Genomic DNA, 115,343 nt, shown 5'->3' with positions numbered 1-115,343 from the left:
TGTTGGCCTGTGTGACCAGGTTGTTCACCAGGCTGTTGCCCTTCTGGCCCAGCAGCGCGCGGGGCAGCGCCAGCTGCATGGTATAGTCCATGCTCTGGTCAAAGCCGTGCGAGCCGCCAATGAGCATGTTCATATTGGAAAGTTTTACACGAAAGGGGTTCACCGTCATCCGGCCGTTCTCAAAGGCAAAATAGTTCTTGATGTCACGCACGGAAATATCCTGCAGGGAGGCTACGTTCAGCTGGTTGGCCAGCTGGTCAATCGGGGCGAACTTTTTCAGGAAACCTTGTATCAATAACAGGTTGCCGTCTCCCGTGAGCGTATTCAGCACGGGGCTCATGTCTTCACCGAGCTTGCCTTTCACCGTCAGCTGCGAGCTGAGCTTGCCGCTCAGGAACTGCGCAATGGGCATCAGTTTCTGTACCGTGTTGAAGGCCTTGAAGGTCTGCTGCACGTCCAGCTCCTTTACATCGTAGCTGAGGCTGATATCAGGTTGCTGCTTGTTCTCTTTGGTGGAGTAAGTGCCGTTTATTTTCATGGTGCCCTGCAGCGCATTGGCTTTGATGTCTTTCATGGTCACCGTTTCATCATTGATTTTCAGCGTACCGGAAAGCTGGCTGAGGTCTACCTTGTCATAATGCACTTTTTCCGCTTCCGCATTGATAGTGAAATCAAGGTTGTTGGGTACCACAAAAGGTCCGGAGGCCACCGTGTCAGCAGTTTTTGCAGCAGCCGGTCCGGTGCTGCCCGTGGCCATCCATTTATCCAGGTTGATGTGGCCGGCCTTAAGGTCTAGCCGGCCGCTGAGCGCATCGTTACGCAGCGCGTAGGCCAGCAGGTTGTTGATCTCTCCCGTGGCGGCAAAGCTGGTGCCCAGGTATTCGCCCTTGAAGTCTGGAATGGTAACATTTTTGGGATTGAAAAGCATTTGCAGGGTAGATACTTTCACCCCTTCCGGGTAATCATTGCTGGCGTACAAGAGGTTGTTCACCGCCAGTTTGCCGGAGGCGTCAAATTTTTCGTATTGCTGCTTTTCAATAGCGCTCATATAGCCCCGTGCCTTCAGGTCTGCATCCAGCAGGCCGGCCAGTTTGGTACCTTTCTCAAACTTCACGAACTGGCCTACCTTGCCCAGGTCCAGCTGGCCTTTGGCCGCCGCATCCAGGTAGAGGTCAGATACCGGGGTTTTCACCATCAGGCGCATGTCTACCGGGCTGTTGTCCATTTCAAGATGTGCCTGCGGCACGTCAATGATCGTATGGTCCGGCACACCGTCAGGGTTGCTCACGTTCACGGCCAGCTGTATGTTCTTTACCGGCTTGGGCAGGTCAGGGTACTGGAAGAAGCCGTTCTTGACAGACAGGTTGATGCTGTAGGCGGGCATCTGCTCCGGCGTGTAAGTACCTTTCACAAAACCGGAGAAGGCGGCGCTGCCGCTCGTTTTGATGCTGGCAAAATCTTGTGAATAGATAGCGGGCACCAGCGAAAGCACGTCTTTGAAGTCCGTAGAAGGAGCGGCAAACCGGATGTCCATTTTGTAGCTGCTGTCATTGAGCAGTTGTACAAACCCTTCTGAAGTTATCTTCAGGTTGTTGACGGCAATTTTATCCGTTTTGAAGGAGTAGGTGCTGGTTTTGTTGTTGATGTTCACATCTGCCAGTATGTCTACTTTGGTATTGACCAGGTAGGGAATGAAGCCATAGGCAAAGTTCAGCGACTCCGTGGTGGTGGAGGTTTGCAGGGTGAACTCGTCTTGCGAGAAATCTCCTTTCCCCTTGTGGTTCAACCGTTCTATGGTGAAGTGCATATGACCCTCCCGGTCGCTGTACCGGAGTGTGGCATTTTCAATGCTGTACTGGCGGAGACTGAGCGAAAAATTGCTTTGCGCGGTATCTTCCGGCGCGCCGGTATCTGCCGTGGTATCTGGTTTGGCAATATCCCAGTTGGCGCGGCCCTGCTCGTCAATAATGGCGTATACCCGGGGCTGTTGCAATACAATATTGTAAATGTCAATTTTTTCGCCCCTGATGGCGCTCATCAGGTCCATGGCAATATCCAGCCGTTTTACGGCTACCAGCGTATCGCCCGCAAAATGGTCGATGCCTGTTACCTGCAGCTCATCTAGCGCTACGGCCAGGCGGGGAAACCTGCGGAAGAGGCTGATATCCACGTCTTTGAAATCTACTTTGGCATTCAGGTTCTTGTTAACCTCCGTTTTGATCTTGGCAATGATCTGACCTTTAAACAGGTACGGTACCGCAATCAGTATTGCGATCAAAACCAGCAAGCCAATGCCGATGCCTTTCAGTACCTTTTTTAACTTCATAGGAACCGTTTTTTTGAACAATGGCTAAAGATAGTAAAACACTCCGCCTAAACTTAATTTCTGTTAATTTTGCCAATAAATTAACAACATGACACCAGAACGGAGAGAGCGGCTATTATCTGTACTGAACCGGCGCCAGGGCAATATAACAGTAGTATTGGAAAACGTAGAGGACCCGCACAATATTTCAGCCGTGCTCCGCACCTGCGATGCAGTGGGTATTCAGGACGTGTATGTGCTTACCACCAAAATACCGCGCCACAAGAAATGGGGCGCCAAAAGCTCGTCCAGCGCCGCCAAATGGCTCACGGTACATCAACATACAGATGCCGCGGAATTGTTTGCAGTGTTGCGGCAGCGGTACCACAAAATTTTCACCACTCATCTTTCTTCCGATGCCGTGAGCCTGTACGATATAGATTTTTCCGGTTCTGTTGCGCTGGTATTCGGCAATGAGCAAAAAGGCGTAAGTGAAGATATCCGGCAGCTGGCCGATGGCAATTTCATTATTCCGATGCAGGGCATCATCCGCTCTCTCAACATATCTGTGGCATGCGCTGTAAGCGTGTACGAGGCCATGCGGCAAAAGAAGCTGGCCGGGCATTACCAGCAGCCGGGCCTGCCGGCGGAGCAGCGGAGCATGTTGCTGGAGGAATGGGGCTTTAAGGAGGAAGATTAAATCAACAGGTTATGAGATTATTTTTTTTCCTGTTATTATGCTGCCATGCGGCTACCGCGCAACAGGTGCGCCGCATTGGCGCAGACGAGCTTAAGAACGTATTGCACCACCCCGATTCGGCGCTGGTGATCAATCTCTGGGCTACCTGGTGCGCGCCCTGCATCAAGGAGCTGCCCTGGTTTGAGCAACTGGCGCAGCAGATGAAAAACAAACCGGTAAAATTCATATTTCTCAGCCTTGACATGGAAGACGCTTACCCCCAACAGATCAACCGGTTCATTACACAGAACAAGATCCGCTCTACGGTGCTCTGGCTAGACGAGCCTAACGCCAACAAATATGCCTCTCTTGTAGACCCGCGCTGGCAGGGCAGTATACCAGCCACCATCTTTCTTAGCAAAAAAAAGAATTACCGCAGATTTGTAGCGGGTGAGATCACGCAGGAAGAATTGAGGAAACAGGTAAGTATGATGCTGGAATAAAGAGAAAACCCGGGCAAATGCCTATTCAGGCTTATGAAGCTGCGTTGGTTCCTGCAAGCCTTGCGTGTACTGCGATAATAAAGATCTTACTCATCCATCCCGCCATCATCTCCCTTCTCCGTTTTGCTGCTACTGGCCACCAACTGGTTAATGGCGGCCACTTCGTCTTTCGTGAAAAGCCGCCATTTGCCCGGCGGCAGGTCTTTGAGGGTCATGTTCATGATACGGGTGCGCTTGAGGGTTTCCACCCGGTAACCCAGCGCTTCGCACATGCGGCGTATCTGCCGGTTCAAGCCTTGTGTAAGAATGATCCGGAACCGCTGCGGCCCTTCCTGCTGTACAAAACATTTCTTTGTATAAACGCCCAGAATGCGTACGCCGTTCCGCATGGTTTTGATGAACTCCGGTGTAAGGGGCTTGTCTACTGTTACGATGTATTCTTTTTCATGCTGGTTGCCGGCCCGGAGTATCTTGTTCACAATGTCCCCGTCATTAGTGAGGAAAATGAGGCCTTCCGAGAGTTTGTCCAGCCTGCCGATGGGAAAAATGCGGGATTTGTAGTTCACATAGTCGATAATATTCGTCTTGTCCTTGAGGTCGGTAGTGCAGGTAATGCCTTTGGGTTTGTTGAGCGCAATATATACGGGCGCCTTTTTCTTTTTCAGCGGTTCTCCATCTATTTCCACCACGTCCCCTTCCTCCACGCGGTTCCCCTTGGAGGCAATGTTGTCATTAATGGTCACGCGGCCCTGTTCTATGTATTTGTCTGCCTCCCTGCGGCTGCAGAAGCCGGTTTCGGCAATGTATTTATTGATGCTCTTGTCCATATGGCGTTGTAAAGGTATGGAAATTGCCGGCACGCGTGAATATAGGTATTTCCGGGGCAAGGTATCCCATCATATAAAAAATGGCCCGGCTGCTGTCACAACCGGGCCATTCCTTTTATCTAAAGTCAGGCAATTATGCGCTGCAGGTTACGCAACCTTCTTCCATGGTGCAAACCGCGCCTTCGGGCACAGACAGCTCCATTACTTCTCCGGATGCGGGGGCCACCACGGGCACCATGTTCTGGCCGGCCTGTTTTTCAACCGTAAACTGCACGGCCTGGGTAGCTGCCTGCGTACGCAGGTAATACATGCCCGTTTTGAGGCCTTTTTTCCAGGCGTAGAAGTGCATGGACGTGAGCTTGGATGCAGACGGTGTGTCTACGAACAGGTTGAGTGACTGGGACTGGCAGATGAACGCGCCGCGGTCTGCCGCCATATCAATGATCGTACGTTGTTTGATCTCCCAAACAGTTTTGTACAGTTCCTTGATGTTGGAGGGTATTTCAGGTATCTGCTGAATGGAGCCGTTGGCGGCAATGATCTTGTTTTTCATGTCATTGTCCCACAGGCCCAGTTCCACCAGGTCTTTCAGCAGGTGTTTGTTCACCACCACAAACTCACCGCTTAGTACGCGGCGGGTGTAGATGTTGGAGGTGTACGGCTCAAAACATTCGTTGTTACCGAGGATCTGGGAAGTAGAAGCGGTAGGCATGGGCGCCAGCAGCAGGGAGTTGCGGATGCCATGTTCCCTGATCTCCGCTTTCAGGCCTGCCCAGTCCCAGCGCTCTGAAGGCGTAACGCCCCACATGTCGTACTGGAGAATGCCTTTGGAGGCGGGGGAGCCGGGGAACGACTCGTAATGCCCGTCTTTTTTTGCCAGGTCTTTGGAGGCGGTGAGCGAAGCAAAGTAGATCGTTTCGAAGATGTCTTTGTTCAGCTGTTGCGCCTTCTCGCTTTCGAAGGGGTAGCGTAGCAGGAAGAAGGCGTCTGCCAGGCCCTGCACGCCAAGCCCGATGGGGCGGTGGCGCAGGTTGGAGCGGCGGGCTTCTTCTACCGGGTAGTAGTTCTGGTCAATGATCACGTTCAGGTTCAGCGTAGCCTGGTAGGTTACGTCAAACAGTTTCTGGTGATCGAACTGGCCGTCTATCACAAAGCGGGGCAGCGCCAGGGAGGCCAGGTTGCATACGGCCACTTCGTCTTCAGACGTATATTCAATAATTTCCGTGCAGAGGTTGGAGCTTTTGATAGTGCCCAGGTTCTGCTGGTTGGATTTGCCGTTGGCGGAATCTTTGTACAGCAGGTAAGGGGTACCGGTCTCGATCTGCGCGTCCAGGATGGCAAACCAGAGGTCTTGCGCCTTCACGGTTTTGCGGGCGCGGCCTTCCTGTTCGTACTTTTCGTACATTTCTTCAAACTCCTTGCCGTGGCAATCTGCCAGGCCCGGCGCTTCATGCGGGCAGAAAAGGCTCCACTGGCCGTTCTCTTCCACGCGTTTCATGAACAGGTCGGGTACCCAGAGGGCATAGAACAGATCACGGGCGCGCAGTTCTTCTTTACCGTGGTTCTTGCGCAGGTCAAGGAACTCGAATACATCGGCATGCCACGGCTCCAGGTAAATGGCAAAAGCGCCTTTACGTTTTCCGCCGCCCTGGTCTACGTAGCGGGCGGTATCGTTAAACACGCGCAGCATGGGTATGATGCCGTTGGAGGTACCGTTGGTGCCGCTGATGTAGGAGCCTGTAGCGCGGATGTTGTGGATGCTCAGGCCAATGCCGCCGGCGCTCTGCGAGATCTTGGCGGTTTGTTTGAGCGTATCGTAAATGCCGTCAATGCTGTCTCCTTTCATGGTGAGCAGAAAGCAGCTGCTCATCTGCGGTTTGGGCGTACCGGCGTTGAAGAGCGTGGGCGTAGCATGGGTGAACCAGCGCTCGCTCATCAGGTTGTACGTTTTGATGGCAGACTCAATGTCTTCCTTGTGAATGCCTACGGCCACGCGCATGAACATATGCTGTGGGCGTTCGGCTATTTTACCGTCTGTTTTCAGCAGGTAAGAGCGCTCCAGCGTTTTGAAGCCGAAGTAGTCAAAGGCAAAGTCGCGGTCATAGATGATAGTAGAATCCAGTATCTCTGCGTTCCTGCGGATGATCTCCCATACATCGTCACTGAGCAGGCCGGCAGATTTGCCGGTTTTGGGGTCTACGTATTCCCACAGCTTTTTCATCGTTTTAGAAAACGACTTGATGGTATTTTTATGCAGGTTGCTCACCGCAATGCGGGAAGCCAGCTGCGCATAGTCAGGATGTTTGGTGGTGAGGGATGCGGCGGTTTCCGCGGCCAGGTTGTCCAGCTCCGTGGTAGTTACGCCGTCATACAGCCCTTGTATCACTTTCTTCGCTACATCTATTGAATCTACATATTCAGGCGCCAGTCCGTAACACAGTTTCTCTACCCTTGCCGTGATCTTGTCAAATTTGACAGACTCTTTTCTTCCGTCTCTTTTTATAACGAACATAGTGTAATGAATTTATGGGTGAAAAATATATGGAGGTAAGTAAATTAAAAGTCTTCGTCGAGGCTGAACGTTTGGGTTTCTTTGGTGCCCATTACGCCTGCCTTCTGGTAATCGCCCACGCGTTTTTCAAAGAAGTTGGTTTTACCCTGCAGGGAGATCATTTCCATGAAGTCGAACGGGTTGGTGCTGTTGAACATTTTTTTGCAGCCCAGTGCCACCAGCCAGCGGTCTGCCACAAACTCGATGTATTGTTTCATGAGGTCTGCGTTCATGCCAATGAGCGCGGCGGGCAGTGCGTCTGTGATAAATTCCTTTTCAATAACTACGGCATCGCCAATGATCTCGTGTACTTCCGCTTCGGTCAGCTGGCCCTGGAGCATGGAATAGAGGAGGCAGGCAAACTCGCAGTGCAGGCCTTCATCACGGCTGATCAGCTCGTTAGAGAAGGTGAGGCCGGGCATGAGGCCGCGTTTTTTCAGCCAGAAGATGGAGCAGAAGCTGCCGCTGAAGAAAATGCCTTCTACGGCGGCAAAGGCCACCAGCCTTTGGGCAAAGGTGCCGTTCTCTATCCAGCGCAGCGCCCATTCCGCTTTTTTCTTCACGGCGGGCACGGTCTCAATGGCGTGGAAGAGGCGGTCTTTTTCCACCGGGTCTTTTACGTAGGTGTCTATCAGCAGCGCATAGGTCTCAGAGTGGATGTTTTCCATCATGATCTGGAAACCATAGAAGCAGCGCGCTTCCGGTATCTGCACTTCGCTCATGAAGTTCACGGCCAGGTTCTCGTTCACAATACCGTCTGAAGCCGCAAAAAACGCCAATACGTGCGAAATGAAGTGGCGCTCGCCATCGTTCAGGCTGGCCCAGTCTTTCAGGTCGCTGGACAGGTCAATTTCTTCCGCCGTCCAGAAACTGGCTTCGTGCCTTTTGTAGTGTTCCCAGATAGCGGGATAATTGATGGGCAAAAGTACAAAGCGGTCTTTGTTGTCTTTCAATAAGATCTCATTCTCGTTACTCATACAAATATTTTTTTATATGGTTTTACTGCCTGTTATTCACGGGGGGAGACGGAGATGCGATATCCTGCAAGTGATACTTTAAGGGTCAAGATCGCCATAACCTTATTCCGCGAAAGGTTTTGACAAAAACGTTGCATTGGCAGGTCTCCTGGCTTTCCCCTGCCGGGTTTTGGGCCTTCCCGCCCCTGGAGGGCAGTGGCATCGGAGGTTTTTCCGGCATCTTCCGTTGGTAAACGGGGTTAGGGGATCACAGTAGCGCGTCTGCTCGTGATTCTCACACGATTCCCTATTAATTCTCACGTTTGATCGATAGAAGCCAACACAACGAAGTCAAGAACTGATGCAAATGTAACGATGAACCGAGGCTCGCAAACTCATAAGTTGCCAACATATGTGGATAAAGAAAACAACAATTTCGGGAAGGTAGCAGGGGTGTACATTCCGGACTTTTGCACACCTAAATGCAGGTGCATGATATGAAATAAAGGTAGCATGTGTTCAAAAACTGGCATGCGGGGCTGCTGCCTAACTAAAAACATAGTAGTTGGTTCCGTTAAAAAAGTACAGGTGAAAGAGAATATCCTAGTAGGAAGCAATACCCCTGCCCTGTAACTTGCAAATAGTGAGCAGGTAGCGTTCCACAGACACAACAATTCCGCGGATACAGATTTTAATTGACAGAATTTCGCAAAACAGTGATCAACTGGCATTCCGCCAGCTATTTATGCATTACAGCGAGCGGTTAACATTTTTTGCCGGCGCGCTGCTGCGCTCGCGGGAGGAGGCGGAAGAAGTAGTGGCAGACGTATTCGTGAAATTATGGCTGCAGCGGGAAAAACTGGCGGAGATCCATCACTTTCAGACCTACCTCTACACGGCCGTACGTAACACCGCCATCAACTACCGGAGCAAGAACCGCCTGGTGTTTGATGAGCTTGACCATAACAGCTCCGCCCTCACGCCATATGTTATTTCTCCGGAAGAGACCATTATCAGCCGGGAAAACCTCCAGCAAATAGAAAAGGCCATCAACCAGCTACCGGTACGCTGCCGCCTTATTTTCAAACTGGTGAAGGAAGACGGGCTTTCTTACCGGGAAGTGGCGGACGTGCTGGATATTTCGGTCAATACGGTAAACGCCCAGATCTCCATTGCCCTCAAAAAACTGGGCAGCGCCATAGACCTCAAAAAGTCTTTCTCCTTCTCGCTGGCCCGCAAATAAATTTTTTTTAAGTCTTTTAACTGGATGGCCCTTTAAAAGCTGTCTAACTATTTAGTCACCTGATATTATTTGTTAGCATGGAACAAGAACAAAGGCTATGGGAGCTGTTCAGCAGGGAACTGTCCGGCAGGCTCAGTGATCAGGAGCGGGTAGAGCTGGACCTGTTGAAAGCCAGGTTCCCGGAAGCCGCGAAGCGGTTGGAAATGTTGAACACACTGTCGTTTCGCAGCAAGGATAGCCAGTCTGACGAAAGGAAGGAGGAGTTGCTGGGCCGCATTTTTTCCGCTGTGGAAAACGACCGTTCCGGGGGGGAGGCGGTAACGGCCCCTGAAAGAAAAAGGGGCTGGCTGGTAGCCGTTCCGCTGGTGGCCGCGCTGGCAGCCGGCGCCTGGTATTGGGCCGCGTCCGGGCCGGACAAAGCCCCCCGGGAGTGGAGCACGGTGCAGACCCGCAAGGGCGCAAAATCAAAGCTGACCCTGCCTGACGGTACCGTGGTAACGCTGAATGCGGGGAGTACGCTTTCTTATGCGGACGATTTCAAGAACGGGGCGCGGGAGGTGCGGCTGAATGGCGAAGGTTATTTCAATGTAGCCCCCATGGCCGGCCATCCCTTCATCGTTTACACACGGGCGCTGGAAGTGAAGGTATTAGGCACGGCGTTCAATATACAGGCATATGAAGAGGAAGGGAAAACTGAAACAACCCTGTTTTCCGGCAAGGTGGAAGTGCTGCTGAAAAATGAAGGGAAGCGCTATATGCTGAAACCCCGCCAGAAACTGGAAGTGCTGCATACCCTCCCGCCCAGGGACACCATAGCCCGCACACAGCCTGAAAAAGTAACAGCACCGGCGCTGCAGGTGCAGCTCAAAGCGGCGGAAACAGAGGGGCAAGACAGTGCGCTCATAGCCGCTGCCTGGGTGGAAAACAAATTCGTGTTCCGTGACGAGCCGCTGAACGTACTGGCCCGCCGCCTGGAGCGGTGGTACAACGTGGAAGTGGAGATCCGGGGAGAAGAACTGGCACAGGCCAGGTTTACAGGCAGCGTGGAAAACGAGCCCCTGCCGCAGATACTGGAAATACTCGCGGCATTGAAGCCCATACATTATAAGATAACAGCTAACAAGGTTACCATTTATTAACCAAAAATCGCAACAATGAAATACCTGACTAGTTTCACATTTACCTTCCCCTAACCAGTTTGCCATAAGGGAATAACAACAACGGGAAATGCGCTAACATTCCCCGTCTGATAAGTATGCAGGAAATCCGGCTGTCTTGGATTTCAGTGGATTTCCTATTGCCTGAACTTAACACTCAAAACTATGAAATTATTTACAAAACGCACTGCTCAAAGGCAGCTGTATCAACTATGTCTGATCATGAAGATGACTTTAGTACTGACGTGTCTCTTTCTGCAGGTGCACGCCGGGGCATATTCACAGAAACGTTTCAGCGTAACTGCCAGCAACATGTCCTTGAGTAAGGTGCTGGACATGATAGAAGGTAAATCGGTATACCGTTTTTTTTGTAATAATGACGATATCAGGAACCTGCCGCCGGTATCTGTGAACCTCAGCAATGCCACGCTGCCGGAGGCGCTGACAGCGTTATTGCCTCCCGGCGGGCAACTGCAGTACCGCGTGGTAGACGATAAGCTGGTGGTACTGGCCGGCCGCTTTGATGTTACGCAAAGCAAACGTATCAAGGGCCGGGTAAGGGACAATGCCGGCGCGGCGGTACCTGGCGCCAGCGTGCAGATCAAAGGCACCACAAAAGGCGCTGTGTCTGACGCGGAGGGCCGCTTTGAGCTGGAGGTGACAGATGATGCGGTGCTGGTAATAGGCATGATGGGCTACAAAAGGCTGGAACTGCCCGTGGCAGGCAAAAATGAGCTGGACCTGGTGCTGGAGCCTGATATTGCAGGCCTGCAGGAGGTATTGGTGGTAGGTTACGGCACGCAGAAAAAAGCCAACCTCACCGGCGCCGTGGCCTCCGTTGGGGGAGAAGTGCTGGAAAGCCGCCCGCTGGTGAACCTGGCGCAGGGGCTGCAAGGAGCGGTGCCCAACCTGAACGTGAACCTGGGTAACGGCGCCCCCGGTAAGGGCGCTACCTTTAATGTTCGTGGTACAACGTCAATAGACGGTTATGGCCCGCTGGTACTGGTAGACGGCGTGGTGATGGACCCCAACCTCATCAACCCCGCAGATGTAGAAAGTGTAACTGTGCTCAAGGATGCCGGCTCCGCCGCTATCTACGGCAGCCGCGCCGCGTTTGGCGTGATCCTCATCACTACCAAGAACCCCACTAAATATGCTACTCCCCGGCTCAGTTATAACAGCGCTTATTCCATTTCACAGCCTACCTACATGCCGAGGTACCTCAACTCTGTGGACTATATCAGGATGTTCCGCGAAGCTGACCGCACCGGCGCCGATGGCGGCACCACCTCTTCCGAGCCTTTCACGGTAGAAGATTCCGTCCGGGCGGATGCTTATTTTAGGGACCCGGCCAACAACCTGCCGGTATATCCTGATCCAAACAACCCTAACAAATACCGCTATGTAGGCAATACAGACTGGCTGGAAGTGCTGTATCCCAGCTGGCAGCCCATGTGGGATAACAATTTCTCCCTCAGCGGCGGCTCCGGCAAAATATCTTACGTGGCCAGCCTTGGTTACCTGCATCAGAAAGGGCTGCTCAAAGACGCCAACCAGCGGTATGACCGCTACAACGCTTCGCTGCGCCTCAACGCGGAAGCTACCTCCTGGCTGGACCTGAATTTCAAGGCCGCCCTCAACCGCGCCAACTTCAACACCGCCAACGCTACACAGTTTGCGGAGGCCAACGTGAACGATTTTGCCTTCATTCCCGGAGACCTCCGCCCCATCATGCCCGTAAAACACCCTGACGGCAACTGGGCCGGCCAGGGCAGCTTCACCAACATGGTGGCGCTGATGCATGAGAACGGCCGGGTGAAGGAAGATAAAACGGACATCTGGCTCACCGGCGGCTTTGTGATCAAACCGCTCCGCAACTGGCGTATTGTGGGAGACCTGACCTGGAACAACTACGGCTTTAACAAAAGCATTCACTACAAGGCTTACAAGGAATATGGTGTAGACGGCCGCCTGATAGGCACCATCCGTGGACGAACCCTGACCGCCTGCAACGCAATACCGCTACAGACGGCTATCATGCCATCAACCTGTACACGGAATATTTCACTTCCCTGGCCCGCAACCACAACATCAAACTGATGGTGGGCTATAACGAAGAGTATAAAAGGAACCTGGCCTTTGGCGCCACCGCGCGTTACCAGCTAGACCCCACGCTGGAAAGCCTCACGCCCAACAACGATTTTACGGCCACTTCCGCTTCCGTATACAACACCATCAACGAGTGGGCCGTACGCGGCGGGTTCTTCAGGGCCAACTATGATTTCAGGGAAAAATACCTGTTGCAGCTGATCGGCCGGTACGATGGTACATCCCGCTACGCCAGAGGCCGCCGTGAGGTGTTTACGCCTTCCGTGTCCGCTGCCTGGCGCATATCAGAAGAGAGTTTCTTTGCTACGGCCAAACCCTTCATCAACGAACTGAAACTGCGTGTTTCTTACGGTACGCTGCCCAACCAGCTGAACAACAACAGCTATCCCTACATTGCTTCCATGCCCACCGGTACCACCGGCTACCTGTTCGGTAACCAGCAGGGCGTGATCGTAGGCGCGCCGGGCCTGGTAAGTGCGGACTTTACCTGGGAAAAAGTGACCACCGCCAATATAGGCCTCGACGTTACTGCCCTGAAAGACCGGCTCACGCTGAACCTGGACGTGTACCAACGGGAAACGAAAGACATGATCGTGGCCGGCATGGCAGTACCGGCCATATTAGGTACCGCTGTGCCTGCAAGGAATGCGGCAGACCTGATGAACAAAGGTTTTGAACTGGCTATTGGCTGGAGAGACCAGGTAGGGAAAGATTTCAAGTATAACGTAACGGCCGTACTATCCGACTACCAGGCTACCATCACCCGGTACGATAACAATCCCAAAGGCAACATCGGGGACCGGTACGTAGGCGAAAAGTTGGGAGAAGTATGGGGCTTTGTAACAGACGGTTTTTTTGCTACGGACGCGGAAGCTGCGGCGGCAGACCAGGGCCAGATCTGGAGCGGCAAATGGCTGGCCGGAGACATCCGCTACGCTGACCTCAACGGAGACAAGAAGATTGACCGGGGCACCAGCACCCTGGCAGACCCCGGAGACCAGCGTGTTATTGGCAACACCACGCCCCGCTACCAGTTCGGCCTTAACCTGGGTTTTGAATACAAAGGCATCGATTTTACGGCCTTTTTCCAGGGCGTGGCCAAACGTGATTATTGGGTAGGCGGCAACTATTTCTGGGGCTTTGACAGCGAGTGGAGCGTGCCCATGGTGTACCATACCGACTACTGGACGCCCTCCAACACGGGCGCCTATTACCCGCGCCTCCGTTTTGGCGGCGGTGGCAACTTCCAGACGCAGACAAAATACCGGCAGAATGCGGCCTACACCCGCATGAAGCAGCTCACCGTGGGGTATACGCTGCCGGAAGACTGGGTACGCCGGGCAAACATCAAACGCCTGCGGCTGTACGTAACCGGCCAGAACCTTTTCACCATCACCAAAATGCACAAGGCATTTGACCCTGAACTGCTCGGCGTGGCCAGCTACCCCCTCAGCACATCTGTAGCGTTCGGTCTTCAGCTGGGCCTGTAATTGTTGAATCAAAACTTTGTTGTAATGAAAAAACTACTCTTCGCTATATCCGTTACTGGAGCTGCTTTTCTGGCTACTTCCTGCCAGCGTGATTTCCTGGACCGCCTGCCGGAAGACCGGCTCAGTGAGGAAACGTTCTTCAAGAACGAGAACGACCTCCGCATTTTTGCCAACCGCTTCTATTCCCTGATGCCGGTACAGGGCCATACCAGCGATGATAATTCGGACAATTTTGTGCCTCGTAACCGCAATACCTTCCTGGCCGGCACTTACACCGTGCCCAATACAGGCGGCGGCTGGGACTGGACCAATGAGCGCCAGGCCAACTATTTCCTCAACCGCTACCAGCGCGCGGAGGCGTCAGACGCCGTTAAGCAGCGCTATGCTGCGGAAGTGAGGCTGGTGCGCGCCTACCTTTACTGGCGGAAGGTGGTGCAGTTCGGGGACGTGGTGTGGCTCAGTAAAGACCTCAACGAACAATCTCCCGAGCTGTACGCACCGCGCAACCCCCGGAAGGATGTGATGGACTCTGTGCTGGCAGACCTCAATTTTGCGGTAGAGCACCTGCCCGTACCGGCCTCCGCGGAGCAAGACCGCTTCAATAAAGACATTGCCAATGCCATGAAGGCCCGCATTTGCCTGTGGGAAGGCACCTACCGCAAATACCGCGGCCTGCCCGGCGCCACTGAGTACCTGCGCGATGCGGCCACTGCCGCCCTGGACGTGATCAACACAGGCAATTACGCCATTTATTCCACCGGCAACCCTACAAGGGACTATGTAAACCTGTTTTTGCAGGAAGAGCTGCGGGGCAACAAGGAGGCCATTATGGCCCGCCGCTTTGTGAAAGATGTGTCCATGCACAACATCACGCGGCAGATATCAGACGTATGGCCCAGCTTCAGCAAAAACTTTGTGCGCTCCATTCTCTGTGCGGACGGTTTGCCCATTTCCCTCAGCCCTGACTACCTGGGAGACGATACGCCGGAAAACGAACGCGCCAACCGGGACCCGCGCTATACCCAGCTGATCGTTACACGGGATTACGTGGTGACCCAGAATGCGGACGGTTCTGCGGACAAGATCACGCTGCCCCGCATTCCCGCTGTGGTAACGGGTTACGCCAGCGCCAAATACAAAAGCCCTGATCCCTTGCAGTGGGTGGCCAACCAGTCTACGCTAGACCTGTTCGTTCTCCGCTACGCGGAAACCCTGCTGATCTACGCCGAGGCCAAAGCAGAGCTGGGAGAAGCCAGCCAGGGTGTGATAGACCAGACCATTAACCAGTTGCGGGACCGTGTGGGCATGCCGCATATGAACATTGCCACGCTGGTGAAAGACCCTGCTTCAGACTTCCCGGCGCTGCCTGTGCTGCTGGATGAGATCAGGCGCGAGCGCCGCATTGAGCTGGCGCAGGAAGGGTTCCGTTTTGACGATATCATCCGCTGGAAGGAGGGGCGGCTTATTGCCAACCCTGAAACCATCCTGGGCATGAAGCTGACGCCGGCATTGCGCGCGCAGTACCCGGCTTCACAGGTGGCCGGCATACAGGTAGACGCCAATAACTACATCCGCGTGTATACGGATATTACGGCCCGTACCTGGAACGAAAAACTGTATCTCTACCCGTTGCCGTTGCAGGAGCTGACCCTGAACCCGCAACTGGCGCCGCAGAATACAGGATGGTAAATGAAGGTTGATAATTTGGAAAAAGTACAGAAAAAGAAAAGGGGGCTTTTGCCCCTTTTTTCATCTACAGCGGATGAATGTTGCAGCGCTTTCTTCCGCATCTCCGCCATCATATCCTCGGCACCTTGTTGAGAAACTTCTGCCGGATCACCTCCTGCACGGGAATACTTTCTATCTTGCTCTCCAGCCAGCTCACAATGTCCAGGTATAGGTAGCTGCGCCGCTCGTAAGGGTTTTTGGCGATCACTTCCAGCCTTTCTTTCAGCTCTTTGAACGCCGTGCGCAATGCTTTGGGGTTGGCGTACATGTTCTTGCGGAGGAATTTCAGGATCTCTTCCATCACCTGGCTAAGGTCTTTGTTTTTGGCAATGAAGTGGTATACTGATTTGATGAGATATTCCACCAGGCTGTAGTTTTCCAGCTCGTAATGCGCTATCAGGTGCAGGATGCGCGCAAAACACTGGATGTCTGCCCGCAGGTTGCCAATGCGCAGGTGAATGATCTTGTTCAGGTAAACAATGGCATTGTTGTTATCCCCGCTGCCAAAGTACAGGCAGGCTATTTTGTAATAAAACACCAGTACGCGGTGCTGGTCTACCGTTAGCTGGTGCTCCGATATTTTTTCCTCTACCTCCGCCACCAGCTTCAGCCCTTCTGAAAAAGTACCGTCCAGGAAGTGGCTGTTGATCTTGCCCGTGTACAGGTACACAAAGGCGGAAGTGCGCGTATTTTCGTTGAGGCTTTCTTCTTTTTCGTTGATAAACCGCTCCATTTCGCCCAGCACTTCAATGAACTTTTCGTGGTTCATGGTATGGAAGTGGGCGGTGAGCAGGTTGTGGAGCGCCTTGATGTACAGGTCTACGTCCGTTTCTTTCAGCCGGGGGTATTGAGAAAACAGGTCTACCCACTTCTGGGTGTAGCGGTAGTACATCGGGAAGTCTTGCAGGATGTAGTAATACCAGCAATAAGCCTGGTACAGGTGCCCGCGCTCGTAGAAGCTCATGCTGCCGGGCTGGATAGGGGGCAGGTTGGTCTCGAAAAAGCTCTTCAGCATGTGAGAGTCCTTTTCGTCACGCGCGTGGCCCAGCTTGAGGTACATGCCGTACATGCGCAGGGCCAGGGTAGAAAGCCTGCTCACGTTGTTCAACTGCTCGTTGATCACCCGGCTTTCGTCACTCAGTTCTTCGGCCCGGTTGTCCAGGCTGCGGGTAATGTGGCGGCTTTCGATCAGCTTCTCAAACTCCACCGTCTCGAAATGCAGCATGGTTTCCTCCTGCTCGCGCGCGCTCACCTTGGCCCTGGCCAGAATTTTCAGGCTCTGGTTGTACAGGCCCTTGTTGTAAAGCACCCGGGCATAGTCCAACTGCTCCCGGAGGTCTATCAGCGGGTCTTTGGTCTTGTACAGCAAACGCAGGGTAGTGAGCAGGTGTTTGTACAAATGGGCCTTGACGTTGCTTAACTGCTGTTTCTTGATGTCAGGCACCTTTTTCAATATCTGCTCCTCATCGTACTCCTTCATTTTGTCCAAAGCCTGGAACAGTTTGATAAAAAGTACGTCCTCCTTGGTGTTATCCCGGTTAAAAGCCAGTTGGAAATTCCGTTTTTCTGCCTTTGTGAGCGTTTTTATCAGTATGAATAGCGCATCGTTCTGCGTGTTGGGCATCGTTGGTACAAAATTGTAAAATGTTGATCTTCAATAAATTAGTGGCTCTGTAGAACAGTTGCTAATCGTAATAATGACAAATTTAACGATCTGTGGTTTAAATGTGTCAATTAGATTTGATGGTGTAAAGGATAAGGATTTACAAATATACGGCTTTGCAGGCGAATGTGAATTGATAGTGAATTAATAACATATGAAACGGGATTGCATGCCTGAACAAGCCGGTAAAACACGAATGACGCATGGGGAAGACATTATTTGACAAGATTTGGGACAGCCACATTGTGGCCAGCAAGCCGGGGTTCCCGGATGCGGTGTACATCAACACGCACTTTATACACGAAGTAACCAGCCCCCAGGCTTTTGACGGCCTGCGCAAGCGGGGCATTCCCGTGTTCAGGCCGGGGAAAACCCGGGCTACGGCAGATCATAACGTACCCACGGTAGACCAGCACCTCCCCATCAAGGAGGCCCTGAGCCGTAAGCAGGTGGAAATGCTGACCACCAACACCGCCGAGTTCGGCGTGGAACTGTACGGGCTGGGGCACCGCTACCAGGGTATTGTACACGTCATAGGCCCGGAGCTGGGCATTACCCTGCCAGGTATGACCATTGTGTGCGGGGACAGTCATACCTCCACCCACGGCGCCTTCGGTGCCGTAGCTTTCGGCATCGGCACCTCCGAGGTAGAGCAGGTGCTGGCTACCCAGTGCATCCTGCAGTACAAGCCCAAACGCATGAAAATTGAGGTGAACGGGCAGTTGAAGAAGGGCGTGGTATCCAAAGACATTATCCTTTATATCATTTCAAAAATATCCGCTTCCGGCGCCACCGGTTATTTTGTGGAATATGCCGGCGAGGCCATCCGCGGCCTCAGCATGGAAGCCCGCATGACCATCTGCAACATGAGCATAGAAATGGGCGCGCGGGGAGGGCTCATAGCACCAGACAGCACTACCTTTGATTATATAAAAGGCCGCGAGTTCGCTCCCAAAGGGGAAGACTGGAACAAGGCCCTGGCCTGCTGGCAAACCCTGCACACCGATGAAGACGCGGTGTTTGACAAAGTGCTCAGCTTTGACGCGGCAGATATTGAGCCGCAGATCACCTACGGCACCAACCCCGGCATGGGCATGGGCGTAACGCAGCATATCCCTTCCCTGGGAGACATTGAAGACAAGGAAAAACCTTCCTTCTCCAAATCGCTCCAGTATATGGACCTGGCCCCCGGCAGCCGCCTGCTGGGCAAAAAGGTAGACTATGTGTTCATAGGCAGCTGTACCAATTCCCGCATAGAAGACCTCCGCATGGTGGCCGGTTTTGTGAAAGGAAAGAAGAAGGCGGACGATGTGACCGTATGGATCGTTCCCGGCTCCAAACAGGTAGAGGCGCAGGCCATAGAAGAGGGGATAGACAAGATATTTGAGGCCGCCGGCTTCCAGTTGCGGCAGCCCGGCTGCTCCGCCTGCCTGGGTATGAACGAAGACAAGATACCCGCCGGCAAGTACTGCATTGCCACCTCCAACCGCAACTTTGAGGGGCGGCAGGGGCCCAATGCCAGAACTTTCCTGGCCAGCCCGCTAACGGCCGCCGCGGCAGCCATTACCGGCCGGGTAACAGACGTGCGGGAATTGATTTGATGGTTTCTTTAATGCAACACAATGAGCAAACAGTTTAAAAACATGGTATCCACCGCGGTACCTTTATCAATAGAAAATATAGACACGGACCAGATCATCCCCGCCCGCTTTCTGAAAGCCACCACGCGGGAAGGTTTTGGCGAGAACCTGTTCCGTGACTGGCGTTTTGACGAACAGGGCGCTCCCAAAAAGGATTTTGTGCTCAACAACCCGGTGTACAAAGGCCGCATACTGGTGGCCGGCAAAAACTTCGGCTGCGGCTCCTCCCGCGAGCATGCTGCCTGGGCATTGGGAGACTATGGTTTTAAAGCGGTAGTGAGCAGTTTTTTTGCAGACATCTTTAAAAACAACGCGCTGAATAATTTTATACTGCCCATCCAGGTGAGTGATGAATTTTTACAGCAGATCTTTTCGGCCATTGAAAAAGACCCCGCGGCAGCACTCGAAGTGAACCTGGAAGAACAGTACATCCGTATTGTGCCAACGGGAGAACAGCAGCAGTTTGACATCAACCCGTACAAAAAGACCTGCCTGCTGAACGGGTATGACGATATTGATTACCTGTTGAGCCTGCGTGAACAGATAGGAACGTACGAAGCATCAAGACCATTCAATTTCTAAAACAATATATGGGAGTTACAAAAAAAATTCTGGTTATACCCGGAGACGGGATCGGGCAGGAAGTGACCGCCTGGGGAAAGAAGGTACTGGAGACGATTGCTGCGAACTACAAACATACGTTTACTTTTGATGAAGGCATGATGGGGCATGTGGCCATTGAAGCCACCGGAGATCCGCTGCCGGAAGAAACGCTGAACAAGGCGCGCCAGAGCGACGCCATTTTATTCGGCGCCATCGGCCACGCCAAATATGATAACGACCCTACGCTGAAAGTGCGCCCGGAACAAGGCCTGCTGAAGATCCGCAAGGAGCTGGGCCTCTATGCCAACCTGCGCCCCATCAAGCTGTTTGATGACCTGCTGCAGGCTTCCAGCATCAAGCCGGAAATTCTGCAGGGCGCAGACATTCTTTTTTTCCGGGAACTGACAGGAGATGTATACTTCGGTGAAAAGAAGCGGAGCGATGACCGCGCCACCGCTTCCGACCTGATGATCTATCATAAATATGAAGTAGAGAGAATTGCCCGCCGGGCCTACGAAGCCGCCCGCACACGCCGTAAGAAGCTCTGCTCCGTAGACAAGGCCAATGTACTGGAAGCCTCCCGCCTCTGGAGGGAAGTGGTGCAGGAAGTGGCCAAAGAATACCCTGATGTGGAAACCGAACACATGTTCATAGACAATGCCGCCATGCAGCTCATCAAAGACCCGAAACGTTTTGACGTGGTGGTGACCGGCAACCTCTTCGGGGACATCCTCACGGATGAGGCCTCCCAGATAGCCGGCTCCATGGGCATGCTGGCCTCCGCCTCCGTAGGGGACAGCGTAGGTTTTTATGAGCCTATCCACGGCTCCGCGCACGATATTACCGGCAAAGGTATTGCCAACCCGCTGGCTTCCATGTTGTCTGCCGCCCTGCTGCTGGATATTTCGTTCGGCCTCAAGGAAGAGTCCCAGCGCGTGATCCGCGCCGTAGACGCTACCTTGCGCCAGGGCTTCCGCACCATGGACATTGCCAACAAACATACGCCCAATGATTTTGTACTCGGTACAGACGCCATGGGCACACAGGTATTGAAGAATCTTAACTAACTAATTAATTCATACATCATGGACAACAATCGTGTTTATGTTTTCGATACTACCCTGCGCGATGGCGAACAAGTGCCGGGCTGCCAGTTGACCACCGTGGAAAAGATCATTGTGGCCAAAGAACTGGAAGCCCTGGGAGTGGATGTGATTGAGGCCGGTTTCCCCATTTCCAGTCCCGGCGACTTCCAGAGCGTAGTGGAGATCTCCAAAGCCGTTTCCGAGCCGGTCATTTGCGCGCTGACCCGCGCCAACACGGCAGACATTGACGCCGCCGCATCCGCCCTGCAATACGCCAAACGCAAGCGCATCCACACCGGTATCGGCTCGTCAGACATGCACATCAAATACAAGTTCAACAGCACCCGCGAGGCCATCCTGGAACGTGCCAAAGAAGCCGTGAAATATGCCCGCAAATTTGTAGACGATGTGGAGTTTTATGCCGAAGACGCAGGCCGCGCAGATAATGAGTACCTGGCCCGCATGGTAGAGGCCGTTATTGCCGCCGGCGCTACCGTGGTGAACATCCCCGATACCAACGGCTACTGCCTGCCCGAACAATACGGCGCAAAGATCAAATACCTGATGGACAATGTGTCCAACATAGATAAAGCCATCATTTCCGTACACTGCCATAACGACCTGGGCCTGGCCACCGCCAACACCATAGCCGGTGTGATCAACGGCGCCCGCCAGGTTGAATGTACCATCAACGGCATTGGCGAAAGGGCTGGCAACACTTCCCTGGAAGAAGTAGCCATGATCCTCAAAACACACCATGCCCTGGGGTACACCACCGGCATCAACAGCAAAAAGATCTACGAGATATCCAACCTCGTGTCTAACATGATGCGCATGCCCGTGCAGCCCAACAAGGCCATTGTAGGCCGCAACGCCTTTGCGCACAGCTCCGGCATCCATCAGGACGGTGTACTGAAACACCGCGAGAACTACGAGATACTCAACCCCGAAGATATCGGGCTGCAGTCCAACTCCATCATCCTCACCGCCCGCAGCGGCCGCCACGCGCTGAAGCACCACCTGGAAAGGCTGGGCTACAAAATTGACAAGATCAATCTTGACGAAGTATACACCCGCTTCCTCGAAATGGCGGACTCCAAAAAAGAAATTACGGACCACGATCTGCAGACCCTCATGGGAGACGGCAACAAAGACCATTATGACGATAATAAAGGCATCAAGGTAACGCTGTTGCAGGTAGTTTGCGGAGACCCGCTGCGCCCCATGGCTACCGTGAAGCTGAAAGTGAACGGTGAAGAGAAAGAGGCCAGCTCCGCCGGCAACGGCCCGGTGAACGCCACCATCAACGCCATTCACGAGATCATTAAAGATAAGATCAGTATAGACGAGTTCAGCATCCAGGCCATGCATGGCGGCAGTGAAGATGTGAGCAAGGTGAACATGCGCGTACTGCATGACGGGAAGTCTTATTACGGCTTCGGATACTCAACAGATATTGTGAACGCCAGTGTGCATGCATATGTAGATGCGTTGAACAAGATTTACTAAGGAGTTATTTTGTCTGTATAAAAAAGCGCTGCTTCGGGTTCGGGGCGGCGTTTTTTTTTGTATATTGGATTTTAAACTTGTTTTACCCGTTCTTCAAACCTATATCTATTTTTTATGATAAAAAAGACCCTCCTTTCTGTTACCCTGCTACTTATTGTATTGGCATCAAAAGCACAGGTTTTTACCCAGCAATTGCAGGTTACCAATAACAACCGGGATTACTATGTTAACCGGGCAATTACAGGTGAAACATCTGAGAGCATTGAGCCTACTTATATATTGCTGCATAAAGCCTATGCAGGCGTATTCCTGGAAGAACACCACGTGATGGGGAAAATTACGGCTATCCGCGGAGGCGTGAGCGCATGGAACAGGAAATGGACGGTGGAGGTGAATACTTCAGCCGCATCCAATCAAACACGCGGTACACTAATTACCTACAACGAAACGTCCAGACTTGTTACGCTGGTGTATAACAGTATCAGCTATCTGGCGGCTGAAATAGGGACCAACTCTCTCATGGGTTCCATTACATTTACAGGTTACGCCCGAAATGAAATGTTAACATTGGTTACGCACCAGCAGGTCAGCAATGTGCAGCCGTTTTCAAACCTTTCGGATATTATTTCACTGAACGGCAGAACGGTAATATCAGATCCCCATCCCAGCGGCAACCTGGTAGTGATTGGCCCGGGGGCCGATGTGAACGCGGGCTCAGGCAACCTGTTGAGTAACGGCCTGGTAGTAATGGCCACTACTACTGCCCGCAATGCCACCAAAGGTGCGCAGATAGAATTTGCTATTCCCAGGGATGCATCTGGCAACTGTTTTGGGCAGGGAAGGATACTGACGGTAGCAGGTGACGGCGTGATGAACAATCTCACCGGCAAAATGCTGATTGGAACCAGGCGGGCATTTAATAAAGCCGGCGGTGGCGTGCAATGGTATTATGGTGATGACATTGTAATAGATGGTACTGGCAACGTAGGCATCGGTACCCTCACCCCCCAGGCCAAGCTGGCGGTGAATGGGGACATGTTTGCCAAAAAGGTAAAAGTAACTGCCACCGGCTGGTCAGACTTTGTATTTGATCCGTCTTACAAACTGCCGTCTCTCTATGAAATAGAGCGCTTTATTAAGGCCAACCGGCACCTGCCTGATATTCCTACTGAAGCGGAGGTGAAGGAGAAGGGGATTGATGTGGGAGAGATGAACAAGTTGCTGTTGCAGAAGATCGAGGAGCAGATGTTGTATATTATTGAGCTGCGGAAAGAGGTGGATGGGTTGAAGAAGGCGATAAAGGGAGAAGCCAAGTAGTTTTTGTGGCGGATGAATGTAGACCGGGGGGCTTTTTCAAAAAGGCCCCCGGTCTACATTCGATATTTCTTATTCACCTGTGATAAAATTAAATGCTCTACTGGGAGCAATCTTCAAGCTGGCCGCTATAGTTATAACAATACTGCTTAATGATGTTCCGGTATTGATCGCGCACTAGCTGCAGCCTGCCAAAACCATCATATTCATAATAAGTCACGATATTATTGGCGTCACAAAGGCTGGTAATGCCATATATGGGATCGAAGGTAAAAGTACTGATCCTGGAAGATTTAGGATAGAACCTGACCTCATCCAACTGGCCGTTCAAATTGATCGTGAAGCTGTTAGTGCTGACGGTAACTTCGGTTGATACCAGGCTCCAGTTGCTTCCATTTTTATTCCAATATGATAAAATATACTTCCCATTGCCAATGCCCGAGAGGGCTTTACTAAAACCACCTGTACGGCTCTTCAGGCCGGTCTTGCTATCTCCTGTGGTGCTATTGCCGTCAGTGTCTTCAAAGGATGTAAAAAAAACGTCAGATGCCGCTCCATTCAGAATTTCGGCAATAGGAAGACAATTGTTGTATCCATAAATATATGAGTGAAGCGCATCGTCCACTTTTTGCTGCGAGAGCAGGTTCCCGTTCTGGTCATATTGAACAAACCTGATACGGGCCTCTTCCAAACCTGTTCCGTTCTTTTCCAGTATTTCGTCCGGAAGGTACTGGAGGGCTGTTTGGTATTGTTTGTAATTTGTTTGCCTGCGCTGCCTGAGTGTACTATTGTTGAAGACTTCTTGTCGTAGCGGTTCGCCGATACGGTTTTGCGAAATAAGGCCCAGCTTGGCTGTTTCATGCGCGCCTGAAAGAGCAAGATCGTTCGGGTAGTACTGTTTTGTTCTGATGCTGTCACCTTTGCTGGTAGTAGCTACTGTTTCAGACAAACGATAGCTTTCATCGTAGATATAACGCGTGAATTTCTCCAGGGGTGTTGTGCCTGTACGCAGATCATAGAGGGTCTCTTTCGTACTTTCCAGCAGCGAAATAGTGGGGGTTGCCTCGTACATACTCTGAATACTGAGCTGATCCTGCTCCATGCATTCGTGGAATGGGGTGCAGGTATAATTCGCTGTTATTAGTACGTGAAGGTTCAACACCTTGAGGCTATCTACCAATACGTTATTGTAAGTATTGACAGTTTTGCTGACAACCTTGTATTGGCCATTGTCTTTTTTGTAGTTGGTAACCTTAATCGGCTTACCTCTGAATTCTGACCGGCTTTCTCCAGGGGGGAAGGCCCCGCTAACATCAAATATGTCTGGTTCATGCGAAAAATCATAGCGGGTAACACCCTGTTCATGCGCGCTGTCTACATACTCGAAAACGGTCTTATAACCAATATAACTGCCGCTATGGCTGGCTATTGTTGCGGTAGGGTCTGAGAGTAACCTGAAACCGCTCGCATGCAAACAATCTCCAATATCATTGTACCAGTAGCAGGTGAATAGATGTTTTTTTATGAAGTGCTCATAAGAGGGCCCGAACATATCGCCAGAGCTTGTATCCCCGCCAAGCTCCGTTACGTAAGAATAATAGCGGTTATATTGGTTCCCGCTTTCATCGCTATGAATGGCCTGTTTGAGCCTCAACCCACCTGTATAATGTTTATCCGGGCCTGTTGTATCAATTCTCTGGAAGTCAATAATGAAAAAGAAACTTTGGTACATTGGCGGCGACTGGGTGAAGCTTGCCTTCATTTCATAGCGCCCGTTCGGTACGTATGAAGCGGTAATGGGAGCCGTCACATAAAAATTGATATGGGAATTACCCGGGTCCAGCCCTCTTAATGTAAGCAAGGCGCAGGGATTGGCTTGCCCGTTTATTTCGCAGCCCAGATCACCGAACACCGCATTGATAAAAGCGCCGCCACCAGGGGTATTATTGTTCAGAAAATAGTCCGGAGGATTGTTGATGCTGAACTCTTCCAGAAATGTGGTAGCATTGGGATCTTCCTGCCCTTCGAGATCAACAATTTGCTTGACATAGGTGGAGTTAGAGGGCATATCAATGCCTTGATTGCTTTCATAAATAAAAGAAGTACTGCCGCCTGTTGGATAGGTCAGCTTGGTAAGAATGCCAAATTGCGGATAATTTATATCCACCAGCCGATTAGCGCCAGCCAGTACTTGCGGGCCGCTGGGGCCGGCAATGATAGTAGTAGGTACCAGCGTGGTGTTGACCTTACCATTAAAGTACCCCCAGTAGTCTTGCCCGAAGCTCACCCGGCAGGGTACCGGGGTGAGCGTATCATAGTTCATTTTAAATTCCTCGTAGCTTTCGCTGTTCCTGGCATTGTAGTGCAGCACTCGTTTCAACATCAGGCGCTTTGATTCATAAGGAGATATGCCGGCAATAATGGAGCAGTTCTGGTCATTGAAATTGGCTGTTAAGTAATTGTATTCAAACCCCCACTTGCGTTTCAGATTATTTCCCTTGTCATATACTTCTATAGCGGCCAATGCATGCCCTCCCTGCAGATCCTGCCGCTCTGCCGTATCTCTTATAAACTGCACGTAGCCCGTACCAAAGTGAATGGCAGCAATATTTTTACTTTGGATGCTGGTGGTAGACATTCTTGCTGATTCTTCGCCGCAAGGGTCGTACATCCCTATTGATCCCGAATTGATAGTGCGTGTATGAACAAGCTCAACTGTATAGTTGAATACCAGGCTGTCTGTTTTGTTGGCATTATATATTCTGGAAACAAACCAGCTGTTGGTGGTCAACGGGCCTTGAAAAGCACCTGAGCTTTGCGAGGTTTCAGGTTCCCTGAACTCATATATGGTACCGTCATCATCAGTAATTTCAAAGCCTGCTGAATAGGGGTGGTCAATAATTCTGATATTAGAGTAGGGGTCTGACTGGTAGCGGCCGGTTTTTTGGTTCCAGTAAAAACGGCCGCTTTTCCCGGCGAGCGTAAAGTAAAAGATATCGGCTTCCAGGTCCATTGCTCCGCCGGTCAATTCACAGATATGCTGAAAATAGATATCGTCTGCGGTTGTCTGATGGCCGAATATGTTGACAAGGGTATCTGAAGTGAAACCGGCATATTTGTGGCGGATGCCGGGAGTAATTTCGTCAATACTCCCCCTCACAGTTCTTGATATATTGGGGATAACAGACATGTTCCATCCCATCCCGACCCTGGAAGGCACATCTTCCACCTTATTGCCTCCGGCGTGATAAGATAGCATCAACGGTAGTGAAAGCTCTTTTGATTTTATGGTGTACAACGGCAGCTTAATATCAGGAATGCCTGTAAAATGGCTAACAGGCATATCGCCGTATTTGGCAATGGCTGCCGCTTCAGGGCTCAGAGGAGCCACTTTTCGAAGTTCCAGTAGTTGGGCTTTACCGGTTTGGGCCAGCAGACAGGCGGTTACGATCATGAAAAAGCACTTGCTGAAATGTTGTTGAGTACGTTGTACAGTATCGCGAAGGGATCTGGGTCGAAGGGTTAAATATATCATAAGGTATCGGGTTCTGATAAATAAAGATAGGAAAAACAATCAAAATTCCGAAGCCTGGCATGATCGCAATTTGCTATCCATGCCTTAAACCCCTAACTTTATGGCGTGAATAATTTCCATGAGCCATGACCACCAAACCCACCACCATAGACAGCCGCAAATGCCAAACACTGGACGATTTCTACAAAACCATCGCCAAAGCCCTCGCATTCCCGTCACACTTCGGCAATAACCTGGACGCCCTGTCTGACTGCCTCTCCGAAATAAACAACAACAGCAAAATAGAAATAACGGACTTCGATTTCTTCCTGATAGAAGAATCAGACACCACGCGCAACAACGTGCTGGATGTATTGCAAGACGCCGCATCCCGCCACAACCTCAACGTGGTGGTGAGTTAACAGGGGCATTTTTTCCGGTGCCTGGCGCCGCTACGCCAGGCCCGTATCAAACGGCACAGCCACATCCCGGGGGCAAACAAAAAAGCCCCGGCAACAAAGGTCACCGGGGCTAAAAGAGCGTTCAGTATCCTATTGTTTGCGCTGCTGCAGCTCCGCCAGCTTCTTCTCCAGCTTGTTCCTGTCTTTCATATACGGCGCCAGGTCAAACAGTTCCACCTTGCGGTATTCTACGGGGTGGCTTTCGCTCTGCAGCGAAATGTAGCCTTCAGACAGCAATTTTCCGTCCTGCTTGTAAGCAGGGTCATAGTGAGACACGTTGCCGCCGCCTATCTGCGGTTTTTCGTAGGTCAGCACCGTATCTTTTTCTACAATGTGTTTGATGATGGAGTCGCCCAGTACCAGTACTTCCGCGCGCACCCATACATCTCCATGGTAGGTTTTTGACTTGGAGTCTACGCAATGCGGCGTGAAGAGTTTCCCGTTCATCACCACGTTGGTGCCGGGGGTGCAGAGGTTGGCGGTGGTGCGGTTGCCGGTGCCTTTGCCGCCCAGGAGCTGCACTTCAATGGAAATGGGAAAGTCCTGGTCTTTGCCCATGCTGGCTGCCGGCTGGCAATGCAGCATGGCGCCGCTGTTGCGGAAGGCCCAGCCGGGGCCACCTTTCACCTGGTCGCCAATAAAGCGGTATTCCATCACCAGCAGGTAGGCGGAGAATTTTTTCTTGTGGAAGATGTGGCCGTATTGTTCATTGAAGGCCTCATATTGGTCATAAGACACGCACAGCTTGCCGTCCCGCACGCGGAAGGTGTTGCCGTAGTTGTCATTCAGGGCGTGGCCTGTAATTTTAACGTCCCAGTCTTTGAGGTCTTTGCCGTTGAAAAGCTGGTACCATCCGTTTTTGGGCTTTTGTGCTGCGCTGATGCCGCAGATGAGGGCTAGCCCCAGGGTCATCAATAATTTCATTTTTACCATAGACGAGTAGCGAATTAGGCTGTTAAGCTATAAAAATTATTGCAGCTCCTCAAACCCGATGTCCATCAGCGGAAAACGGGAAGGGTTTTTCAGGTAATAATGCCACCACTCTGTTTCGAGGGCCACAAAGCCGTGGGCTTCCATGAGGGAGCGCAGCAGGGTGCGGTTCTCCAGCACTTCGGGGTCCAGGTCCATATAATCATGGTGGGCTTTTTCGGTGAAATCGTCATAAGGCGTGGGCATGGGCAGTTCCTGCCCGGTCTTGAGGTAGATGAGCGTGAGGTCTACCGCTACGCCGCGGTTGTGGCCGGAGCCGGTTTTCGGATCGGCGGCATACCGGTCGTCCGGCACTATCTCCCACATTTTTTCCGTGACCCGGTAGGGGCGGTAGCCGTCAAATATCTTGAGGCCCAGGCCCATGGGCTCCAGGAACTCCTGCAGGCGCACCAAAGCCTCATAAGCGGGCTGCCGCAGGTATACGGCGGCAAAGGGGTACAGCACCTTTTTCGTAAAGTTCTGCGTGGTGGCATACTTTACATCTATGGCCATATTATCTACTTTTATGAGCCGCATCTGCCCGTCTGCCCGCACCTGTTGCTCGTACAGCTGCCGGGTGGTAACCACCGGCAGGCCATATTTATTAAGAGGGATTTCCTGCGCCGCCAGGCATAAAGGGGCCAGCAAAAGACAGAGGATGAATATATTTTTCACTAGAATCGATTTAGACAGTCTTAAAAATAGGCAAGAAAGTACAAAATGTAGCTAAAAAAGAATTGCAATTAGCCTTATAATTGAGGTATTTTAGAACCTTTAAAATTACACGAAGATGAGTTTTTTCCGGTTAGATGGAAAGGTGGCCGTTGTAACAGGCGGTGGAAGCGGCATAGGACAGGCCATCGCCAAATGCCTGGCGGCCAGTGGGGCGCTGGTGCATGTGCTGGAGCTGAATGAAGCGGGTGGCCAGGGTACGATAGACGAGATCAAAGCCGCAGGCGGCCAGGCCCAGGTGCATGGCTGCAACGTGGCAGACCAGGCAGCGGTGATAGCCGTGATGCAGGGCATCATTCAAAGTCGCGGCCGGCTGGATATCCTGGTCAACTGCGCGGGCATTGCGCACGTGGGCAAGCTGGAAACCACGGCGGAAGCGGACTTTGACAGGGTGTTTGCCGTAAACGTAAAGGGTACGTACAATTGCATGTACGCGGTAATAGAACAAATGAAAAAACAGGGCGGCGGCGTGATCCTCAACATTGCGTCCATTGCGGCCACGGTGGGCATTCCCGACCGTTTTGCCTATTCCATGAGCAAGGGGGCGGTAATGACCATGACGCTGTCAGCGGCCAAAGATTACCTGGCAGACAAGGTACGCGTAAACAGCCTTTCGCCGGCCAGGGTGCATACGCCCTTTGTTGACGGCTTTATTGCCAAAAATTACCCCGGCAGGGAAGCGGAGATGTTTGACAAGCTGTCTAAAACACAGCCCATCGGCCGTATGGCCAAACCGGAAGAAGTGGGCTACCTGGCGCTGTTCCTCTGCTCTGACGAAGCCGGTTTCATCACCGGTTGCGATTACCCGATTGATGGCGGATTTATTAAGCTGAATAACTAGACCGATGAAATTAATATATGCCGCCATGGCCCTGCTGCTGGCTGTTGCCGCCTGCAACAGCGGCGGGCAGAAGAACGGCGAAGAACAAAATGCCACGGATGAAGCGCAACTGCGGCCGGCCCAGCCTGCCGGTACCATGCAGGTAGTGATACAAGACAGGGATAAAGATACTTCCATCGTTACCTTCCATTTCACAATAGATACCATGCGGTATGAAAGAACGTACAAAGATCTGCCGCTGGTGAAGGATTTTCCGGATACGGCCATCTACCGCGTTTTTTGGGACGAGCCTAATTCCGTGTGGATCGGTTTTATCAAACCCAACCGAGATACCCGGTATTACCATGCCTCGCAAGACGGGAAGCGCCTGAAGGTGTTGTGGGTGCCTTCTCCGCCGCAGAAGATCTACCGGTACATGGAAAAGGTAATGGGCCTGGGAGACGTGATCCGCCAGCAACCCAAGCTCACCCGGTATGAAAAGAACATCCAGTCGGGCCTCATCCTGGAAGACTTCATAGTTGCCCTGAAACCGGGCAGCAGCAAGAATGTAACGAATGTGTACATGAAGTTTGCGGGCGTGGAGCGCACGCTGGAAATGCCGGTGCCCGATGGCGCAAAGCCTTACATACAGGCGCTGGCGGATGATGAAGCGATAGTAGGCGTGGAGGTGAACGGCGAGCTGGAAGAATTTTACCAGGTAAAAGTAGTAAATGGCCGTTTAGGCTATAAAACATTGCAAACAGTAATAAAATAACAAAAGATATGAAACTGATCAGGTTCGGATTACCGGGAGAAGAAAAACCGGGTGTAGTAACAGCGGCAGGTATGTTTGACGCTTCCGCTTTCGGGGAAGATTTTGGCGAGCGTTTTTTTGAAGCAGACGGCCTCAGCCGTTTTGCCGCATGGTGGGCGGCTAATGAGGGCAAATGCCCGCAGGTACCGGAGGGCACCCGGTTGGGCGCTCCCGTTCAGCGGCCTTCCAAGATCATTTGCATCGGCCTCAACTATGCGGACCACGCCAAAGAGACCGGCGCCGCCATCCCGAAAGAGCCGATTGTGTTCTTCAAGTCCACTTCCTCCCTGGTGGGCCCGAACGATGACCTGGTGATCCCCCGCAACAGCGTTAAAACAGACTGGGAGGTGGAACTGGCCGTGGTGATCGGTAAAAGAACGAGCTATGTGGAGGAAAAAGATGCGATGAACTATGTGGCCGGCTACTGCCTGCATAACGACTACAGCGAACGCGAGTTCCAGCTGGAAAGAGGCGGCCAGTGGGTAAAGGGAAAAAGCAACGATACATTTGCGCCGCTGGGCCCCTGGCTGGTTACGAAAGATGAGATCGCCGATGTGAACAACCTCCGCCTCTGGCTCACGGTGAATGGTAAAAAGTACCAGGACGGCAATACTTCCAACCTCATCTTCAACATCCCCTTCATTGTATCTTATCTCAGCCAGTTCATGACCCTGCTGCCGGGCGATGTGATTTCTACCGGTACGCCCGCAGGCGTAGGCCTGGGCCTCAACCCGCAGGTGTTCCTGAAAGCGGGCGATGTGGTGGAGCTGGGTATTGACGGGCTGGGCGCTTCCAAACAAACGGCAGTGGCCTGGAAAAAATAGTTCACCATGAAAAGATATTGTTACACGCTCGATCTTAAAGACGACCCGGCCGTAATTGCGGAATACGAAAAGATACACCGCGGCATCTGGCCGGAGATCCACCAGAGCATCATCGATGCGGGCATTACCGTGATGGATATTTACCGCACCGGAAACCGCCTGTTCATGATCATGGAAGTGGACGATACGTTCACCTTTGAGCGCAAGGAAGCCATGGACGCGGCCAGTCCCATTGTGCAGAAATGGGAAGCGTACATGTGGACGTTCCAGCAGGCCATCCCCACAGCCAAACCAGGTGAGAAGTGGGTATTGATGCACCAGATATTTGCTTTGTGACAGGGCGCATGCCGGGAAGAACTGAACGGCAGATGACAGGACAGGTTATGCATATCAGCTGGTGCTTCCTGCATGGGCGCGCACCGGTGAGAAACTGAACTTTTTTTATGATCATAGACTCCCACCAGCATTTCTGGATATTTGATCCCGCACGGGATACCTGGATGACGGATAACAGCATCCGTAGAAACTTTTTGCCCGCAGATCTTGCGCCTGTGCTGGAAGCCAACGGCGTAAACGGCTGCGTGGCCGTTCAGGCAGACCAGAGCGAAGCGGAAACCGATTTCCTGCTGCAACTGGCGGCGGAAGATGATTTCATCAAAGGCGTGGTAGGCTGGGTAGACCTGCGCAGCCCCAACGTAACGGAGCGCCTCGCGCATTTCTCCCAATATCCCCTGCTGAAGGGTGTCAGGCATATTGTGCAAGGCGAACCCGACAAGGAATTTTTGCTGCGCGAAGATTTTGGCCGGGGCATTGCCGCGTTGAAGCAGTTTGACCTGGCGTACGATATACTCATTTACCCGCACCAGTTGCCCGCTGCCGTAGCTTTTGCAAAAAAGTTCCCGGAGCAGCGCTTTGTGGTAGACCATCTGGCCAAACCGGATTTTGAAACAGGGGAGCTGAAAGGCTGGGAGCAACACATCCGCGCGCTGGGCGCCATGCCTCACGTGCATTGCAAATTGAGCGGCATGGTAACGGAGGCAGACCTGCAAAACTGGCAGCAGGAGGATTTTATTCCTTTCCTCAACGTAGCGCTCGAAGCCTTTGGCCCCGGCCGCCTGATGTTCGGGTCAGACTGGCCGGTATGCCTGATGGCGGCGTCTTACCCGCAGGTGAAGCAGATCGTGACGGATTACATTGCCACTCTTTCCGCGGCAGAACAGGCGCAGATCATGGGCGGCAATGCGGCAGCATTTTATAAATTAATTTAAACAATACATCAAAATGGATCTCGGATTACAGGACAAAGTGGTGATCGTTACCGGCGGCGCCAAAGGCATTGGGGAAGCGGTGGCAAAACTGGTAGCGGCAGAAGGCGGCATAGCCGTTATTGCCGGCCGCAAGGAGGCAGACAATGAAAAAGCCGTGGCGGCCATCCGCCAGGCAGGCGGCAAGGCGTTTGGCATACAGGCGGAACTGGGCAACGTGGAAGATTGCAAGAAGGTGATAGACCTTACCGTGAAAGAATACGGCAGAATAGACGGCCTCATCAACAACGCCGGCGCCAATGACGGGGTGGGCCTGGAAAACGGCAGCCCTGAAAAATTCATGGCGTCCCTGCAGAACAATCTTTCCCATTATTACAACCTGGCCCACTATGCCTTGCCTTACCTGAAAGCAGTGAAAGGCAACATTGTGAACATCGGCTCCAAAGTGGCCGCCACCGGGCAGGGCAACACCTCCGGTTATGCCGCTTCCAAAGGCGCTATCAATGCGCTCACCCGTGAATGGGCCGTGGAGCTGCTGCCGTATGCCGTACGTGTGAATACGGTGATACCCGCGGAAGTGTGGACGCCCTTGTACGAGACCTGGATCAACTCACTGCCCAACCCGCAGGAAAAACTGAAGTCCATCGTGTCCAAAATTCCGCTGGAACAGCGCATGACCACGGCAGATGAAATTGCGGGCATGACGGTTTTCCTGCTCAGCGGCCTTTCCGCGCATACTACCGGGCAAATCGTGTATGTAGACGGTGGGTATACGCACCTCGACCGTTCCATCAGTTAATACAGCGCGCATTAAAATTCCACTGATAATTATTCACTCTAAACGCAATTGTATATGGCAGGGGGCGCAGTTTCCACAACCAGTTATACACCCACCGGTACACAAAACGGTCAGAAGTATTTATTTCCCTTCATTCTTGTAACCAGCCTGTTCTTTATGTGGGGCCTGGCTTACGGGCTGCTGGACGTGCTGAACAAACACTTCCAGGAAGCGCTGTCTATAGACAAGGCCCGTTCCACCCTGCTGCAGGCCGCCTACTTCGGCGCCTATTTCATTATGGCGCTGCCGGCGGGGTACTTCATGAAGAAGTACAGCTACAAGTCAGGCATCATTTTCGGATTGCTGCTGTACGCGGCCGGGGCGGCGCTGTTCTACCCTTCGGCCCATTTCGCCAACTTCAATTTTTTCCTGCTGGCCTTGTTCGTACTGGCTTCCGGGCTTACCTTCCTCGAAACCGCGGCCAACCCTTACGTGACGGTGCTGGGAGACAAATCCCGCTCGGAGTTCCGCCTCAACCTGTCCCAGTGCTTCAACGGGCTGGGCTCTTTCCTGGGCCCGCTGATCGCCTCTCAATTGTTTTTTGGCGGAGCGGGAGAAGGCGCCGGCGGCAGTGCTGATCTTTCATCCGTACAACTTGTATACATCGTGATGGCGGCAATTGTGCTGTTCATAGCGTTCCTTTTTTACCGCACCCGCCTGCCGGAGATCTCCGTCGCGGAAGAAGGCGCCGCCGCAAAGAGCGGCGCGGGTAAAGGGCTGTTTGCCCACCGCCACTTTGTATGGGGCGTAGTGGCGCAGTTCTTTTATGTGGCCGCCCAGGTGGGCGTTGGCGCGCTCTTCATCAACTATGTAACGGAATACTGGGAAGGGGCTACCAGCGCCAAAGGCTCCGCCATGCTGGGCGTAGCCCTGGGCCTCTTTACCATAGGGCGTTTTGTGGGCACGGCGCTCATGCGCAAAATTGCGCCCAATACGCTGCTCGCCGTATACGCGCTGATCAATACCGCGCTGTGCGCGCTGGTAATGTCCGGCCAGGGGGCCGTGTCCGTATACGGGCTGATGGCCATCTTCTTCTTCATGTCCATCATGTTCCCCACTATTTTTGCACTGGCGGTGAAAGGCCTGGGAGATCATACCAAAGAAGGTTCTTCCTACCAGATCATGGCCATTGTGGGCGGCGCGCTGGTGCCCTACGTAATGGGCACGGTGGCGGAAACACAGTCTACCGCGTTCTCTTTCATAGTGCCCCTTATCTGCTTCGTAATTGTGTTCTTTTACGGCTGGCGGGGATACCGGATCAGGTAAACATTCATTGATTGTACATAGTCCCGGTAGCCTGGCGGCTGCCGGGATTTTTTTTGGACCCTGCAAACCTTTATCAGGATTTTCTAACCAAAGGTGCAAACCTATTTCAGGACAAGGCCAAAAGCCTTGCTGCTGGCGGGTTTGAGATAGGATATCTTACCCATATCATACCCATGTCCCAAGGATATCCCATCCATATCTCACCCCTATATAGAGGTAACTTATCTATGCCTTATCTGTATGTAAAGCATTGTTTATCAGTAAAATGTTCAAAAGTCCACCCGGCTGTTGCCATACCGCTGCCGCCCGGAAAGGACGAAATAGCAGGGGAGGTGCCGCCTTTTTTGTACCTTTCACAACAGAAACCTCCGCATATGAAACCAAAAGCCCTCCTGTACATTTTCTTCATGCTATTGATGGCCTGTAAAAAGGAAAAGCAGGAGCAGGGCACCCTCCAGCTTACCTTCACCAACGTGGTGAACGGGGCCGCGCTCACCCTTAATACGGCCAGCTATACCAATGCGGCGGGAGAGGCCTTTACCGTGAGCGCCTTCAGGTATTACATCAGCAACATCACCCTGGTACGGATGGACAACAGCGAAGTGAAGCTGGCTGACACCTACTTCCTGGTAGATGAAAGCAAGCCGGCTTCCAGGACCCTGCAGGTAATGGCCCCGCGGGGCGAATACAGGGCTTTTTCCTTTCTGCTGGGGGTAGACAGCGTCCGCAATGTAAGCGGGGCGCAAACAGGCGCTTTGGACCCTGTAAACGGCATGTTCTGGAGCTGGAACAGCGGGTACATCATGGCGAAGATGGAAGGCACGTCTCCCGCATCCGCAGCGGCGGGGCAGGCGCTGACCTTTCACATCGGCGGGTTCAGGGGGGAGTACAACGCGGTGCGGCGCATCAGCCTGGTAAGCCCCATCAGCCTCACGGTGGCGGCAGACCGCAAGCCTGATGTAACCATCAAGGCAGACCTGTATACCTGGTTCAGCCTGCCCAACCAGGTGCAGTTTGCGCAAACCGCTACCATCCATGTGCCGGGAGAAGACGCCTGGAAAATATCGGAGAACTATAGCAATATGTTCCGCATTACGAGTGTGACCGACCTGTGATACGTTACGCGATCTATATGGGCTGCCTGTTCCTGCTGATCTGGAGTTGCAGGAAAACCGCCTCCGTAAGGCCGGGGCCACAGCCGTATACGCTGGAGCTGCCGGCAGATTTTCCGGCGCCGGTGTATGATATGAGCCAGAACCCGCTCACCGTGCAGGGCGTTGCCCTGGGCCGCCGCCTCTTTTATGACCCGCGCCTCTCGCGCGACAGTACTATTTCCTGCGGCTTCTGCCACCAGCAGTTTGCGGCCTTTGCGCATTTTGACCACCCGCTGAGCCACGGCATCGATAACAACACGGGCTTCCGCTCCGTGCCCGGCCTGTTCAACCTCATCTGGCAGAAAGATTTTATGTGGGACGGTGGGGTGAACCACCTGGAAGTACAGCCGCTGACGCCCATTACAGACCCGAATGAAATGGGGGAAGACCTGGGCCGCCTCATCAGCCGCCTGAACGCGGACCAGCAATACCGCGCCATGTTCAATGACGCCTTCGGGGAAGGGGAGATCAACAGCCAGCGGCTGTTCAGGGCACTGGCGCAGTTCATGGCCACCATGAACTCCTTCCACTCGAAATATGACAGCGTGATGCGCAAGCTCCCCGGCGCGCAGTTTACGCCGGAAGAAGCCAACGGCTACCGCGTTTTTCAGGAAAAATGCGCGGCCTGCCACAAGGAGCCCCTGTTCACGGACGGCTCATACCGCAACAACGGGCTGCCCTACAACCCCTACCTGCACGATGCGGGAAGGATGCGCATTACCAACAGTACCGGAGATTACCTGAAGTTCAAGGTGCCCTCCCTGCGTAACATCCTGAAGAGCCCGCCGTACATGCACGACGGCCGCTTTTACGACATATTCAACGTGTTTGACCACTATGCCGAAGGGATAGAGCAAACCCCCACCATAGATCCCCTGGTCAGGAACGGCATCCCGCTTTCCGTATCGGAAAAACGTGAATTGTACTTTTTTCTGAATACGTTAACCGACCATACGTTTATCAACAGTAAGGCGCTGTCTGAAATATTGATCGATAACTAATTGTTAATAAGGAAGTTGGGTTTCATTAACATTTTTGAGGGCTTTTATTAACGCTTTCTGGCAGGAAATTTGCCAATTCCAGGCGTCATGAAAATAAAGGTATTAAATAATGTTGTAAAGTGTGTAGTGGCGGTGCTGACGGTACTGGCCCTGGGCACTGCGCCGGTACTGGCACAGCAGAGGGCCAAATCGCCTTCTACGGGTGTTGCCAGCTATTATGCGCAGAAGTTCCATGGCAGGCAAACGGCCAGTGGTGAAATATTTGATAATACCGCCATGACGGCCGCGCATAACTCCCTGCCCCTGGGCACGCTCATAAAAGTGACCAACCTGCGCAACCACCGCTGGGTAGTGGTAAAAGTAACAGACCGCCTGCATCATGCCAACCGCCGCATTGTAGACCTTACGCAGGCCGCGGCCAAAAAGCTGGGCTTCATTCACTGGGGGCTTACCCGGGTAAAGGTGGAAGTGGTATCTGGCGCGTTCATGAACAGCCTGCCTATGCTTGACCTGGAGCTGGCCGCCGCCAACTAGGGTTACTTTTTCTTCCGTGTAAAACAACTCATCACATGATCGTTCACCATACCGGTGGCCTGCATGTACGCGTAACAGATCGTAGAGCCAACAAACTTGAACCCGCGTTTCAGCAGGTCTTTGCTCATGGCGTCTGATACGGGCGTTTTGGCGGGTACTTCGCCCAGGCTTTTGAAGTGATTGATGATGGGCTGATGGTCAACAAATTGCCAGATGTAACGGTCAAAGCTGCCAAACTCCTTTTGCACGGCCAGGAAGGCCTTTGCGTTAGACACCACGGCGCGCACCTTTAGCTGGTTGCGGATAATGCCGGGGTCTTGCAGCAGTTTCTCTATCTTTTTCTCCGTATACTTCGAGATCTTTTGCGCATCCCAGTTATCGAAAGCCCTGCGGTAATTTTCGCGTTTGGTGAGCACGGTGTACCAGCTCAGGCCGGCCTGCGCGCCTTCCAGGTTCAGCATTTCAAACAAGTGGGCATCGTCGTGGCTGGGAATGCCCCACTCATGATCGTGGTAGTCTTTGTACAACTGGTCTTTTACGCTCCAGCCGCAGCGTATCTTTTCCTCTTTCATAGCGCCCACTGCCTGATGATCTCTTTCACCTGTTTTTTATAGGCCTTCAGGTCTGCCTGGGTCTGTTGTATAAAGCTGTTGTCTTCCAGCTTGCCTACTACGGTGTCCATTTCCGCTTCATTTTCATATGCCATGCGGCGGAAGGGGTTGAGGTAATCTTTTTCGCGGGAGTGGTAAATGCTTTCCGTGATGCTGCTCAAGGTATGAACAGACTGTTCCAGGTATTTTTTAAGCAGGGCCGGGGTCAGTTCTCCGGCGCTGACCTGGTGCAGGTGCAGCAGGCAGGCCAGGGCGTGGTGCAGCTTGTCTTGCTCATATACGGCGCCTAACTGGCGGTAGGCTTCGTGCAGCTCCGGCCAGCCGGTTATTTTTCCTTTGCGGATGCGGTTTTTCAGGTCGTCCAATGCATCTGCCTTTACCAGTTGCCCGCCGGCGTTGTACCATGCGGTGCGCCGGCTGGTTTTGCAAACGGCCTGCAGGGTTTTGAAGGAGGTGATGTTAAAACCGGCGGCCAGCTTTACCAGGTTGCGCATGGCGTAGAGGTTCACCAGTTCGCGGAAGAGGGGATATGCTTTATGCACCTTCAGCAACTGCGCTTTGCGGGAAGAGTTCTCTATGCCTTCTACCAGTATTTCCGCGCGCCCCACTTTGGCGTTTTCTTCCAGCAGCATTTGTTTGCCTTTTTGCTGCAGGGCTTTTTTGCCCGCTTTGTCTTTCTGGCCGTGGAAGGTTTTGCCTACGGCATATTCCATCAGCTCCAGGGAGTGCAGCAGTTCTTCCGCCGAATCAGGCGCCAGGTAATCATATTCTATCAGCTGGGTCTTATCCGTACGTTTGTCCCGGTCTACATACTTCCAGGCGTTGCGGGCCAAAGCGTACATGTTGTGCATGAACCAGTAGCCCGGCATTACCCGCAGCATGTTGTCATGCTCATCGTTCACTACCAGGCTGAATGGGAAGGGAATGTCCAGCTCGCTCATGTAGTTGCCTTTGGCAATGAGGGTGAAGCTGGCAAAGCGGGAATTGTGTTTGAGGCTTACGCACAGCCCGGGCCAGAAGCCCCTGCCGGCAATGATCTCACCGTCCGCCCCGCGGGAGTTGTGATTGGAGCCGATGGTAGCGCCGGCGGCCATGTTGCTTTGCCCCATTACCAGCGCGGCGCAGAGGAACGAGTTGTTATGGTGCTGCTCGTGCGCGGGAAATATGAGGGAGTTCAGTACTTCGCAGCAGGAAATGGTGGCGTTGTTGCCGAGGTACGAGTTAATGAGGCGCGCGCCGTATTTGAGCTGGGAGTGGGAGGCCATCACAAAACGTACGGCCTTTACACCGTAGAACACGCGGCAGCCCAGGCCAATGATGCCGTTCACCAGCTCGCAGCCTTCTCCTATCTGGGAGTGGGCGCCCGGCTCGCTGTTGATGGTAAGGTTCTTCAGTTTGTTGGCGCCTTTGAGGTAGGCATCGGAGCCAATGGTCACGTCTTTGATGATCTTGCAGTTCTTGATCACCGTGCGGTCTCCCACCATGCCGTAGTAGCCCCGCTTTTTATCGAACTGCTTTTCCGTGAATGCCTTGAAGCGTTCCATCAGCACGGTATCGTGGCGGTTGCGCGTCCACAGCCATGCATCGCCAGGCAGCATGCCGTCAAACGGCATTACGCTTCTGCCGCCGTTCTCGTTACACAGTTCCAGCCATATGCGCACGTTTTCCGGCTCGCCTTCTTTCACAATGCCGTTGCCGAACTTGGCATGGTCCGTTACGCCCATTTCGTTCACGTTGGCAATGATCACTTCGTTGCCGATGATGTAATGGGAGAGGAAGTTCACGTTGTGTACCACTACGTTGTCCCCAAAGTCGCAGGAGGCAATGGTGCTGTTGTACAGGCCCACGGGCAGGCGCAGGTTGTGGAACTCCAGGTAGAACGGTTCCAGCTTGCCAATGCGCACCATGCCGTAGAAGTGGCAGTGCTGCACCAGGTTGGGATCAAATTCGTTGTCTACGAAAATATTGTTCCAGTCATCTGACGTATTATCGTTCCGCACCAGTGTTTCTATTTCCCACGCTTTCAGCTTGCGGTGAACGGTTTCGCGGCCGCGCTGCTGGTCGCGCAGGTAATATTCGTTCTTGCCCTGCGGCAGGTAAGCGGGTTCAATGAACTGGTAGCCCAGCTGGCTGAGCGGTTTTTTTTCTATCCTGTTCATAAGCGTATTATTCTACGGTTACGGACTTTGCAAGATTGCGGGGTTTGTCTACATCATACCCTTTGGCCACGCCGATATGATAAGCCAGTAATTGGAGAGGTATCACGGAAATGAGCGGGGCCACCAGCTCATCTGCTTCGGGTACTACTATTACATCGTCCGCCATACCGGGTATTACCTGGTCTCCTTCCGTGGTAACGGCTATCACCTTGCCTTTGCGGGCTTTTATTTCCTGGATGTTAGACACTATTTTTTCGTAGTAGCTGTCTTTGGTGGCCACGAACACTACCGGCAGGTTTTCGTCTACCAGCGCAATAGGGCCGTGTTTCATTTCGGCGGCGGGGTAGCCTTCTGCATGAATGTAGGAAATTTCTTTCAGCTTCAGCGCGCCTTCCAGGGCAATGGGAAAGTTGTAGCCGCGGCCCAGGTAGAGGAAATCGTGCGCGTCTTTATACTTGTCCGCGATCTTTTTCACGGCATCGTTCAGCTCCAGCGCGGCGGCCACTTTTTCAGACACGCTCTCCAGCTCGTCCAGCAAATGCTGGAAACGCTGCGGCGTAATGGTGCCTTTGGCCTGGGCTATCCTGAGGCCGATAAGGGCCAGTACGGCCAGCTGCGCGGTAAACGCCTTGGTGCTGGCCACGCCTATTTCAGGGCCGGCGTGCGTATACACGCCGCCGTTAGAGAGGCGGGCTATGGAAGAACCTACCACGTTGCACACGCCCAATATGATGGCGCCTTTTTCTTTGGCGCTTTCCATGGCCACCAGGGTGTCTGCCGTTTCGCCTGACTGGGATACGGCAATGATCACATCGCCCTTGCCCACCACGGGGTTTCGGTACCGGAACTCCGAGGCGTACTCTACTTCTACCGGTATGCGGCACAGTTCTTCTATCATGTATTCCGCCACCAGGCCGGCGTGCCAGCTGGTGCCGCAGGCCACTATGATGATGCGGTTGGCGTTGGTCAGCATGTCAAGATGCTCCCGCAGGCCGCCCAGCGTGAGCTGCCCGTTCCTGGCGTCCAGGCGGCCGCGCAGGCTGTCAAAGATGGTTTGCGGCTGCTCGAAAATTTCTTTCAGCATGAAATGATCGTACCCGCCTTTTTCAATGGCGGCCAGCTCAATGTCCAGCTTCTGGATGTAGGGCGTTTGTATCTCGTTGGCAATGTTTTTCAGTATCAGCTCGTCCGCGCGGAGAATGGCGATCTCGTAATCGTTCACATACACTACCTCTTTGGTGTACTCTACAATGGGAGAAGCGTCCGAGGCCAGGAAGTGCTCGCCTTTGCCCACGCCTATCACAAGCGGGCTGCCTTTGCGCGCGGCAATGAGGGTGGAGGGATCGTCTTCGTCCACGATCACGATCACGTAGGCGCCCACTACTCTTTTGAGCGCAATGCGCACGGCTTCTTCCGTGCTGCACTGGTTGCTGCTTTTTATTTCCTGTATGAAATGCACCAGCACTTCCGTATCGGTATCGCTGGTGAAGGCATGCCCCTTGTTCAACAGTTCCTGCTTCAGCTGCGCATAGTTCTCGATAATGCCGTTGTGTACCATGGCCAGCTTGCCGTCTCCTGAAAGCTGCGGGTGGGCGTTGCGGTCATTCGGCTCGCCATGGGTGGCCCAGCGGGTATGGCCAATGGCAATATGGCTTTTCAGCTCTTTTCCGAGCACATGGTCTTCCAGCTCTGCTACCTTACCTTTCTTCTTGTATACTTTCAGGCTTCCTCCGTTCAGTAAGGCAACGCCTGTGCTGTCGTATCCCCGGTACTCCAGTCTTTTCAGACCTTTTAATACTACCGGGTATGCTTCCCGGTGACCAATGTAGGCTACAATTCCACACATAGTTGTATATCAGGTTTTGATGAATTATCCCCGCAATATGCAGTAAAAATTTTAGCACGGAAAGGAATTGCAGTAAATAAAAAAAATTAAAATGTGCCCCGTTGGAGGCACATTCCAGCATGTTTGCGAGCGTGTAAAAAAGCAGTATCAGTAATCTGCGCCGGTCATGTCCATAAAAGAACTGTCTCCGTTCCAGCCTGAACGGTTCCGGTACTTTACGTGGCGTATAACGCCTGTGATCTGCTCTGACAGCGGCTTGTCGGTTTTGTAACGGATGCGGGTGAATTGAGATAACTGGTCGCTGTCCGCGCATTTCTTTTCATCTTCCGGCTGCGGGCCGCTGATGCCCAAGTACCAGGTATCCGCATCTTTTTGCCGGTATTTGTAAACGTACACGGTGCTTTTCCGGAAGCGGTACCAGGTTTGTTTCTTGCCTAGTAATACGAGGGTGTCTACTTTCACATTGTACTCCATGGCGCCGTACAGCAGGCTGCGCGCCATCAGCTCCTGTTTGTTGTAGGCGGCGGGGAACCTGTTTTGTTGATTGATGGCGCTGAGGGCCGTCCAGAGCGAGACCCTGTAGCGGTCTTGCGCCGCAATGGTCTGCAGCAGGCTGTCTGATACCGGCAGGTTGTTTTTCATATACAGCTGTGCCAGCAAGACCTGTTGCGCGGGATTGCCGCTGCTCTCATAGCGCGCCAGGAAACGTTCGGCATTTTTATGCTGTTGCCGGAAGGGCAGCAGCAATACGGCAAAATCGTGCAGGGTGGTGTTGGCTTCCTGCGCTTCGTTTTCCATCTCGTCATCATCCCGCCGGTGCAGCCTGTTCTGCTCGTCCGCCAGTTCTTTCTGCAGGGCAATGCGCGCGTCAAAGGCCAGCTGGCTCACGTGGTCCGCGTACAGGGAGGGTTGTACCAGGCTGCTGTCTACCAGCGTGGAGAGCAGGTTGTATACGGGCTCTTTGTAATCCGTGAGCGCGGTCAGCTCCAGCAGGTCGGGGAAGAGGGCGCGGGCCAGTTGCAGGGAATCGTATAACGGGCGGAAGAGGGGATAGATATTTTCACCGTCGCTGAAAACGGGAATTTCTTTCAGTACCAGGTTTTTAAACAGGGCGTGGCCGGCCGTTGTTTGCTGGCGCAGCAGGGCTATCAGTATGCTGCGTTGCAGGCTGGCGGTATCATTGGCGGCCTCATAGGCTTTCTGGAGAAAGGGCAGTATGTCAGGATGTTTGATGCGGCCCAGCTCACCGATGAGGTCTGTTTTCACATCCATGTAATTTTTTTCCGCCGCGCTCCAGCCGCGTATCATGCCCATGAGCACGGGCGCGTCTTCATCCTTGTAGTCAGGCGTGCCAACGGAGCTGCGCGCCTGCTGGCGGGTAGTGCTGTCTGTACTGTAAAAGTCCGCGAACAGGCCGGCGGCCTTGCTGGCATAAATGGAGGCGCCAATGGCGGTATCCGCGGGCGTGAAACTGCTGAAGAAGGTGCGCACAAATTCAGAGGGGCCTTGTATGTTGTCTGTTACGCTATAGAGCGTGTACTGTACGCCGTTGCGCAGTATCACCTTGTACTGCAGGCTGCGGCTGCTGTTGGTGTCACGCATTTGCAGCAGCATGCTTTCCCAGCCGGGCAGGCGCTCATATTGCTGCTGGTGTATCACAAAATCCCCGCGGTCGCTGAGGTCTTCCACCTGGTTTTGCCAGAAGCCCGCGCTGTCTTTGGCGCTGTAGTAGCGATTAAACTTGCGGAATATCACCCGTACTTCCTCACCGGTGCTGTCTACCCTGAACACCTTGTTGCGCACACGGTTCAGGTGTTCGTTGTTCTCGCCGGCGCCGCTGCCGGTGAAGGCTTCCATCAGCATTTCATCATCATTGGGCACTACGGCGGTTTTCACGGAAAAATGGAGGCTGGTGTCACGGTACTGTTCAAAGCGCCGGTACACCGGTTGCGCGGGCGTGAAGGAGTTGAAAAATTCCTGTACGGGTTTTTTATCGTTCCGGTACCGGGCGGAAAGCAGGTAGTAGTGCGCGCCGCGCAGCAGTATGCGGGTTTGTGTGTAACTATTGTCTGTATTGAGGTGCAGCAGCTCCAGGCAGGGGTAGCCCTGCCAGCTGATGAAGCGGCGGCTTTTCTGTTGTTTGATGAATTGCGACTGCAGGAAACTTTCTTCCGCAAAGCTCAGGTCTACGGTGTCTTCTTCCAGCGAGGAATAGTCTGGTATGGTTTTGTGCATCACCAGGTAGCTGTTGCCGTTGCGGCCGTCCAGCGCTTCGTATTCCATACGTTTGCTGAGGGTGCGGAGGGCAACATGGTTGGCCGTTACAGGCGTATGCGGCATTTTTACGCTGAACCCGGCGGCGGCGTGGTAGTCCGTCCAGCTGCCGCTGCTGAACGGTTTGAGGCGGATGGAGGAAAAGAAACGCGCGGCTTCTTCACCTGCTACGTACTCACCGTTGCCGCTGATCTTGAATATGATGATCTCGAAGGGCGTGATGAAAATGTTGTACCGCTGCAGGTCTCCGCGGCGGGTGCGGTTGCTGATGTCAAAGCCTTTGTAGCCGTTGAGGTGGATGGTTTTTTTAGAGATGATCCTGCCGGGAATGTTCTCGTACAGGAGGCTGTCTACTTTCAGGTATACGTCTTCTTCCCGCTGGCCGAGGCTGAGGGCGTTGGTCTTGATGCGGCTGACGAGGTAATAGGCGCCGTTGGCCAGGTCTGCGTATTGCAGCTGGTTGAGCATGGTAAGGTTGCTGAAGTTGTACAGCTTGCCGGGCACGTCTGCTTCCACCCAGCCGTCTTCAGACGCATAACGCCGGAAAGATACAGGTGCCTTGAGCTGGTCAAGCGTTTCTTTCTGCCCGCTGTCACGGTTGGTGGTGGCCACGGGCCTTACGGTATAGCCGGCTTTGCGGAGCATTTCTATCAGCCCGCGCTCCCCGGGGAGGTGGGCCGCGCCAACGCCGGCAAAGAGGGAGCCGCGGCGGATGATGGAGTCAATGGCATGGAACATGTTCTCGTTCCGTTTGTACAGGAACTTTTCCAGGAAAGCGGGCGATGCGTACTGGTCTGTGGAAATGGAATCCAGCATGTCCAGGTCCCCGCGGCGGTAAGCGTCGTTCAGTTTTCTGCGGGCCTCCTGCGGATTTTCCGCCTGGCGTACGTTTTTCCTCGCCTTGCGGTCGTTGGCCGCATCGCGGTAAGATTCCAGCATCAGCCGTTCAGACTCTTCAAAGTTTTCCACTCCGGCGGCCTTTTTGCCGAGCTTGCTGCCTACCTGGTAGATGTACATGTCCAGGAAAGTATCTTCTTCAAAATCTTCCTGCGCGGCAAAGGAGCGGTACAGCAGGTGGTTGATCATTTCAGGGCGGTAGGTGAGGCCCGTGCGCACCAGGTCTGCATAAGCGCCGATGGTAAAAGCATCAGGGCTCATGGTGCCGCTGCTGCCCATATCATGGAGGTAGCGGGAGCTGAGCCGCAGCATTTTGCTGTTGGAAAAATCTTCCTGCAATTGCCGCGGGTCGGTTTCCAGCGCTACTATGTCCGAGCTTCTGATGCAATGGTAAAAGGAGTCGCTCAGGTGAAAGGCCAGTTTGCTGCTGACGTGCATGGTACCGAAGAGGTAGGAAGGCTTTGGCATGTTCTTGCCGGAGATCTCCCACAACAGGCCCTGGTATTTTTTAGACTGTGCATGCAGAATGGTAGAGAACATCAGGGCCAGGCAGCAGCTTGCAACGCTTTTCAGACGGTTCATATGGAGACTCCAGGGATTTAGGTACCTCCAAATATACTGAAATTAGCGGCGTTGCAGTACCCGTTCAAACAGGGCCAGGATGCGTTTGTACTCGTCCGTCCAGCTGGCAGGCTCCGTAAAGCCGTGGTCTTCTACCGGGTATACGGCCAGCTCCCAGTTGTTTTTTCCAAGTTCAATGAGGCGCTGGGAGAGGCGTACAATGTCCTGGAAGTGCACGTTCACGTCTACCATGCCATGGCACATCAGCAAGTGGCCTTTGAGGCCTTCGGCGAAGTAGATGGGAGAGGAGCGGCGGAAGGCAATGCTGTCTTCGGCCGGGCGGTTCAGGATGTTGGCGGTATAACCGTCGTTATAATGCGCCCAGTCCGTTACGGAGCGGAGGGCGGCCCCGGCCGCAAAATCATCTGGTGTGGTGAACATGGCCATAAGGGTGATGAACCCGCCGTAGCTGCCGCCGTAAATGCCGATGCGCTTGGGGTCTACGCCATGCTGCTGTGCCAGGTAACGGGCGCCGTCAACCTGGTCTGTCAGGTCTTTGCCGCCCATATGCCGGTATATGCCGGTGCGCCAGTTGCGGCCGTAGCCGGCGCTGCCGCGGTAGTCTATGTCCAGCACGGTGTAGCCCAGGTCTGCCAGCAGGTTGTGGAACATGTATTCCCGGAAGTACTGGCTCCACCAATGGTGGGCGTTTTGCAGGTAACCCGCGCCATGCACGAATATGACGGCCGCACCGTTCTTTTTGGCGGCATCGGGGGTGTAGAGCCTGGCATGTACGGTCTCCCCGTCCCGCGCCTGGAAGGTGACCACATTGGCGGGGCGCCATGGGTATGCCTTAAATTCAGCAGACTGCGCCAGGTGGGTGATCTGCACAGGTGGGGCGCCTGCCTTGTTTTCCTGCAGGTACAGCTCCCAGGGCTGGTTGGAGCGGGAGTAGCGGTAGGCCAGCCACTTTTCATCGGGACTGAGGCTTACGCTGTGGGCGCCTGGCATGCTGGTCAGCCTTTCCGCACGGCCGCCGGTTACGGGCAGCCTGTAATATTGTTTTTCACCGGGGTGTACTTCGTTGGTGAGGAGGTAAAAGTAATCCCGGTTGCGGGAGAGTTTGGCTTCCTGCACTTCATAGCTGCCATGCGTAAGCGCCTTTTTCTGTTTTGCGGCCACATGGTAAGTGTACAGGTGGGAGTAACTGGTGGCCTCGCTCTGGAACCAGCACGTTTGCTCGTCTATCCAGCCCATGCCGGCGCTGTTGATGCCGGGGCCGCCTATCCAGGCCTCGTCCCGCTGGCGGTCTACCGGTTCCAGCCCGCCGGTGGCGCAGTTCAGCAGCATGATCCAGCGGTCTTTATTATCTTCTGACGTGATGTTCACTAGCGCATGCGTGCCGTTGGGAGACCAGGATGGCCCGTAGATGGAAACCGCGCGCGTTTTTCTGGCGGTGTCTTTGCCGGGGTAGTCTTTCACATAATCCGGCTTGTCTCCCAGGCCGGGCAAGGCGGCGGTCCTTACCGGCAGTACGGTATCTTTTTCCCGGTCAAATACATAGCTGTAGGAGGTACCCTGCGGACTGCCTACTTTCGGGCGCGCGGTGAGAGCCGCCGTGTAGCCGTTTTCGGTAACGTAGCTGGGCACCTGTGTGCTGCTGCCGGCCGGCGCCCTGTAGAGGCGGTACACCACAAAACGCCCGTCCGGGCTGATGCGTGCATCTGTCAACACTTTATCTTCCAGGTAAATAGTGCGCAGCTGCCGCGCTTCCGGCAGGCTTTTACTGAATGTTTTGGCTGCCTCCGCTTTGGCTTTCTTTTCCCGTAATACATCAAACAGGTCTTGCTGCTGGTTTTGCAGGTACTGTTGCTGGGGCGTAAGCACAGCGGGTTTGTCTGACGGTTTGGCGCCGCTGGTAAAGTCTGTGAGCTGCTCCGTTTCCCCGGTTTTGATGTTCCAGGAGTAGAGGTTGCGGTTGCGCCGGAATATTACGCGGGTATCGTTGAAAGAAAAGCCGGCGGCGGTTTCCTGCTCGGCGGTGCTGGTAATGCGGGTATCTGTGCCGCCGGCCGCACTGTGCAGGTACACGTCTCCCTGGTAGGTATACACGCTTTGCGTGTAAGACCGGTTGTACTGGGCATTGTTGCGGGCGCTGATGCGGCCGCGTTCCGCCGCGGGTGTTTTTACTGGCGTGCGCGCGGCAAGGCTGATGCTGTACAGGGAGTCCGCATAGGCCTTTTCTGGATTCCAGAGAAAATATACCGTTTTGCTGTTGCCGTCCCAATCAATGTTGTCTGGCGAGGTGCCGATCCATTGCGGGTCACGCATGATCTTTTCTACGGTAAGTTGCTGGGCATGGCTGGCAATGGCAGGCAGTACACCCGCCAGGAACGCGAGTACTATTTTCATATTGATGAATAGTGTAGAATTTTATAATTTGTTGCAAGATAAGGAACAACATGGGCACAACAGCGCGCAATATGATGACCGGCATGCTTTTCCCTTTACTGCTGGCGGCCTGCGGGCAAGGGCAGCAGGCGGCGAGGGAACAGGTGCCGGTAACGGAAGATACCACTTTTCTGACGGGCACCTTCTTCCTGGTGCGGCATGCGGAAAAGAATCCCGGGGCAGACTCCACGCTCACCGCGGCGGGCCTGCAGCGCGCCGGCAAATTGTACCGGCTGCTGAAAGATTCCGCCATCAGCAAAATATACAGCACCAGGTACCGGCGTACCATGCAAACGGGAGACAGCCTGCGCATCCGCAACAGCATAGACACCGTGCTGTACCAGCCGGACAGTACGGGCGAGTCCCTGCTGTACGAGATCAGCCGGCGGGGAGACTGGGGCCGGCGCATCCTGATCATAGGCCACAGCAACACGCTCCTCCCCATCCTCAAAAGCCTGAACGTTGATCCGCGTATGGACGCTATTGCAGACACGGATTATGGCAACCTTTTCATTGTATATAAGTCAACTAAAGGCAGCCGGCTGGTGAAGCAGCGGTATTGACCAATACCGCCGGCTGGATTGGAGGCGCGGATTGGCACAACAGGCAATATGCTGAGACTAGGGCCTCCAGGCGGCAGAGCAGTTTTGCTGCGGTGCGCCGCGTTACAGCAAGATCCCGTTCAGGAACAGGTACGCCACGCTGAAATAGATCAGCAGCCCCGTTACATCCACCAGCGTGGCCACAAAGGGGGCGGAAGAGCTGGCCGGGTCCGCGCCCGCTCTTTTTAGCAGCAGCGGCAACATGGAGCCGGAAAGGGTGCCCCATAGCACTACGCCAATGAGCGACACGCCCAGGGTAGCGGCTATCAGGAAAGTATGTTCGCCGTAAGTATGGAAGAAGGAGTTCCAGATCAGTATCCGTAAAAAGCCCACCAGCCCCAGCACGCTGCCCAGCATCAGGCCGGAGAATATCTCGCGGCGCATTACGCGCCACCAGTCACGCGTGGTCAGCTCACCCAGCGCCATGGCCTGGATGATGAGGGTGGAAGCCTGGGAGCCGCTGTTGCCGCCGCTGGAAATGATCAGCGGTACAAACAGGGCCAGTACCACGGCCTTGGCTATTTCATCTTCAAAGTAGGTCATGACCGTGGCGGTGAGCATTTCCCCGATGAAGAGGATGACCAGCCAGCCCACGCGTTTTTTGATGAGGCTGAAAAAAGGCATGTCCAGGTAAGGCTCGTCCAGCGCTTCGGTACCACCTATCTTCTGTATGTCTTCCGTATGTTCTTCATTGGCGATCCACAGCATGTCATCTATGGTCACAATGCCCAGCATCACGCCTTTATCGTCTACCACGGGCAGGGCCACACGGTTTTCCAGCCTGAACACCTGTATGGCCTCCTCCTGTTCATCGTTCACATGGAGCGCTACAAAACGGTTGTCCATCAGTGACCTGACCTGTGTGGAGGGAGATACAAGCAGGAACTCCCGGATACGGAAATCGTCCAGCAGCTTGCCTTCATCATCAATGATATAGATCACGTCAATGGTCTCGCTGTCCCGCCCGTACATCCGGATGTGCTGCAGCACCTGTTCTACCGTCCAGTGAGCTTTGGCCGCAATGTAATCCGGCGTCATGATGCGGCCCACGCTGCTTTCGGGATAGCCCAGCAGGGAGAGGGTCACTTTTCTTTCTTCCGGGTGCAGCAGTTTGATCAGCTCCTGTACGGCCTGGCTGGGCAGCTCTTCCAGGAAGGCCGTACGGTCATCCGGCGGCAGCTCGTTCAGCAGCTCCGCGGTTTTGGCGGCGGGCAGCGCCTTGATGATGTCTTCCTGCGCGGGGAACTCCAATATCCTGAAAGCGGCGGCGGCGCGGCCAAGGGTGAGGTGTTCCATGATCACCACGGCCTCTTCGGGCACTTCATAGATGAGGTCCGCAATGTCTGTGATCAGCTGATCGTCCAGGAAGGTTTTCAGTTCCCGGGAGGGCTGCTCTTTGACCAGCTCTTCAAATCGCTCCAGTAATGCTGCATTTTCCATAGTAAACAGGCCTTGCGTGAAAACAGTTGTTATATGATCTCCTGCACATGCTTGCGGATGTTGCCGCTGATCACGTCCGTAGGCAGGTCGTTCGCATCTTTGCCGAAGGGGTCTTCGATCTCTTCCGCGATCAGCTCAAGGCTGGCCAGCACGTAAAAGATGAACACCACCATGGGTATGACCAGGTAACCCAACCCGAACACGTAACCCATGGGCAGCGTCATCACATAAAAGAAGATGAACTTTTTAAGGAACACGCTGTACGAAAAGGGGATGGGCGTGTTTTTGATACGCTCGCAGGCGCCGCAGATATCCGTGAGGGATTCCAGCTGCGCGTTGATGGTGATCAGCTGGTCACCGGTAATCACCTGCTGCCGGTACAGTTCCCCGGTTTTGTTCATGATGAACGCGGCTACCTGGTTGGGCATATGGCGTTGGCCGTCAAGGGCGGCCGTTTCCTCCGCCGTCAGCCCTTCCAGTGAATGTATGTGGAACTCCCCCCGCAGGTGGTCTTTCATGGCAAACGCATAGTTGGGTATCATAGTGTGGAAGTACGCCCGGGCCGGGTGCCCTTTGGGCAGTATGGCCTGCAGCTTCAGGGCCAGGTTGCGGCTGTTGTTCACCAGCAGCCCCCATTGCCGGCGGCCTTCCCACCAGCGGTCATACGCCGTATTGGTACGGAACACCAGCAGCAGCGATATCACAAAGCCCAGCAGGCCATGCATGGCCGTGATGTTCCGGATATGGTCCTTTTCAGACAGGCGGAACACTTCCAGCTCCAGCCAGGCTATTGCCGCGGAATAGAGGGCAATGGCAACAAACATCGGGAACAGCCTTTTAACGGTATCTGCCTTATGGATGCGGAAAATGAAAGTAAACCAGTCCTTCGGATTATAGTTGATCATACCGGCAAAAATAAATATCAATTCTGATTCCCCTGCATTTTGTTAACTGCCCGGTTTGATGTTATTTTACGTCTCTTTATTACGTGAGATTATGATCAAGCCGTATTTATACATTCAGAAAACGAAAGAAAAAGGCCGTGGTGTTTTCACCAAAGAACCTATTCCCGCCGGTACGCAAATAGAAATATCCCCCGTATTGGTGCTGTCCAACAACGATACGCAAATCGTAGACAAAACTAAACTGCACAACTACATTTTCCTCTGGGGCGCAAGGGAAACCCGCTCCTGCATTGCACTTGGCTTTTGTTCCATTTACAACCACGCGTATGACCCGAACTGCGAGTATGAAATGGACTTTGAGGCGGAAACGATGGCCATCAAGACCCGCCGCGATATCAGGAAGGGCGAGGAGCTGTCCATTAACTACAATGGAGAGGTGGAAGACAGTTCACCCGTTTGGTTCGATGTAAAACGCAAATAAAAAAATCCGGGCCGTATGCGCCGGATTTCTTAATATTGTAAATTATATAAGCACTTATATATTTATGGGATTTTATCCGAAACTGGGCTACCTGATCTTTGGCAGCCGGCTGCGGCGGCTGAGCGAATACTTCCTGGCGGAGGTGAACAAAGTGTACAGCCAGGCGGGCATCGGCTTTGACGCCAGCTGGTTCCCGTTGTTCTACCTCTTGTCTGAAAAGGAACAGCTGACGCTGATGGACATTGCCACGGAGCTGGAAGTATCCCACTCCGCCGTGAGCCAGCTGGTGACCAACCTGAAAAAGAAAGGGCTGGTGAAAACCAGCCGGTGCGAGGAAGACGGGCGCCGGCAATGGGTGGCGCTCACCAAAAAGGGGAGCGCTTTGCTGGAGCAGGTGCTGCCGGTCTGGAAAGGGATAGACGTGGCCATGCAAGAGCTGGTGGCGGAGCATAAACAAAGCAGCAAAATACTGGAGGCTATCAATACGCTGGAGCAGGCAGTAGAAGCGTTGCCGCTGGCGGAGCGCATCCGGCGGCGGTTGCCGGCCGGTATGCAAACAGACGTTCATCCAACAGGAGGCTGACCAGCGGCGGTTGCCGGCCGCCGCACAAACAGACATTCATCCAACGGGAGATTGACCAGCGGCAGTTGCCGGCCGCCGCCCCATCAACACCAAAATAGTTTTACATGAGCAAGGTTTTTAATTACGGTAAAGACACCCTCACGGTAGCCACGGCGCTGAACATTGCCGCCGGGCAAACAAAGGGCGTGCTGCTGCCGGAGGTGATGGCCCGTGTGGAAGCCAGCCACCGGCATGTGCAGGCCATAGTGCAGGAACATACCATTGTGTATGGCATCAACACCGGCTTTGGGCCCCTCTGCGATACCAAGATATCAGAAGAAGATACCCGCGCCCTGCAGTACAACATCCTGCAAAGCCACAGCGTAGGCGTGGGCGCGCCCATACCGGAAGAAATTGCGCGGCTGATGCTGATCACCAAAGTGCATGCGCTGGCGCAGGGTTATTCAGGCGTGGACCCGGTTACACTGCAGCGTATTATCTGGCATATTGAGCAGGGCGTTACCCCGCTGGTACCGGAAAAAGGCTCCGTGGGCGCGTCCGGGGACCTGGCGCCGCTTTCCCACCTGTTCCTTCCGCTGATAGGGCTGGGGCAGGTATGGTATAAGGGCCAACAGCTGCCCGCGGCGGACGTACTGCAACGGGAAGGATTGCAACCGGTAGTGCTGGGCCCCAAGGAAGGGCTGGCGCTGATCAACGGCACACAGTTCATACTGGCCTTTGCCACCAAAGCCGTGCAGCGCCTCTGGAACGCGCTGGAAGCGGCAGACGTGATCGGCGCCATGTCCCTGGAAGGATTGATGGGCACCGCCAAACCCTTTGACCCGCGGCTGCACGCCATACGGCCTTTCCCCGGCAACCAGCTGGTAGCCCACCGGCTGGACGCGCTGCTGCGCGGTTCGGAGATCATGGCCTCGCATGTGGACTGCGGGCGGGTGCAAGATCCTTATTCTCTCCGCTGCATGCCGCAGGTACACGGCGCTTCGCGCGCGGCCTGGCAGCACCTGGCAGCGCTGACGGCCATAGAGCTGAACGCTGTAACAGACAATCCCATTATTTTTTCCGCGGAAGACACCATCAGCGGCGGCAACTTTCACGGGCAACCCATGGCCCTGCCGCTGGACTACGCCACCATTGCGGCGGCGGAGCTGGGCAATATTGCGGACCGCCGCTGTTACATGATGATAGAAGGCCGCTACGGCCTGCCCAAACTGCTGATAGAAGATGCCGGCCTCAACTCCGGTTTTATGATACCGCAGTACACCACGGCGGCGCTGGTAACGGAAAATAAAACATTATGCTTCCCCGCCAGCGCAGACAGCGTACCTACCTCCCTGGGGCAGGAAGACCATGTGTCTATGGGCTCCATCAGTGGCAGAAAGCTGATGCAGGTGATCGGCAACCTGGAGTACATACTGGCGATAGAGCTGCTGTACGCCGCGCAGGCCATCAATTTCAGGCGGCCGCTAAAGTCTGCGCCGGTAATAGAAGCCTGCCACCATCACGTAAGGGAACATGTGGCCTTTGCCAAAAAAGACCGCGTGTTTGCCATAGACATTGCCGCGCTGCACCAGTTGGTAAGCAGCGGTTCACTAGTACAGGCAGCTAATGAAACGGCTGCCGCTCACCAGATCAATTTAAACGGCCCTTATGAAAAACAATTCCAGCTTCTTTGATACTTACGCGGCACACCCGCATTACAAAGCGCCCCGCGGTACACAGCTCAACGCGCGCTCCTGGCAAACAGAAGCCCCACTCCGCATGCTGCTGAACAACCTTGACCATGAGGTGGCGGAAAACCCGGATGAACTGGTGGTGTACGGCGGCATAGGGCAGGCGGCGCGCAACCGGGAAGCGCTGCAGCAGATCATCAACATCTTGCTGACGCTGGATGAAGATCATTCCCTGCTGGTGCAATCCGGCAAGCCGGTGGGCATTGTGCGCACCCACCCGCAAGCGCCCCGCGTACTGCTGGCCAACAGCAACCTGGTGCCCAAATGGGCTACCTGGGAGCATTTTAACGAACTGCGCGCCAAAGGCCTGATGATGTACGGGCAAATGACGGCGGGCAGCTGGATCTACATTGGCACGCAAGGCATTCTGCAAGGCACGTATGAGACCTTTGTGGAATGCGGCCGCCAGCATTTTGACGGCAACCTGCAGGGCAAGCTGCTGGTAACCGCGGGCCTTGGCGGCATGGGCGGCGCCCAGCCGCTGGCGGCTACCATGGCCGGTGCGGTGTTCCTGGGCGCAGACGTAGACCCAGCCCGCATACAGAAACGTATAGATACAAAGTATATAGACCGCATGACGCACTCTTATGAGGAAGCCATTGCCTGGGCAAAAGACGCCATGGCAAAAGGAGCAGCGTTATCCATTGGCCTTGTCAGCGATGCGGGGGATATGCTGGAACAGCTGCTGCGGGACAACATCACGCCCCACATCCTCACAGACCAGACCTCCGCGCATGACCCCGTGAACGGCTACGTGCCCAATGGCCTAGGCCTGGCGGAAGCGGCAGAACTTCGTACAACCGACCCCGTTCAATACAAACAGCTTTCGCTGGCCAGCATGGCGCGGCACGTAGGTTTTATGCTGCGGCTGCAGCAGCGCGGCGCCATTACGTTCGACTATGGCAACAACCTCCGCGAGTTTGCCCGCGAAGGCGGGGAAGCCAACGCTTTCAATTTCCCCGGTTTTACGCCGGCCTACATCCGGCCCCTCTTTTGTGAAGGCAAAGGGCCCTTCCGATGGGTGGCGCTCTCTGGTGACCCGGAAGATATTTATACTACAGACCGCGCGCTGATGGAAGCCTTTCCTGATAATACGCCACTGATCAACTGGCTGCAAAAAGCGCAGGAGCGGGTGGCCTTCCAGGGCCTGCCCGCACGCATTTGCTGGCTGGGTATGGGAGAAAGGGAAAAGGCGGGCCTGCTCTTTAATGAGCTGGTACGCAGCGGCCGGGTGAAAGCGCCCATCGTGATCGGCAGAGATCACCTGGACTGTGGTTCCGTGGCCTCGCCCAACCGGGAAACAGAGGCCATGAAAGACGGCTCTGACGCGGTAAGCGACTGGACGTTGCTGAACCTCATGTCTAACACCGCCGGCGGCGCTACCTGGGTGTCTTTCCACCACGGCGGCGGCGTGGGGATGGGTTACTCCCAGCACGCCGGTATGGTGGTGCTGGCAGACGGTACAGACCGGGCCGAGGCCTGCCTCCGGCGTGTGTTGTACAATGACCCCGCTTTGGGTATTTTCCGCCATGCAGACGCAGGATATGAAAGAGCGGAGGAGTGGAGCAGGAAGTTTGGCCTGCACCTGTAGCAAATTTACTGACACTAAAAACGACCATATGCAACTCATTGGCCCGTTTTCACAAATATTGCCGCTGGCAGGCCTGCCGGAGAAAGGCCCCGTTCCGGATGAGCAACTGCAGATCATGGAGAACGGCGGCGTGCTCATGCGGGGAGATGCTGTTGTTTTCGGCCGCTTTGAACAGCTCCGGAAAGAACACCCCAAAGCCGCCCTGCAAATAGTAGAAGTGCCGCAGGTGCTGATACCGGGCTTTGTAGACGCACATACCCACATCTGCTTTGCCGGCAGCCGCAGCCGTGACTATGCCATGCGCATAGCCGGCAAGTCTTACCTGGACATTGCCCGCGCCGGCGGCGGCATCTGGGACTCTGTACTAAAAACCCGCGAAGCTACGGACGCGGAGCTGGCGGAAAACACCGTAGCCCGCGCCAACCGCCATTTGCTGAACGGCGTTACCACCATAGAAGTAAAAAGCGGCTACGGCCTGGATGCGGACAGTGAATTGAAAATGCTCCGCGCCATCAGAACGGCGGCGCTGCATACCCGGGCCACCCTGGTGCCTACCTGCCTGGCCGCGCACATGCGCCCGAAAGATTTTGACGGGGATGAAAAGGCATACCTGCGCTGGATCATCCATGAACTGCTGCCGCTGGTAAAAGCAGAACAGCTGGCGGAGCGGGTAGACATTTTCATTGAAGAAACAGCGTTTTCCGCCGCGGATGCCAGAAAGTTCCTGCAGGCCGCCGGTATGAAAATTACGGTGCATGCAGACCAGTTCAGCAGCGGCGGCTCGCAGGTGGCGGTAGCAACCGGCGCGCTGTCTGCAGACCACCTGGAGGCCTCTACGGAAGAGGATATACGAAGGCTGGCGGCCTCCGGCACGGTGGCGGTGGTATTGCCCGGCGCCTCACTGGGCCTGGGCATGCATTATGCGCCCGCCCGTAAACTGCTGAACGCAGGCGCCTGCGTAGCCATTGCGAGCGACTGGAACCCCGGCTCCGCGCCTATGGGAGACCTGCTGATGCAGGCGGCCGTGATGAGCGCGGCGGAAAAACTGTCTACCGCGGAAGTACTGGCCGGCCTGACCGTCCGCGCCGCCAAAGCATTGGGCATGGCGCTGCCGGCGGGAGACCTGCAGGCTTACCCCTGTAAAGACCATCGGGATATCCTTTATTACCAGGGCAGCATGAAGCCGGTAACCGTGTGGAAGGGAGGGGAGGAAGTGGCGGATGCCTGAAGAAAGCAGCGGGCCATTGCAAGGCGTACGCGGCTGCTCGTTGCATAAGATGATTTTACACCACTGGCACGCAGGTAATGGCAACACTGATTTATACGGTGCTGCCGGTTACGCCGCCAAATCAACCGTTTTATATGACCATCATAATACCTGAAAACATGCTGGCATACTATCAACCCACGGCCGCCGGTACCTGGCAGGGCCGCATAGACGGAGAGGAGCCGGACGTGCGCCGCTGGCACCAGGTGATACAGCCGGTCAACATCAGCCACCACCCGTTGCCGGCACTGCCCGCAGGCCGCAAAGGCATTGCTTTTCTCGGTTTTGCCTGTGACGAGGGCGTACGGCGCAACAAAGGCAGAACAGGCGCAGCAGCAGGCCCGCTGGCATTGAGAAGGGCCTGCGCTTCCTTTCCCGTACATTTCGGCGCGCATGCACTGGTAGACGCTGGGGATGTGGTGTGTACGGACGGGCAGCTGGAAGCGGCGCAGGAAGTACTGTCTGCTACCGTGCAGCACATATTGCAGGCCGGCTACCTGCCGGTACTCTTCGGCGGCGGGCACGAAATAGCGTATGCCCATGAACGTGGCATCCGCCGCCACAGCGGGGCGCAGCAACCGGGCATTGTTAATTTCGATGCGCACTTTGACCTGCGGGAGCCGGATGCCGCAGGCCCCGGCTCCGGCACAGGCTTCTGGCAAATAGCGCAGGAGCGGGCGCAGGCAGGGCAGCCTTTCCATTACCTGGCGCTGGGCATTCAGCAAAACAGCAATACGCCCCGGCTCTTCCAGGCCGCTGAAACGCTGGGCGTGCAGTACCTGCCCGCATCGCTCTTCCAGCTCAAGTACCAGGAGCGCCTCATTGGCGCCATACAGGCATTTATACGGCAAAACGACAACATTTACCTGACCACCTGCCTGGATGTGTTTGCCGCGGCCTACGCCCCCGGCGTAAGCGCCCCGGCCTATAACGGGCTGATACCGGACGCGCTGTTCCTGGACTGTTTCCGTACCGTACTGCGCAGCGGCAAGCTGGCCGGTGCGGATATTGCGGAACTGAACCCCGCGTTTGACGCAGACCAGCGTACCGCCAAACTGGCCGCGTCGCTGGTGTTTGAAATTGTGATGAATTATTATTCTACTTTAGCGGTATGAAGAAGATAGGCCTGATGTCTGACACGCACGGCTACCTGCACCCGCAGGTGTTCAAATATTTTGCAGAGGTAGATGAAATATGGCATGCCGGGGATTTTGGCAGCGTAGCGCTGGCAGATGAGCTGGAAGCGTTCAAGCCGCTCCGCGCCGTATACGGCAATATAGACGGGCAGGATATCCGCATCCGTTACCCGGAGCATAACCTGTTCATCTGTGAAGGCGTGAAGGTATGGATGACGCACATCGGCGGCTACCCTCCCAAATATACGCCCGCCCTGAAACCCCACATCCGCGAAAAAAAGCCGCAGCTCTTCATCACCGGCCATTCCCACATTCTGAAAGTAATACCTGACCCCCCGCTGCAATTGCTGCACATCAACCCCGGCGCATGCGGCAAACAGGGCTGGCACAAAGTAAAAACCCTTGTACGCTTCCAACTGGACAAGGGAGAGATAAAAGCACTGGAAGTGATAGAATTACCGGATTAGTGTATATTTATAGACGCGACTGTTGCTTATGAAGTTTTTACCTGCAGTGATGCTGACCGTTTGTATGTTGCCTGCCCGTGTAGCCACGGCGCAAAAAATATTGCAGCTGCTGCAGGTGAAGAATGATTCCAGCTATATAGAAGATCATACGGCAGACCTGACGCTGCGCCTCTTCGGTTCCCGGAAGTACACCTATTACGACATGGCGGACAGAAACCTGAAAGAAAGGGTGCGCTACCGCCCCAATACGGCCAATAACGTGGGTTTTGGCGCCGCCTATAAATTCATTAACGTCAATTTTGCTTTCAACCTGCCTTTCATTAACAATGATGATGACAAGTACGGAAAAACAAAGTTCCTCGATCTGCAGGCGCATCTTTACCTGCGCAAGCTGGTAGTTGATTTCTACGGGCAGTACTACAAAGGCTATTACGAGGCCCAGCCGGAAAAGCGCATCAGCAATGCGTTTACCCGCCCTCCCGCATCTTTTAGGCCAGACATTTTTAACACAGACCTTGGGCTGCATGTGCAGTATATTTTTAACGACGAACGTTTTTCTTACCGTGCGGCCTTTATGCAGAACGAATACCAGAAAAAAAGCGCCGGATCTTTTCTGGCGGGAGGGGAGGTGTTCAGCTGGCAGCTGCGGGGAGACTCCGCGCTGATACCCGGCAGCCTCAACATGCCGGGCTTTTTGGGAGATGATCCGTTCAAGGGCACTTATACGGTAGGCTTTGCCGCCAATGCCGGTTATGCCTACACGCTGGTGCTGGCCAAATATTTTTTTGTGACCGCTTCCGTATCAGCCGGCGCGGGCCTCAACCATACCCGCCTCCGTTATAGCGACGGGCGGCCCAGCACCACCGGCTGGGGCTGGCAGGTCAACAATACGGTGCGGCTGGCGGCCGGGTATAATTCCAGCTATTACTTCATAGGTTTGCATTATACAGACATGATCACCCGCAGCAACGCACCGCTGCCGCGGGCGCACCAGGTGTTCGGCACCGGTAACCTGCGGTTCAGCATTGCGCGGCGGCTGGTATTGAAGAAGCCGCTTTTTTAAAGTGGTCATCAGCCAGGGCTTTCTCAGTGCTGTAATGCTCCCGGGGCAACTCTTTTGATGCATGACCGTCTGCCAGCGCTATTCCCATGCAATGTTCCGGCCGAAGGCCCGCGTCAAAGCGCTTCCAGCTCGCGCTCCATATTCTCCCTGGCTTTCTGTTCGTATTTTTCCCTGAACGCGGGTGTTTTATAGATATGGGGCTGGCCCAGGAAATGCTGCAGCACTTTTTTTCTCCCTTTGCGGTACATAAAATCCGGGTACAGCCAGTATTCTTTTCTTACCATTTTTGCATAGGCGCTGTATTGGGCGGGTGGCGTGCCCAGTATGTAGAGGTCAAAATCCAGCAGGTAGTCCAGGTCTGGGTCTGCCAGCGGGTTCAGGTGCCCCGCGGTAGCGGCAATGTAGCCGTATATTTTTTGCTGCCGGTCTGCGGGCAGGCTGGTGTTTTGCAAAAAACGGAGGGCTTCCTGCGCGCTTTTCTCTTCATTGTCCTTGCGGGTAACGGCGTAAATAATATCGTGGAAAAAGATGGCGTACAGCAGGCTGTCATTGTCAATGACGAGGGGGGCGTATTGCTGTTGCAGGTAGAGCAGGTCGCAAAGATGTTCGAGGTTATGGTAATGACGGCCGGCCGCGGAATATTGCCGGATGATATGGTCTATACCAGTCAGCGCTGATTCCGTGGTGCAACCGGTTTTGGAAGTAAGCTGCATCCAGTTTTCCTTGATCTCTGCTATCTGCATACTGTACAGGGTGGGTTACCCAATATTTGCAAATAACGGGCCAGCGGGAAAACAAAAGCCCCGTTCCGGGTGGAACGGGGCCTTATAAAAAGTGTTAAAGCGCTGTTATTTTTTTGCAGCGGCAAATTGTGCCCTGATCACGTTTAACGCGCCACCTGCCTTGAACCACTCAATTTGTTGTTCATTGTAAGTGTGGTTCACAGAGATGCTGTCTTTGCTGCCGTCTTTGTGGTTGAACACAACGGTGAGCGGTTTGCCGGGAACAAAATCCGTGAGGCCCAGGATGTCTATGCTGTCATCTTCCTGGATCTTTTCGTAATCGTCCTTGTCATTAAAGGTAAGGGCCAGCATGCCTTGTTTTTTCAGGTTGGTTTCGTGTATCCTGGCAAAGGATTTCACCAGTATGGCACGAACGCCGAGGTGACGGGGCTCCATGGCGGCGTGCTCGCGGCTGGAGCCTTCGCCATAGTTTTCGTCACCTACTACCACGGAGCCCAGCTTAGCGGCCTTGTAAGCACGCTGGGTGGCGGGCACCGCACCGTATTCGCCGGTGAGCTGGTTCTTAACGGTATCCGTTTTGTCGTTGAACGCGTTGATAGCGCCAATGAGCATGTTGTTGGAGATATTGTCCAGGTGGCCGCGGTATTTCAACCAGGGGCCTGCCATGGAAATGTGGTCTGTAGTACACTTGCCTTTTGCCTTGATGAGCAATTGCAGTCCTTTCAGGTCAGTACCTTCCCAGGCGGAGAACGCTTCCAGCAGTTGCAGGCGGTCTGACGTGGGAGATACAATTACCTGCACGCCGCTGCCGTCTTCAGCAGGGGCCTGGTAACCGGCGTCTTTCACGTCAAAGCCCTGGGGCGGCAGTTCAAAACCGGTAGGCTCGTCCAGCTTCACTTCCTCTCCTTTTTTGTTCTTCAGCTTGTCCGTTAGGGGGTTGAAGGTGAGGGAACCGGCAATGGCCAGCGCGGTCACAATTTCCGGGGAGGCTACAAAGGCGTGGGTAGAGGCCAGGCCGTCGTTACGCTTTGCAAAGTTGCGGTTGAAGGAGGTGATGATGGAGTTTTTACGGTTGGGATCGTCTATATGACGGGCCCATTGACCAATGCAGGGGCCGCAGGCGTTAGCCAGCACCACGCCGCCGATCTGGTCAAAAGTGTTGAGCAGGCCGTCCCTTTCAATGGTGTAACGTACCAGCTCTGAACCGGGGGTGATGGTGAACTCGGAATGTACTTCCAGGTCTTTATCGATGGCCTGCTTGGCCAGGGAGGCCGAGCGGCTGATATCTTCGTAGGAAGAGTTGGTGCAGGAACCGATGAGGGCTACTTCCAGCTTTTCGGGCCAGTTGTTTTCCTTTACGGCCTGTGCAAATTTGGAGATAGGCCATGCCAGGTCAGGGGTGAAGGGGCCGTTTACATAAGGCTCCAGCTCGTCCAGGTTGATCTCGATCACCTGGTCGTAGAACTTGGCGGGGTCTGCGTATACCGCTTCATCCGGGCGCAGGTGCTCTTTCACGCCGTCTGCCAGCTGGGCCACTTCGGTACGGCTGGTAATTTTCAGGTAGTCAGACATTTTGGTGTCATACGCAAATACGGAGCAGGTAGCGCCTATTTCCGCGCCCATGTTACAAATGGTGCCTTTACCGGTGGCGCTCAGGCTGTCCGCCCCTTCGCCAAAGTATTCCACGATGCAGCCGGTGCCGCCTTTTACGGTGAGGATACCTGCCACGCGGAGGATCACGTCTTTCGGGGAGGCCCAGCCGCTCAGTTTGCCGGTGAGCTTCACGCCGATCAGTTTCGGCATTTTCAGCTCCCAGGGGAGGCCCGCCATCACATCTACCGCGTCAGCACCGCCTACGCCAATGGCCAGCATGCCCAAACCGCCCGCGTTGGGCGTGTGGGAGTCCGTACCGATCATCAGGCCGCCGGGGAACGCGTAGTTCTCCAGCACTACCTGGTGAATAATGCCCGCGCCGGGCTTCCAGAAGCCGATGCCGTATTTATCTGAAATAGAGGCCAGAAAATCGTAAACTTCCTTGTTGGTGTCGATAGCAGTGGCCAGATCCACGGCAGCACCGGTTTTTGCCTGTATCAGGTGGTCACAGTGAACGGTGGAAGGCACCGCCACCTGGTCACGGCCGCAGGTCATGAACTGCAAAAGCGCCATCTGCGCGGTGGCGTCCTGCATGGCTACACGGTCAGGGGCAAACTCCACATAAGACTTCCCTCTTTCATAAGAAGAGGTGGTAGGTGCATAAAGGTGAGCGTAGAGGATCTTCTCGGCCAATGTAAGCGGGCGACCTAATAACTTCCGGGTTGCTTCTACTTTCCCGGGCAGCTCCGCATACAATTTTTTAATCATTTCAATATCAAACACCATGGAAATAAATAATTTAAGAGCGATTACATTAAAAATTGCACCGCGAAGTTAATCATTTTCGTAAAGTTTTTAAAGTAAGGCTCACGGTTGTTCCGGGAATTTCATTTGCTATTTTCTTTGATTTGGAATAAATTTGATATATGAAACCGGGCATGGTTTATGCCGGTTCCATCAGATCGTTGAAAAGACAAACATTGACTGATGAATAAAATCAAAGACTTTGTAGAATGGAAGGCCTTTGGTGTGTGTGCGGCCCTGGGTGAAAAATTAGGCATCGCCACCTCCAGGATCCGCCTCTTCTTTATTTATGCCACCTTTCTGACCATGGGATCGCCCCTGATCGTTTATATGATCCTCGCTTTCTGGATGAACATCAAGAGTTATATCTCAAAAGCCCGCAGAAACCCCCTGCGTTATCTTTAAAACATATATTTCTCTTTCTTAATTTCCTTCTGTCCCGGCGCTCCGCGGGGAAGCGGATAATTTATTTATACCCCCGTTAAACTTTTCCTAAAACTGCTGTTCTAATCTTGTGCGTGGGTGTGATAAGACACGTAAACCATTAAACAAACATATGATGATGACATTGAAAAACCTGGCGCTGGGCGCCCTGCTGCTGGGCGCAACCTCTTCACTGACCTCCTGCTACGAAACAGACGGCAACCCTAACGAAGGCAAGGCCAGGCTGCAGATCGCATTAACGGATGATCCCGGAGATTACCAGGAAGTGTGGATCGACGTGAAAGACATCCGCATCAACGTAACGGACGCGGACGATCAGAACTGGACCAGCCTGCCCGGCGTGCAACCGGGGATGTACAACCTGCTGGACCTGGTGAATGACAAAGACACCATTCTGGCGGATGCCGAAATACCCAGCGGCCGTATCAGCCAGCTCAGGCTGGTGCTGGGAGACAACAACTACATCATTACCAACCGGGGAGAAAAACTGATGCTGACCACACCCAGCGCGCAGCAATCAGGCCTGAAGCTGAACATTCACCAGCCCGTAATTGGCGGTATCATCAACAAGCTCACCCTTGATTTTGACGTGGCCAAATCCATTGTGGAGGCGGGCAACAGCGGCAAGTACATTCTGAAACCCGTGATCCGCGCGGTACTGGAAGCTGTAGGCGGCAACATCAAAGGTTTTGTGCTGCCTGATACCGTACAAACGGCCGTACTGGCCATCCGCGGTACGGATACCATTGCCAGCACGTACACCGCCGCCGGCGGCTACCTGCTGCGGGGTATTGAAGCGGGCACCTATTCCATGCACTACCTGCCGGTAGACACTACTTTTTTACCATTGGTGAAAGACGGGGTAACGGTTACCCTGGGCCAGGTAACTACGGTGGATACGGTAAGGCTGCAAAAAAAGTAAATAATCTGCTGCGCATACCATGAGGGACCACTAAGACACCGTTCCGGCGTTTGCCGGAACGGTTTTTTTATGTGTTGCCTAATCAAGGTGAAACAACGTCATGCCCTGATAGTGATTTTGCAATTGATGTACCATCAGGCTGCCGGGAATGTTTCGGGTCTCGTCCCGGTAATGCAGCACCGTATGCGGGTCACTGCCGTTGGGCAGTTGTACGGTAAAGGGGCCGCGCACGTACCCTTCTTCCGTTTTCCTGAATTTGAGCCTGATGAGCTGTTCCTCCGTGAGAGGAATGGGAAAAAGATCTTCCGGGGAGTACCAGATCTCCTGTTCGCCGTGCAGTACGCAGGCCTGCCGGTTTTCTGCGTCCAGCTGCACAATGTTGCCTTCGGTCAATTGTTCCTCAAATTTCGCCAGCACTATATCACCGACTTTTAATTCTGAAAAATTAATCATGGTGCTACTTAATTAGTGTAGTTGAATATAGGGAAAAAACTAATGGCAACCAATACCGGAAGGCCGGAACAGTTTAGGCCTTCACCGCTTCCCGCAACCTTACCAGCTCTTCCAGCAGGGGCTCCAGCAGGTCCAGCCGCAGCATGTTGGCGCCGTCTGACTTGGCTTTGGCCGGGTCAGGGTGGGTCTCGATGAACAGCCCGTCCGCCCCGGTGGCAATGGCCGCCTTGGCAATGGTGCCGATCATTTTGGGATTGCCCCCCGTTACGCCGCTGGTCTGGTTGGGCTGCTGCAGGGAGTGGGTGCAGTCCATCACCACGGGTACGCCGTGGCCTTTCATGATGGGGATGTTGCGGTAGTCTACCACCAGGTCCTGGTACCCGAACGTAGTGCCTCTTTCCGTGAGCAGGATGTGCTCATTGCCTGCCTGCCGGACCTTTTCCACGGCAAATTTCATGGCGTCTCCACTTACGAACTGGCCTTTTTTCACATTCACCACCTTGCCGGTGTCTGCCGCGGCCAGCAAAATATCTGTTTGCCGGCAGAGAAAGGCCGGTATCTGCAGCACGTCTACATAGGCGGCCGCCATGGCCGCTTCCGCGGCGGAATGAATATCTGACGTAACAGGCAGGTTAAAGGTCTGCCCCACCTTTTGCAGCAGGTCAAGCCCTTCCACATCGCCTATGCCGGTAAAAGAATTGATGCTGGTCCGGTTAGCCTTGCGGTAGGAGGCCTTGAACACGTAGGGAATATGCAGCCGTTTGCAGATGGCAGACACTTTTTCTGCCACGCCCATCACCAGGTCTTCCTCTTCTATGACGCAGGGGCCGGCAATCAAAAAGAAATTTTCGGGATTATATTGTTCTTTGAACAGTGATTTTAAAGTTTTCATGGCGCAAAATTAAAGTTATTTCCGGACTTGCCTCCTGATAATACCCCAACGAATCGCAACCTGTGGAGCAGCAAATTGTTATTGTATTGTCATTGTTTGGGAAGGCCATTCAGCTAATATGGCCGCTTGGCGTTAATTTGACAACAATATTAAACCTGTTATGAAGAAAGACAAGATACTGGTAATAGGCGCCTGCGGGCAAATAGGCGTGGAACTCACGCTGGCGCTGCGTAAAATGTACGGCGGCAACAACGTGGTGGCCTCGGACCTGCGGGAGGAGCATGAGCTGCTGAAAGGCACCGGCCCTTACGTATCTCTGGACGTGATGAACAAGGAAATGCTGCACGTGCTGGTGATACGCCATAACATTACCCAGGTTTATCTGCTGGCCGCCATCCTCTCCGCCACGGGGGAAAAGAACCCCCTGCTGGCCTGGCACATCAATATGCAAAGCCTGCTGAACGTGCTGGACATTGCCAAGGAAGAGGGGCTTGACAAGATCTACTGGCCCAGCTCCATTGCGGTGTTTGGCCCCAATTCTCCCAAAGAGACCACCCCGCAGCATACCATCATAGAACCAACCACTATTTATGGCATCAGCAAGTTTGCAGGGGAGCGGTGGTGCGAATATTACCATCACCGTTACGGCACAGACGTGCGCAGCCTGCGCTACCCCGGCCTTATCAGCTACAAGAGCGCCCCGGGCGGCGGTACTACGGACTATGCGGTGGAAATATACCATGAGGCGCTGGATGAAGGGCATTACAAATGTTTCCTCTCTGAAAATACGTACCTGCCCATGATGTACATGCCAGACGCCATCCGCGCTACCATTGAGCTGATGGAGGCAGACAGCGCCCGCATCACCGTACGTTCTGCGTATAACCTTTCCGGTATGAGCTTTTCCCCGAAAGAAATTGCCGGCGCCATCCAGCAACATATCCCCGCGTTCACCGTCAGCTACGAACCAGACTACCGGCAAGATATTGCCAACAGCTGGCCGCAGAGCATAGATGATGGCGAGGCCGCCAAAGACTGGGGCTGGCAACCGCAATATGACCTGCCGAAAATGACGGAAGACATGCTGAAGAACCTGAAAGAACAAAAAGGAATGCAGTAATAACGCCTGCCAGCAACATATAGCCATGAGGGTTACAACAAAATACTGAAGGTTGCAAGACACACAAGGGGTTGGCCGGAAGATACCGGTCAGCCCCGTTTTTATTGGAGGCGCCGGATGGCCGCTCTTTTTGTCAAGTCATTACATATTCCTGTTTGCGTAAATAATATTCCCGATCAGATTACCCGCCCTCCCTGCCAACGTAGAATTTTGCGGCAAAAAAATATGCGGCGAAATTGCTACAAATACCTGATGCTCGTTATCTCCCTGTTACTTTCCAGCGCTCCGCTGTTTGCCTTCCAGGAAGGCAGGGGCACCATCAGAGGCACTATTACCACTTCCGGCCATGCGCCTGCCGGGTTTGTGACCGTTGTGCTGAAGAACACAAAGAAAGTGGCCTTTACAGGAGAAGACGGCACTTTTACCATGCGGAACGTGCCCGCGGGAAATTATGAAATTGCCGTGTCTCTCGTAGGGCATGTTACCCGCTCCCGCGCCGTTACCGTAACCGCGGGCGGTACTGCAAGGGTAGACCTGCAGCTTGAAATATCAGACCAGCAATTGCAGGAAGTAGTGGTGAACGGGCGGAACAACCGGTTTGCCAATAAGGAAACAGAAGGGATAGCCCGCCTGCCCATTAAAAATATAGAGAACCCGCAGGTATATTCGGTGATCGGCAAAGACCTGATCAAGGAACAGGTTACCACGGATGTGGCGGAAGCGTTCCGCAATATTCCCGGCGTGATGACCATGAAGGCCGGCGGCGGATCGGCTGGCGCCATGTCCCGCGGCTTTTCCACTTTCGCCAATGTGCGCAATGGTCTGAATACAGGCGCCATCGGGCCGGAAGACCCCGTTAACCTGGAGCGTATAGAGGCCATTAAAGGCCCGTCTGCCACTTTATTTGGCAGCCTTAAGCCATCCTATGGCGGTGTGCTGAACTACATCACCAAAAAGCCTTTCGAGACCTTCCGCGGAGAAGTTGCCTTTACCGGCGGCAGCTGGGAGCTGAGCCGCATCACGGCAGACATCAATACGCCCCTTAATGCGGAAAAGACCGTGCTGGTGCGCACCACTGCGTCTTTCCAGGCAGAGAACTCCTTCCAGGACAGGGGCTACGCCCGCAGCTATTCCTTTGCCCCCAGTATTGTTTACAAAGCCAGTGAACGCCTCACTTTCAGCCTGGAATACGAAAGGGTAGGCCAGAAATGGAGCGCGCCGCCGCTGAGCTGGGTCATAGGCCCCAACGTAAAAGCGAAGAGCTTCGCGGAAGTGGAACTGCCACATGGGCGCAACATCATTGGCAATTCAGTGTACAACCAGAATACCATCAACAGCGTTTTTGCCCATGCGCAATACCGCATATCCGACAAATGGACGTCCAACACGCACTATGCCGTTTCCGAAGGGTACTATGACCGTTTCCAGTACATCGTGTTCAGCTGGCAGACAGACTCCACCCTGGCCCGCCAGATATCGTTCTTCATGCCGGACAAGTTCGGCAATACACAGCTGCAGCAGAATTTCAACGGAGATTTCAAGATAGGCTCCTTCCGTAACCGGATGGTGATAGGGCTTGATTATTCGCGCGATTATTCCCGCCTCAACCGCACCCCTTACGCGCAGTACAATTATGACACGGTGAACATGAGAGGCGCCATACCCACCATAGACGTTACCGCGCTGGACGCCTGGGGCGCAAAGCTGCCATGGACGGCTACCAGATCTATCCGCAATGTTTACAGCGCCTATGTGTCTGACGTGGTAGACCTCACGCCCAACCTGCTGGTAATGCTCAGCCTCCGCCTGGACCATAATGTGAATGAGGGCAACTATAACGCCAATACCGGTAAAACGAGCGGGGCGTACGAACAAACCACGCTTTCTCCCAAATTCGGCATCGTATACCAGCCGGTGAAAGATAAAGTAGCCCTATTCGCCAACTACATGAACGGCTTCCAGAACCTGCCGCCTACCGTACAAACGCCCGGCGGTACGCCGGAGCCGCTGAAGCCGCAGCGGGCCAACCAGCTGGAAGGCGGTGTGAAACTGGAACTCTTTGACGGGAAACTGAGCAGCACCCTGAGCTACTACGACATCCAGGTAGAAAATTCAACGTACCTGCGCCCTGATAACCCCGCAGTGACCATTCAGGACGGAACGCAGCGCAGCAAGGGGTTTGAGGTGGAAGTAATTGCCAACCCCCTGCCGGGCCTGAATATTGTGGCCGGCTACGGCAATAACGAGAACAGGTTTACCAAAGCAAGCCTTGCCGTGGAAGGCAAACTGGCCACCTGGGCGCCGGAACACATCGGCAACCTCTGGATCAGCTACCGGCTGGTGAACGGCCCGGCCAAAGGCCTTGGCTTTGGCGCCGGGGGCAACTACGTGGGCGATTCCTGGTTCGATACCGGCAACACCTTTACGCTGCCGGGATATACGCTGGTGAACGCCACCGTATTCTATGACCATGCCCGGTACAGCCTGAACCTGAAGCTCAATAACCTGCTGAACGAAGAATACTGGAATACCAATACCATGGCGCAGAAAACACGGAACATTGCCGCCAGCGTGGCGCTGAAATTCTAAGCTGCTGGTAATGAAGCGCTAAACAGCCATGAGGCCGTCTCCGGCAATGCGGCCAGCGGAGACGGCCTCTTTTCTTATATACATATTATTTTAATTTGGTATATTGCAGTAAATCCTATGAAAGCATGAAAACCGCCCTATGCCTGTTCATGCTGGCTGGCGTGCCTGTGATGAGCCGCGCGCAGCCGGTTGTAAAGCCAGATGGCAAGAATGCCTACCACCTTGCTCACCGCGGTGCCACCGGCAGCTGCGTGACCACCCTTGCAGAAGGCCCGGCTTTCCCGGAGCCGGCGGAAGGCATTGCCCGCGTGCTGCAGCTCAAAAACGGCAACACCCTCTTCGTATATTTTTCAGAAAAGCAGGGGTTGAACGTGCAGTTGTACAATACGGCCCGCCAGGTGCAGGATAGCACCCTGGCCGGTTACAAGGCCACCAGCCTGGACGCCGCGTTTGAATCTGGCGGAGACGCCACCCTGTTGGTGAGCGACCGCTCCACCCGGCGCCCCGTATTGATGCGCCTGCGCCTGAGCGGCCAAACCGGCCGCTTGCTGCGGCAAGACACGGTAGCGCACCTGGACAAGATCAACCTGCGCAAAAGAAAGATCACTACCAGCTCTGATTTTCTGGTGATCAAAGACCCCTATAGCGAAAACTACGCCGTATGGATGTATTATAATTCAGACGATCCGCAGAACGGCGGGTATGAAGTAGTACACTACGCCGCTGACCACCACGAGATCAGCCGCGCCCGCTTTTCCGGCAGCCGGGAAGACAGGCGTTTCCGCTATTGGGACATGGCCGTGATAGGGGATAAGATGCTATGCATCCTGGGCATGGAGCAGAACGCCCTGTTCGAAACAGGCAGCAGTGAAATGAAACTGGCTACGCTGGATAGCGGGCATATTTTTTTCCGCTTCCGGGAATTGCCCTTTCCCAAAGGCATGCCCATACAGGGCGGTTTTGTAAAACACAACCCTTACAGCCACCAGCTTATTTTGCTGCAGGCCGGCATGAATGAAGACAAGAAGACGGCCACCTGGCTCAGCACCGTACGGCTGGACAGCATGATCATGTCTGCCGCGGCGGAAATTGTACCGGAACGGGTGAACCTCAAGAGCCTGGAAATATTTGGCCCCAAGGCCGCGTATGAAGGCGTGCCGCAGAACGTGATCGTCAAAAAGGACGGCGGCTACACTATTATTTTCGAAGAGCTGAATAACCACATGCGGCTGATGAACGGTACGCCCGTAGTGGTCAGCACCATACTGGCCAACGTGGCCGTGATGGATTTTGACGCCGCAGGCAAGCCGCTGAGAAGCTGGATGATCCCGAAGAAGCAGATGAACCCCGGCGTGATCATGAAAGCATTTTACCAGAAGAACCGGGAGAACGCCATTGAAAAACTGAACTGGGCGGACCAGTACAAGTTCTTCACCTACATTCCCGGCAGCCAGCGGGATTATATTTTTATGAACGACCTGGAGGAAAATAACCACCGTATTGAAAAAGGCAAGCTCGCCATTTTGCGCGATGCCCGCGACGCACAGGGTTTTTATTACGCGTTGGAAGGGAAGGAGATCATTCCCTCCCGGGACGCGGTGTTTGATACAAAAGCCAAACAGCCCAGCCCTGTAGCGCTGTTTGCCATTGCAGACTATGACCCGGAAACAGGTACGCTGGTTACGCTGAAACGCACGGCGGAAAACCGGAAGGCGGTACAGCTGGTGTGGCTGGATCTGAACTGAACAAGGGCATCTGTGGGAGATAAAGGCGGGTGCTGCGCCAGAGAAGCAGCGGTGAACTTTATCCCTGGCGGCATGGACGCCAGCCTTACAGCAAAAGCCGGAAGCGATGTGCCTCCGGCTTTATATTCCAGTTGATAAATGTGCGGTGTTACTCCACAAAACCCACGGCCACGGTAGCGTTGCTGAACTCGTCTACCAGAATGAACGTGCCGTTGGCAGGGTTGGCGGCGTAGGTATCTGCAAATACGGGCTGCGCTGCTTTCAGCGTTATTTTGCCGATGTCGTTCAGGCCCATCTCCGTTTTTTCCTGTACCAGGTTGGTGGTTACTTCAGTTACGCTGTGCAACTGCTGTACCTTCACCTTGATGCGGTTGGCGCCATGCTGCAGCAGGTAGGTTTTACCCGCGGTGAGCTTCTGCTGGTCCATCCAGCAGATCTGCGCGGTAATTTCCTTGCGGCCTTCCGGAACGGCATCCGGCGTTACCAGCAGGTTGCCGCGGCTGATATCTATTTCATCTTCCAGCGTGATCACTACGCTTTCTCCCGCATGCGCGGAAGGCAGCTGCTGCTCAAACTTTTCAATGGTCTTGATCTTGCTGCGCTGGCCGTTGGGCAGCGATACGATCTCGGCGCCCACGTGGAAGCTGCCGCTGGCCACTTTACCGGCAAAGCCCCGGAAATCGTGGTGTTGCTCGGTTTTGGGCCGTATAACGTATTGCACCGGGAAGCGTGCGGGATGTATGCGGTCATTTTCGTCAAACGTGATCTGTTCCAGGTACTCCAGCAGGGGGCCGCCTTTGTACCAGCTGATCTTTTCCGTTTTGGTCACCACGTTTTCGCCATACAGCGAAGAAATAGGCACAAACTTCACGGTCTTATTTTCATAGAAAGAACCTTTCAGCAGTTGCTGGAAGTCTTCCACGATCTGGGAAAAGCGCGCTTCGTCATACTCCACCAGGTCCATTTTATTGATGCATACTACCAGGTGCGGAATGCGCAGCATGCAGGCAATGAAGAAGTGACGGTAGGTCTGTTCCACAATGCCTTTGCGGGCATCTATAAGAATGAGCGATACCTGCGCGGTAGAAGCGCCGGTTACCATGTTGCGGGTATATTCAAAGTGGCCCGGGGTATCCGCGATAATGTACTTGCGGTTAGGCGTTGAAAAATAGATGTGCGCCACGTCAATGGTGATGCCCTGTTCCCTTTCCGCGATCAGCCCGTCCGTCAGCAGGGAAAGGTCTGTAAAGTCAAGCCCCTTGCGTTTGCTGGCTGCCTGGAGGGCTTCCATTTTATCTTGCGTGATAGATTTGGTATCGTACAGCAGGCGCCCTATGAGGGTGCTTTTGCCATCGTCAACACTACCGGAGGTGGTTATACGTAAAACGTCCATGTTCTCTTGTTATATGCTTAAAAATACCCCGCCTGCTTGCGTTTTTCCATGGCAGCTTCGGAGCGTTTGTCGTCAATACGGGCGCCCCTCTCGGAGATCTTGGCGGCCAGTATTTCGGTGATGATGTCTTCCAGTTTATCTGCTTCGGAAAGCACTGCGGCCGTACAGGTCATATCGCCTACCGTACGGAAGCGTACTTTGGAGCGGAAGGGCACCTCTTCTTCGGTGGTGTTGAGAAACTCGGAGTAGGGCCAGTACATCCCGTCACGTTCAATGATCTCCCTTTCATGGGAGAAGTAGATGGAGGGGATGGACAGGTTTTCTTCCCGTATGTAATTCCATACGTCCAGCTCCGTCCAGTTGGAGATGGGGAACACCCTTACGTTCTCGCCGATGTTGATCTTGCCGTTTAGCATATCGAACAGTTCGGGGCGTTGTATTTTGGCGTTCCACTGGCCGAACTCGTCACGCACGGAAAATATCCTTTCCTTGGCGCGGGCCTTTTCCTCATCGCGGCGGGCGCCGCCAATGCAGGCGTCGAACTTTAGCTCTTCTATTGCATCCAGCAGGGTCACCGTCTGGAGGGCGTTGCGGCTGGCATATTTGCCGGTTTCTTCTTTTACCTTGCCCTGGTCAATGCTGTCCTGCACATTACGAACGATCAGGTCCAGGCCGAGTGATTCCACCAGCCAGTCACGGAACTGGATAGTTTCCGGGAAGTTGTGGCCGGTGTCCACATGCAGCAGGGGAAAGGGGATCTTGCCCGGGTGAAAGGCCTTCTGGGCCAGGCGTACCAGGGTAATAGAGTCTTTCCCGCCTGAAAAGAGGATAGCAGGCCGTTCAAACTGTGCGGCTGTTTCGCGGAGGATGTAGATGGCCTCATCTTCCAGCGCTCTCGGAAATTGCCATTGAATACTACTCATATAATGATGTTATACTTTGATCAACTTGCGTGCAAACCGCATTCCTTCTGGGAGCTTTCCCACCACCAGCGGCCGGCTCGGGGATGTTCTCCCGGTTCTATGGCGCGGGTACAGGGAGCGCAGCCAATGCTGATAAAACCTTTATCGTGCAGCCGGTTGTACGGCACGTTGTTTTTCTGCAGGTATGCGGTCATTTCTTCAAACGTCCAATGGATGAGGGGGTTGTACTTGTAAAGCTGGCGGGCTTCATCCCATTCCAGTGCCGGCATGCTGTGGCGGTTCTCGCTCTGTTCGGCCCGCAGCCCGGTTATCCAGACCTTGGTGCCTTGCAGCGCCCTGTTGAGGGGTACCACTTTCCTGATATGACAGCACTCCTTTCGGTTTTCGACAGACTCATAAAAACTGTTCATGCCCTTTTCTTTCACCAGTGCCTCCACAGCGGCCGTTTCCGGGAAGTAGATCTCGAAAGGCTGTTTGTAGCGGGCCCGGGTAAGGTCCATAAGGTCATACGTTTCCTGGAAGAGCCGGCCGGTATCAAGCGTAAATACGCGAACAGGTAACTGGTTGCGCCAGATGATGTCTGCCAGCACCTGGTCTTCCTGGCCAAAAGAAGTGGAAAAGGCTACTGCACCCGGAAATTCTTCCGTTAGTATGCGTATTCCCGTGGCTATATCCGTTTGCTGGGCAATGAGCCCTGTTAAATCTTTCATGTAATGCTTCCTCTACCGGATAACAAAAATACATAAATCCTATAAAAAAGATAGACTAAAATATGCGGCGGGGAAAAAAAGTGGGAAATGAGGGGATGGGGGTGTTTTTGGGGATGGCTGGTGAGGGGGGCGGTCATATGCCGGATGCGCATCTCCTGGTACGGATATCTGTAGGCTTTGCCTGGGTGAAAAGGGGTGGTCATTTGCCTGATGCGCATCTCCTGGTACGGATATCTGTAGGCTTTGCCCGGGTGAAAAGGGGTGGTCATTTGCCGGATGCGCATCTCCTGATAGACCGGAAAGGGTGCTCCCTTTGCCTGATATGGATATACCTATGGTTACCCTAAGGTTATCTTAGGGTCATGCTAGGGTTTATAATACTAAAAATGCTAAGATAACCCTAAGAAAACCCTAGGATAACCCTAGGATGATAGATCAACCAAAACTATAAGACCGGCCGCTCATTTTTGGAAAGGGTGGCTTTCGAAGGGCCGTAATATGCTGTGAATTAGATGGTTGCGAAATGGTGGCCGCTGAGGGGACGGGGGCCTGGAGGTGTAAAGTGTTGGTTACGGTGTGGATGCGGGCCATTTTGCAGCAAAAAGCCCCGGAATATCCGGGGCTTTTGCCAACTTTCCTGGGGAACGAAAAAAATCTTTAAACCTGAAAAACACTAACATTTCCCGGAATGCTATTGGTCAACCATTTCTTTAGATTATTAAACCCCACCTTGCGGGTGAAGGCACGGGCCTTTTTTTCGCGGGGCGGGAACCATCACCTTCCGGTAATTGTCTGAACCAAAAGTACTGCAGCCGTAAGGCGGGTGCAATACCTACAACTGAGTATTTTTGAAGGAAATATGATGGCGGGCGCTAAAGAGCCCGCGTTGGCAGACCGTGTTAACGAAAAGGGGCATCACTGCCATAAAAAAGGGAAAGACCACCGGCCTTTCCCTGCTTATAACCCATATAAAATAACGTTAATCCCTGGTCAGGATGTCTTTTAACGACTTGTTTTCCAGTAATTTAAGCGTGGCGTCCCTCACTTTGCTCATCACTTCGTGCAACCCGCAAACCGCCTCGTTCTTGCAGTTCTCACAGCGTTCATAATAGTTGAGGCTTACGCAGGGGAGCAGGGCAATAGGCCCGTCCAGCAGCCTGATGATGCGCGCCATGGGTATTTCCTTGGGGGGGCGCATCAGGTAGTAACCGCCGCCTTTACCTTTTTTGCTGCCTAAAATACCCGCATTTTTCAACTCCAGCAGAATGTTTTCCAGGAATTTGATGGAAATGTTCTTTTCAGCCGCTATCTCCGAAATGAGGATAGGGCCTTTATCAACGTTCTCTGCCAGGTATATTAATGCGTGAAACGCGTACTGTGTTTTTTTAGATAGCATATTTGGTTATAGATCTTCTGTAATTGCACTCTCAAAATACAAATATAACAAAAAACCGGCTGCTTTAAGGGCTGGCTACAGGCTGAGCACGTCTTTCATGCTGAAAATGCCCTTTTTGCCCTTCAGCCACTCCGCGGCGGTTACAGCGCCGGCGGCAAAGCCTTCTCGGGAGTGGGCGGTATGGGTAATGGTAATGCTGTCTATAGGCGAGTCGTATTGAATAATATGGGTGCCGGGGGCGGGGTCTGTTCTTTCAGACACAATGCCCAGCAGGGCGGGGTCTTGCGTGGTTTCGTTCACCCAGCCGGTTTTGGCGGGCAGTTTTTCCAGTATCTGCTCGGCCAGGGTGATGGCGGTACCGCTGGGGGCGTCTTTTTTCTGCGTGTGGTGTACTTCCACCATGCTGGCATTGTATGCGCCCTGGGGAGCCATCAGTTCCGCCAGCCGGCGGTTCAGCTCAAAAAAGATGTTCACGCCCACGCTGAAGTTGCTGGCGTAAAGGAAGGCCTGGTGCTGTTCCAGGCATTGGGCCTTTACAGCGGGCAGCTGCTCCAGCCAGCCGGTAGTACCGCATACTACGGGCACGTTGGCGGCAAAACATTTCAGAATGTTATGGTAGGCGGTTTCAGGCGTGGTGAACTCAATGGCCACGTCTGCCTGCTGCAGGTGTTCCTTTTCAAGCAGGTGCGGGCTGTTGATGTCTATCCTGAGTACAATTTCGTGGCCGCGGTGCTGGGCAATCGCTTCAATGGTTTTGCCCATTTTACCGTATCCTATTAATGCTATCTTCATAATATCTGTGTGTCTGAATTTATCTGAAAGCCAATCCCGGCTTTGCCTTACGGGGCCCCAGGGAGAGGCGCAGGCCAATGCCGGGGGTGCGGTTGTTCAGCAGGGTGGGTGAAATGCGGATGCTCAGGTCATCACTGATGTCAAACTGCCGGAGGTGCGCAAATACAGTGGCATCCACAATATTGAGGGCATACGCGGCCACAAATACCAGCACGGAATAGTCCACGTACTGCCGGTAAGCGTCGCGCAGGTATGTCAGGTCGGAATTGGTATAGTTCGGGTACTTGTCTTCGTAGGCCGGGTTGTTCTGGTTGGCTCTCCGCATGCGGTAGGCATCCCGAAATTCCTTGTACTTGTCCATGTTCCAGATGAACACCCCGGTGCTCACGCCGAGCGCGGCGTATACCAACGGCACTTTCCAGTACTCGCGGTTGTATATCTGCCCCAGCCCCGGCAGTACGGCGGAGTAAAACGCGGCCTTTCGCGGGCTGTGCAGTGCTTTGTAATCAACGGGGAGGCTGTCTATCACGGTAGGGTCCACTATCACGGTGTCTCGCTGAACGGGCATTGCATGGCGGCGCGCAAGGGAATCCCTGATCATGCGGTTGCCCGTTGTGTCCTGTGCATGGCTCGTAATAGCGGGTAAGAATAACAGGCACAACAGGGTATATACAAGCACGTACCCTGTTTTATTTTTCACCGTATAATGATAATTTTTCCAGGATGCTGTCCAGTTCTTCGTCTGAATAAAACTCTATGCTGATGCTTCCTTTTCCGTTCTTGCTTCTTTCCAGGTTGACCCTGGTGGAAAAATGAGAGGCCAGGTTGTCCTGGATCTTCTGATAGGCCGGCGGCAGGGTGTTCTTGGCGGGCTTTTTTACGTTCCCCTTGTCTATATGGTTCACTTTCCGCACCAGCTCTTCCGTCTGGCGTACAGAAAGCCCGTTTTTCATGATCTCGCCAAAAATGTAGAGCTGTTTTTCCACGTTTTCCACACCAATGAGGGTGCGGGCGTGGCCCATGCTCAGCTTGGCGTTGCGAACGGCCACCTGGATGTCTGGCGGCAGTTTCAGCAGGCGTATGTAGTTGGTAACGGTGCTGCGTTCTTTGCCCATGCGGTCTGCCACCTGTTCCTGCGTGAGAGATACTTCTTCCATCAGGCGTTTGTAGCTGAGGGCTATCTCTATGGCGTTCAGGTTTTCGCGCTGCAGGTTTTCGAGCAGGGCCAGTTCCAGCAGTTCCTGGTCGTTAGCCAGGCGCACGTAAGCGGGAATGTCTTTCAACCCGGCCATTTTGCTGGCGCGGAAACGGCGTTCCCCGGCTATCAGCTGGTACTTTTTGCCCAGCTTGGCCACGGTAATGGGCTGAATGATATCGTGCAGCTTGATGGACTGGCTCAGCTCCTGCAATGCCTGTTCATCAAAGTCCCTGCGCGGCTGTTTCGGATTGACCGCTATCAGGTCCAAAGGAATGCGCTCTATGCCGGTAGCCTGCGCTACCACCTGCTCGGCCAGTGCGCCGGAGGTTTGCTTCAGGTCTGTGTCTATGTTTTGCAGCAGCGAGCGGATGCCTTTCCCCAACGCCTCTTTCTTACTCGGATTGGTCATCGTTAATAGCTAGGATTTTATCTTCTGTTTTGATCTTTGTAAAGTTATGTTTTTGAAGGATTTCCTTCGCCAGGTTCAGGTAGTTGATGGCGCCGGTGCTCATGGCATCGTACATGATCACTGACTTGCCGAAGCTGGGCGCCTCACCCAGTTTGGTGTTGCGGTGAATAATAGTGTTGAACACGCTTTCCTCAAAGTGCTGTTTCACTTCGTCCACCACCTGGTTGCTCAGGCGCAGGCGGCCGTCATACATGGTCATGAGGATGCCTTCTATTTCCAGGTCTGTATTTAACCGGCTTTGTACGATCTTGATGGTATTGAGCAGTTTACCGAGGCCTTCCAGCGCAAAGAACTCGCACTGTACGGGAATGATCACGGAATGGGAGGCCACCAGGGCGTTCACTGTGATCAGGCCCAGGGAAGGGGAGCAGTCTACAATAACAAAATCATAGTCTCCCGCAACAGCATCTATCACATTTTTCATCACCCTTTCCCGGTTGGGATGGTTGATAAGCTCCAGTTCCGCGCCTACCAGGTCTATGTGGGAGGGCAATACTTTCAGGTTGGGGGTGTCTGACTCCAGCAGCACGTCTCGCGCCTGCACGTCGTTCACCATACAGTCATACAGGCTCTGCTGGATGTTGCGGAGGTCAAAGCCCAGCCCGGTGGTACTGTTGGCCTGAGGATCGGCATCTACCAGCAGTGTTTTGTACTCCAGTACCGCCAGGCTGCTGGCCAGGTTAATAGCGCTGGTGGTTTTCCCCACGCCCCCTTTCTGATTGGCGATTGCAATGATTCTTGCCATTTTTTCTGTCTTAAATTCTAAGGTTGAATAGGATAATAGGACCTGCTAGATGTTAATTGTTTCACCGATAGCCGGCAGCAGCAGGGAAAGGCCCGCTGCCTCAAACTTCCGGGTGGCATCTGCTTTATTTATCTTGATATAGCCGAATGTGTCGTAATGTACGCCTACAATGCGGCCGCATTCTATAAATTCTGCTGCAATAATGGCATCTTCTACGCCCATGGTGAAGTTATCACCTATGGGCAACACGGCAAAGTCCAGTTTGGCCCAGCGGGGTATCAGCTCCATGTCAAAGGTGAGCGCCGTATCCCCGGCAAAGTAAAAAGTACCTTCGTCTGTAGTGAAAATGAAACCCAGCGGGTTGCCGCCGTAGCTGCCGTCAGGCAGGCCGCTGGAGTGATGGGCTACCACGCACTTCACCGTGCCGAAGTCAAACGCCCATTGTCCCCCGGTGTTCATGGGGTGGATCTGCTCATGCCCCTGCTTGCGTACCCATTCTACCAGCTCAAAAGCGCCTACCACCGTGGCGCCCGTTCTCTTTGCCAGCGCCATCAGGTCACCCACGTGGTCGCTATGGCCGTGTGAAACAAAAATATAATCCGCCGCAATGCGATCTACATCTATTGAACGGGCCAGCTCGTTATGGGTTATAAACGGATCAAAAACTATTTTCTTGCCTTTTACCTCTACAGCAAAGCTGGAATGGCCGTAATAGGTGAATTTCATATCGCAATAATATATTATAATAACTGAATCGGACAAAAATACAACGAATAGCTAAAATATGGGGCAAGCCCTCCATTTATTTATTCACACCGGTTTTTGGGGAAAAGTAGCGGTTTTTTTCGCCGTTTTGCAATTTTTCAGTCACATGATCGTCTACAAAGGCAGCAAAAAGGCCCCAACCGCCCGGATTGTGGTAAATTTGCTGTTCCATTTTTTTAAAAACCATTGATTGATAAATTGTTATGCGTGCAGGACCCGGTCTTTTATCTTCTATCATACTGATAGTCATTATGGTAGCCATGGATGCCTACGTGTTTGTAGCTATCCGTTCCATGATGGCGGCAGCCTCCCCTAAATGGAGGACCATCGTTTTCAGCCTGTATTGGCTTACTTCCGCTGTTGTACTGGCTTCCATTGTATTCTATTCCCGCATTCCCTGGGAAAAGTTCATGCTGGCCCGCTCCTATTACCTCACCTTCGCCTTCGGGCTGTTTTTTGCCAAAGCCCTGGTGATCGTGTTCCTCCTGGCTGACGACGGGCGCCGTGCCATTATGTGGATCGTGGAAAAAATGCGCTCCGCGCCGGCCGTGGCCGCCGTAGAAGGCAACCGCGAAGTGGAGGGCATCTCCCGTTCCCAGTTTCTCATGAAAACAGGCCTCCTGCTGGGCGGCACCATGCTGGGCACCCTGTTGTACGGCCTCAGCAACAAGTACAACTACCATGTGCGCAAGATCAGGCTCACCTTTAAAAACCTGCCCGAAGCCTTCAAGGGCCTCAAAATAGTGCAGATATCAGACGTACACTCCGGCAGCTTCACAGACAAACAGGCCGTGATGCGGGGCATTGAGCTGATACGCGCCCAGCAGCCGGACCTGGTGGTGTTTACCGGAGACCTGGTGAACGACCGGGCGGACGAAATGGAAGATTATATTTCCGTATTCAGTGAAATAAAGGCGCCATACGGGGTCTATTCTACCCTGGGCAACCACGACTATGGGGATTATTTCCCCTGGCCGGACTATGATGCCAACCGCCATAGCGACATGAAGATCAAAAACCTGGAACGCCTCAAGGCCATTCACGGGCAAATGGGCTGGAAACTGCTGATGAACGAGCATGCCGTACTGGAAAGGAACGGCGAAAAAATAGCCCTGCTGGGGGTGGAGAACTGGAGCGCCAACCCGCGCTTTCCCCGGAAGGGAGACCTGGCCGCCGCTTACGCCGGCAGCGGGGAAATACCTTTCAAGATATTGCTCTCCCATGACCCGACGCACTGGGACGGACAGGTACGGCAAAGCTACCCGGACATTGACCTCATGCTGGCCGGCCACACCCACGGCATGCAGTTTGGCGTGGAAATCCCCTTCCTCAAATGGAGCCCCGCCCAGTACATTTACAAACAATGGGCGGGCCTGTACCAGGACGGGAAGCAGAGCCTCTACGTAAACCGCGGGTACGGCTTCCTCGGGTACCCGGGCAGGGTAGGCATTATGCCAGAAATAACCGTTATAGAACTGGTGTAAACAGCTATACAGGAAACGGCCGGTTGCCACAGCGGCCGGCCGTTTTTTTGTTTATCTTGCAGGCGGCCCAAGGGCGTGTTTATGCGATACCATATCATTTTTTTGCTGCTCCTTTGTGCTGCCCGCCCGGCTGCCGGCCAGTCGTTGGCAGACCTGGAAAGGCAACTGGATTCCCTGCTGAACCGGGAAGCGGTGAGCGAAGTGGTGATAGGCCTGGGCTTTGGCAACAACCCGGCCTACGGCGGCAAATCCACAGACCCGTTCCGCCCCATTACCATGAAGCCTTTTCTTTCCCCCAACCTGTCTTACAACCACAAAAGCGGCCTCTTTGCCTCAGCGTATGCCTACTACCTGCTGAACGCGGAGCGCAAGCCCTGGTTCGAGATGGACCTCAGCGCCGGGTACGACTATACGAAGAACCGCCACTTCCTGACCGGTATTTCCTATACGCGTTATTTTTATGCGGATTCTTCGGACATTCCCGCTACGCCTATTACCAATGAGGCCTTTGCCTATTTCTTTTACCGCAAGTGGTGGCTGGAGCCGGGCCTGAGCCTTGACCTTGGCTGGGGCAAGTACCGGGAAAAGCTTTCCCAGGGAGCAGAACGCACCATTACCGGCAGCGATTTCAATATTATTGCGGATGTGCGGCATTCATTTATCTACATGGACCTGCTGAAGGCAGACGATGCCATCCTTATTATGCCGGTAGCTTCCTTTACCATGGGCACGGCCAATTATTACAGCAACCTCAAAAGCACCAAATATGTATCCCGTTCCAAAATGATCGAAAAGCGGAACAACAGAAAAAGAGGCAACCAGGGGCGGCCGCAGCAGGAAGAAGAGGAAATAACGGTGAGTGACAATACTGGTTTCCGGCCCAGGGCGGTAGACCTGGGCGTGCGTATTTCCTACCTGATCGGCAAGGTGGCCGTTTCTCCCTCCTATACCGTTTTCAAGCTGCTGCAGGGCGGCGATACCGGGCTGACGGGGTACTTTACCGCCAGCGTCAGCGTTACGTTATAAGTATCTAGCATGGATTTTGCACTTGCGTGTAGGGGGAGCAGGTTTTTCCTGCGTCTTACATGTGGAATGTATTCATTATCAAGATAAATTAAGGAGCTTAACACTAAACAAATCAAATATGAAAAAACTGTTTTTCGCCTTGGCAGTCATTACCTGCGCCACCGTATCCACCGTTAGTGCTCAAAAGATGATCCGATTTGGTATTAAAGGAGGTGCGAACCTCGGTAAAATAGATGGTACCGGTTACGACGAAAGTTTCAAACTCGGCTACCACCTGGGCGGCTTTGCCCAGATCAACCTGGTAAAAGGTTTCGGTATACAGCCGGAAGTGGTGTTCTCCACTTCAAAAGCTGAAGTAAAAAATACCGCCGAGTTTGAGGCAGACAATGAATTTCAGAACCTGAAAGAGAACAAGCCCAATCTCAATTACCTGAGCATTCCGGTGCTGGCCAACATTGACCTCGGTTCTCCCCGCTTCAAACTGCAGGTAGGGCCACAGTTCAGCATTCTCACCAGCAAAAAGAAAAATGTGTTCCAGGAAGGGAAAGAAGCCTTTAAATCAGGCGACTTTTCGGCCGTGGGCGGCCTCTGGCTGCAGTTGCCCATTGTTAACATCAGCGCGCGCTACGTGATCGGCCTTTCCAACGTTAGCGATGTAACCGCTTCCAATGCCGTAAATCCGGATACCTGGAAAAACCAGGCCATCCAGTTAGGCGTTGGTATTACGCTCTAGCAATAACTTTTGTTATCCTGCATCTGTTGAAAAGGATATCCGTTTTCCGGGTATCCTTTTTTTTATACCTTTCAGCATGGCATCAAAGTTGACTATATAGGTATACTATCAAACTGGGGAGATTTTGCAGGAAGGGCCTGCCATATTGTCCCCGCACTTAAAACTGACAAATGAATACATTTTTTTTGAGCAATAACGAGGAGGAGATGGAGTTTATGCCAATTATACCTTTGAATGAAGATGGCGAAGGGCAGGAGGAAGAGAAGATACCGGAGGAACTGGCGCTGCTGCCCCTGAGAAATACGGTGCTTTTCCCCGGGGTGGTTTTGCCCATTACAGTAGGGCGTGACAAGTCCATCAAGGCGGTAAATGACGCATACAAGACTGACAAAATGATTGGTGTGGTAGCGCAAAAAGACAGTAACGTGGAAGAGCCCGGGGTAGCTGACCTGACAGATGTAGGCACGGTAGCAAAAATTGTGAAACTCATCAAAATGCCGGATGGCGGCACCACCATCATCATACAGGGCCGCCGGCGTTTCAAGATAAAGGCCATACTGACGGAAGACCCCTATTTCAAGGCCAGTTACGAACTGCTGGAAGACCAGCTGGACGAGAACGACTCCGAGTTTGACGCCTATGTTTCTTCCATCAAGGACCTGGCGGGGCAGATCATCCAGCTGTCTCCCAACATCCCCTCGGAAGCCAGCATCATTCTCAAAAACATAGAGAACGCGCCTTTCCTCATTCACTTTGTGTCTTCCAACCTGAACAGCGACCTGAAAGAGAAACAGCAACTGCTGGAGATCAACAACCTGCGCATAAGGGCGGAATTGCTGATGAAGCTGCTGCAGGTGGAACTGCAGCTGGCGGAGCTGAAAAACAAGATCAACAACAAAACCAAGGCAGACCTGGACAAGCAGCAGCGGGAATACTTCCTGCAGCAGCAGATGAAGTCTATCAAGGAAGAGCTGGGCGGGGATTCGAATGACCGGGAGATCAAGGAAATGCAGCGCAAGGCGGAACTGAAAAAGTGGCCGGACGCTGCTAAAGACCTGTTTGGCAAAGGCATTGAGAAACTGGAAAGGATGCACCCCAGCACGCCGGACTATTCGGTGGTATACAACCATCTTGACCTGATGCTGGACCTGCCCTGGAATGAATATACGCTTGACAGTTATGACCTGAAGAAGGCCAAAACCGTGCTGGACGGAGATCATTACGGCATGGACCGCATCAAGGACCGTATACTGGAATACCTGGCGGTGCTGAAGCTGAAAGGCGATATGAAATCGCCTATTCTGTGTTTTGTAGGCCCTCCGGGCATTGGCAAAACTTCCCTGGGCCGTTCCATTGCCAATGCTATTGGCCGCAAATACGCCCGGCTCAGCCTGGGCGGCCTGCATGACGAGAGCGAGATACGCGGCCACCGGAAAACCTACATTGGCGCCATGGCCGGCCGCATACTGCAAACCATCCGCAAGGTAAAATCGTCCAACCCGGTGATGATACTGGACGAAATAGACAAAATAGGCAACGATTTCCGCGGAGATCCGGCATCCGCACTGCTGGAAGTGCTGGACCCCGAGCAGAACAGCACGTTTTACGACAATTACCTGGAGCTGGAGTACGATCTGAGCAAGGTACTGTTCATTGCCACCGCCAACAACATCAACAACGTGCCCATGGCGCTGCGGGACAGGCTGGAGGTTATTGACCTGAGCGGTTATTCTGTCGAAGAGAAAATAGAAATAGCCAAACGCCACCTTATCCCGAAACAGAAGGATGCGCACGGGCTGAAAGACAGCAAGTTCACCTTTGCCAATAAAGTGATAGAGAAAGTAGTTGCCAATTATACGCGGGAGAGCGGCGTGCGTGAGCTGGACCGGCAGTTTGCCGCCATCATGCGCTCGCTGGCCAAAGATGTGGCCACCGGTGTAAAGGTGGAAGGCGCTGTGTCAGAACAACGGGTAGAAAAAGCCCTGGGCAAAACCCGCTACAGCAACGAGATATACAAAACCGGCAATCCTCCCGGCGTGTCTGTTGGCCTGGCCTGGACGTACGTGGGCGGAGACATCCTGTTCATAGAGTCCAGCCTGAGTGAAGGCAAGGGAGAACTGAAGCTGACGGGTAACCTCGGCAATGTGATGAAAGAATCCGCGGTAACCGCCCTCAGCTACCTACAGGCCAATGCCGGCCAATACAAAATAGATCCCAAATTGTTCAGGGACAGAAATATTCACGTGCACGTGCCGGAAGGCGCGGTACCGAAAGACGGGCCCAGCGCCGGCATTACCATGCTCACCGCGCTCACCTCCGCCTACACGGGCCGCCGGGTAAGGCCTTACCTGGCCATGACGGGGGAGATCACCCTGCGCGGGCAGGTGTTGCCGGTAGGGGGCATCAAGGAAAAAATTCTGGCCGCCAAACGCGCCGGCATTAAAGAGATCATCCTCTGCTGGCAGAACGAAAAAGATATCAACGACATTAATCCTGATTATATCAAGGGTTTGAAGTTTCATTATGTAAAAGAAATGAACCAAGTGCTGGAAACAGCGTTATTAAAGAGATAGGAAACACAAGCTGTCATTCCTGGCAGCAGGTGTATCTAAAGTTCGCTTCGTCAAGAAGCGGGCGCATGTTGATTGTTTAAGGGTTTGAATAAAGCCGCCGTTACAGGTGGCTTTATTCTTTCTAAACATATATGCTTTTTTTGTACCTTAACGCCGGTCACCTAATCCGCATGCCCATTGCCGCTTCGCTACCTGCTCATATTGCTGCTGTTTCCGGTTGCCGCCGGGGCCCAGGTGCTGGGCGGTAAAAACACCTACGCTTTTCTTGACTTGCCCGCCTCCCCGCAGATAACGGCTTTAGGCGGTGTGAACGTGAGCCGGCAGGGGAACGATCTTTCTCTGGCGCTGCTGAACCCCGCCTTGCTGCGGCCTTCCATGCATACGCATTTGCAGGTGAACTACGCCGGTTACTTTGCCGGTATCCGCTACAGCCATGTGGCCTTTGCCTTTCACCACGCGGCGTTGGCCACCACCTTCGCCACCAGCCTGCAATTTACCGGTTACGGGCAAATGACGCATACGGATGCGGCGGGCAATGTGCTGGGTACTTTCAGCCCCAGTGATTTTGTATGGCAGGTAAACGCCTCCCGCCGCTACCTTGAAAAATGGTACTACGGTGTAGGGCTGAAATATATTCACTCCCGGTACCTTACCTACCGCTCTTCCGGCCTGGCCGCAGACGTGGGTATTGCCTACCAGGATACGGCGCAGGGCTGGCAGGCCGGCCTGGTGGCGCGCAACATGGGCGGGCAGCTGAGCGCCTATGCGGCCACTGAAAAAGAACCGCTGCCCTTTGACCTGCAGGTGGGCGTATCCAAACGCCTGCAGCACCTGCCGTTGCAGCTCTCCGCTACCCTGCACCACGTATACCAGTTCGATATCCGTTATGCAGACCCCGCGCTGGAAGAAAATGTGGTGATAGATAACGGGGATACGGTAAGGGCGCGGGGCGGCGCCATCGATAATATTTTCCGGCATTTTGTGCTGGCCGCGCAGTTTGACATAGGCCGTTACGTAGAACTGACGGCCGCCTACAACCACCTGCGCCGGAGGGAGCTGGCCATGTTGAACCGGCAGGGGCTCAGCGGTTTTTCGCTGGGCGTAGGCGTTACGGTCAGCAAGTTGCAGCTGCGCTACGCCCGCGCCTGGTACCAGCAGGCTACTGCCATGAACCACCTGGGCATCAACCTGCCCTTGAACCAATGGATGGGATTAGGTAAATTCGGTGACCGCATTGGCTGGCAACCATAAGGGACGACCACATTGATTGAATCACAAGCCGGCCGCGTGGGCCGGCCTATAAAAACAGAGGAACAGTGCATATGCAGCCCATCATTTCCATCAGGGACCTAACAAAGCGCTACGGAGAAAAACAGGTGTTAAAAGGAATAAACCTGGATGTGTTTCCCGGGCAGATCATTGGCTATATTGGCCCCAACGGCGCCGGCAAATCCACCACGGTGAAAATACTCATAGGCCTGCTGGGCGATTTTGAAGGAGAGGTCAATGTACTGGGCCACAACCTGCGTACAGATACGCTCACCATCAAAGGCCTGATCGGCTATGTGCCGGAAAATGCGGAGATCTATGATGTGCTGACGCCCATGGAATACCTTTCTTTTACCGGCAAACTGTACCAGATGGACGATGCTGTGATCGAAGAGCGGGCTGCCCGCATGCTGGGCGCTTTTGGCCTGCTGGAAAATAAAGACCAGCGGATGGATACTTTCTCCAAAGGCATGCGGCAGAAAGTGCTCATCATTTCCGGCCTGCTGCATGACCCGCAGATCGTAGTGCTGGACGAACCGCTTTCCGGCCTTGACGCCAACGCGGTGATCATGGTAAAAGAGATCCTGTCCCTGCTGAAAAAAGAAGGCAAAACCATTTTCTATTGCTCGCATATGATGGACGTGGTGGAGAAAGTGTCTGACCGGATCGTGCTCATCAACGAAGGCAGCATTGTGGCAGACGGTACTTTTGAACAGCTGAAGCAGTCCGAGGGCGATACGCTGGAGAAAATATTTGCCCATCTCACCGGCGAGCATAATTTGTCTGGCGCGGCAGATGCCTTTGTACATAAAACGGAACGGACATGAACAGGTTCTTCCTGGCTGTTGTAGGCTTCTTTAAACCGCTCTGGGTACGCCTGGGCGTAAACGTACCGCAACTGATGGCCATCCTTGACGTAAAGCTGAAGATGGACGACCGGCGGCCCAATGCCTACACCCACATGCGGCAACAGAAAAAGAAAGAGCAGAAATACGGCTCCCTGGCCGTGGTGCTGATCTCTTTTCTGATGGGCGTTTTTTACCTTTTTGTGTTCAGCCTTTCCAGCAACCCGCTGATGCAGCTGTTCATCTGGTTTTCCGTGTTCATCGTGATGCTGTCTATCACCCTTATTTCAGATTTTACGAGCGTGCTGATAGACGTGAAAGACAACTTTGTGATACTGCCCAAGCCGGTGAACGACAAAACGGTGGTAGTGTCCCGCATCCTGCATATTATGGTGCATGTGTCTAAAATAGTGGTGCCGCTGATGCTGCCGGCTTTTATATGGCTGGCCGTAACGCAGGGAGTGGTGGTGTTGTGGTTTGCGGCGCTGGTGTTCCTGCTCAGCGTACTGTGCATTTTCCTGATCAACGCGGTGTACCTGCTGGCGCTGAAACTGACCACCCCGGAACGGTTCAAGGAAATACTCAACTACGTTCAGATCATATTTTCTGTCATCGTATTTGCCACGTACTACCTGGTGCCCCGGCTCACCCGCAACCTTCACCTGGATGATATAGACCTGTGGGCTTACCCGCTGCTGAACCTGGCGCCCAGCTTCTGGTTTGCGGCGGCTTATGCCGCGGTGGCGCAGGGTGCTTACACATGGCTGATGCTCCTGTACATAGCGCTGGCGCTGGCGGTGCCGGTGTTGAGCCTGTGGCTGGTGGTAAAGGTGTTTGCCCCCAGTTTTAACCGCAAGCTGGCCATGCTGAGCGGTAGCGGGGGAGAAGCGCCGCCTGCTAAAAAACAGGTAGCCAGGCAGCCGCAAACAGGCCGTATGCCGCTTTACAAGCGGCTGGCCGCGTGGTTTTCCCGCGGGCGGCAGGAGCAGCTGGCTTTTGAGCTGGTATGGCTGGTAACCGGGCGCAGCCGGGAGTTCAAGCTGAAGGTGTACCCTTCGCTGGCCTATGTGCTGGTGTACTTTGTGTTTTTCCTGTTGTCTGGCAAACACACCAGCCCGGCAGCGGCCTGGGATCAATTATCTTCCGGCAACGCCTTCGTTATCCTGATCTATAGCAGCACTTTCGTGTTCATTACCGCCATTACCAACCTGGTGTACTCAGACAAGTTCAGGGCCGGGTGGGTATATTATGCGGCGCCGGTAGAGGCGCCCGGGCCGCTGCTGATGGGGGCGTTCAAAGCCGCTTTTGTGAAGTTCTTCCTGCCTTTCTATATTGTAATTGCCATTTTTTCACTGGCGGTATGGGGCGTTGGCGTAGTGCCAGACCTGTTGCTGGGACTGGTGAACGTGGCGCTGGTGAATATCATTTTTGCGTTCCTGTTCCTGCGCAAGCTGCCGTTTGCTACGGAGATCAATATCAAGCAGGGAGCGGGCGGTTTTCTGAGGGGGCTGATGGTGCTCATGGTGCCCGGTATGCTGGGCTTGCTGCATTATGCTACCACCTTGCTGCGCGGCGGCAAGCCGGTATTCGGCATTTACCTGAGCGCCAACTGGCTGGTGCTGATCTTTGCATTGTTCTCCGCTACGGCTTTTTACCTGCTGCAGGCCAAATACAGGGAAACATCCTGGGCGGTGCTGGAGCGGTAGGAGTGTATGATATGTATAAAGGGGCTGATGGTTTTTTCCATCAGCCCCTTCTGCGATCAATATTTTCCGGGAAGATCATGGTTGTGCAATATGCATGTTCCAGCCAGCCTGGTCCCCACCATTTAAAGCACTTTTCCGGCAGTTATTTTAATCCTGCAACTGCCGCTTGTAGAGCTGGATGGTATTTTCCAGACCCATGTAGATAGCGTCGCATATCAGCGCGTGGCCAATAGACACTTCCTTGAGCTGGGGAATGTGCAGCTTGAAGAAACGGAGGTTATCCAGGTTCAGGTCGTGGCCGGCGTTCAGCTCCAGGCCAATGGCGGAGGCTTCGCGGGCGGTATTTTTATAGTCGTTGAACAACTGGAAGTTTTGCGGATGGGTGCGGGCTTTCGTGTATTCTTCCGCGTAGGGGCCGGTGTACAGCTCTATGCGGTCTGCCCCGGCAGATTTGGCGCCGGCTACCATGCCTGTTTCCGGGTTGAGGAAGATAGAGACCCTGATGCCGGCCTTTTTAAGGGTGCTGATCACGTCTTTCAGGAAAGACTGGTGCTGTACCGTGTCCCAGCCGGTATTGGAGGTGATAACGCCCGGCGGGTCCGGCACCAGTGTACACTGGTGCGGTTTTACTTCCAGCACCAGGTCTATAAAATCCTGTGAGGGATAGCCCTCAATATTAAATTCCGTAGTAACAATGGGTTTCAGGTCCCGTACGTCCTGGTAGCGGATGTGGCGTTCATCCGGCCGGGGGTGTACCGTAATGCCATCCGCGCCAAAACGTTCGCAGTCTTTGGCTACCTGTATAATGTCCGGCAAATTGCCGCCGCGTGCGTTGCGCAGCGTGGCAAACTTGTTGATGTTAACACTCAGCTTGGTCATGCCGCAAAATTACGTTGTTTACCCAATTATTGCAGCAGGTATTTCACGGCAAGGCCGGTAAAAATGGAGATGGAAAAGCTCATCAGCGTGCCAATGAGCACATATTCGGTTTCGCGGTGGGTATCGTTGCCTTTCAGGTCGTTGAACCGGAGAATGGACTTGGCGGCAATGAGGAAACCGATGCCTTCGTAGTGGCTGGTGACCACAAAGGTGAGGATGAGTATGCGTTCAAAAATACCGATCCAGCGGCCGGCTTCGCTGAGGGAGGTTTTACCGTTGGAGAGGCGCGCGTCCTGCACCTGGTTGCGCCAGCGGCGGGTGGCAAAGCCCAGCAGGAAGGCCGCGGGCCAGATGATGGCGGCGTAGCCGAAAAGTAGCGTCCAGAACTGGCGGTTATTGAGCAGGGCCTGCAGGTAAGGCCATACGGCCGCCCAGTTGCCGGTAACCTGTATCCACAGCAGCAGCAATACGGCCAGGTGCAGCAGCTGGTCTATAATAAAACTTTTGGCATCGTCTTTCTGATGCAGTTTCCAGAGGTCTATGAAATAATGCGTAACGCCCACTGCTACGGGCGCCAGCCACAGCTGCCACATGCCGGTAAACAGGTATACGAGGGCCGCATGGACCAGGCAATGCAGGTAAAGATATCCGGAAGCTGCCTTGTAACGGCGTTTATGTTGAACAAAGCGGGAGGGTTGCAGGGCAAAATCGCCCAGTATATGAGCGCATAGCCATTTTATCAATAAAAGCATCAATATGGTTTTTAAAACATGGTTAAGATCTGTTGCTCAAACCGCTTTACGATCAGGTCTGCCACATGCCAGCCTGCGGCCTGCAGCCGTTGATGCACGGCTGGTTGGCGGATATGCAGTTTTTCTGCTGTTTGTGCCTGTGTAAGGCCGTTGAGCTGTTCCAGCACGGCTTCTGCCTGCAGGGGGCTCCAGCGCTCTGCCAGGAAGGAAAGCACCTGGCTGTGAATGTCCCACTCCTGGTTGACGGCAGGGTGGGGGGTAACAATGGCCAGCAGCCCGTTCTTTTTCTTCAGTTCATCCAGCATGGGCCCGGAATGCCTGAACGCGGAACCGTCAGAAGTTACGATGTTTTTCGATGTGAACGAAATTTCTCCCGTACCAATGGCCAGCCGCGCCCTGAAACCTTTTTTCCATAACGCGGCCAGTATGATGAGGCTGGCCTGCAGCGCGGTTGCAGGCTGCTTTACCAGCACGGCCTGGAAACTGTCTCCCCGGAACTGTTCCGCCCTGAAGCCGGGCACCTGCTGCCCCGCCGCTGCAAAGGCAGCATCCAGCGCCTGCTGCAGGCGTTTCCGTTGCGTGGCTTTCAGCGTAGAAGAGCTGATCACGTCTCCTGTAATAACTACCGCCTTTTTCATGTTTACAAATATAAGTCATAAACCTTATAATGCCTCATTATAAGCCTATAGCCTTATAATCTATTAATATAAGGCTGTAGCCTTATATTTTAGAGAACCCCGGAAAAAAGAAAGGCAGCCCCGTGCCGGAGCTGCCTTTTATAAAAAAGCATACGTTATGACTAGTAACGGTAGTATTCAGGCTTGAACGGCCCTTCAACAGGAATACCGAGGTAAGCAGACTGCTCTTTGCTCAGCACGTCCAGCTCCACACCGATCTTTTTCAGGTGGAGGCGGGCTACTTTCTCATCCAGGTGCTTGGGCAGCACGTATACCTGGTTCTCATACTTGTCGCTGTTGGTCCACAGCTCCAGTTGGGCCAGGGTCTGGTTGGTGAAGGAGTTGCTCATCACAAAAGAGGGGTGGCCGGTGGCGCAGCCCAGGTTTACGAGGCGGCCTTCTGCCAGCAGAATGATGTCTTTACCGTCAACAGTGTATTTGTCTACCTGTGGTTTGATCTCCACTTTGGTATGGCCAAAGTTGGTATTCAGCCAGGCAACATCGATCTCGATGTCGAAGTGGCCGATGTTACATACAATGGCTTTGTCTTTCATGGCTTTGAAGTGCGCGCCGGTGATGATATCGCGGCAACCGGTGGTGGTCACGATAATATCGGCTTCTTTTACCGCGTCAGCCATTTTCTTCACTTCATATCCTTCCATCGCCGCCTGCAAAGCGCAGATAGGGTCAATTTCAGTAACGATCACACGGGCGCCTGCGCCAGCCAGGGATTCTGCGGAGCCTTTGCCCACATCGCCAAAACCGGCCACTACAGCTACCTTGCCGGCAATCATCACGTCTGTGGCACGGCGGATAGCGTCCACACAGGATTCGCGGCAGCCGTACTTGTTGTCGAACTTGGATTTGGTAACGGAGTCGTTAATATTGATAGCAGGCATGGGCAGCGTGCCGTTCTTCATTCTTTCATACAGGCGGTGAACACCGGTAGTGGTTTCTTCACTCAGGCCTTTGATGTGCTGGATCAGCTCGGGGTAAACGTCCAGTACCATATTGGTCAGGTCCCCGCCGTCATCCAGGATCATGTTCAGGGGGCGGTCAAGACTGCCGAAAAACAGCGTCTGTTCAATGCACCAGTTAAAATCTTCTTCGCTCAGTCCTTTCCAGGCATATACCGGAATGCCGGCAGCAGCAATAGCGGCAGCGGCATGGTCTTGCGTAGAGAAGATGTTGCAGGAGCTCCATTGTACCTCGGCGCCAAGGGCTACCAGGGTCTCGATCAGCACAGCCGTTTGAATGGTCATGTGCAGGCAGCCTGCAATACGGGCGCCTTTCAATGGTTGGGATTTGCCATATTCTTCGCGGAGGGCCATCAATCCCGGCATTTCAGCTTCAGCAAGCTGTATTTCTTTGCGACCCCATTCAGCCAAAGACATGTCTTTTACTTTGTACTTGAGGTTCAAATCAATCTTGGATTTAGCAGTTGTTGACATTCCAAATAATTTTTTGCAAATCTACCGTTATTTTAACTTTTAACATAATGCTTTCTGCACGGCACATTCCCCTCAATCTGAACTGTTTAAGCCCCCAAGCCCTGTTTTATTCATATTCATAAAATAATACAATTATTATTTGCTATAATATTATAAAAATAATACATTTGCTAATTGACGACCTATATTTCCAGGTAATTACACATTATTTTTCGGAGTCATTGATGAACTAAGTAGCTGTAGCAGAAACGCTTACAAACGGGAAAAGAGGAAAGAAAGGGCAACCGCCCGGGGAAAATAAACCGCCCGCGAACCGGCCCAGGCATATAAACGTCAGCTTCGGGAAATATAGTATGGATGTAAAGAAATTTTAATGTTATTATGTTAGTCCTGTCCTATCCTATGAAGATCAGCCTCCGTATTGCCATGCTGGCACTATTGTTCTGTAATAGTACCGCCTGGGCGCAGGTACCCTCCGTCATCATCAACCCTTCCGGCGGCACCGTGTCAGACAACGGTCTGAAGATCACCATCACTGAAAACAGTGTGCTGACGGAATATAAAGGGAAAAAGCAGTATAGCGAGGCAACCAGCCTGGCCGAACTGGACAAGGGCATGCGTACCTATTTTATGCTGGAGCGGTGGGTAGATGCCACTACAGCTGAACGTACGGATACGTTGCACCGCTGGGCCTGCGAAATTTCGGACGTGCAGGGGCAGGGCACCGCCGCAGACCCCTGGAAGGTAGTGAAGCTGATGAGCATGAAGAACAGGACGAACGCCAACTTCAATATATCCGTAGTCTACTCTTATGAAGAAGGCAAGCCCTGGTACCGGATGGACTACTATATGAGCTCTGATGAAAGGATACAAAGCGCTACGGACTATGGCCCTTACATGGTGCATATCTATCACTCCGAACGCGCTTTTGTGCATGAAGTAGATTGCGGGTTGGGCTTCGGAGACCAGGCCGCCACCGCAGTTGATGACCAGTATCACGAAGTGCATGCTCCCGGCCAGCCCGAACCCACTTTATACGGCAGGGTAGGGATCCGAAAAACCAGCGGCAGTTGTTCCGTAGCTGATGCCGGGTCACATTTTTTCAAGGCAGCTGATGGTATTACTTCTTACTATGCCGGTTATACCGCCGGGCGGGATAATAAAACCGGCCTTGGCTACAAGCTGGAAAACCTGTTGACTACCATAGAAGACCCGGGCATGGGCCTCGCTATTCACAAAGCTATTTTGCTGGACCATAGTATACCCGGCTACCTGTACACAGAAAGAAAAAGTTTTATTGCCGGTTTTGATGAAACGGACGACGGGCCTTCCACCCTGGAAGACCCGGCCATGGCATTGCCTAAAAGCTGGCCGCTGTCCAAAGCCCAGATAGGCCTATCTTCCGCCACGCCGCAAGGCCTGGAAGGAAATAATGACCATGTGATACAAGGCGTTACGCTGCACCTGGAGAACGGTATGTTCAACCTGCCGCAGGTAGTACATTTCAGGGTAACCACTACTGGCACAGGCACCGGGCATGCCGGGGCTGCTGACTACACCGTACAGTATTCAAAAATGATCATTCCCGCCGGGGACTATACCAATGTTGATCTGCCGCTGAGCAATATCATCATTCACGGCAACGGTACAGAGAACGAAGATAAAACGCTGCGCATAGAACTGTTGCCCACCTGCTCCCCGCAGTTGCAGATCACGGGTGTTACAGATGCTACCTATACCATTGTAGATGATGATGAGAACAAGGTTTTCCTGGAGCCGGCAGCTTCTTCGCTGCAGGAAGGCGGCCAGATAGTGGTAACTGTGAAACTGACGGGAGACCCGCTGGGAACAGACCTGCCGGTAACCATCAGCACCACGCCGCTAACGGCCAAGGCAACTGACTATGAGCTGGAATTTCCGTCCACGCCGTACACCGTTACCATCCCTGCCGGTGGCAGTACGGCCACTTTTACATTGAAGGCCACGCCAGACCTGATCATCGAAAACACCGAAAAGCTGCAACTGAAAGCCAGCGCATTTTTCGGGCCGGAAGAAAGAACGCATGAGGTGGAAATAGATATTCATGATGTAACGGGAGATGACCCCGACAACCGGGTGATCACCTTTACCGCCCCGGCAACAGCTGAAGGCAGCAATATGGTAGTAACGGCCAGCCTGCCCGCAGGGGTTACCACGGAAGCGCCTGTGACCATCAACCTTACCTATGATGAATATGCGGCGGGCAATACAGCTACCATGGGAGATTTCCTGTACGGCGGCATCAACGCGTTCCCCGCTTCGCTGACTATTCCCGCAGACGGCAACAATATATCGTTTACACTGGAGGTGTTGCAGGACTGGATGATAGAGCCGCAGGAGGTGCTGTATTTTGATGCGGCAGATGCAGATAACGCCTTCACCATTACCGGGCCGGTAATGCTGGTATTTAACGATAAAGTGGAAGATGGCCTGGAGGCCACCATCAGCGTATACACCAGCGAATATCAACTGTCGGAAGCAGACCCTGATACAGAATACCAGGGTTACATCGTGTTGCCTTACATCACTGCTGAAGACATAGTGGTGAACGTGCAGGTAGATGCGGCCTCCACGGCAGATGAGAATGATTTTGTGGTGGTAGACAACCTGAGCGTTACCATTCCGGCGTATGCCAACGAAGGTTTCTTTACCTTCAAAATAGCCGCAGACAACGTGCTGGAAGGAACAGAAAACCTCCAGTTCACCTTTTCCCTTTCCGGCATGCCCGTTACGCAGGCGGATGTTATCACCATTGCGGATGCGCAGAACACACCCGCCAACCGGCAGGTATATCTCACAGATGCTGCACCGGTGAACCTCACCGAAGGGCAGGAAGCAGAAGTGAAAGTGCGCCTCAATCCCGGCATTACCGCTGCCTTCCCCATAGTAGTGAATATTGCGGCAGACGGGGCTTCGGCTGCCACCGCCGCCGATTATACGCTTGACCCCGCTGCTACGGTGACCTTTGCGCCGGGTGAAACGGAAAAGACGATCAAGGTGACGGCTGCTGACGATGGCCTGGCGGAAGGCAACGAACTGCTCCGGCTGCAATTGACCGCTGATGTGGCTACGGCAGATGGTGTGCCGGCCATTCAGTCTTCTGCCCTTACAAAAGATATTACGATACAAGATCCCGGCAGCACTTCCATCATCTTTACGCCGGAGGCCACTACGCTGCATGAAGGAGACCCGCAGGTGAAAGTAACGGCGGCCCTTTCTTTCGGCGCCGCACTGGCGGATATTGAGATCACGCTGGATGCGCTGACAGGCTCTGATATTATAGCGGATGATGTGGAGGTGCCGCTGTCCGTTACCATCCAGGCTGGACAATCCCAGGTAGAATTTTACGTACGCGCCAAAAATGACGACGTGCTGGAAGAAAATGAGACCTTCCAGCTAGGCGGTACGGCATCCGGCTTTACCATTACCGGCACTACCTTTACCGTAACCGACGCCACCAGCCTTGACCCCGCTAAAAAACAACTGGTGCTGGAAGTGGACGATAATCCGCTGACGGAAGGCAACACCACTATTGTGCGGGTGAAGCTGCCGGGCGCCGTTACCACGGCCAAGGCGCTTAACATCACCCTGAGCAGCGGCGCCGGCACAGAATTGCTGCCTGCGGAATACAGCTTCACAGATGGCACGGCCACCGTTATCACTACAGTGACCATTCCGGCAGGGGGCAGCCAGGCTTCCTTCACGTTGCAGACAAACGCAGACAACATACTGGAACCAACAGAAAAACTGGAGCTGGCAGTGGCCGGAGATGACCTGCTGGCGGGCGTTACCGCTACTGCGCTGGTGAACGTAACAGATGCTACCGGCCTTGATCCGGATAATAAAAAGATCACCCTGACGGCTTCCGCTACCGCTATCAGCGAAGGCGGTTCCGTAACGTATACGGTAAGCCTGCCTTCGCCCGTTACTACGGCAAACGCGCTGGTGATCAGCCTTAGCCCGCTAACGGGCACCACCACCGCACCGGAAGATTTTACGGGCGGGTATCCGCCCTCCATCACTATTCCGGCAGGCGGGCATACCGGCAGCATCACCGTTGATGCGGCTACAGACAATATTATTGAGCTGCAGGAAAAACTGCGCCTCCACCTCTCGCTCACCGGTTTCACCTTTGATAATGATGTGATAGACCTGGATGTGAACGATGTATCGCCCGCGTCACCGGCCATTCAGCTGAGCCTGTCTGCCGCAACGGTAGAAGAGGGGGACAACGTAACCGTTACGGCCACCTTGCAGGGTTTTACCTCCACACAGGCCATTACCATTACCCTGGTGCGGGACGCCGCGTCTACAACGGATAACGACGATCATACGCTGGGTACCATCACCATCCCTGCGGGACAAGGCGCTGCCACCACCACTATTACCGCGTTGACAGACCTGGTACTGGAGCATGATGAGCAACTGGTGTTGAGCGGAACGGCCGGCACTTACCAGATCAATGCCGCCACGCTCACCATACAGGATAAAACCGGCACCACAGCCAACAAGACCATCAGCGTAAGCGCGCCGGGCAGTGAACTGTTTGAGGGCAGCAGCATGACGCTCCGCGTAAAACTGCCTGACGGCATCACCGCCTCTGAAGATATTGATGTGGCCATCACGGCCACCACTGCCATGACCGGCACAGAATACAGTATAGCGCCCACTACCTTGAAAATACTGAAAGGAGATAACGATGCGGAATTTGTGTTGACGGCGGTAGATGATGCGCTCGCAGAGGCAGATGAGCAGATCACCCTGCAGGCAGCGGCCACCGTATACGGTTATGGCCCGCAAACCGCTACGGCTACTATCACCGTTAAAGACCTGCCGGGCAATAATGTGATCACGGTTACCGCTGATGTGGCGGACGTAACAGAGAACAACACCGCCAAAGTGAGGTTCAGCCTGCCCTCCGGCATTAAAGCCGGCAGCGCTATCAATATTACATTGACCGCGGGCGGAACGGCAACGGCCGCGGATTTCACCAGTCTTCCGCTGACGGTGACCATTCCGGCCAATGAGGAGTATTATGAGCTGTCACTGGCCGCCATAAAAGACAATATCATTGAAGCTACAGAGAACCTCACGCTCACAGCGGCCGCAACGGGTTATACCATCAGCGGCAGTGTTGCGCTCAACGTGCATGATGCCGATCTGGCTGACGCGGAAGTGAAGCTGCTGTCATCCCACACGGATATTGACGAAGGGCAGACCCTTACGCTCACCGCCGCGCTGCAGAACGGGATGACCACGGAGATCCCCATCGACATCGCCCTTTCACAGAACGGCGGAACGGCCTTGCCGGCGGATTATTCCGGGCTTTCTACCATCCGCATAGAACCTGCCGGCCCCAATACGGCCACCGTGCAGATACTGGAAGACGACCTGCTGGAATGGCCGGAAACGTTCATCATCATGGGAACTGCAACGGGTGTTGATATTACCGGTGTTACAGTGAATATCCAGGACAAGAACACGGCTGTGCTTGACAATAAGAAATTTACGCTGACGCCTGATGCTACGTCTATTGAAGAAGGCAGCACTACCACGGTATGGCTGCGCCTGCCCGCGGGCCAGAAAACAGCGGAGGCTATCACCGTTACGCTGAGTGCCGTAACAGGCACCACGCTGGACGCTGCTGAATACCAATTCCCCGCCACCGTAACCATACCGGCCAATGGGGATGCTGTTTCTTTCGTAGTAGAGGCCAAAACAGACAACCTGCTGGAACCGGTAGAAGTGCTGCAGTTGAGGGCTTCCGGGTCTGTGTATGGCGCCAGCATTGCTGACGAGGTGGCCATCAATGTAACAGACCAGACGGGCAACAACATCATTACCATTTCAGGAGATACAGAAGTGACCGAGGGCGGTGTTGCGGGCACCATCCGGTTCAGCCTGCCCTCCGGCATCACCAGCACCGGCAATGTGGTGATTACGCTGGTACCCGGGGGAACGGCGGTGGCGGCAGACTTTGCCACCATTCCGCCATCCGTTACCATTCCCGCCGGGCAGCCCCACGCGGAAATTACGCTGCAAGCCCTCAAGGACAAGCTGATAGAGCCGAACGAGCAACTGGTGTTGACGCCTTCCGCAACCGGCTTTACTTTCAGCGGCCATGCTAAACTGACCGTGAAAGACGCAGACCTGGCAGATGCCACCATTGTACTGACCACTACCGCAGCTTCCATGGCGGAAGGAGAGAGCATTACGGTAACGGCTGAAATGCAGGATAACATCAGGTCTTTGTCCGCCATTGACGTAGTGCTGTCCAAAACAGGATCTGAGGCGGATAATGATGACCACTCTCCGCTGGGCGCCATACACATCAACGCCGGGGAGGCTTCCGGCACGTTTGTGATCACCGCGCTGGCAGACCTGCTGCTGGAGGGAGACGAAACCCTGGTGCTGGGTGCAACCGCCGGCGGCATACCGGTTACCGGCGTTACTGCGGTGATCCGCGATGCCACTGACAACGCCATCACCATTACCCCGGCCGCAGCTACCATAAAAGAAAATGAACAGGCAACGTTTACCCTGCGCCTGCCGGTGAATGTGACCACCACGGAAAAGATCACCGTTACGCTGGCTAAAGCCGCCGGTTCCACGGTATCAGACGGCGAGTTTGTACTGCCGCCCACCGTGGAGATACCCGCTAACGGCAACCAGGTAACATTTACGGTAGATGCCCTCCCGGATGATATACTGGAGCCGGATGAAATATTGAACATCGCTGCTTCCGCCACTGTGCGCGGCGAAGTTAAGACCGCCGCTGCCGCCGTTACCGTTCAGGACGCTACCAACACCGCGGCCAACATGCACATCACGGTATCCGGAGATACGGAGGTTACAGAAGGGAACACCGCGTACATCACGTTCAGCCTGCCGGGCACTGTTTCCACGGCGCAAAACATCCTCATCACCTTTACCCCCGGCAGCGCTACGCCGGCGGCAGATGCGGATGATATTACCGGCGGCATACCCGGCTCGGTGATCATACCGGCCAACAGCTCATCTGTCACACTGGCCGTAACGGCCGTTGCGGACGCCGTTATTGAACCGGTGGAAAAGCTCTTTCTGGTACCGTCTGCCGCAGGCTTTACTTTCAGCAACAATGTTATGCTGAACGTCAAAGACCAGCACCACAGCGGCACCATTACCATCAGCAGTGACAAGCCGCTGATACGGGAGGGTGTGGAAACCGCCACTATCACGGTAAGCCTGCCCGGCGCCCTGGTGGCCGGCAGTAACATACAGGTAGACCTGCAGAAAGCCGCCGCGTCTACCGCCGCTCATGCGGACCATTCCGCCCTGCCGCCTTCTGTGATCATTGAGGCCGGTAAACATGAGGCCGTATTCACTGTTACCGCCGCTACAGACCTGGTACTGGAGGGTACGGAAACACTGGTGCTGGAAGGCTCTGCCGCAGGCTACAGCGTGGCGGGCGTTTCCCTGCAACTGGAAGACGCCACTTCCCTTGACCCGCTGAACAAGGTGCTGCGGCTTACGCCCGCCAATGCAAACCTTACAGAAGGTCAAACCGGGGACTTTGTGGTGCAACTGCCGGCGGGGGTAACCAGTTCCCAGCATATCACCGTACAACTGTCCAAAACCGCCGCGGCTTCCACGGCGGCGGATACCGACCATACGCAGATACCGGTCAGCGTTACCATACCCGCTGAACAGAATGCCAGCAGCAGTTTTGACATTACCGCGGTAACAGACCTGGTAATAGAACCGCAGGAAAAACTGCGCATAGATGGTACGCCGCCCGCAGGCTTCACGTTTGAAGGAACGGACATCTTTATCACGGATGCCACCGGCCTTAGTGCGGCCAACCGGGCAATCAGCATCACCATTGACTCCACGCTGCTGCATGAGGGTAATACCAGCAACGTAGCGTTGGCGCTGCCGGCGGGTATCACCTCGTCTACAGACATTGCCATCACCATCCAGCCGGATGCCGCGTCTACGGCAGGCCTGGCAGACTATAGCCTTGTTCCCGCCACTATCATCCTGCCCAAAGACAACAACAAGGTAACCGTTGTACTGGAGGCGCTGGCAGACGGGCTGCAGGAACCAGACGAGCAGCTGGCGCTCACCGGCACGGCCGCGGGTTACACCATCATACCTTCCGGCATGCTGACCATACCCGGAGACCCTGCGCCGCAACTGAGCGTTACCGCCGTCAAAGTATCAGATGCCGCGGAACCGGACACGCATGGCGCCTTCAGCATTCAGCTGAGCGCCGCGGCCCCGGCTGATGTAACCGTTACCTATAGCATTGGCGGTACCGCCACGGCGGGCGCGGATTATGCGGCCCTCACCGGCCAGGCACTGATCAAAGCCGGGGAAACCTCGGTGAGCGTGCCTGTAACAGTAACAGATGATGAGATCATAGAAGGCACTGAAACCGTTGAGCTTGCCCTGCAGTCTGCCGTATTCACCTTCTTCGGCAATACGGTGAACGCCATGGCCAACAACAGCGTTGTCAGCCTGCAGATAGCGGATAATGACCAGGCCGCTGTTATCATAGAAAAAATAGCGGATGCCACAGAGCCGTCCACACCAGGCAGCGTGAAGCTGCGCTTCAGCAACCCGCAAACTACCAGCACCGTGCCGGTTACCATCACGTATACCGTAGCAGGTACCGCCGCAGCCGGAACCGACTATGACGCGCTGCCGGGCACAGCGGTGATACCCGCGGGCAGCAATGACGTGGTGGTTTCCATCCAGCCGGTAGACGATGCGCAGCTGGAAGGCACGGAAACAGTGATCATACAGCTTGACGCCGCCACCGCCACGTTGCCGGGCTTCACCATCGGCACGCCGGCAGCGGCTACCGTTAACCTGTATGATAACGATGTGGTGAGCATGGAAATATTCGGCCTGAACCAGGTAGTGGAAGGCAGCGCGGTACCCGTTACGCTTCGCGCTTCGCAGGCCGTTGCCGCGGACATACCGGTACAGGTCCAGCTGCAGTACGATGCGGCCCGCACCATCAGCACCAGCGCGCCGCGCAGCGGGGATATGCTGACCATTACCATGCCGGCAAACCAGACGGAGGTGACCTTCACCATCACCGTTGAGGATAATGATGTAAATGATGACAACGGCTACGTGAACCTGGTGATACAACCGTTCACCGGCGGCGGTCAGGCTTACGGCAAGGGCGCCAGCGGCAATACCGCTACCGTGGTAACAGACAACGACCCGCTGGAGATCAGCTTCAAAACAGACACGGTACGCATCAAGGAAGGCAACAACGGCGTATCCCTGATGCCGTTCACACTGCAGCTGAGCCGCATGAGCAGCAGGGCCATACAGGTACAGTACGCCTTTGCGGATGCCTTTGAAGGCGCCGGTGCGGACAAGGACCCGCAGCGCGCAAAAGCCGGGGAAGATTTTGTGGCCGCCGTTACCAGTATCTCCATTCCGCCCATGCAGGCGGAGGCAGACATTACCGTGCCTGTAAACGGGGATACGCAGAAGGAGGAAGACAAGTACTTTGCCCTTAAACTGACCGCCATCACCGTATCCGGCGGGCTGAACACGCCGGTGCCCGGCACGCTGCGTACGGCTATCGGGATGATAGAGAACGATGACCAGGATGTAGACCTGGAGATACGGCCGCACAAAGGCATCTCGCCCAACGGGGATGGCAAGAACGATGTATGGATCATCGAGAACATCGAAAAATACAGCCGGAACGAAGTCGTGATCGTGAACCGCTGGGGCGGCACCATTTTCAAAACAAGCAATTACCACAATACCAATAACCACTTTAGCGGCCTGGCCAATATTGGCAGCGGAACGGGCAAGGAATTGCCGGACGGCTCCTATTTCTACATACTGCAGGTATGGGACAATAGCGGCAAGGTGACCCGCTACAATGGTTACATCGTGATCAAATACGGCCTGTAAAAACTATAGCCATGAAAACAAGTTTCATCAAGTTTTTTGCCATAGGGATGATCAGCTGCTGCGCGCTGCAGGTCAATGCGCAGCAGCATCCCGTTTATGCGCAGTACCAGTATAACGGTATGGTGATCAACCCTGCTTTCCCGTCTATGGACGAGTTCAGCAGCCTCACCATTGTATCCCGCAACCAGTGGGTGGGCATGGAAGGCGCTCCCAAAACATCCACCTTTTCGTTTTACACGCCCGTGAAGGCGTCCGGCACCAGCCTGGGCTTCTTTGCGATGAAAGACGAGATCACCATCTACTCCCAGACCGGGTATCATTTTAATATTTCACAGAAGGTGAAGCTGGACGACAAGCTCTTCCTGGCCCTGGGCCTGAAAGGGGGCATGGAACAGTTCCGGGAGAACAACGCTCACCTGGGTACGGACGATCCTGTTTTCGCCTCCAATCAGCAATACTGGAAAACAGATGTAGGCTTTGGTTTTCTGCTGTATTCCGAAAAGTTCTTTATTGGGTTTTCCGCTCCTTCATTTCACAATTTTGATATAGGCGGCACCGAGAACAAGGTGGAGTTCAAGCGGCATATGTACCTGCAGGGCGCCTTCCTGGCAGACATCAATAAAGACCTGCAGCTCAGGCCCGGCATATTGCTGCGGCAGGTAGCCGGCGCTGGTACGCAAATGGACCTGAACGCTACGCTGATAATCAAAAAGCTGTTATGGCTGGGTGTTACCTGGCGTACGGAAAAAACGGCCAGCGCAATGGTGCAGGTGCAGGCACTGAAAAATTTCAACCTGGGGTACGCGTATGATTTTGCATCGTCCACACACCTGAAAGGCATGCAGACAGGCTCTCATGAACTGATGCTGAATTACCGTTTTTCACTGGTGAAAGGGAAAACGCTCACCCCCCGTTTATTTTAGTTTTCAATTATTTATACATTTTATTTTTAATATTCAAGCGAGGCAAATCTGTTTGCGGGTTTGCCTCGTATATATTTATTCACTGCGTATATACTTCAGCGTGTTGTAAAGGATTGGTTAGGAATCCTCTGCTCTTTGGGTGTAACGGCGCAGGAAAGTTAACCTGGTTAACAAATACAAAGTGTTGATAGTGCTGCATTTGAAGCGGGCGTATCAGAAATTTGGTTAATTGTTAGTTATCCTAACCCCGAAATATTTGTTTGTTCGGTTTTTTCTTTTAGATTTGATTATACGAATTTGAAGCGGCCATGTGAATCAGTTGGCAAGTTCTTTAAAAATTGATTTCGGTAAGTCATCCTAACAATATTTGCAGGTGACATTGTGTTGCCTGCATCAGCTTTTGTCTTAAGCTAAATTGGAGAAAAAATCGAGCCTGATGGTCGTGTCGGGCTCTTTTCTTTAAACTGCCGCGGCAGAGGCTTTTCGGATGATATTATTATACATTTTTATTAGGGAATAAGGGATTTTTGTCTTAAGCTAAATTGGAGAGAAACGAGCCTGATGGTCGAATCGGGCTCCTTTTTTTTAAGATGGTTTCTAACTTGAACATATTAAAGGCCTGGGTTGCACCAGGCTTTTTTTATGGTACCTCAAAAAACTTAGTATTCCTAACAGAATGAGAATTTTTTTGTAGATTTGAAACCTCGGAAAAGCCTCTGCGCATAACTACTGATCAATTATCTAACTGATATATAACTTTTTTATCCACTTTGCATTACTAGTTAATTTGGAGGATGGGCCTGATTTTCAAATCGGGCTCTTTTTTTTGCCTTGTACGGTTCTTTTTTCTCCGGAAAAATCGTAGATTGAGTTGTAAACTTTCCGATGAACGATAACGCAGAAATATGGCTCACACTGTTGTTTATGGTGCATATATGGCTGGTAGTGCGGTTCTGCGTATTGCACATGTTCCGGCAGGCCAATAACCGGCCTTATCATCTTAAATGGCTCATGCTGGTATTCTTCCTTCCTTACCTGGGGTATGGGCTGTATTTTTGGTTAACGAGGCGTTATGTAACCAAACAGCACTAGTCTTCCCGCTTGTTCCACCTTTCCGAAATTTCAGTATGATGTTTGATGGCCCGTACAGATAGCCGTACCGCTATGAAAAGGCATAGGAGGGCCGCCGCCACCAGGAAGAAGCTGTCCCCGATCAGTAAAAAGAAATCAAAGGCCCCGTGAAAGGCCACCGCCCAGAACAGGCCGGTAAAGAGCAGGGTTTTGCGGTGTTGGGGAATGAATTTGGCCAGCCCGGCGTAATAACCCATTAACACCGCAAATGCCGCATGCGCGGGTACGGAAATGAACATTCTAACCAGGCCGGTGCCAATGCCGTACTGCATAACGTACACAATGTTCTCCGTGGTGGCAAAACCCATTCCTATCATCACGGAATACACTATGCCGTCAAACGGCTCATTGAAGGCAGGCTTGGGGAAAGCGAAATAACGGAGTACGAAATATTTCCCCAGTTCTTCACTCAGGCCTATAATGCCGAAAGCAAAAAAAGCGGTGGCCAGCGCCCCGCCGCCAGCGCCAATGCCCAGGCGCTGCGCCAGGCCTTCTACCAGCAAGGGAAAAGCAGTGCAAAGCACGCCCAGCATAAAACTGCGGATGAGCAGCCGCACCGGCTCGCGCTCACGGCGGTCCAGCCAGTAGATCAGCAGTGAAATGGCAATGCCGGGGGCCAGGGCAATGGCGAGTGACTGGTAGAGCATCAGATATTTTTAGCTTGTTTGCGTGCCTGCAGGAAGGTTTCCAGCTCGGCCAGCGTGAAACTGCTCAGGTTCTTATCAGCGGTAAGCCCGCCTTTCTGTGCCGCCAGCGAGCCGTACCGGATGTCTGCAAACCCGGTAATGGCATGGGCGTCAGGGTCTATAGACAGGAGGGCGCCTTTTTGCAGGGCGTAAGGTATCCATTCCCAGTCAATGTCCAGCCGGCGGGGGTGGGCATTCAGTTCTATCACCACGCCGTGTTCCACGCAGGCGTCTATCACCCGCTTATGGTCAAGGGGGTAGCCGTTGCGGCTCAGCAGCAGGCGGCCGGTCATATGGCCCAGTATAGTGGTGTACGGGTTGGCAATGGCCTTCAATACCCGGGCCATGGCCTTCTCTTCCGTCATTTTGAGGTTGGAATGCACAGAGGCGATCACCAGGTCAAAGCTGCGCAGTATATCGTCCGGGTAATCCAGGCTGCCATCGTTCAGGATGTCTGCTTCTATGCTTTTGAATATTTTAAAAGGCGCCAGTAGCGCGTTCAGCTGATCGATCTGCTCGTGCTGGGCCAGGATGCGCTCCGGCTGCAGGCCGTTGGCGTAAAAGGCGGAGCGGGAGTGGTCACTGATCACCATGTACTCAAATCCCTGCTCTTTGGCGGCTTTGGCCATGTCTTCCAGGCTTTGCAGCCCATCGCTCCACTGGCTGTGGGAGTGGATGATGCCCCGGATATCAGCAGGCTGCATCAGTTGCGGCAGGGCGCCTGTGGCCGCCCGTGCAATTTCGTTGGCGCGGCCTTCCCGCAGCGGGGGCGGAATGTAGGCCAGGCCGGCCTGTTCAAAAATAGCGGCCTCTGTGGTCTCCGCTCCGCCAGAGGCGGCGCCGGCATGGGCAAAGAACTGTTCCAGGAAGGCGGCAGAGCCGGTGGTGGTGAAGAGCTTAACGGCAAAATGAGCCGGTTCCACGCCATATACCTTTATTTTCACCTGTTCCCTGAATTGCAGCAGAATAGCATCTTCCGTATTGTTGAGCCGGGTAAAGGCTTCCATGGTACTGAATGTTTCCGCTACCTGCTCCACTGGTACGCCTATCACAAATTCCAGCTCGTCAATAACGGGCTGCTGGCGGCGAAAAGCGCCTGTTACAGCTACTTGTGCGGGGGCAAAAGCCTGTTGCAGCAGCTTTTCCAGCTCTCCGGCAAAAGGTTCCACTTCCGCATAGAGAAAACGTTCCCGGTTGGAGAGGAAAAATTCAATGCTCTGGCGGATGCTGTCCTGCGTTTTTTGCCCGAAACCCTTGAGCAGCAGCAGGCGGTTCTCATTGCAGGCGTAGAGCAGTTCTCCCAGCGTCTCTATTTCCAGTTCTTTCCAGATGGTGGCTATTTTTTTAGGCCCCAGGCCTTTGACGCGCATCATTTCCAGGATGCCGGGGGGTGTTTTGCGGATATATTCGTCCAGCGCGGCAAACTGCCCGGTGTTCAGCATTTCTATCACGCTTTTACCGGTAGACTCGCCAATGCCCTTGATGCGGAAAATAGCTTCATGCGGAGTATCCTGGAGGGGAACGGTGAGTTTTTCTATCTGGAATGCTGCGTTGGCAAAGGATTTAGCTTTGAAGGAATTGTCGCCGTGAATATCCATCAGCCTGGCCAGCAGGGAGAAATTGTCTGCAATGATATAATTTTCCATAGCGGCTGTAAGTTAGGGGATTCGGGCGGAAAGAGCAAAAGGGAGCAGCGCATGGGCCGTTGCCGCAATACTGTGCAACTGCCCGGGCATCCGGGGAAGGCAGGGGCAGTGTTAACAATGGGCCGGTTGCGGCCAGCCCGGGAGCAGTATAAAACAGGTATCGGCAAAAGAGCCGGTATAAAAGAAAAGCACCCCGGGGTTACCGGGGTGCTTTATGCTACAGTTTGTAAATCCGATCTTACATGGCCGGAGCTGCAGGCGCTGAAGGAGCAGCGGGCTTTTTAGCCGGAGCTTTCTTCTTGGGAGCGGGCTTTTTAGCAGCGGCTTTCTTTTTAGGAGCAGCTTTCTTAGCAGCGGCTTTCTTTTTAGGAGCAGCTTTCTTAGGAGCAGCTTTCTTTTTAGGAGCAGCTTTCTTGGCAGCGGCTTTCTTTTTAGGAGCAGCTTTCTTGGCAGCGGCTTTTTTAGGAGCAGCTTTCTTAGCAGCGGCTTTTTTAGGAGCAGCTTTCTTAGCAGCAGCTTTCTTTTTAGGAGCAGCTTTTTTGGCAGCGGCTTTTTTAGGAGCAGCTTTCTTAGCCGGAGCTTTTTTCTTAGGTGCGGCTTTTTTAGCAGCAGCTTTCTTAATTGTTGCCATTGTTTTTTGAATTTTGGGTTAGTAATTAAAATTGGGTATTAAAAAAAACTTTATGGCAAACACTACACTTAGGCTTCCGCCTGTGCAGTGGTGTCAAATGATTTTACGGAAACAAAGGTTTTGTTTTCACGACCTTTCCGGAACTCCACAACACCATCGGTCAGCGCGTAGATGGTAAAATCCTTACCGATGCCTACGTTAGACCCTGCGTGATAAACGGTACCCCGCTGGCGGATAATGATATTGCCAGCTACTGCCACCTGGCCACCGAAGATCTTAACGCCCAGCCTTTTGCTTTGGGAATCACGACCGTTCTTTACGCTACCTTCACCTTTTTTATGTGCCATTGTATTTGTTACTTTATAACTTTAGTCAATATAAATTTAAGCAATTTCGTTGATCTTGATCTTGGTAAAATGAGTACGGTGACCCACTTTCTTTCTGAAGCCTTTTCTTCTCTTCATTTTGAAAGCGATCACTTTATCACCTTGAACATGACCCAGGATCTCCGCCTTAATCACTGATTTTACATCAGTACCTACGGTAATCTTACCGTCGTTGTCGGTCAGCAGAACTTCTGCAAATTCTACTTTATCTCCAACATTTCCAGTCAGTTGTTGTACAAAGATCTCCTGATCCTTCTGTACCTTGAACTGCTGACCTGCGATTTTTACAACTGCGAACATAATATTCCAAAAATAATTTCCTGCAAAGGTATTACTTTGTTTTTTAATCAACAAAGAATTTAATACTTTTTTGCAGTATGGCACCCGGTCAGGGGCAAACATCCTATTGAAAAATAGCTTTTTACATATCAAAGATACGGAGTTTTTAGAATTTTAGTTTTTTTTAACAATTGTTTAGCATCCCCGGAGTGCCGGTATTTTAACCTTCCCCCGCCTTTATGCCGCGCCAATGGCCCGTTGCGCAAGGTTTTAAAAACTGTGATCTTGCGTACATTTTTTATACTTTTGTTTTTTACGATTATCCATTAAAAACAGGGGCATGAAGTTTAAATCACTGCTGGCCAAACCATTTGCTTCCATCATAGCCAACAAGGTGAAGAAGGAAATGCTGAGGGCGGTAGAAGACCAGGGCGAGATCTGGCAAGATTTGATGAAGACTGGCAGGAAGACGGAGTTCGGGAAAGACCATCATTTTGGTGACATTACCTCCTATGAAACCTACAAACCGGCGGTGCCCATACGGGACTACGAGCAATTCAGGCCTTACATCGATAAAATCAAGGAAGGGAAACACAATATACTCTGGAAGGGGCAGCCGATCTATTTTGCCAAAACTTCCGGTACTACCAGCGGGGTGAAATACATTCCCATCACCAAGGAGTCTGTAGACCATCACTTTAACACCTCCCGCAACGCGGTATTCATGAACGTGGTGGAAACAGGGGATTCCACCGCCTTTGACGGCAAGCTCATTTTCCTGTCCGGCTCCCCGGAGCTGGAAAGGGTAGGCGGCATCCCCACCGGGCGCCTGAGCGGCATTGCCAACCACCAGATACCCCGCTACCTGCGCACCAACCAGCTACCCACTTACGAAACCAACTGTATCGAAGACTGGGAAACCAAGCTGGGTAAAATTGTGGACGAAACCATCCAGCAGGACATGCGGCTGATCAGCGGTATTCCGCCATGGATGCAAATGTACTTTGACCAGTTGATGGCCCGGAGCGGCAAACCCATCGGCGAGCTGTTCCCCAATTTCAACCTGCTGGTGCATGGCGGGGTCAACTTTGAGCCCTACAAGGCCAAACTGTTCGATTCCATTGGCCGTAAAGTGACCACCATTGAGACCTTCCCCGCCTCCGAAGGCTTTTTTGCCTACCAGGATTCCCAGGAGCACGAAGGCCTGCTGCTGAACACCAACGCCGGCATCTTCTTTGAATTTGTGCCCGCCGCGGAGATCTTTAACGAAAATCCTACCCGGCTTACGCTCAAGGAAGTGCAGACCGGCGTTAACTATGCCCTGATAGTGAGCACCAACGCCGGTTTATGGGCCTATAATATAGGGGATACCGTGAAGTTCGTATCCACCAACCCCTACCGCATTGTGGTAACCGGCCGCACCAAACACTTTATTTCCGCCTTTGGAGAGCACGTAATTGGGGAAGAGGTGGAGCAGAGCCTGATGGGCGTGGCAGACACCAGCGGCGTGCGCATCACCGAGTTTACCGTGGCCCCGCGCATACAGGTGAACGGGGAACTGCCTTACCACGAGTGGTTTGTGGAGTTCGAGCACGTGCCGGCAGACCTTTCCGGCTTTGCGCTGCAGGTAGACGGGCAGCTGCGGGACCGCAACATTTATTATGATGATCTGTTAACCGGTAATATATTGCAACCTTTAAAAATAAGGCCCGTAAGGAAAAACGGCTTTATTGACTACATGAAATCCATCGGTAAACTGGGCGGGCAGAATAAAGTGCCCCGCCTGAGCAACGACCGCCGTATCGCAGATGAGTTAGGAAACTACCTGGAGGGGCGCTGAAAACGCACCGCCTCGTTCCCGGCCTCCCCGCCAGCACAGCGGGCCGGCCGGTTTCCGCACGCATAATTGAAAAAACCTTTAAATTTAATCACAGGAGACATTCTGTTTGATCATGAGTAAGAAACGTATTGGCATATTTGGTTCTACCGGCTCTATAGGCCGGCAGGCGCTGGAAGTGATTGCCGCGCACCCTGACAGGTTTGAGGTAGAAGTGCTTACCGCACAGCAGAATGCGGACCTGCTGATAGAGCAGGCCCTGCTTTTTTCGCCAAATGCCGTGGTAATTGGAGATGAGAGCAAGTACGCTGCAGTAAAAGATGTTTTATTTGACAAAGGTATAAAGGTGTTTGCCGGTCCCGCCGCCATGGTGGAAGTGGCCGCCTGGGAATCTATAGACCTGATGCTGGCCGCCATAGTAGGCTTTGCCGGCCTGGCGCCCACCCTCTCCGCCCTGGAACAGGGTACCCCCGTGGCGCTGGCCAACAAGGAAACGCTGGTAGTGGCAGGAGATATTGTGATGGCCACCGCCCGCCGCAAGAACGTGCCCATTATACCGGTAGATTCCGAGCATTCCGCTATTTTCCAGTGCCTGCTGGGAGAACCGGCGGCCAGGGTGGAAAAGATAGTGCTCACAGCTTCAGGGGGGCCTTTCCTGGGCAAAAAGACCAATTTCCTGATCAACGTCAAGAAAGATCACGCCCTGCAGCACCCTAACTGGAGCATGGGCGCCAAGATCAGTATAGACTCGGCTACCCTCATGAACAAAGGGCTGGAAATGATAGAGGCAAAATGGCTGTTTGGCCTGGATGCGGCGCAGATCGAGGTGGTGATCCACCCGCAGTCCATCATCCATTCCATGGTGCAGTTCACCGATGGTTCCCTGAAAGCCCAGATGGGCCTGCCGGACATGAAACTGCCCATCCAGTATGCCATGGGGTACCCAGACCGTTTGTCCAACGATTTCCCCCGGTTTTCTTTCAAGAATTACCCCTCGCTGACTTTTGAGCAGCCGGATATCAAAACATTCCGTAACCTTGCCATTGCCACGGAGGTTTTGAAAAAGGGGGGCAACGCCGCCTGTGTCATGAATGCCGCCAACGAAGAAGTAGTGAACGCGTTCCTGAAGAACCGCATCGGTTTCCTGCAAATGACGGAGGTAATAGAAGAAACACTGGTCAAAATTCCTTTCATGGAAAAGCCGACCTTGCAGCATTATTACGAAGCAGACACCGCTGCCCGTGAACATGCCGCAGAACTCATCCACAGCCTGACTTAAACACAGCTAAACAAAGTATACATCCAACAAATACATGGAAACATCGGAAATATTCATCAAAGCAGGACAGTTGTTACTGTCATTGTCGATTTTGGTAGTCCTGCACGAAATGGGGCACTTTATCCCTGCCAAACTGTTCAAAACCAAAGTGGAAAAATTCTACCTGTTTTTCGACCCCTGGTTTTCCCTTTTCAAATTCAAGAAGGGCGAAACAGAGTACGGAGTAGGCTGGCTGCCCCTGGGCGGTTATGTGAAAATATCCGGCATGATAGACGAGAGCATGGACAAGGAGCAGATGGCCCAGCCGCCGCAACCCTGGGAGTTCCGCTCCAAACCGGCCTGGCAGCGCCTGATCATCATGATAGGCGGGGTAACGGTGAACCTCATTCTCGGTTTCCTGATCTATACCATGATACTGTGGTACTGGGGCAAACAATACCTGCCCATGGACAACGTGAAATACGGCATTGTAGCGGATTCCCTGGCCCAGAGCATCGGCCTCCGGGATGGAGACAAAATTCTGGCGGCAGACAACAAGCCCATTGAAAGCTTTGAATACATTACAAGAGACGTGATCCTGAACGAAGCCAAGGTGATACAGGTGGAAAGAGAAGGCCAGCAGGTGAACGTGCCCATTCCCAAAGGGTTCGTCAATAAGACCATCAAACGCAAGGCCTCCATCGTATACCCTCGCCTTGTAGCGCAGCTGGACACCGTGTTCCAGGACAAGCCCGGCTTTGCCGCCGGCATGCGCCAGGGAGACCGGGTACTCAGCTTCAATGACACCACCGTGCAGTACTACCACGAACTGGTGAAAATGATCCGGAGAGACACCGGCAAAACCGTGAACGTTACCCTGCTGCGCGGCGCAGACACCGTGCGGATCAATACTACCGTGCCTACACAGGGCGGCTTTGGGGTAGGCGCGCTGCCCAACAAACAGCTGGACATCGTTACCCGCCATTACTCTTTTGGTGAGGCCATTCCCGCCGGCTTTGAAGAAGCCATCAGCACGCTGGTACGGTACGTACAGCAAATACGGCTGATATTTGTATCTGACGAAGTAAAGGCCAGCGAGTCCCTCGGCGGCTTTATGACCATTGGCAGCCTGTTCCCCTCCGAGTGGGACTGGCAGAGCTTCTGGCAATTGACGGCCCTGCTGAGCATCATCCTGGCGTTCATGAACATATTGCCCATTCCCGCGCTGGACGGCGGGCACGTGGTGTTCCTGACCTACGAGATGATCACCGGCCGCAAACCCAGTGAAAAATTCATGGAATACGCGCAGATAGTGGGGATGGTAATACTGTTCGGCTTGCTGCTGTACGCCAACGGATTGGATATCTGGCGCTGGATCTCGGATAAATTTTAGTATCTTTGCCACTGCAAAATACGGGGCCGACCGGTTTTGACAGCATAGGTCTTTGAAAGTGTAAGCATGCCGTGCGTTGGATAATTAGCACGTTAATCTGAATACCCAAACTTTAATTGGCGAATCTAACTACGCCATGGCTGCCTAATCAGATTAGGTACCCATTATAGCCGCCGGGGATGTGGCCCGTTACGCCCCCCGCCGCTGAATCAAAACCATAGCGGGATAGGTACACATGGTTTCTGTGAGTGTGTAATGAAAATCTTAACGGATACGAACGAGGTCGGTTTGTTCCGCCCCTGCCAAGTTCCGACAACCTAATGCAGAAATAAGCATGTAGAAAGCTTTTGGGGAATATGTTTGGACGCGGGTTCGACTCCCGCCGGTTCCACTGAAGGAAATGGTCAAATCTGATCATTTCCTTTTTTTATGTATCCAATTCATTGATTTTTAACATAATCGTAGGCTTTACCTGATTCCCCCAGCCTCCTTAACAGAAAGTTAAAATCACTCACCCGCCGGTACAATCCCCCGGCATTTACTAATTTCAACGCCAATCAGATCTCCGGCTACCAATGACACCTCACCGTCAGCACCCCTTCAAAGTTGACATCAGCGCTTTTAACAAGCTCTTCGCGGAACATTACCCCGCCCTCCGCGCCTATGCCGCATTCCTCACGGAAAACACCACTGCGGAAGATATTGTACAGGAGGTGTTCCTGAACGCCTGGGAAAACAGGAACACCATTTCCATTCACACCTCCGCAAAAGCATATCTCTTCAAAGCCGTATACAACCGCAGCCTCAACCATCACCGGAACGGAAAGAACAAACACCCTTTAACCGAAGCGGACCTGCTCCGCTCGGACCCCGATAAGAACCACGTCATTCAGCAACTATACGTTAACGAGATCCGCGCTGTGCTGGAAGAAGCCATCAGCAGCCTGCCTGATAAATGCCGCGAGGTATTCAAGCTCAGCTATCTCGACACCATGAAAAACAAAGAGATCAGTGAACAACTCGGCATCTCTGTCAGCACAGTAGAGAAACACATCAACCATGCCCTGAAAGCCCTGCGGAAAAACCTGCAGCACATCCGGCTCCTGGCTGCTTTACTCCACTAAAAAATATTTTTTAAGGATATATGGAGGTTTTTTCCAACTCCCGTGTCTTATACACGGGCGCAACCGCCCCATCCATAGCATGAACGAACAAACAATACTCCGGTATTTGCAGGGCGCCTGTTCCGCAGATGAAAAAAGCCAATTCGAAGACTGGCTGGCCGCATCGGCAGAAAACCGCCAGCAGTATTATGAACTGAGGTTAATCTGGCATGCATCGCAGATTGAACACTTCCGGTCAAAAGAGCAATTGGATAAAGCCCTGGCTACTTTTACCGGCAATGTGCGGCAGGAACGCCGTAAAATATACCTGCGCATAGTTCGCTACGCGGCCATATTCATTGGCGTAGTGGCCATTGCGGGAATGTACCTGCTTGTAAACAAACGCCCTGCGGCAACGCAGGAAATGCTCACCGCTTATGTATTGCAAACAGACAGCAGCAAACTGGTGGTGCTGGACGATGGCACCCGTGTGTGGCTGAATAACAACAGCCGCCTCACTTATCCGAAGCAGTTCTCGGGTAAAGAACGTACCGTTACGCTGGAAGGAGAAGCCTTTTTTGATGTAAGCCCCCGTCCGGAGCAGCCTTTTATAGTAGAGGCCGCCACCATCCGCGTGAATGTGCTGGGCACCAGCTTCAACTTGCGGGCGTACGGTCCGGCACACAATGCGCCCCGCAGCATGGAGGCCGTACTGGTCAGTGGCAAAATAGCCATTGCGGACCACCTGGGCGAACACCTGGCCACCCTCACGCCCGGCCAGATGGCTTCCTTTGTGAAAAACAGCCACTACCTGAGCGTCAAAAACGTGAACACCGCCGCCTACACCAGTTGGCGGAACGGACAGATTATGCTCACGGCCGTTAACCTGCCGGCCATTACCCGCAAACTCACAGAACTTTATGGCGTCAACTTTTCTGTTGACCCTGCCATAAAAGATACCACGCTGTATACCTTCTCTTTCTCAAAAACAAAACCAATTGAGGAAGTAATGGAGATGCTGGGCTTTATTGCGCCTGTAAGCTACAAGGTGCAGGGGAAGAACATACAACTCATCCGTAAATAAAAAACCGGCAATATGTTACGAGCATATTGAACCGGTCTGTCAATTCAATCAAAAACGCGTTCAGGCATTCATGATTAAACCTTTTCAAAAGTATGGAAAAAAAACGTTTATTGCTAGCATGTGTAGTGCTCAGCCTGCTTATGTCATTTACACCTGCTCATGCTCAAAGCGGCGGCATTACGCTGAAGTTGAAAAATGCGCCGTTATCAACGGTTATGGACTCCATTCAGCAACAGTCTGCCTGGCGTTTCTCTTATGACCTTGCACTAACGCCGCTGTTGAAACAGACCACTATATCCGTCAACGTTACT

General features: G+C 53.4%; 91 protein-coding genes, 1 other RNA gene and 1 riboswitch (2 of these 93 running past the window's edge). Of the genes, 54 read left to right on the top strand and 38 right to left on the bottom strand.

The window, feature by feature from the left end:
* Window positions 1-2,326: the 5' portion of an AsmA-like C-terminal region-containing protein gene (locus tag D3A97_RS01365; RefSeq protein WP_157986299.1), read on the bottom strand. The gene continues 386 nt to the left of window position 1, outside the view; the window shows 2,326 of its 2,712 coding nt (coding positions 1-2,326); the start codon lies at window positions 2,324-2,326; its stop codon lies off the left edge, out of view.
* 88 nt (window positions 2,327-2,414) lie between these two features.
* Between D3A97_RS01365 and D3A97_RS01360 the strand changes: the two genes are divergently transcribed.
* The gene (locus D3A97_RS01360; protein WP_119075924.1) at window positions 2,415-3,005 is read left to right on the top strand and encodes a TrmH family RNA methyltransferase; all 591 of its coding nucleotides are present in this window, start codon (window positions 2,415-2,417) and stop codon (window positions 3,003-3,005) included.
* 11 nt (window positions 3,006-3,016) lie between these two features.
* Window positions 3,017-3,487 (top strand): TlpA family protein disulfide reductase, encoded by a 471-nt coding sequence (locus tag D3A97_RS01355; RefSeq protein WP_119075922.1) that lies wholly within the window; start codon window positions 3,017-3,019, stop codon window positions 3,485-3,487.
* Between the two features lie 86 nt (window positions 3,488-3,573).
* On the opposite strand, the gene rluF is transcribed toward D3A97_RS01355, so the two are convergent.
* The 3 genes from rluF to D3A97_RS01340 all read right to left on the bottom strand — a co-directional run bounded on the left by rluF (window position 3,574) and on the right by D3A97_RS01340 (window position 7,842).
* Window positions 3,574-4,314 carry a 23S rRNA pseudouridine(2604) synthase RluF gene (rluF, locus tag D3A97_RS01350; RefSeq protein WP_119075919.1) on the bottom strand — a complete coding sequence of 247 codons (741 nt, stop codon included), beginning with the start codon at window positions 4,312-4,314 and terminating at the stop codon, window positions 3,574-3,576.
* A 133-nt stretch (window positions 4,315-4,447) separates the two neighbouring features.
* Window positions 4,448-6,826 carry a ribonucleoside-diphosphate reductase subunit alpha gene (locus D3A97_RS01345; RefSeq protein ID WP_119075917.1) on the bottom strand — a complete coding sequence of 793 codons (2,379 nt, stop codon included), beginning with the start codon at window positions 6,824-6,826 and terminating at the stop codon, window positions 4,448-4,450.
* A gap of 44 nt (window positions 6,827-6,870) precedes the next feature.
* Window positions 6,871-7,842 (bottom strand): ribonucleoside-diphosphate reductase small subunit, encoded by a 972-nt coding sequence (locus D3A97_RS01340; RefSeq protein ID WP_119075915.1) that lies wholly within the window; start codon window positions 7,840-7,842, stop codon window positions 6,871-6,873.
* 121 nt (window positions 7,843-7,963) lie between these two features.
* Window positions 7,964-8,178: riboswitch (cobalamin riboswitch) on the bottom strand.
* 316 nt (window positions 8,179-8,494) lie between these two features.
* Between D3A97_RS01340 and D3A97_RS01335 the strand changes: the two genes are divergently transcribed.
* From D3A97_RS01335 to D3A97_RS01320, 5 genes are all read left to right on the top strand, one after another.
* The gene (locus D3A97_RS01335) at window positions 8,495-9,064 is read left to right on the top strand and encodes an RNA polymerase sigma factor (protein WP_317126376.1); all 570 of its coding nucleotides are present in this window, start codon (window positions 8,495-8,497) and stop codon (window positions 9,062-9,064) included.
* A gap of 77 nt (window positions 9,065-9,141) precedes the next feature.
* Entirely contained in the window at window positions 9,142-10,203 is a 1,062-nt protein-coding gene (locus D3A97_RS01330; RefSeq protein ID WP_119075910.1) for a FecR family protein, read from the top strand.
* Between the two features lie 330 nt (window positions 10,204-10,533).
* Window positions 10,534-12,321: a SusC/RagA family TonB-linked outer membrane protein gene (locus D3A97_RS25215; RefSeq protein ID WP_198673816.1), complete on the top strand. Its 1,788-nt coding sequence runs from the start codon at window positions 10,534-10,536 to the stop codon at window positions 12,319-12,321.
* Window positions 12,228-13,820 (top strand): SusC/RagA family TonB-linked outer membrane protein, encoded by a 1,593-nt coding sequence (locus D3A97_RS25210; RefSeq protein ID WP_317126375.1) that lies wholly within the window; start codon window positions 12,228-12,230, stop codon window positions 13,818-13,820. The genes D3A97_RS25215 and D3A97_RS25210 overlap by 94 nt, the downstream gene beginning before the upstream one ends.
* Window positions 13,821-13,844: 24 nt before the next feature.
* Window positions 13,845-15,509 (top strand): RagB/SusD family nutrient uptake outer membrane protein, encoded by a 1,665-nt coding sequence (locus tag D3A97_RS01320; RefSeq protein ID WP_119075908.1) that lies wholly within the window; start codon window positions 13,845-13,847, stop codon window positions 15,507-15,509.
* Window positions 15,510-15,618: 109 nt separating this feature from the next.
* On the opposite strand, the gene D3A97_RS01315 is transcribed toward D3A97_RS01320, so the two are convergent.
* Complete coding sequence (locus tag D3A97_RS01315; protein WP_119075905.1) at window positions 15,619-17,172, bottom strand: hypothetical protein; 1,554 nt, start codon at window positions 17,170-17,172, stop codon at window positions 15,619-15,621.
* Window positions 17,173-17,414: 242 nt separating this feature from the next.
* Here D3A97_RS01315 and leuC point away from each other — a divergent pair, with 242 nt between their 5' ends.
* The 5 genes from leuC (at window position 17,415) to D3A97_RS01290 (ending at window position 23,365) form a co-directional block, all read left to right on the top strand.
* Window positions 17,415-18,812: a 3-isopropylmalate dehydratase large subunit gene (gene leuC / locus D3A97_RS01310; protein ID WP_119075903.1), complete on the top strand. Its 1,398-nt coding sequence runs from the start codon at window positions 17,415-17,417 to the stop codon at window positions 18,810-18,812.
* A 21-nt stretch (window positions 18,813-18,833) separates the two neighbouring features.
* Window positions 18,834-19,433, top strand: a complete 600-nt coding sequence (gene leuD, locus D3A97_RS01305) for a 3-isopropylmalate dehydratase small subunit (protein WP_119075901.1) — start codon at window positions 18,834-18,836, stop codon at window positions 19,431-19,433.
* Window positions 19,434-19,441: 8 nt separating this feature from the next.
* Window positions 19,442-20,521 carry a 3-isopropylmalate dehydrogenase gene (gene leuB, locus D3A97_RS01300; RefSeq protein WP_119075899.1) on the top strand — a complete coding sequence of 360 codons (1,080 nt, stop codon included), beginning with the start codon at window positions 19,442-19,444 and terminating at the stop codon, window positions 20,519-20,521.
* 18 nt (window positions 20,522-20,539) lie between these two features.
* Complete coding sequence (locus D3A97_RS01295) at window positions 20,540-22,048, top strand: 2-isopropylmalate synthase (protein ID WP_119075897.1); 1,509 nt, start codon at window positions 20,540-20,542, stop codon at window positions 22,046-22,048.
* A gap of 114 nt (window positions 22,049-22,162) precedes the next feature.
* Window positions 22,163-23,365, top strand: a complete 1,203-nt coding sequence (locus D3A97_RS01290; RefSeq protein WP_119075894.1) for a hypothetical protein — start codon at window positions 22,163-22,165, stop codon at window positions 23,363-23,365.
* 97 nt (window positions 23,366-23,462) lie between these two features.
* Here D3A97_RS01290 and D3A97_RS01285 read toward each other — a convergent pair whose 3' ends face one another.
* Complete coding sequence (locus D3A97_RS01285; protein WP_157986298.1) at window positions 23,463-26,816, bottom strand: hypothetical protein; 3,354 nt, start codon at window positions 26,814-26,816, stop codon at window positions 23,463-23,465.
* Between the two features lie 206 nt (window positions 26,817-27,022).
* Here D3A97_RS01285 and D3A97_RS01280 point away from each other — a divergent pair, with 206 nt between their 5' ends.
* Complete coding sequence (locus D3A97_RS01280) at window positions 27,023-27,298, top strand: barstar family protein (RefSeq protein WP_119075888.1); 276 nt, start codon at window positions 27,023-27,025, stop codon at window positions 27,296-27,298.
* A 129-nt stretch (window positions 27,299-27,427) separates the two neighbouring features.
* Here D3A97_RS01280 and D3A97_RS01275 read toward each other — a convergent pair whose 3' ends face one another.
* Window positions 27,428-28,249: a 3-keto-disaccharide hydrolase gene (locus tag D3A97_RS01275; protein WP_232825813.1), complete on the bottom strand. Its 822-nt coding sequence runs from the start codon at window positions 28,247-28,249 to the stop codon at window positions 27,428-27,430.
* 57 nt (window positions 28,250-28,306) lie between these two features.
* Window positions 28,307-28,981 (bottom strand): M15 family metallopeptidase, encoded by a 675-nt coding sequence (locus D3A97_RS01270; RefSeq protein WP_119075886.1) that lies wholly within the window; start codon window positions 28,979-28,981, stop codon window positions 28,307-28,309.
* A 115-nt stretch (window positions 28,982-29,096) separates the two neighbouring features.
* Here D3A97_RS01270 and D3A97_RS01265 point away from each other — a divergent pair, with 115 nt between their 5' ends.
* From D3A97_RS01265 to D3A97_RS01220, 10 genes are all read left to right on the top strand, one after another.
* Window positions 29,097-29,879 (top strand): SDR family NAD(P)-dependent oxidoreductase, encoded by a 783-nt coding sequence (locus D3A97_RS01265; protein WP_119075884.1) that lies wholly within the window; start codon window positions 29,097-29,099, stop codon window positions 29,877-29,879.
* A 4-nt stretch (window positions 29,880-29,883) separates the two neighbouring features.
* A complete protein-coding gene (locus tag D3A97_RS01260; protein WP_119075881.1) occupies window positions 29,884-30,633 on the top strand; it encodes a hypothetical protein in 750 nt (249 codons plus the stop codon).
* An 8-nt stretch (window positions 30,634-30,641) separates the two neighbouring features.
* Window positions 30,642-31,496 (top strand): fumarylacetoacetate hydrolase family protein, encoded by an 855-nt coding sequence (locus tag D3A97_RS01255; protein ID WP_119075879.1) that lies wholly within the window; start codon window positions 30,642-30,644, stop codon window positions 31,494-31,496.
* A 6-nt stretch (window positions 31,497-31,502) separates the two neighbouring features.
* Complete coding sequence (locus tag D3A97_RS01250; protein WP_119075877.1) at window positions 31,503-31,832, top strand: L-rhamnose mutarotase; 330 nt, start codon at window positions 31,503-31,505, stop codon at window positions 31,830-31,832.
* A gap of 107 nt (window positions 31,833-31,939) precedes the next feature.
* On the top strand, window positions 31,940-32,764 hold the full coding sequence (locus D3A97_RS01245; protein WP_119075875.1) for an amidohydrolase family protein: 825 nt from the start codon (window positions 31,940-31,942) through the stop codon (window positions 32,762-32,764).
* Window positions 32,765-32,777: 13 nt separating this feature from the next.
* Window positions 32,778-33,560, top strand: a complete 783-nt coding sequence (locus D3A97_RS01240) for an L-fucose dehydrogenase (protein ID WP_119075872.1) — start codon at window positions 32,778-32,780, stop codon at window positions 33,558-33,560.
* Between the two features lie 54 nt (window positions 33,561-33,614).
* Window positions 33,615-34,865 (top strand): L-fucose:H+ symporter permease, encoded by a 1,251-nt coding sequence (fucP, locus tag D3A97_RS01235; RefSeq protein WP_119075870.1) that lies wholly within the window; start codon window positions 33,615-33,617, stop codon window positions 34,863-34,865.
* Window positions 34,866-35,239: 374 nt separating this feature from the next.
* On the top strand, window positions 35,240-35,980 hold the full coding sequence (locus D3A97_RS01230; RefSeq protein WP_119075867.1) for an MbnP family protein: 741 nt from the start codon (window positions 35,240-35,242) through the stop codon (window positions 35,978-35,980).
* On the top strand, window positions 35,977-37,020 hold the full coding sequence (locus tag D3A97_RS01225; protein WP_232825812.1) for a cytochrome-c peroxidase: 1,044 nt from the start codon (window positions 35,977-35,979) through the stop codon (window positions 37,018-37,020). The genes D3A97_RS01230 and D3A97_RS01225 overlap by 4 nt, the downstream gene beginning before the upstream one ends.
* Before the next feature lie 87 nt (window positions 37,021-37,107).
* Entirely contained in the window at window positions 37,108-37,554 is a 447-nt protein-coding gene (locus D3A97_RS01220) for a septal ring lytic transglycosylase RlpA family protein (protein WP_119075862.1), read from the top strand.
* A 2-nt stretch (window positions 37,555-37,556) separates the two neighbouring features.
* Here the strand turns inward: D3A97_RS01220 and D3A97_RS01215 are convergent, their stop codons facing one another.
* From D3A97_RS01215 to D3A97_RS01195, 5 genes are all read right to left on the bottom strand, one after another.
* Window positions 37,557-38,126: a DNA-3-methyladenine glycosylase I gene (locus tag D3A97_RS01215; RefSeq protein ID WP_119078368.1), complete on the bottom strand. Its 570-nt coding sequence runs from the start codon at window positions 38,124-38,126 to the stop codon at window positions 37,557-37,559.
* Entirely contained in the window at window positions 38,123-40,324 is a 2,202-nt protein-coding gene (locus D3A97_RS01210; protein ID WP_119075860.1) for a DUF4954 family protein, read from the bottom strand. The genes D3A97_RS01215 and D3A97_RS01210 overlap by 4 nt, the downstream gene beginning before the upstream one ends.
* Window positions 40,325-40,331: 7 nt before the next feature.
* The gene (gene glmS, locus D3A97_RS01205; RefSeq protein WP_119075857.1) at window positions 40,332-42,170 is read right to left on the bottom strand and encodes a glutamine--fructose-6-phosphate transaminase (isomerizing); all 1,839 of its coding nucleotides are present in this window, start codon (window positions 42,168-42,170) and stop codon (window positions 40,332-40,334) included.
* 147 nt (window positions 42,171-42,317) lie between these two features.
* Entirely contained in the window at window positions 42,318-45,923 is a 3,606-nt protein-coding gene (locus D3A97_RS01200) for a TraB/GumN family protein (RefSeq protein WP_119075855.1), read from the bottom strand.
* 42 nt (window positions 45,924-45,965) lie between these two features.
* A complete protein-coding gene (locus tag D3A97_RS01195) occupies window positions 45,966-48,314 on the bottom strand; it encodes a S9 family peptidase (RefSeq protein WP_119075853.1) in 2,349 nt (782 codons plus the stop codon).
* 50 nt (window positions 48,315-48,364) lie between these two features.
* Between D3A97_RS01195 and D3A97_RS01190 the strand changes: the two genes are divergently transcribed.
* The gene (locus tag D3A97_RS01190; protein WP_119075850.1) at window positions 48,365-48,916 is read left to right on the top strand and encodes a histidine phosphatase family protein; all 552 of its coding nucleotides are present in this window, start codon (window positions 48,365-48,367) and stop codon (window positions 48,914-48,916) included.
* A gap of 102 nt (window positions 48,917-49,018) precedes the next feature.
* Here the strand turns inward: D3A97_RS01190 and mgtE are convergent, their stop codons facing one another.
* The gene (mgtE, locus tag D3A97_RS01185; protein WP_119075847.1) at window positions 49,019-50,395 is read right to left on the bottom strand and encodes a magnesium transporter; all 1,377 of its coding nucleotides are present in this window, start codon (window positions 50,393-50,395) and stop codon (window positions 49,019-49,021) included.
* A 29-nt stretch (window positions 50,396-50,424) separates the two neighbouring features.
* Complete coding sequence (locus tag D3A97_RS01180) at window positions 50,425-51,300, bottom strand: bestrophin family protein (protein ID WP_119075845.1); 876 nt, start codon at window positions 51,298-51,300, stop codon at window positions 50,425-50,427.
* A gap of 91 nt (window positions 51,301-51,391) precedes the next feature.
* Between D3A97_RS01180 and D3A97_RS01175 the strand changes: the two genes are divergently transcribed.
* The 8 genes from D3A97_RS01175 (at window position 51,392) to D3A97_RS01140 (ending at window position 59,618) form a co-directional block, all read left to right on the top strand.
* Window positions 51,392-51,781, top strand: a complete 390-nt coding sequence (locus D3A97_RS01175) for an SET domain-containing protein (RefSeq protein ID WP_119075842.1) — start codon at window positions 51,392-51,394, stop codon at window positions 51,779-51,781.
* A gap of 64 nt (window positions 51,782-51,845) precedes the next feature.
* Window positions 51,846-52,364: a MarR family winged helix-turn-helix transcriptional regulator gene (locus tag D3A97_RS01170; protein ID WP_119075840.1), complete on the top strand. Its 519-nt coding sequence runs from the start codon at window positions 51,846-51,848 to the stop codon at window positions 52,362-52,364.
* A gap of 104 nt (window positions 52,365-52,468) precedes the next feature.
* The gene (hutH, locus tag D3A97_RS01165; RefSeq protein WP_119075837.1) at window positions 52,469-54,037 is read left to right on the top strand and encodes a histidine ammonia-lyase; all 1,569 of its coding nucleotides are present in this window, start codon (window positions 52,469-52,471) and stop codon (window positions 54,035-54,037) included.
* A complete protein-coding gene (gene hutU / locus D3A97_RS01160; RefSeq protein ID WP_119075835.1) occupies window positions 54,012-55,685 on the top strand; it encodes a urocanate hydratase in 1,674 nt (557 codons plus the stop codon). Before hutH ends, hutU begins: the two co-directional genes overlap by 26 nt.
* Before the next feature lie 28 nt (window positions 55,686-55,713).
* Window positions 55,714-56,913 carry an imidazolonepropionase gene (hutI, locus tag D3A97_RS01155; protein WP_119075832.1) on the top strand — a complete coding sequence of 400 codons (1,200 nt, stop codon included), beginning with the start codon at window positions 55,714-55,716 and terminating at the stop codon, window positions 56,911-56,913.
* A gap of 134 nt (window positions 56,914-57,047) precedes the next feature.
* Window positions 57,048-58,067, top strand: a complete 1,020-nt coding sequence (gene hutG, locus D3A97_RS01150) for a formimidoylglutamase (RefSeq protein WP_198673814.1) — start codon at window positions 57,048-57,050, stop codon at window positions 58,065-58,067.
* The gene (locus D3A97_RS01145) at window positions 58,064-58,555 is read left to right on the top strand and encodes a metallophosphoesterase family protein (RefSeq protein ID WP_119075829.1); all 492 of its coding nucleotides are present in this window, start codon (window positions 58,064-58,066) and stop codon (window positions 58,553-58,555) included. Before hutG ends, D3A97_RS01145 begins: the two co-directional genes overlap by 4 nt.
* 28 nt (window positions 58,556-58,583) lie before the next feature.
* Window positions 58,584-59,618, top strand: coding sequence for a DUF4421 domain-containing protein (locus D3A97_RS01140; RefSeq protein ID WP_119075826.1), 1,035 nt, complete (start codon window positions 58,584-58,586; stop codon window positions 59,616-59,618).
* A gap of 113 nt (window positions 59,619-59,731) precedes the next feature.
* Here D3A97_RS01140 and D3A97_RS01135 read toward each other — a convergent pair whose 3' ends face one another.
* Window positions 59,732-60,361 (bottom strand): HD domain-containing protein, encoded by a 630-nt coding sequence (locus D3A97_RS01135; RefSeq protein ID WP_119075823.1) that lies wholly within the window; start codon window positions 60,359-60,361, stop codon window positions 59,732-59,734.
* A 105-nt stretch (window positions 60,362-60,466) separates the two neighbouring features.
* Window positions 60,467-62,740, bottom strand: coding sequence for an aconitate hydratase (locus tag D3A97_RS01130; RefSeq protein WP_119075820.1), 2,274 nt, complete (start codon window positions 62,738-62,740; stop codon window positions 60,467-60,469).
* Between the two features lie 201 nt (window positions 62,741-62,941).
* Between D3A97_RS01130 and D3A97_RS01125 the strand changes: the two genes are divergently transcribed.
* Window positions 62,942-63,163, top strand: a complete 222-nt coding sequence (locus D3A97_RS01125; RefSeq protein WP_119075817.1) for a PspC domain-containing protein — start codon at window positions 62,942-62,944, stop codon at window positions 63,161-63,163.
* A 151-nt stretch (window positions 63,164-63,314) separates the two neighbouring features.
* On the top strand, window positions 63,315-64,124 hold the full coding sequence (locus D3A97_RS01120) for a DUF4382 domain-containing protein (protein WP_232825811.1): 810 nt from the start codon (window positions 63,315-63,317) through the stop codon (window positions 64,122-64,124).
* Between the two features lie 78 nt (window positions 64,125-64,202).
* Here D3A97_RS01120 and D3A97_RS01115 read toward each other — a convergent pair whose 3' ends face one another.
* Window positions 64,203-64,541 carry a hypothetical protein gene (locus tag D3A97_RS01115; RefSeq protein WP_157986297.1) on the bottom strand — a complete coding sequence of 113 codons (339 nt, stop codon included), beginning with the start codon at window positions 64,539-64,541 and terminating at the stop codon, window positions 64,203-64,205.
* A 109-nt stretch (window positions 64,542-64,650) separates the two neighbouring features.
* On the bottom strand, window positions 64,651-65,469 hold the full coding sequence (gene kdsA / locus D3A97_RS01110; protein ID WP_119075812.1) for a 3-deoxy-8-phosphooctulonate synthase: 819 nt from the start codon (window positions 65,467-65,469) through the stop codon (window positions 64,651-64,653).
* Between the two features lie 160 nt (window positions 65,470-65,629).
* Between kdsA and D3A97_RS01105 the strand changes: the two genes are divergently transcribed.
* The 3 genes from D3A97_RS01105 to D3A97_RS01095 all read left to right on the top strand — a co-directional run bounded on the left by D3A97_RS01105 (window position 65,630) and on the right by D3A97_RS01095 (window position 70,923).
* A complete protein-coding gene (locus D3A97_RS01105; RefSeq protein ID WP_119075810.1) occupies window positions 65,630-66,589 on the top strand; it encodes an NAD-dependent epimerase/dehydratase family protein in 960 nt (319 codons plus the stop codon).
* 225 nt (window positions 66,590-66,814) lie between these two features.
* Window positions 66,815-69,178, top strand: a complete 2,364-nt coding sequence (locus D3A97_RS01100; RefSeq protein ID WP_198673813.1) for a TonB-dependent receptor — start codon at window positions 66,815-66,817, stop codon at window positions 69,176-69,178.
* Window positions 69,179-69,303: 125 nt separating this feature from the next.
* On the top strand, window positions 69,304-70,923 hold the full coding sequence (locus D3A97_RS01095) for a hypothetical protein (protein WP_119075804.1): 1,620 nt from the start codon (window positions 69,304-69,306) through the stop codon (window positions 70,921-70,923).
* A gap of 148 nt (window positions 70,924-71,071) precedes the next feature.
* Here the strand turns inward: D3A97_RS01095 and D3A97_RS01090 are convergent, their stop codons facing one another.
* The 10 genes from D3A97_RS01090 to D3A97_RS24980 form a co-directional block, all read right to left on the bottom strand.
* The gene (locus D3A97_RS01090) at window positions 71,072-72,316 is read right to left on the bottom strand and encodes a sulfate adenylyltransferase subunit 1 (protein WP_119075802.1); all 1,245 of its coding nucleotides are present in this window, start codon (window positions 72,314-72,316) and stop codon (window positions 71,072-71,074) included.
* Between the two features lie 17 nt (window positions 72,317-72,333).
* Window positions 72,334-73,239, bottom strand: coding sequence for a sulfate adenylyltransferase subunit CysD (cysD, locus tag D3A97_RS01085; RefSeq protein ID WP_119075799.1), 906 nt, complete (start codon window positions 73,237-73,239; stop codon window positions 72,334-72,336).
* Window positions 73,240-73,259: 20 nt separating this feature from the next.
* Window positions 73,260-73,949 carry a phosphoadenylyl-sulfate reductase gene (locus tag D3A97_RS01080; RefSeq protein ID WP_119075796.1) on the bottom strand — a complete coding sequence of 230 codons (690 nt, stop codon included), beginning with the start codon at window positions 73,947-73,949 and terminating at the stop codon, window positions 73,260-73,262.
* A gap of 979 nt (window positions 73,950-74,928) precedes the next feature.
* Window positions 74,929-75,345 carry an RrF2 family transcriptional regulator gene (locus D3A97_RS01070; RefSeq protein WP_119075790.1) on the bottom strand — a complete coding sequence of 139 codons (417 nt, stop codon included), beginning with the start codon at window positions 75,343-75,345 and terminating at the stop codon, window positions 74,929-74,931.
* Window positions 75,346-75,420: 75 nt separating this feature from the next.
* Entirely contained in the window at window positions 75,421-76,137 is a 717-nt protein-coding gene (gene dapB, locus D3A97_RS01065) for a 4-hydroxy-tetrahydrodipicolinate reductase (RefSeq protein WP_119075788.1), read from the bottom strand.
* A gap of 19 nt (window positions 76,138-76,156) precedes the next feature.
* A complete protein-coding gene (locus D3A97_RS01060; protein WP_157986296.1) occupies window positions 76,157-76,816 on the bottom strand; it encodes a DUF5683 domain-containing protein in 660 nt (219 codons plus the stop codon).
* Between the two features lie 10 nt (window positions 76,817-76,826).
* Window positions 76,827-77,744 (bottom strand): ParB/RepB/Spo0J family partition protein, encoded by a 918-nt coding sequence (locus D3A97_RS01055; RefSeq protein ID WP_119075783.1) that lies wholly within the window; start codon window positions 77,742-77,744, stop codon window positions 76,827-76,829.
* Window positions 77,728-78,549, bottom strand: coding sequence for a ParA family protein (locus D3A97_RS01050; protein ID WP_119075781.1), 822 nt, complete (start codon window positions 78,547-78,549; stop codon window positions 77,728-77,730). Before D3A97_RS01050 ends, D3A97_RS01055 begins: the two co-directional genes overlap by 17 nt.
* Window positions 78,550-78,594: 45 nt before the next feature.
* Window positions 78,595-79,275 (bottom strand): metal-dependent hydrolase, encoded by a 681-nt coding sequence (locus D3A97_RS01045; RefSeq protein WP_119075778.1) that lies wholly within the window; start codon window positions 79,273-79,275, stop codon window positions 78,595-78,597.
* A 76-nt stretch (window positions 79,276-79,351) separates the two neighbouring features.
* Window positions 79,352-79,552, bottom strand: coding sequence for a hypothetical protein (locus D3A97_RS24980; RefSeq protein ID WP_198673953.1), 201 nt, complete (start codon window positions 79,550-79,552; stop codon window positions 79,352-79,354).
* 13 nt (window positions 79,553-79,565) lie between these two features.
* On the opposite strand from D3A97_RS24980, the gene D3A97_RS01040 reads away from it, so the two are divergent.
* From D3A97_RS01040 to D3A97_RS01010, 7 genes are all read left to right on the top strand, one after another.
* Window positions 79,566-80,798: a metallophosphoesterase gene (locus D3A97_RS01040; RefSeq protein ID WP_232825810.1), complete on the top strand. Its 1,233-nt coding sequence runs from the start codon at window positions 79,566-79,568 to the stop codon at window positions 80,796-80,798.
* Between the two features lie 81 nt (window positions 80,799-80,879).
* A complete protein-coding gene (locus D3A97_RS01035) occupies window positions 80,880-81,824 on the top strand; it encodes a hypothetical protein (RefSeq protein WP_119075773.1) in 945 nt (314 codons plus the stop codon).
* A 118-nt stretch (window positions 81,825-81,942) separates the two neighbouring features.
* Window positions 81,943-82,557 (top strand): porin family protein, encoded by a 615-nt coding sequence (locus tag D3A97_RS01030; RefSeq protein WP_119075770.1) that lies wholly within the window; start codon window positions 81,943-81,945, stop codon window positions 82,555-82,557.
* A 170-nt stretch (window positions 82,558-82,727) separates the two neighbouring features.
* Window positions 82,728-85,130, top strand: coding sequence for an endopeptidase La (lon, locus tag D3A97_RS01025; protein WP_119075768.1), 2,403 nt, complete (start codon window positions 82,728-82,730; stop codon window positions 85,128-85,130).
* 177 nt (window positions 85,131-85,307) lie between these two features.
* Window positions 85,308-86,381 carry a type IX secretion system protein PorQ gene (porQ, locus tag D3A97_RS01020; RefSeq protein ID WP_119075765.1) on the top strand — a complete coding sequence of 358 codons (1,074 nt, stop codon included), beginning with the start codon at window positions 85,308-85,310 and terminating at the stop codon, window positions 86,379-86,381.
* Window positions 86,382-86,452: 71 nt separating this feature from the next.
* Window positions 86,453-87,226, top strand: a complete 774-nt coding sequence (locus D3A97_RS01015; RefSeq protein WP_119075763.1) for an ABC transporter ATP-binding protein — start codon at window positions 86,453-86,455, stop codon at window positions 87,224-87,226.
* Window positions 87,223-88,950, top strand: coding sequence for a hypothetical protein (locus tag D3A97_RS01010; RefSeq protein WP_119075760.1), 1,728 nt, complete (start codon window positions 87,223-87,225; stop codon window positions 88,948-88,950). The genes D3A97_RS01015 and D3A97_RS01010 overlap by 4 nt, the downstream gene beginning before the upstream one ends.
* Window positions 88,951-89,097: 147 nt before the next feature.
* Here the strand turns inward: D3A97_RS01010 and D3A97_RS01005 are convergent, their stop codons facing one another.
* The 4 genes from D3A97_RS01005 to ahcY all read right to left on the bottom strand — a co-directional run bounded on the left by D3A97_RS01005 (window position 89,098) and on the right by ahcY (window position 92,679).
* The gene (locus tag D3A97_RS01005) at window positions 89,098-89,829 is read right to left on the bottom strand and encodes a pyridoxine 5'-phosphate synthase (RefSeq protein WP_119075757.1); all 732 of its coding nucleotides are present in this window, start codon (window positions 89,827-89,829) and stop codon (window positions 89,098-89,100) included.
* A 26-nt stretch (window positions 89,830-89,855) separates the two neighbouring features.
* Complete coding sequence (locus D3A97_RS01000; protein ID WP_119075754.1) at window positions 89,856-90,581, bottom strand: DUF3307 domain-containing protein; 726 nt, start codon at window positions 90,579-90,581, stop codon at window positions 89,856-89,858.
* Window positions 90,582-90,592: 11 nt separating this feature from the next.
* Entirely contained in the window at window positions 90,593-91,219 is a 627-nt protein-coding gene (locus D3A97_RS00995; RefSeq protein ID WP_119075752.1) for a hypothetical protein, read from the bottom strand.
* A 161-nt stretch (window positions 91,220-91,380) separates the two neighbouring features.
* A complete protein-coding gene (gene ahcY, locus D3A97_RS00990) occupies window positions 91,381-92,679 on the bottom strand; it encodes an adenosylhomocysteinase (RefSeq protein WP_232825809.1) in 1,299 nt (432 codons plus the stop codon).
* Between the two features lie 411 nt (window positions 92,680-93,090).
* Between ahcY and D3A97_RS00985 the strand changes: the two genes are divergently transcribed.
* The 3 genes from D3A97_RS00985 to D3A97_RS00975 all read left to right on the top strand — a co-directional run bounded on the left by D3A97_RS00985 (window position 93,091) and on the right by D3A97_RS00975 (window position 104,690).
* Window positions 93,091-102,675, top strand: coding sequence for a Calx-beta domain-containing protein (locus D3A97_RS00985; protein WP_119075747.1), 9,585 nt, complete (start codon window positions 93,091-93,093; stop codon window positions 102,673-102,675).
* 11 nt (window positions 102,676-102,686) lie between these two features.
* On the top strand, window positions 102,687-103,598 hold the full coding sequence (locus tag D3A97_RS00980) for a PorP/SprF family type IX secretion system membrane protein (RefSeq protein ID WP_119075744.1): 912 nt from the start codon (window positions 102,687-102,689) through the stop codon (window positions 103,596-103,598).
* 885 nt (window positions 103,599-104,483) lie between these two features.
* Window positions 104,484-104,690, top strand: a complete 207-nt coding sequence (locus tag D3A97_RS00975) for a PLDc N-terminal domain-containing protein (RefSeq protein WP_119075742.1) — start codon at window positions 104,484-104,486, stop codon at window positions 104,688-104,690.
* Here D3A97_RS00975 and D3A97_RS00970 read toward each other — a convergent pair.
* The 5 genes from D3A97_RS00970 to rplU all read right to left on the bottom strand — a co-directional run bounded on the left by D3A97_RS00970 (window position 104,687) and on the right by rplU (window position 108,480).
* Entirely contained in the window at window positions 104,687-105,376 is a 690-nt protein-coding gene (locus D3A97_RS00970; RefSeq protein ID WP_119075739.1) for a PrsW family intramembrane metalloprotease, read from the bottom strand. The genes D3A97_RS00975 and D3A97_RS00970 overlap by 4 nt on opposite strands.
* Window positions 105,376-107,061 (bottom strand): DNA polymerase/3'-5' exonuclease PolX, encoded by a 1,686-nt coding sequence (locus tag D3A97_RS00965; protein ID WP_119075737.1) that lies wholly within the window; start codon window positions 107,059-107,061, stop codon window positions 105,376-105,378. The genes D3A97_RS00970 and D3A97_RS00965 overlap by 1 nt, the downstream gene beginning before the upstream one ends.
* A 238-nt stretch (window positions 107,062-107,299) precedes the next feature.
* On the bottom strand, window positions 107,300-107,692 hold the full coding sequence (locus D3A97_RS00960; protein WP_119075735.1) for a histone: 393 nt from the start codon (window positions 107,690-107,692) through the stop codon (window positions 107,300-107,302).
* A 68-nt stretch (window positions 107,693-107,760) separates the two neighbouring features.
* Window positions 107,761-108,039: a 50S ribosomal protein L27 gene (gene rpmA, locus D3A97_RS00955; RefSeq protein ID WP_119075733.1), complete on the bottom strand. Its 279-nt coding sequence runs from the start codon at window positions 108,037-108,039 to the stop codon at window positions 107,761-107,763.
* A gap of 36 nt (window positions 108,040-108,075) precedes the next feature.
* A complete protein-coding gene (gene rplU / locus D3A97_RS00950; protein WP_232825808.1) occupies window positions 108,076-108,480 on the bottom strand; it encodes a 50S ribosomal protein L21 in 405 nt (134 codons plus the stop codon).
* Window positions 108,481-108,697: 217 nt separating this feature from the next.
* Here rplU and D3A97_RS00945 point away from each other — a divergent pair, with 217 nt between their 5' ends.
* The 7 genes from D3A97_RS00945 to D3A97_RS00915 form a co-directional block, all read left to right on the top strand.
* Window positions 108,698-110,197, top strand: coding sequence for a GH3 auxin-responsive promoter family protein (locus D3A97_RS00945; protein WP_119075731.1), 1,500 nt, complete (start codon window positions 108,698-108,700; stop codon window positions 110,195-110,197).
* A 112-nt stretch (window positions 110,198-110,309) separates the two neighbouring features.
* Window positions 110,310-111,473 carry a 1-deoxy-D-xylulose-5-phosphate reductoisomerase gene (locus tag D3A97_RS00940; RefSeq protein ID WP_119075729.1) on the top strand — a complete coding sequence of 388 codons (1,164 nt, stop codon included), beginning with the start codon at window positions 110,310-110,312 and terminating at the stop codon, window positions 111,471-111,473.
* Between the two features lie 34 nt (window positions 111,474-111,507).
* Window positions 111,508-112,845, top strand: a complete 1,338-nt coding sequence (rseP, locus tag D3A97_RS00935; RefSeq protein ID WP_119075727.1) for an RIP metalloprotease RseP — start codon at window positions 111,508-111,510, stop codon at window positions 112,843-112,845.
* Window positions 112,846-112,867: 22 nt separating this feature from the next.
* Window positions 112,868-113,239: a transfer-messenger RNA gene (gene ssrA, locus D3A97_RS00930) on the top strand.
* A 181-nt stretch (window positions 113,240-113,420) separates the two neighbouring features.
* Window positions 113,421-113,969 (top strand): RNA polymerase sigma-70 factor, encoded by a 549-nt coding sequence (locus D3A97_RS00925; protein ID WP_119075724.1) that lies wholly within the window; start codon window positions 113,421-113,423, stop codon window positions 113,967-113,969.
* Window positions 113,970-114,048: 79 nt separating this feature from the next.
* A complete protein-coding gene (locus D3A97_RS00920; protein WP_119075722.1) occupies window positions 114,049-115,032 on the top strand; it encodes a FecR family protein in 984 nt (327 codons plus the stop codon).
* A 92-nt stretch (window positions 115,033-115,124) separates the two neighbouring features.
* Window positions 115,125-115,343, top strand: partial view of a TonB-dependent receptor gene (locus tag D3A97_RS00915; protein WP_119075720.1) — the 5' end (the start) only. It continues 2,445 nt past the right edge of the window; only the first 219 of its 2,664 coding nucleotides appear in the window; its start codon is at window positions 115,125-115,127; its stop codon lies beyond the right edge, outside the window.

Origin of the sequence: Chitinophaga alhagiae, assembly GCF_003568665.1 — a bacterium.
GTDB lineage: Bacteria > Bacteroidota > Bacteroidia > Chitinophagales > Chitinophagaceae > Chitinophaga > Chitinophaga alhagiae.
This window is presented reverse-complemented; position numbering and strand designations above follow the sequence as displayed.

What these genes read in the sequence shown, in the direction of transcription:
- mgtE (WP_119075847.1), bottom strand. Translation starts at nt 50,395, where the DNA reads ATGGAAAATGCAGCATTACTGGAGCGATTTGAAGAGCTGGTCAAAGAG.
- D3A97_RS00995 (WP_119075752.1), bottom strand. Translation starts at nt 91,219, where the DNA reads ATGAAAAAGGCGGTAGTTATTACAGGAGACGTGATCAGCTCTTCTACG.
- D3A97_RS01070 (WP_119075790.1), bottom strand. Translation starts at nt 75,345, where the DNA reads ATGCTATCTAAAAAAACACAGTACGCGTTTCACGCATTAATATACCTG.
- cysD (WP_119075799.1), bottom strand. Translation starts at nt 73,239, where the DNA reads ATGAGTAGTATTCAATGGCAATTTCCGAGAGCGCTGGAAGATGAGGCC.
- D3A97_RS01245 (WP_119075875.1), top strand. Translation starts at nt 31,940, where the DNA reads ATGATCATAGACTCCCACCAGCATTTCTGGATATTTGATCCCGCACGG.
- hutI (WP_119075832.1), top strand. Translation starts at nt 55,714, where the DNA reads ATGCAACTCATTGGCCCGTTTTCACAAATATTGCCGCTGGCAGGCCTG.
- D3A97_RS01195 (WP_119075853.1), bottom strand. Translation starts at nt 48,314, where the DNA reads ATGAAAATAGTACTCGCGTTCCTGGCGGGTGTACTGCCTGCCATTGCC.
- D3A97_RS01315 (WP_119075905.1), bottom strand. Translation starts at nt 17,172, where the DNA reads ATGCCCAACACGCAGAACGATGCGCTATTCATACTGATAAAAACGCTC.
- D3A97_RS01105 (WP_119075810.1), top strand. Translation starts at nt 65,630, where the DNA reads ATGAAGAAAGACAAGATACTGGTAATAGGCGCCTGCGGGCAAATAGGC.
- D3A97_RS00965 (WP_119075737.1), bottom strand. Translation starts at nt 107,061, where the DNA reads ATGGAAAATTATATCATTGCAGACAATTTCTCCCTGCTGGCCAGGCTG.
- D3A97_RS01340 (WP_119075915.1), bottom strand. Translation starts at nt 7,842, where the DNA reads ATGAGTAACGAGAATGAGATCTTATTGAAAGACAACAAAGACCGCTTT.
- D3A97_RS01015 (WP_119075763.1), top strand. Translation starts at nt 86,453, where the DNA reads ATGCAGCCCATCATTTCCATCAGGGACCTAACAAAGCGCTACGGAGAA.
- hutH (WP_119075837.1), top strand. Translation starts at nt 52,469, where the DNA reads ATGAGCAAGGTTTTTAATTACGGTAAAGACACCCTCACGGTAGCCACG.
- D3A97_RS01140 (WP_119075826.1), top strand. Translation starts at nt 58,584, where the DNA reads ATGAAGTTTTTACCTGCAGTGATGCTGACCGTTTGTATGTTGCCTGCC.
- glmS (WP_119075857.1), bottom strand. Translation starts at nt 42,170, where the DNA reads ATGTGTGGAATTGTAGCCTACATTGGTCACCGGGAAGCATACCCGGTA.
- D3A97_RS01035 (WP_119075773.1), top strand. Translation starts at nt 80,880, where the DNA reads ATGCGATACCATATCATTTTTTTGCTGCTCCTTTGTGCTGCCCGCCCG.
- D3A97_RS01285 (WP_157986298.1), bottom strand. Translation starts at nt 26,816, where the DNA reads ATGATCGTAACCGCCTGTCTGCTGGCCCAAACCGGTAAAGCCCAACTA.
- fucP (WP_119075870.1), top strand. Translation starts at nt 33,615, where the DNA reads ATGGCAGGGGGCGCAGTTTCCACAACCAGTTATACACCCACCGGTACA.
- D3A97_RS00975 (WP_119075742.1), top strand. Translation starts at nt 104,484, where the DNA reads ATGAACGATAACGCAGAAATATGGCTCACACTGTTGTTTATGGTGCAT.
- D3A97_RS24980 (WP_198673953.1), bottom strand. Translation starts at nt 79,552, where the DNA reads ATGATAGAAGATAAAAGACCGGGTCCTGCACGCATAACAATTTATCAA.
- D3A97_RS01175 (WP_119075842.1), top strand. Translation starts at nt 51,392, where the DNA reads ATGATCAAGCCGTATTTATACATTCAGAAAACGAAAGAAAAAGGCCGT.
- D3A97_RS01080 (WP_119075796.1), bottom strand. Translation starts at nt 73,949, where the DNA reads ATGAAAGATTTAACAGGGCTCATTGCCCAGCAAACGGATATAGCCACG.
- D3A97_RS01215 (WP_119078368.1), bottom strand. Translation starts at nt 38,126, where the DNA reads ATGAAAGAGGAAAAGATACGCTGCGGCTGGAGCGTAAAAGACCAGTTG.
- D3A97_RS01180 (WP_119075845.1), bottom strand. Translation starts at nt 51,300, where the DNA reads ATGATCAACTATAATCCGAAGGACTGGTTTACTTTCATTTTCCGCATC.
- lon (WP_119075768.1), top strand. Translation starts at nt 82,728, where the DNA reads ATGAATACATTTTTTTTGAGCAATAACGAGGAGGAGATGGAGTTTATG.
- D3A97_RS01130 (WP_119075820.1), bottom strand. Translation starts at nt 62,740, where the DNA reads ATGGTGTTTGATATTGAAATGATTAAAAAATTGTATGCGGAGCTGCCC.
- hutU (WP_119075835.1), top strand. Translation starts at nt 54,012, where the DNA reads ATGAAAAACAATTCCAGCTTCTTTGATACTTACGCGGCACACCCGCAT.
- leuB (WP_119075899.1), top strand. Translation starts at nt 19,442, where the DNA reads ATGGGAGTTACAAAAAAAATTCTGGTTATACCCGGAGACGGGATCGGG.
- D3A97_RS01200 (WP_119075855.1), bottom strand. Translation starts at nt 45,923, where the DNA reads ATGAACCGTCTGAAAAGCGTTGCAAGCTGCTGCCTGGCCCTGATGTTC.
- D3A97_RS01290 (WP_119075894.1), top strand. Translation starts at nt 22,163, where the DNA reads ATGATAAAAAAGACCCTCCTTTCTGTTACCCTGCTACTTATTGTATTG.
- D3A97_RS01345 (WP_119075917.1), bottom strand. Translation starts at nt 6,826, where the DNA reads ATGTTCGTTATAAAAAGAGACGGAAGAAAAGAGTCTGTCAAATTTGAC.
- D3A97_RS01030 (WP_119075770.1), top strand. Translation starts at nt 81,943, where the DNA reads ATGAAAAAACTGTTTTTCGCCTTGGCAGTCATTACCTGCGCCACCGTA.
- D3A97_RS01100 (WP_198673813.1), top strand. Translation starts at nt 66,815, where the DNA reads ATGCGGCGAAATTGCTACAAATACCTGATGCTCGTTATCTCCCTGTTA.
- D3A97_RS00980 (WP_119075744.1), top strand. Translation starts at nt 102,687, where the DNA reads ATGAAAACAAGTTTCATCAAGTTTTTTGCCATAGGGATGATCAGCTGC.
- D3A97_RS01230 (WP_119075867.1), top strand. Translation starts at nt 35,240, where the DNA reads ATGAAACCAAAAGCCCTCCTGTACATTTTCTTCATGCTATTGATGGCC.
- D3A97_RS01125 (WP_119075817.1), top strand. Translation starts at nt 62,942, where the DNA reads ATGAATAAAATCAAAGACTTTGTAGAATGGAAGGCCTTTGGTGTGTGT.
- D3A97_RS01010 (WP_119075760.1), top strand. Translation starts at nt 87,223, where the DNA reads ATGAACAGGTTCTTCCTGGCTGTTGTAGGCTTCTTTAAACCGCTCTGG.
- rpmA (WP_119075733.1), bottom strand. Translation starts at nt 108,039, where the DNA reads ATGGCACATAAAAAAGGTGAAGGTAGCGTAAAGAACGGTCGTGATTCC.
- D3A97_RS01330 (WP_119075910.1), top strand. Translation starts at nt 9,142, where the DNA reads ATGGAACAAGAACAAAGGCTATGGGAGCTGTTCAGCAGGGAACTGTCC.
- D3A97_RS01145 (WP_119075829.1), top strand. Translation starts at nt 58,064, where the DNA reads ATGAAGAAGATAGGCCTGATGTCTGACACGCACGGCTACCTGCACCCG.
- D3A97_RS00985 (WP_119075747.1), top strand. Translation starts at nt 93,091, where the DNA reads ATGTTAGTCCTGTCCTATCCTATGAAGATCAGCCTCCGTATTGCCATG.
- hutG (WP_198673814.1), top strand. Translation starts at nt 57,048, where the DNA reads ATGACCATCATAATACCTGAAAACATGCTGGCATACTATCAACCCACG.
- leuC (WP_119075903.1), top strand. Translation starts at nt 17,415, where the DNA reads ATGGGGAAGACATTATTTGACAAGATTTGGGACAGCCACATTGTGGCC.
- dapB (WP_119075788.1), bottom strand. Translation starts at nt 76,137, where the DNA reads ATGAAGATAGCATTAATAGGATACGGTAAAATGGGCAAAACCATTGAA.
- D3A97_RS01095 (WP_119075804.1), top strand. Translation starts at nt 69,304, where the DNA reads ATGAAAACCGCCCTATGCCTGTTCATGCTGGCTGGCGTGCCTGTGATG.
- rseP (WP_119075727.1), top strand. Translation starts at nt 111,508, where the DNA reads ATGGAAACATCGGAAATATTCATCAAAGCAGGACAGTTGTTACTGTCA.
- rplU (WP_232825808.1), bottom strand. Translation starts at nt 108,480, where the DNA reads ATGTTTGCCCCTGACCGGGTGCCATACTGCAAAAAAGTATTAAATTCT.
- D3A97_RS01220 (WP_119075862.1), top strand. Translation starts at nt 37,108, where the DNA reads ATGAAAATAAAGGTATTAAATAATGTTGTAAAGTGTGTAGTGGCGGTG.
- D3A97_RS00945 (WP_119075731.1), top strand. Translation starts at nt 108,698, where the DNA reads ATGAAGTTTAAATCACTGCTGGCCAAACCATTTGCTTCCATCATAGCC.
- D3A97_RS01255 (WP_119075879.1), top strand. Translation starts at nt 30,642, where the DNA reads ATGAAACTGATCAGGTTCGGATTACCGGGAGAAGAAAAACCGGGTGTA.
- D3A97_RS00920 (WP_119075722.1), top strand. Translation starts at nt 114,049, where the DNA reads ATGAACGAACAAACAATACTCCGGTATTTGCAGGGCGCCTGTTCCGCA.
- D3A97_RS00960 (WP_119075735.1), bottom strand. Translation starts at nt 107,692, where the DNA reads ATGGCAACAATTAAGAAAGCTGCTGCTAAAAAAGCCGCACCTAAGAAA.
- D3A97_RS01120 (WP_232825811.1), top strand. Translation starts at nt 63,315, where the DNA reads ATGATGATGACATTGAAAAACCTGGCGCTGGGCGCCCTGCTGCTGGGC.
- D3A97_RS00925 (WP_119075724.1), top strand. Translation starts at nt 113,421, where the DNA reads ATGACACCTCACCGTCAGCACCCCTTCAAAGTTGACATCAGCGCTTTT.
- D3A97_RS01040 (WP_232825810.1), top strand. Translation starts at nt 79,566, where the DNA reads ATGGTAGCCATGGATGCCTACGTGTTTGTAGCTATCCGTTCCATGATG.
- D3A97_RS01280 (WP_119075888.1), top strand. Translation starts at nt 27,023, where the DNA reads ATGACCACCAAACCCACCACCATAGACAGCCGCAAATGCCAAACACTG.
- D3A97_RS01355 (WP_119075922.1), top strand. Translation starts at nt 3,017, where the DNA reads ATGAGATTATTTTTTTTCCTGTTATTATGCTGCCATGCGGCTACCGCG.
- D3A97_RS01135 (WP_119075823.1), bottom strand. Translation starts at nt 60,361, where the DNA reads ATGCAGATAGCAGAGATCAAGGAAAACTGGATGCAGCTTACTTCCAAA.
- D3A97_RS01265 (WP_119075884.1), top strand. Translation starts at nt 29,097, where the DNA reads ATGAGTTTTTTCCGGTTAGATGGAAAGGTGGCCGTTGTAACAGGCGGT.
- D3A97_RS01050 (WP_119075781.1), bottom strand. Translation starts at nt 78,549, where the DNA reads ATGGCAAGAATCATTGCAATCGCCAATCAGAAAGGGGGCGTGGGGAAA.
- D3A97_RS25215 (WP_198673816.1), top strand. Translation starts at nt 10,534, where the DNA reads ATGTCCTTGAGTAAGGTGCTGGACATGATAGAAGGTAAATCGGTATAC.
- D3A97_RS01210 (WP_119075860.1), bottom strand. Translation starts at nt 40,324, where the DNA reads ATGAACAGGATAGAAAAAAAACCGCTCAGCCAGCTGGGCTACCAGTTC.
- D3A97_RS01250 (WP_119075877.1), top strand. Translation starts at nt 31,503, where the DNA reads ATGAAAAGATATTGTTACACGCTCGATCTTAAAGACGACCCGGCCGTA.
- D3A97_RS01240 (WP_119075872.1), top strand. Translation starts at nt 32,778, where the DNA reads ATGGATCTCGGATTACAGGACAAAGTGGTGATCGTTACCGGCGGCGCC.
- D3A97_RS01055 (WP_119075783.1), bottom strand. Translation starts at nt 77,744, where the DNA reads ATGACCAATCCGAGTAAGAAAGAGGCGTTGGGGAAAGGCATCCGCTCG.
- kdsA (WP_119075812.1), bottom strand. Translation starts at nt 65,469, where the DNA reads ATGAAAACTTTAAAATCACTGTTCAAAGAACAATATAATCCCGAAAAT.
- D3A97_RS01360 (WP_119075924.1), top strand. Translation starts at nt 2,415, where the DNA reads ATGACACCAGAACGGAGAGAGCGGCTATTATCTGTACTGAACCGGCGC.
- D3A97_RS00970 (WP_119075739.1), bottom strand. Translation starts at nt 105,376, where the DNA reads ATGCTCTACCAGTCACTCGCCATTGCCCTGGCCCCCGGCATTGCCATT.
- D3A97_RS01275 (WP_232825813.1), bottom strand. Translation starts at nt 28,249, where the DNA reads ATGACCCTGGGGCTAGCCCTCATCTGCGGCATCAGCGCAGCACAAAAG.
- D3A97_RS00940 (WP_119075729.1), top strand. Translation starts at nt 110,310, where the DNA reads ATGAGTAAGAAACGTATTGGCATATTTGGTTCTACCGGCTCTATAGGC.
- D3A97_RS01295 (WP_119075897.1), top strand. Translation starts at nt 20,540, where the DNA reads ATGGACAACAATCGTGTTTATGTTTTCGATACTACCCTGCGCGATGGC.
- leuD (WP_119075901.1), top strand. Translation starts at nt 18,834, where the DNA reads ATGAGCAAACAGTTTAAAAACATGGTATCCACCGCGGTACCTTTATCA.
- D3A97_RS01045 (WP_119075778.1), bottom strand. Translation starts at nt 79,275, where the DNA reads ATGAAATTCACCTATTACGGCCATTCCAGCTTTGCTGTAGAGGTAAAA.
- rluF (WP_119075919.1), bottom strand. Translation starts at nt 4,314, where the DNA reads ATGGACAAGAGCATCAATAAATACATTGCCGAAACCGGCTTCTGCAGC.
- D3A97_RS01005 (WP_119075757.1), bottom strand. Translation starts at nt 89,829, where the DNA reads ATGACCAAGCTGAGTGTTAACATCAACAAGTTTGCCACGCTGCGCAAC.
- D3A97_RS01090 (WP_119075802.1), bottom strand. Translation starts at nt 72,316, where the DNA reads ATGGACGTTTTACGTATAACCACCTCCGGTAGTGTTGACGATGGCAAA.
- D3A97_RS01000 (WP_119075754.1), bottom strand. Translation starts at nt 90,581, where the DNA reads ATGCTTTTATTGATAAAATGGCTATGCGCTCATATACTGGGCGATTTT.
- D3A97_RS01320 (WP_119075908.1), top strand. Translation starts at nt 13,845, where the DNA reads ATGAAAAAACTACTCTTCGCTATATCCGTTACTGGAGCTGCTTTTCTG.
- D3A97_RS01170 (WP_119075840.1), top strand. Translation starts at nt 51,846, where the DNA reads ATGGGATTTTATCCGAAACTGGGCTACCTGATCTTTGGCAGCCGGCTG.
- D3A97_RS01190 (WP_119075850.1), top strand. Translation starts at nt 48,365, where the DNA reads ATGGGCACAACAGCGCGCAATATGATGACCGGCATGCTTTTCCCTTTA.
- D3A97_RS01260 (WP_119075881.1), top strand. Translation starts at nt 29,884, where the DNA reads ATGAAATTAATATATGCCGCCATGGCCCTGCTGCTGGCTGTTGCCGCC.